Annotated in this window: 85 protein-coding genes and 2 pseudogenes; 36 read left to right on the top strand and 51 right to left on the bottom strand. The window is 71.5% G+C overall.

The window, feature by feature from the left end; translation table 11 throughout:
- The first annotated feature begins 162 nt into the window (after positions 1-162).
- Together C6N31_RS30635 and C6N31_RS30630 are read left to right on the top strand one after the other, a co-directional pair.
- Entirely contained in the window at positions 163-930 is a 768-nt protein-coding gene (locus tag C6N31_RS30635; RefSeq protein ID WP_138355602.1) for a response regulator transcription factor, read from the top strand.
- Positions 923-2,035 (top strand): sensor histidine kinase, encoded by a 1,113-nt coding sequence (locus tag C6N31_RS30630; RefSeq protein ID WP_138355529.1) that lies wholly within the window; start codon positions 923-925, stop codon positions 2,033-2,035. The genes C6N31_RS30635 and C6N31_RS30630 overlap by 8 nt, the downstream gene beginning before the upstream one ends.
- A gap of 2 nt (positions 2,036-2,037) precedes the next feature.
- Here the strand turns inward: C6N31_RS30630 and C6N31_RS30625 are convergent, their stop codons facing one another.
- The 7 genes from C6N31_RS30625 to C6N31_RS30595 form a co-directional block, all read right to left on the bottom strand.
- Entirely contained in the window at positions 2,038-3,117 is a 1,080-nt protein-coding gene (locus C6N31_RS30625; RefSeq protein ID WP_138355530.1) for an NAD-dependent epimerase/dehydratase family protein, read from the bottom strand.
- Positions 3,118-3,169: 52 nt separating this feature from the next.
- Positions 3,170-4,120: a S66 peptidase family protein gene (locus C6N31_RS30620; protein ID WP_138355531.1), complete on the bottom strand. Its 951-nt coding sequence runs from the start codon at positions 4,118-4,120 to the stop codon at positions 3,170-3,172.
- Positions 4,117-6,093 carry a dipeptidyl-peptidase 5 gene (locus C6N31_RS30615; protein WP_138355532.1) on the bottom strand — a complete coding sequence of 659 codons (1,977 nt, stop codon included), beginning with the start codon at positions 6,091-6,093 and terminating at the stop codon, positions 4,117-4,119. Before C6N31_RS30615 ends, C6N31_RS30620 begins: the two co-directional genes overlap by 4 nt.
- Complete coding sequence (locus C6N31_RS30610; RefSeq protein ID WP_138355533.1) at positions 6,090-7,448, bottom strand: M20/M25/M40 family metallo-hydrolase; 1,359 nt, start codon at positions 7,446-7,448, stop codon at positions 6,090-6,092. Before C6N31_RS30610 ends, C6N31_RS30615 begins: the two co-directional genes overlap by 4 nt.
- Positions 7,441-8,274 (bottom strand): M55 family metallopeptidase, encoded by an 834-nt coding sequence (locus C6N31_RS30605; protein ID WP_138355534.1) that lies wholly within the window; start codon positions 8,272-8,274, stop codon positions 7,441-7,443. Before C6N31_RS30605 ends, C6N31_RS30610 begins: the two co-directional genes overlap by 8 nt.
- Before the next feature lie 88 nt (positions 8,275-8,362).
- Positions 8,363-9,085 carry a class I SAM-dependent methyltransferase gene (locus C6N31_RS30600; protein WP_138355535.1) on the bottom strand — a complete coding sequence of 241 codons (723 nt, stop codon included), beginning with the start codon at positions 9,083-9,085 and terminating at the stop codon, positions 8,363-8,365.
- 83 nt (positions 9,086-9,168) lie between these two features.
- Entirely contained in the window at positions 9,169-11,649 is a 2,481-nt protein-coding gene (locus C6N31_RS30595; protein WP_138355536.1) for an ATP-binding SpoIIE family protein phosphatase, read from the bottom strand.
- A gap of 281 nt (positions 11,650-11,930) precedes the next feature.
- Between C6N31_RS30595 and C6N31_RS30590 the strand changes: the two genes are divergently transcribed.
- The gene (locus C6N31_RS30590) at positions 11,931-13,577 is read left to right on the top strand and encodes a DUF8823 domain-containing protein (RefSeq protein WP_244809501.1); all 1,647 of its coding nucleotides are present in this window, start codon (positions 11,931-11,933) and stop codon (positions 13,575-13,577) included.
- 98 nt (positions 13,578-13,675) lie between these two features.
- Here C6N31_RS30590 and C6N31_RS30585 read toward each other — a convergent pair whose 3' ends face one another.
- Both C6N31_RS30585 and C6N31_RS30580 read right to left on the bottom strand, forming a co-directional pair.
- On the bottom strand, positions 13,676-16,123 hold the full coding sequence (locus tag C6N31_RS30585) for an MFS transporter (RefSeq protein WP_138355537.1): 2,448 nt from the start codon (positions 16,121-16,123) through the stop codon (positions 13,676-13,678).
- A 148-nt stretch (positions 16,124-16,271) separates the two neighbouring features.
- On the bottom strand, positions 16,272-16,721 hold the full coding sequence (locus C6N31_RS30580; RefSeq protein ID WP_198358626.1) for an SRPBCC family protein: 450 nt from the start codon (positions 16,719-16,721) through the stop codon (positions 16,272-16,274).
- A gap of 102 nt (positions 16,722-16,823) precedes the next feature.
- Between C6N31_RS30580 and C6N31_RS30575 the strand changes: the two genes are divergently transcribed.
- Entirely contained in the window at positions 16,824-17,858 is a 1,035-nt protein-coding gene (locus C6N31_RS30575) for an Rv2578c family radical SAM protein (RefSeq protein WP_138355539.1), read from the top strand.
- A 10-nt stretch (positions 17,859-17,868) separates the two neighbouring features.
- Entirely contained in the window at positions 17,869-18,420 is a 552-nt protein-coding gene (locus C6N31_RS30570; protein WP_232485841.1) for a GNAT family N-acetyltransferase, read from the top strand.
- Here C6N31_RS30570 and C6N31_RS30565 read toward each other — a convergent pair.
- Positions 18,363-18,911 (bottom strand): HEAT repeat domain-containing protein, encoded by a 549-nt coding sequence (locus C6N31_RS30565; RefSeq protein ID WP_138355540.1) that lies wholly within the window; start codon positions 18,909-18,911, stop codon positions 18,363-18,365. The genes C6N31_RS30570 and C6N31_RS30565 overlap by 58 nt on opposite strands.
- A gap of 355 nt (positions 18,912-19,266) precedes the next feature.
- Here C6N31_RS30565 and C6N31_RS30560 point away from each other — a divergent pair, with 355 nt between their 5' ends.
- The 8 genes from C6N31_RS30560 to pssA all read left to right on the top strand — a co-directional run bounded on the left by C6N31_RS30560 (position 19,267) and on the right by pssA (position 29,144).
- Positions 19,267-21,081 carry a 3-hydroxyacyl-CoA dehydrogenase family protein gene (locus C6N31_RS30560; protein WP_138355541.1) on the top strand — a complete coding sequence of 605 codons (1,815 nt, stop codon included), beginning with the start codon at positions 19,267-19,269 and terminating at the stop codon, positions 21,079-21,081.
- Positions 21,082-21,160: 79 nt separating this feature from the next.
- Positions 21,161-21,991 (top strand): TetR family transcriptional regulator, encoded by an 831-nt coding sequence (locus C6N31_RS30555; protein WP_138355542.1) that lies wholly within the window; start codon positions 21,161-21,163, stop codon positions 21,989-21,991.
- A gap of 422 nt (positions 21,992-22,413) precedes the next feature.
- Entirely contained in the window at positions 22,414-23,769 is a 1,356-nt protein-coding gene (gene ccrA / locus C6N31_RS30550) for a crotonyl-CoA carboxylase/reductase (RefSeq protein WP_138355543.1), read from the top strand.
- Positions 23,769-25,766, top strand: a complete 1,998-nt coding sequence (locus C6N31_RS30545; RefSeq protein ID WP_138355544.1) for a protein meaA — start codon at positions 23,769-23,771, stop codon at positions 25,764-25,766. Before ccrA ends, C6N31_RS30545 begins: the two co-directional genes overlap by 1 nt.
- Positions 25,767-25,768: 2 nt before the next feature.
- A complete protein-coding gene (locus tag C6N31_RS30540; protein WP_138355605.1) occupies positions 25,769-26,275 on the top strand; it encodes a MaoC family dehydratase in 507 nt (168 codons plus the stop codon).
- A 1-nt stretch (position 26,276) separates the two neighbouring features.
- Positions 26,277-27,497: an acyl-CoA dehydrogenase family protein gene (locus tag C6N31_RS30535; protein WP_138355545.1), complete on the top strand. Its 1,221-nt coding sequence runs from the start codon at positions 26,277-26,279 to the stop codon at positions 27,495-27,497.
- Between the two features lie 170 nt (positions 27,498-27,667).
- Positions 27,668-28,315 (top strand): phosphatidylserine decarboxylase, encoded by a 648-nt coding sequence (locus tag C6N31_RS30530; RefSeq protein ID WP_138355546.1) that lies wholly within the window; start codon positions 27,668-27,670, stop codon positions 28,313-28,315.
- Complete coding sequence (pssA, locus tag C6N31_RS30525) at positions 28,302-29,144, top strand: CDP-diacylglycerol--serine O-phosphatidyltransferase (protein ID WP_138355547.1); 843 nt, start codon at positions 28,302-28,304, stop codon at positions 29,142-29,144. Before C6N31_RS30530 ends, pssA begins: the two co-directional genes overlap by 14 nt.
- 168 nt (positions 29,145-29,312) lie before the next feature.
- Here the strand turns inward: pssA and C6N31_RS30520 are convergent, their stop codons facing one another.
- Entirely contained in the window at positions 29,313-30,437 is a 1,125-nt protein-coding gene (locus C6N31_RS30520) for a glycerate kinase (protein WP_138355548.1), read from the bottom strand.
- Positions 30,438-30,772: 335 nt separating this feature from the next.
- On the opposite strand from C6N31_RS30520, the gene C6N31_RS30515 reads away from it, so the two are divergent.
- From C6N31_RS30515 to C6N31_RS30505, 4 genes and pseudogenes are all read left to right on the top strand, one after another.
- Positions 30,773-30,952 carry a hypothetical protein gene (locus C6N31_RS30515; RefSeq protein WP_138355549.1) on the top strand — a complete coding sequence of 60 codons (180 nt, stop codon included), beginning with the start codon at positions 30,773-30,775 and terminating at the stop codon, positions 30,950-30,952.
- A gap of 40 nt (positions 30,953-30,992) precedes the next feature.
- Positions 30,993-31,259: pseudogene (locus tag C6N31_RS44335) on the top strand (GNAT family N-acetyltransferase); the annotation flags it as partial.
- Between the two features lie 97 nt (positions 31,260-31,356).
- Positions 31,357-31,545 (top strand): hypothetical protein, encoded by a 189-nt coding sequence (locus C6N31_RS44330; protein ID WP_232485854.1) that lies wholly within the window; start codon positions 31,357-31,359, stop codon positions 31,543-31,545.
- A gap of 19 nt (positions 31,546-31,564) precedes the next feature.
- Positions 31,565-32,113, top strand: coding sequence for an NUDIX domain-containing protein (locus C6N31_RS30505; RefSeq protein WP_381588323.1), 549 nt, complete (start codon positions 31,565-31,567; stop codon positions 32,111-32,113).
- Here C6N31_RS30505 and C6N31_RS30500 read toward each other — a convergent pair.
- Genes C6N31_RS30500 through C6N31_RS30490 form a run of 3 tightly spaced genes read right to left on the bottom strand, consistent with a single transcriptional unit; the run spans position 32,095 to position 34,893 of the window.
- Positions 32,095-33,912, bottom strand: a complete 1,818-nt coding sequence (locus tag C6N31_RS30500; RefSeq protein ID WP_138355551.1) for a gamma-glutamyltransferase family protein — start codon at positions 33,910-33,912, stop codon at positions 32,095-32,097. The genes C6N31_RS30505 and C6N31_RS30500 overlap by 19 nt on opposite strands.
- A 7-nt stretch (positions 33,913-33,919) precedes the next feature.
- On the bottom strand, positions 33,920-34,417 hold the full coding sequence (locus C6N31_RS30495; protein ID WP_138355552.1) for an NUDIX hydrolase: 498 nt from the start codon (positions 34,415-34,417) through the stop codon (positions 33,920-33,922).
- An 8-nt stretch (positions 34,418-34,425) separates the two neighbouring features.
- Entirely contained in the window at positions 34,426-34,893 is a 468-nt protein-coding gene (locus C6N31_RS30490; protein WP_138355553.1) for an SCP2 sterol-binding domain-containing protein, read from the bottom strand.
- 121 nt (positions 34,894-35,014) lie between these two features.
- Between C6N31_RS30490 and C6N31_RS30485 the strand changes: the two genes are divergently transcribed.
- Complete coding sequence (locus C6N31_RS30485; RefSeq protein WP_138355606.1) at positions 35,015-35,797, top strand: nucleotidyltransferase domain-containing protein; 783 nt, start codon at positions 35,015-35,017, stop codon at positions 35,795-35,797.
- A 78-nt stretch (positions 35,798-35,875) separates the two neighbouring features.
- Here C6N31_RS30485 and C6N31_RS30480 read toward each other — a convergent pair whose 3' ends face one another.
- A complete protein-coding gene (locus tag C6N31_RS30480) occupies positions 35,876-36,475 on the bottom strand; it encodes a TIGR03086 family metal-binding protein (protein WP_138355554.1) in 600 nt (199 codons plus the stop codon).
- 95 nt (positions 36,476-36,570) lie between these two features.
- On the opposite strand from C6N31_RS30480, the gene C6N31_RS30475 reads away from it, so the two are divergent.
- The gene (locus tag C6N31_RS30475) at positions 36,571-37,311 is read left to right on the top strand and encodes a Sir2 family NAD-dependent protein deacetylase (protein ID WP_138355555.1); all 741 of its coding nucleotides are present in this window, start codon (positions 36,571-36,573) and stop codon (positions 37,309-37,311) included.
- Here the strand turns inward: C6N31_RS30475 and C6N31_RS30470 are convergent.
- The 8 genes from C6N31_RS30470 to C6N31_RS30435 form a co-directional block, all read right to left on the bottom strand.
- A complete protein-coding gene (locus C6N31_RS30470; RefSeq protein WP_138355556.1) occupies positions 37,283-38,710 on the bottom strand; it encodes a phytoene desaturase family protein in 1,428 nt (475 codons plus the stop codon). The genes C6N31_RS30475 and C6N31_RS30470 overlap by 29 nt on opposite strands.
- Positions 38,710-39,528 carry an inositol monophosphatase family protein gene (locus C6N31_RS30465; protein ID WP_138355557.1) on the bottom strand — a complete coding sequence of 273 codons (819 nt, stop codon included), beginning with the start codon at positions 39,526-39,528 and terminating at the stop codon, positions 38,710-38,712. Before C6N31_RS30465 ends, C6N31_RS30470 begins: the two co-directional genes overlap by 1 nt.
- 12 nt (positions 39,529-39,540) lie before the next feature.
- A complete protein-coding gene (locus tag C6N31_RS30460) occupies positions 39,541-41,061 on the bottom strand; it encodes an NCS1 family nucleobase:cation symporter-1 (protein WP_138355558.1) in 1,521 nt (506 codons plus the stop codon).
- Between the two features lie 17 nt (positions 41,062-41,078).
- Complete coding sequence (locus tag C6N31_RS30455; protein ID WP_138355559.1) at positions 41,079-42,089, bottom strand: TIGR03842 family LLM class F420-dependent oxidoreductase; 1,011 nt, start codon at positions 42,087-42,089, stop codon at positions 41,079-41,081.
- A gap of 10 nt (positions 42,090-42,099) precedes the next feature.
- Complete coding sequence (hydA, locus tag C6N31_RS30450) at positions 42,100-43,512, bottom strand: dihydropyrimidinase (RefSeq protein WP_138355560.1); 1,413 nt, start codon at positions 43,510-43,512, stop codon at positions 42,100-42,102.
- Positions 43,509-44,840 carry an aspartate aminotransferase family protein gene (locus C6N31_RS30445; protein ID WP_138355561.1) on the bottom strand — a complete coding sequence of 444 codons (1,332 nt, stop codon included), beginning with the start codon at positions 44,838-44,840 and terminating at the stop codon, positions 43,509-43,511. The genes hydA and C6N31_RS30445 overlap by 4 nt, the downstream gene beginning before the upstream one ends.
- A gap of 5 nt (positions 44,841-44,845) precedes the next feature.
- Positions 44,846-45,688, bottom strand: coding sequence for a nitrilase-related carbon-nitrogen hydrolase (locus C6N31_RS30440; protein ID WP_138355562.1), 843 nt, complete (start codon positions 45,686-45,688; stop codon positions 44,846-44,848).
- A gap of 200 nt (positions 45,689-45,888) precedes the next feature.
- Positions 45,889-47,382: a hypothetical protein gene (locus C6N31_RS30435; RefSeq protein WP_198358625.1), complete on the bottom strand. Its 1,494-nt coding sequence runs from the start codon at positions 47,380-47,382 to the stop codon at positions 45,889-45,891.
- 215 nt (positions 47,383-47,597) lie between these two features.
- On the opposite strand from C6N31_RS30435, the gene C6N31_RS30430 reads away from it, so the two are divergent.
- The gene (locus C6N31_RS30430) at positions 47,598-48,527 is read left to right on the top strand and encodes a SecDF P1 head subdomain-containing protein (protein ID WP_198358624.1); all 930 of its coding nucleotides are present in this window, start codon (positions 47,598-47,600) and stop codon (positions 48,525-48,527) included.
- 53 nt (positions 48,528-48,580) lie between these two features.
- Here the strand turns inward: C6N31_RS30430 and ggt are convergent, their stop codons facing one another.
- Entirely contained in the window at positions 48,581-50,404 is a 1,824-nt protein-coding gene (gene ggt, locus C6N31_RS30425) for a gamma-glutamyltransferase (RefSeq protein WP_198358623.1), read from the bottom strand.
- 98 nt (positions 50,405-50,502) lie between these two features.
- Here ggt and C6N31_RS30420 point away from each other — a divergent pair, with 98 nt between their 5' ends.
- Positions 50,503-51,258 (top strand): hypothetical protein, encoded by a 756-nt coding sequence (locus C6N31_RS30420; RefSeq protein ID WP_164297644.1) that lies wholly within the window; start codon positions 50,503-50,505, stop codon positions 51,256-51,258.
- On the opposite strand, the gene C6N31_RS30415 is transcribed toward C6N31_RS30420, so the two are convergent.
- Complete coding sequence (locus tag C6N31_RS30415; protein WP_138355566.1) at positions 51,227-51,991, bottom strand: ZIP family metal transporter; 765 nt, start codon at positions 51,989-51,991, stop codon at positions 51,227-51,229. The genes C6N31_RS30420 and C6N31_RS30415 overlap by 32 nt on opposite strands.
- A 104-nt stretch (positions 51,992-52,095) precedes the next feature.
- Positions 52,096-52,995: an SGNH/GDSL hydrolase family protein gene (locus C6N31_RS30410; RefSeq protein WP_187145059.1), complete on the bottom strand. Its 900-nt coding sequence runs from the start codon at positions 52,993-52,995 to the stop codon at positions 52,096-52,098.
- Between the two features lie 280 nt (positions 52,996-53,275).
- Here C6N31_RS30410 and C6N31_RS30405 point away from each other — a divergent pair, with 280 nt between their 5' ends.
- Positions 53,276-54,916: a CocE/NonD family hydrolase gene (locus C6N31_RS30405; protein WP_138355567.1), complete on the top strand. Its 1,641-nt coding sequence runs from the start codon at positions 53,276-53,278 to the stop codon at positions 54,914-54,916.
- A gap of 16 nt (positions 54,917-54,932) precedes the next feature.
- Here C6N31_RS30405 and C6N31_RS30400 read toward each other — a convergent pair whose 3' ends face one another.
- The 17 genes from C6N31_RS30400 to C6N31_RS30320 form a co-directional block, all read right to left on the bottom strand.
- The gene (locus C6N31_RS30400) at positions 54,933-55,769 is read right to left on the bottom strand and encodes an amino acid ABC transporter permease (RefSeq protein WP_198358622.1); all 837 of its coding nucleotides are present in this window, start codon (positions 55,767-55,769) and stop codon (positions 54,933-54,935) included.
- On the bottom strand, positions 55,766-56,410 hold the full coding sequence (locus C6N31_RS30395) for an amino acid ABC transporter permease (RefSeq protein WP_138355569.1): 645 nt from the start codon (positions 56,408-56,410) through the stop codon (positions 55,766-55,768). The genes C6N31_RS30400 and C6N31_RS30395 overlap by 4 nt, the downstream gene beginning before the upstream one ends.
- Before the next feature lie 14 nt (positions 56,411-56,424).
- Positions 56,425-57,324 (bottom strand): glutamate ABC transporter substrate-binding protein, encoded by a 900-nt coding sequence (locus C6N31_RS30390; RefSeq protein ID WP_198358621.1) that lies wholly within the window; start codon positions 57,322-57,324, stop codon positions 56,425-56,427.
- Between the two features lie 15 nt (positions 57,325-57,339).
- Positions 57,340-58,083 (bottom strand): amino acid ABC transporter ATP-binding protein, encoded by a 744-nt coding sequence (locus C6N31_RS30385; RefSeq protein ID WP_138355571.1) that lies wholly within the window; start codon positions 58,081-58,083, stop codon positions 57,340-57,342.
- Between the two features lie 206 nt (positions 58,084-58,289).
- Entirely contained in the window at positions 58,290-58,541 is a 252-nt protein-coding gene (locus C6N31_RS30380; RefSeq protein WP_138355572.1) for a TfoX/Sxy family DNA transformation protein, read from the bottom strand.
- Positions 58,542-58,692: 151 nt separating this feature from the next.
- Positions 58,693-59,130 carry a DUF6278 family protein gene (locus tag C6N31_RS30375; RefSeq protein WP_138355573.1) on the bottom strand — a complete coding sequence of 146 codons (438 nt, stop codon included), beginning with the start codon at positions 59,128-59,130 and terminating at the stop codon, positions 58,693-58,695.
- A 75-nt stretch (positions 59,131-59,205) separates the two neighbouring features.
- Positions 59,206-59,568 carry a cupin domain-containing protein gene (locus C6N31_RS30370; protein WP_138355574.1) on the bottom strand — a complete coding sequence of 121 codons (363 nt, stop codon included), beginning with the start codon at positions 59,566-59,568 and terminating at the stop codon, positions 59,206-59,208.
- 96 nt (positions 59,569-59,664) lie between these two features.
- Complete coding sequence (locus C6N31_RS30365; protein ID WP_138355575.1) at positions 59,665-60,444, bottom strand: exodeoxyribonuclease III; 780 nt, start codon at positions 60,442-60,444, stop codon at positions 59,665-59,667.
- Positions 60,445-60,551: 107 nt separating this feature from the next.
- On the bottom strand, positions 60,552-61,199 hold the full coding sequence (locus tag C6N31_RS30360; RefSeq protein WP_138355576.1) for an MBL fold metallo-hydrolase: 648 nt from the start codon (positions 61,197-61,199) through the stop codon (positions 60,552-60,554).
- Positions 61,200-61,276: 77 nt separating this feature from the next.
- Positions 61,277-62,542: a bifunctional 3-oxoadipate enol-lactonase/4-carboxymuconolactone decarboxylase PcaDC gene (pcaDC, locus tag C6N31_RS30355; RefSeq protein WP_138355577.1), complete on the bottom strand. Its 1,266-nt coding sequence runs from the start codon at positions 62,540-62,542 to the stop codon at positions 61,277-61,279.
- A gap of 118 nt (positions 62,543-62,660) precedes the next feature.
- Positions 62,661-63,206 carry a hypothetical protein gene (locus C6N31_RS30350; protein ID WP_203674798.1) on the bottom strand — a complete coding sequence of 182 codons (546 nt, stop codon included), beginning with the start codon at positions 63,204-63,206 and terminating at the stop codon, positions 62,661-62,663.
- A complete protein-coding gene (locus tag C6N31_RS30345; protein ID WP_138355578.1) occupies positions 63,203-64,339 on the bottom strand; it encodes an ROK family glucokinase in 1,137 nt (378 codons plus the stop codon). The genes C6N31_RS30350 and C6N31_RS30345 overlap by 4 nt, the downstream gene beginning before the upstream one ends.
- A 75-nt stretch (positions 64,340-64,414) precedes the next feature.
- Entirely contained in the window at positions 64,415-65,191 is a 777-nt protein-coding gene (locus tag C6N31_RS30340; RefSeq protein ID WP_138355579.1) for an ATP-binding cassette domain-containing protein, read from the bottom strand.
- Positions 65,188-66,162, bottom strand: coding sequence for an ABC transporter permease (locus tag C6N31_RS30335; protein ID WP_232485848.1), 975 nt, complete (start codon positions 66,160-66,162; stop codon positions 65,188-65,190). Before C6N31_RS30335 ends, C6N31_RS30340 begins: the two co-directional genes overlap by 4 nt.
- 104 nt (positions 66,163-66,266) lie before the next feature.
- The gene (locus C6N31_RS30330; protein WP_138355580.1) at positions 66,267-67,277 is read right to left on the bottom strand and encodes a sugar ABC transporter substrate-binding protein; all 1,011 of its coding nucleotides are present in this window, start codon (positions 67,275-67,277) and stop codon (positions 66,267-66,269) included.
- A gap of 95 nt (positions 67,278-67,372) precedes the next feature.
- Entirely contained in the window at positions 67,373-68,371 is a 999-nt protein-coding gene (locus C6N31_RS30325) for a sugar ABC transporter substrate-binding protein (protein WP_138355581.1), read from the bottom strand.
- A gap of 119 nt (positions 68,372-68,490) precedes the next feature.
- The gene (locus tag C6N31_RS30320) at positions 68,491-69,273 is read right to left on the bottom strand and encodes a GntR family transcriptional regulator (protein WP_138355582.1); all 783 of its coding nucleotides are present in this window, start codon (positions 69,271-69,273) and stop codon (positions 68,491-68,493) included.
- 158 nt (positions 69,274-69,431) lie between these two features.
- On the opposite strand from C6N31_RS30320, the gene C6N31_RS30315 reads away from it, so the two are divergent.
- The 8 genes from C6N31_RS30315 to C6N31_RS30280 all read left to right on the top strand — a co-directional run bounded on the left by C6N31_RS30315 (position 69,432) and on the right by C6N31_RS30280 (position 78,366).
- Positions 69,432-70,484 (top strand): Gfo/Idh/MocA family protein, encoded by a 1,053-nt coding sequence (locus tag C6N31_RS30315; protein WP_138355583.1) that lies wholly within the window; start codon positions 69,432-69,434, stop codon positions 70,482-70,484.
- A complete protein-coding gene (locus tag C6N31_RS30310; protein WP_198358620.1) occupies positions 70,481-71,329 on the top strand; it encodes a TIM barrel protein in 849 nt (282 codons plus the stop codon). Before C6N31_RS30315 ends, C6N31_RS30310 begins: the two co-directional genes overlap by 4 nt.
- The gene (gene iolC / locus C6N31_RS30305; protein WP_198358619.1) at positions 71,326-72,339 is read left to right on the top strand and encodes a 5-dehydro-2-deoxygluconokinase; all 1,014 of its coding nucleotides are present in this window, start codon (positions 71,326-71,328) and stop codon (positions 72,337-72,339) included. Before C6N31_RS30310 ends, iolC begins: the two co-directional genes overlap by 4 nt.
- On the top strand, positions 72,336-73,328 hold the full coding sequence (locus C6N31_RS30300; RefSeq protein WP_232485838.1) for a Cgl0159 family (beta/alpha)8-fold protein: 993 nt from the start codon (positions 72,336-72,338) through the stop codon (positions 73,326-73,328). The genes iolC and C6N31_RS30300 overlap by 4 nt, the downstream gene beginning before the upstream one ends.
- Positions 73,325-74,242 carry a 5-deoxy-glucuronate isomerase gene (gene iolB, locus C6N31_RS30295; protein ID WP_187145056.1) on the top strand — a complete coding sequence of 306 codons (918 nt, stop codon included), beginning with the start codon at positions 73,325-73,327 and terminating at the stop codon, positions 74,240-74,242. The genes C6N31_RS30300 and iolB overlap by 4 nt, the downstream gene beginning before the upstream one ends.
- A complete protein-coding gene (iolD, locus tag C6N31_RS30290; protein WP_138355586.1) occupies positions 74,239-76,110 on the top strand; it encodes a 3D-(3,5/4)-trihydroxycyclohexane-1,2-dione acylhydrolase (decyclizing) in 1,872 nt (623 codons plus the stop codon). Before iolB ends, iolD begins: the two co-directional genes overlap by 4 nt.
- A 55-nt stretch (positions 76,111-76,165) precedes the next feature.
- Entirely contained in the window at positions 76,166-76,951 is a 786-nt protein-coding gene (locus C6N31_RS30285; RefSeq protein WP_138355587.1) for an arylamine N-acetyltransferase family protein, read from the top strand.
- A 245-nt stretch (positions 76,952-77,196) separates the two neighbouring features.
- Entirely contained in the window at positions 77,197-78,366 is a 1,170-nt protein-coding gene (locus tag C6N31_RS30280; RefSeq protein WP_138355588.1) for an amidohydrolase, read from the top strand.
- Positions 78,367-78,405: 39 nt separating this feature from the next.
- On the opposite strand, the gene aroA is transcribed toward C6N31_RS30280, so the two are convergent.
- The 6 genes from aroA to C6N31_RS30250 form a co-directional block, all read right to left on the bottom strand.
- A complete protein-coding gene (gene aroA, locus C6N31_RS30275; RefSeq protein WP_138355589.1) occupies positions 78,406-79,641 on the bottom strand; it encodes a 3-phosphoshikimate 1-carboxyvinyltransferase in 1,236 nt (411 codons plus the stop codon).
- 119 nt (positions 79,642-79,760) lie between these two features.
- Positions 79,761-80,939, bottom strand: a complete 1,179-nt coding sequence (locus C6N31_RS30270; protein ID WP_381588287.1) for a cytochrome P450 family protein — start codon at positions 80,937-80,939, stop codon at positions 79,761-79,763.
- A 169-nt stretch (positions 80,940-81,108) separates the two neighbouring features.
- A complete protein-coding gene (locus C6N31_RS30265) occupies positions 81,109-81,732 on the bottom strand; it encodes a bifunctional 4-hydroxy-2-oxoglutarate aldolase/2-dehydro-3-deoxy-phosphogluconate aldolase (protein ID WP_138355591.1) in 624 nt (207 codons plus the stop codon).
- A 272-nt stretch (positions 81,733-82,004) separates the two neighbouring features.
- The gene (locus tag C6N31_RS30260) at positions 82,005-82,439 is read right to left on the bottom strand and encodes a guanyl-specific ribonuclease (RefSeq protein WP_198358618.1); all 435 of its coding nucleotides are present in this window, start codon (positions 82,437-82,439) and stop codon (positions 82,005-82,007) included.
- Between the two features lie 154 nt (positions 82,440-82,593).
- Entirely contained in the window at positions 82,594-83,403 is an 810-nt protein-coding gene (locus tag C6N31_RS30255; RefSeq protein WP_138355593.1) for an AIM24 family protein, read from the bottom strand.
- A gap of 62 nt (positions 83,404-83,465) precedes the next feature.
- Positions 83,466-84,782 (bottom strand): ROK family transcriptional regulator, encoded by a 1,317-nt coding sequence (locus C6N31_RS30250; RefSeq protein WP_138355594.1) that lies wholly within the window; start codon positions 84,780-84,782, stop codon positions 83,466-83,468.
- Between the two features lie 241 nt (positions 84,783-85,023).
- Between C6N31_RS30250 and C6N31_RS30245 the strand changes: the two genes are divergently transcribed.
- From C6N31_RS30245 to C6N31_RS30230, 4 genes and pseudogenes are all read left to right on the top strand, one after another.
- Positions 85,024-86,346 carry an ABC transporter substrate-binding protein gene (locus C6N31_RS30245; RefSeq protein WP_138355595.1) on the top strand — a complete coding sequence of 441 codons (1,323 nt, stop codon included), beginning with the start codon at positions 85,024-85,026 and terminating at the stop codon, positions 86,344-86,346.
- Between the two features lie 5 nt (positions 86,347-86,351).
- Positions 86,352-87,260 (top strand): annotated as a pseudogene (locus C6N31_RS30240) (carbohydrate ABC transporter permease); the annotation flags it as partial.
- Complete coding sequence (locus C6N31_RS30235) at positions 87,253-88,122, top strand: carbohydrate ABC transporter permease (protein ID WP_138355597.1); 870 nt, start codon at positions 87,253-87,255, stop codon at positions 88,120-88,122. The pseudogene C6N31_RS30240 and the gene C6N31_RS30235, both read left to right, overlap by 8 nt.
- 20 nt (positions 88,123-88,142) lie before the next feature.
- Positions 88,143-89,498: a GH1 family beta-glucosidase gene (locus C6N31_RS30230; RefSeq protein ID WP_164297628.1), complete on the top strand. Its 1,356-nt coding sequence runs from the start codon at positions 88,143-88,145 to the stop codon at positions 89,496-89,498.
- Between the two features lie 244 nt (positions 89,499-89,742).
- Here C6N31_RS30230 and C6N31_RS30225 read toward each other — a convergent pair whose 3' ends face one another.
- Complete coding sequence (locus tag C6N31_RS30225) at positions 89,743-90,201, bottom strand: ATP-binding protein (RefSeq protein ID WP_138355598.1); 459 nt, start codon at positions 90,199-90,201, stop codon at positions 89,743-89,745.
- 178 nt (positions 90,202-90,379) lie between these two features.
- Here C6N31_RS30225 and C6N31_RS30220 point away from each other — a divergent pair, with 178 nt between their 5' ends.
- The gene (locus C6N31_RS30220; RefSeq protein WP_138355599.1) at positions 90,380-91,246 is read left to right on the top strand and encodes a helix-turn-helix domain-containing protein; all 867 of its coding nucleotides are present in this window, start codon (positions 90,380-90,382) and stop codon (positions 91,244-91,246) included.
- Positions 91,243-91,464, top strand: a complete 222-nt coding sequence (locus C6N31_RS30215; protein WP_198358617.1) for a DUF397 domain-containing protein — start codon at positions 91,243-91,245, stop codon at positions 91,462-91,464. Before C6N31_RS30220 ends, C6N31_RS30215 begins: the two co-directional genes overlap by 4 nt.
- A gap of 614 nt (positions 91,465-92,078) precedes the next feature.
- Here the strand turns inward: C6N31_RS30215 and C6N31_RS30210 are convergent.
- A complete protein-coding gene (locus C6N31_RS30210) occupies positions 92,079-92,828 on the bottom strand; it encodes a DUF6159 family protein (protein WP_138355601.1) in 750 nt (249 codons plus the stop codon).
- Between the last annotated feature and the right edge of the window lie 271 nt (positions 92,829-93,099).

The following is a 93,099-nucleotide window of genomic DNA, read 5'->3' as shown; positions in this document are numbered from 1 at the left end:
TGGGTTGGTCACGCTCCTCACCCTACGAAGCAGAAACCGACATTCCGGGCTTTGGATCCTTACGAAACACGGACGTCGGACTCCTGAGCCCCCACCCGGGAGCCCGCTCCCGGCGCCCGGTGCCAGACTCGAAGCGTGACCACCGAACCCGCACAGCGCCGCATCCTCGTCGTGGACGACGATCCGACCGTCGCCGAAGTCGTCGCGGGATACCTCCTGCGCGCGGGCTTCGCCGTGGACCGGGCCGCCGACGGACCCACCGCGGTGGCCCGTGCCGCCGCCGTCCGCCCGGACCTCGTCGTCCTCGATCTGATGCTGCCCGGCCTGGACGGGCTGGAGGTGTGCCGGCGGATACGCGAGCGCGGCCCCGTCCCGGTCGTGATGCTGACCGCCCGCGGCGACCAGGACGACCGGATCCTCGGTCTGGAGGTCGGCGCGGACGACTACGTCACGAAGCCGTTCAGCCCGCGCGAGCTGGTACTGCGCGTGGAGTCCGTACTGCGCCGCGCCGGGACACCGCCGCCCGCCGGCCCCTGGCTGCGGTCGGGGCCGCTCGCCCTGGACCCGGCCGCCCGGCGCGCCACCCACGGCGGCACGGAACTCGCCCTGACCATCCGTGAGTTCGACCTGCTCGCGTTCTTCCTCCGGCACCCCGGGCGGGTACTGGGACGCGAGGAGCTGATGCGGCGGGTGTGGGGCTGGGAGTTCGGCGATCTGTCGACCGTCACCGTGCACGTACGGCGGCTGCGCGAGAAGGTCGAGGCCGATCCGGCCCGGCCGCTGCTGATCAGCACGGTCTGGGGCGTCGGCTACCGCTTCGACCCGCCACGCGGCACTCCCCCTGCGGATCCCGTGCCCTCGGTGGCGGAATCGGCAGCACCCGAGGCAGCACCTGAGGCAGTACAGGAAACGGTGAATCCCGATGCATGACGTCCTGCTGATCGCGGCCTACGCGGCGCTCGGCGCCGCGGCCGCCGGGCTCCTCGGCGCGCTGGCACTGCGGCTGCTGCGGAACCGGTCGGTGGCGCTGTCGCTCGCGGTGGTCGCCGCCGTCACGGTGGCGGCGATGCTCGCCGGCACGCTCTCGGTCGCCTGGGCGATGTTCCTGTCCTCGCACGACCTCGGCGTGGTCATAACGGTCTGCGCGATGGCCGCCGTCGTCTCGCTGGGCGTGAGCCTGCTGCTCGGCCGCAGGGTCGTCGCGGGCAGCCGCGCGCTGGCGACCGCCACCCGCGACTTCGGCGACAGCGACATCTTCGCCGCGCCCGCCGGGGCGCCGACCGCCGAACTCGCCGACCTGGGCCGCGAACTGGCCGCCACCAGCGCGAAGCTCGCCGCGTCACGGGAGCGCGAACGCGCGCTGGAGGCGTCCCGCCGGGAGCTGGTGGCCTGGATCTCGCACGATCTGCGCACCCCGCTCGCCGGGCTGCGCGCCATGGCCGAGGCGCTGGAGGACGGCATAGCGGAGGACCCCGCGCGCTACCACGCGCAGATCAGGACCGAGGTGGAACGCCTCAGCGGCATGGTCGGCGATCTCTTCGAACTCTCCCGCATCCAGGCGGGAGTGCTCGCCCTGGCGCCGTCCCGGATGTCCGTCTACGACCTGGTGGGCGACGCCATCGCCGGCGCCAATCCGCTGGCCCGCGAGCACGGGGTCCGGCTGATCGGCGACGGCGTCGAGTCCGTGCCGGTGGAGGTCGACGGCCGCGAGATGACGCGGGTGCTCGCGAACCTCCTCGCCAACGCCATCCACCGCACCCCGGCCGACGGAACCGTCGCCGTCTCCGCGCACCGCGAGGCCGACTCCGTGGTCCTGTCGGTCACCGACGGCTGCGGCGGCATCCCCGCCGACGATCTCCCCCGGGTCTTCGACACCGGCTGGCGCGGCACCGGAGCCAGGACGCCTCCCGCGGGGGCCGGACTCGGCCTCGCGATCGTCCGCGGCATCGTCGAGGCCCACGCCGGCCACGCGGCCGTGCGCAACGTACCGGGCGGCTGCCGCTTCGAGGTCGTCCTGCCGGCCGCCTCGGGCTGACGTCAGGCCGGGGCGGGCGCTGCGGCCCCGCGCAGGGCGGCCCGGGCGAAGTCCCGCATGCCGTCGGTGAAGCCGACGGCCGGCGCCCAGCCGAGTTCGGTGCGGATGCGCGCGGACGAGGCCGTGATGTGCCGGACGTCGCCGAGCCGGTACTCGCCCGTCGTGACGGGGGCGGGCCCGCCGGTGGCCGTGGCGAGGGCGGCGGCCATGTCGCCCACGGAGTGGACGGTGCCGCTGCCGACGTTGTACGTCCGCAGCCCGCCGGAGGGTCCGCCGGTGAGCGCGCCGAGGGCGGCCGCGTTGGCTGCCGCGACGTCCCTTACGTGTACGAAGTCCCGCCGCTGGGCGCCGTCCTCGAAGACGCGGGGGGCCTCGCCGCGTGCCAGGGCGGAGCGGAAGAGCGCGGCGACGCCCGCGTACGGGGTGTCGCGCGGCATCCCGGGGCCGTAGACGTTGTGGTAGCGCAGGGACACCGCGCGGCCGTCGGCTGCGCGGGCCCAGGCGGCGGCCAGGTGTTCCTGGGCGAGCTTGGTGGCGGCGTAGACATTGCGCGGGTCGGTGGGGGCGTCCTCGGTGACGAGGCCGGGGGCGAGCGGATCGCCGCACTGCGGGCAGGGCGGTTCGAAGCGGCCCGCGTCGAGATCGGCGACCCGGCGCGGTCCCGGGCGGACGACGCCGTGCCGCGCGCAGGCGTACCGGCCCTCGCCGTAGACGACCATGGAGCCGGCCAGGACCAGGGACCGCACTCCGGTCGCTGCCATGGCGGCGAGGAGCACGGCCGTGCCGTGGTCGTTGCAGCTGACGTAGTCGGGCGCGTCGGCGAAGTCCTTGCCGAGTCCGACCATGGCGGCCTGGTGGCACACCGCGTCCACCCCGCGCAGCGCGTCCTCGACGGCCGCGCGGTCCCGGACGTCGGCCCGCCGCCAGTCGGCTCCGGCCGGGAGGACGGGCGGTTCGGCGCGGTCGCCGTGGGCGGCGGGGAGCAGGACGTCCAGGACGCGCACATCGTGTCCGGCTTCGAGGAGGGCGGTCACGATATGCGAGCCGATGAAGCCCGCGCCTCCGGTGACGAGTGTCAGCATGCTCCGACGCTACGGTCCCGGCCGGTCCTGACGGCGTGACCCGGCCGGGACGTCAGCGGTCCGTAAGGAGTGCCGGGACCTCGATCGTCAGGGTGCGGGCGTCGGCGTCCAGGACGGCGGGCAGGCCGAGGGGCACGGTGATCGCGGAGTCGCAGTGCCCGAACCCCAGCTCCTCCACGACCGGCACCCCCAGATCGCCGAGCCGGTCGAGCAGCAGCGGGCGCAGGGTTTCGTACGGGCCGCACTCCGCCCAGGAGCCGAGGACGATCCCGGCGACGCCGTCCAGCCAACCGGAGCGCAGCAGTTGGGTGAGGTAGCGGTCCAGCCGGTACGGCTCCTCGCCGGTGTCCTCCAGGAGCAGGATCCCGCCGGCGGCGCCGGGCCGGGCCCCCGGGGTGCCGAGTTCCGCGGCGAGCAGGCAGACGGTACCGCCGAGGGTCCGGCCGCGTGCCCGGCCGGGGACCATGGTCCGGGCGGCGGGCGAGCTGAGGACCTGGACGGTCCGGGGCTCCATCAGGGTGCGGCGCAGATGGTCCTGGGTGGGGTCGTCCTTGAGGAAGGTGGCGGCCGCGGCCATGGGGCCGTGCACGGTGGCGAGCCCGAGCCGGGTGGCGAACGCCTCGTGCAGCACGGTGATGTCGCTGTAGCCGATGAACGCCTTCGGCTCCACGGCTCGCATCGCGTTCCAGTCCAGCAGGTCGACCATGCGCTGGACGCCGTAGCCGCCGCGCGCGCAGAGCACCGCCGCCACCGAGGGGTCGCACCACGCCTGCTGGAGGTCCCGGGCGCGGTCCTGGTCCGCGCCGGCCAGGTAGTCCAGGCCCGGGTGCCGGTCCAGGACATGCGGCGCGACGACCGGGTCGAGGCCCCAGCCGCGCAGGATGTCGAGCCCGGCGTCGAGCCGCTCCCGCGGAACGGGTCCGCTGGGGGCGACGACGGCGACCCGGTCGCCGGGCACCAGTCGGTGCGCGCGGCGCAGCGGCTCCGGAACGGTCCCCGTCATCTGGTGAGACCCAGCTTCGGCACACCGGGCGGCACGAAGCCGAAGACCTGCCCGTAGAGCGAGAGTTCGGCCTCCAGACAGGCGACGATCGTGTCCTCGCGGCGGAAGCCATGGCCCTCGCCCTCGAAGGTGAGGTACGCGTGCGGGATGCCGCGCCCGGCGATCCGTTCCAGGAAGCGCTCGCACTGGACTGGTGGACAGATCACGTCGTCCAGTCCCTGCAACAGCAGGAACGGTGCGGTGACGCGGTCGGCGCCGTTGACCGGCGAGCGGTCGCGGTACCGGTCGGGGACCTCGGCGAGCGGGCCGACGAGGGACTCCAGGTACTGCGATTCGAAGTCGTGCGTCTCACCGTTCGCCGACCAGCCGGTGAGGTCCAGGATCGGGAAGCTGATGGCGCCGCACGCGTACAGGTCGGTGGAGGTGAGCGAGGCTCCGGTGGTCCAGCCGCCGGCGCTGCCGCCGCGGATCGCGAGCCGGGCCCCGTCCGCGGTGCCCTCGTCGACGAGTGCCTGGGCGACCGCGGCGCAGTCCTCGACGTCCACGACGCCCCACTGTTCGCGGAGCCGCTCGCGGTAGGCGCGGCCGTAGCCGGTGGAGCCGCCGTAGTTGACCTCGGCGACGCCGATGCCGCGCGAGGTGAAGTAGGCGATCTCCACATCGAGCACCATCGGGACCCTGCTGGTGGGGCCGCCGTGCACCCAGATCACATAGGGCGGCAGGTCGCCCGCCGGCGCGCCGGCCGCCGGGTTGTGCGGCGGGTACACCTGCGCGTGCACTTCACGGCCGCCGGGTCCGGTGAAGGTCCGGGCGGTGGGGTCCGGCAGAAACGCGGGGTCGACGGTGTCCTGGTGCGCGCAGCCGATGACGCGGGTGTGCCCGGTGCTGGTGTCGAGTTCGACGACCTCGAACGAGGAGCGCGCGCTCGCGGCCACGTCGAGCACCCGGGTGCCGGAGGTGGCGAGGCCCGCGGCCCATTCCGTCCAGCGGCCCGGGACATCGGCCAGTTCGCCGGTGGCCGGGTCGAGTATGGCGAGGCGCTGGGCTCCGACGCCGTGCAGAACGGCGAGCAGGCCCTCGCCGACGGGGGCGAACCAGCGGTAGCCGAGCTTCCACACCGGGCCGGCGAACTCCTCCTGGCGCGGGCAGAGGTTGACGGCCTCGCCGGTGCGGGGGTCGACGCGGTGCAGATTCCACCAGCCGGTGCGGTCCGTGGCGGCGATCAGGGTGCCGTCCGCGGCCCATTCGGCCTGTGCCACCGATTCCTCGGGACCGCCGATCAGGGTGCGGGCGCCGGTGAAGGCGCCGTCCTCCCCGACCTGCGCGAGCTTGAGCTCGGTGCCGTCCCAGGGCATCAGCGGGTGGTTCCAGGCGATCCAGACGACCTGCCGCCCGTCCGGTGAGAGCCGGGGGCCGGTGACGAACCGGTCGGCGCCGTCGGTCAGTTCGCGCACCGCACCGCGGTCGGCGGCGGCCGACCCGTCCAGCGGCACGGCGGCGATGACGCGCCGCACGTCGGAGGGCCCGGCGCCGGTGAACTCCTCCAGGACGCACCAGACCTCGCCCCGGTCCTGGTGGATCTGCGGGTCCACCCACCGCAGACCGTCGCCCACCGCCGAGACGGGCGTCAGCGGCAGCGGTTCCGCACCCGGCCGGTACGCGTACAGGCGCTGGTCGGCGAAGTTCACGAAGACGATCAGCGGGCCGTCCGCGTCCGGTGTGCCGGCCCACGGCCGGCCGCCGTACTCCATGACGCGGCTGCGGACGTTCCACGGTGCGGGCAGCGGGCACTGCTCGCTGCCGTCCGCGAGCCGCCGGACCAGCGCCCGGCGCCCGCCCTCGGCGGGGCGCGGCTCGGTCCACCACACCTCGTCCCCGACGAAGCCCGCGAATTCGGGGCTGCCGTCGTGCGACGCGGCGGTCGCCGCACCGATCGGCGACGGCCAGGCTCCGTACGGGACGTCCTGGGTCATTCCGGTGCCTTCCCTGAGGAGGAGGTCAGAAAGCGGTCGAGCACCTGGACGCCGAAGTGCAGCGCCTCGACCGGCACACGCTCGTCCACTCCGTGGAAGAGCGCCTGGTAGTCGAAGCCCGGGGGCAGCTTCAGCGGAGAGAAGCCGTAGCCGGTGATGCCGAGCCGGGAGAACTGCTTGGCGTCCGTGCCACCCGACATGCAGTACGGGACGACGTGCGCCTCCGGGTCGAAGTGCTCCAGCGCCTCGCGCATCGCCGCGTACGTCGGCGAGTCCACCGGAGCCTGGAGCGGCACCTCGCGGTGGTGGAACTCCCACTCGACGTCCGGGCCGGTGAGCTGGTCCATGGTCTCGGTGAACTCGGCCTCGCCACCGGGCAGCATCCGTCCGTCCACGTAGGCGGTCGAGGTCCCGGGGATGACGTTGATCTTGTAACCGGCCTGCAGCATCGTCGGGTTGGCGCTGTTGCGGACCGTCGGCTCGACGAGCGCGGCGGCCGGGCCGAGCTTGCCGAGCAGCCCGTCCACATCGTCCAGATCGGGTTCGATGCCGTGCAGCGCGGCGAGTTCGGTGAGCGAGGCGCGCACGGTGGCGGTGAGCCGGACCGGCCAGTCGTGTTCACCGATCCGCGCGATGGCCGCGGCCAGCCTGCTGACCGCGTTCGCCGGATTGACCTTGGAGCCGTGTCCGGCCTTTCCGTGCGCCGTCAGCCGGAGCCAGGCGGTGCCGCGCTCGCCGGCGGCCACCGGGTACAGCCGCATGCCGCCGCCCGCGTGGAAGGTGAAGGCGCCCGATTCGCTGATGCCCTCGGTACAGCCCTCGAAGAGATCGGCGTGCTGGTCCGCGAGGAAGCCGGAGCCGAACACGGCGCTGTCCTCCTCGTCCGCGGTGAAGGCGAGCACAAGGTCCCGGGCCGGACGGCGGCCGGTGCGGGCCATGGCCCGCACCGTGGCCAGCACCATCGCGTCCATGTTCTTCATGTCGACCGCGCCGCGGCCCCAGACCACTCCGTCGCGGATCTCGCCGGAGAAGGGGTGCACGCTCCAGTCCGCGGGCTCGGCCGGAACGACGTCCAGGTGGCCGTGGACCAGCAGCGCGTCGGCGCCGGGGTCGCTGCCCTCGATACGGGCCACCACATTGGTACGGCCGGGGGCGGACTCCAGGATCATCGGCTCGATCCCGGCGTCGGACAGCAGCTCGGCGACGTATTCGGCGGCGGGCCGCTCGTTGCCGTCGCCGCCACCGCGGTTGGTCGTGTCGATCCGGATCAGCTCGGAGGTGAAGCGCACCACCTCGTCCAGCGCCTGCTGGTCCACCCCCAGGCCGACCGATTCGAAGACCGCTTGCTCAGCCATACTGTTCCTCCACCGCTGCCGACACGAGCGTGGTGACCGCCTTGAAAGCGCGGATTCCCTCGTACATGGTCGGTGATGTGTAGCCGACTCGGCGTTCGCCGGTCCGCGCCACGCCGGGCACCACCGTGGCGGCCCCGGCAAGGTGTACGGCATCGAACTCGAGCTCGATGTGGAACGGTCCGTCCTGCGCGGGCTCATGGCGCACCGCGAGGGCCACCGCCTCCTTCGCCGCGGCCCGGATGTCGGCCGCGGTCCTGGCCGGGGGCCGGCAGACCGCCGCGTACCGCGACACGTAGTCCTTGACCGCGACCGTGCGGGCCCGCGGCGCGTAGCCGCGCGCGTCGGCGCCGGTACGGTCGTCGCCGGTCACCAGGATCACCGGCACACCGTACTCGGCGACGACCAGCGCGTTCAGCCGCCCCTCGCTCGCCGGCTCACCGTTGGCCCACACGCCCGTGATCGAGTTGGCGAGATAGGTGTGTGCGAGCACGCCCTCGGTCCCGGCGCCCGTGTGATAGCCGACGAACGCGATGCCGTCCACGTCCCCGTGCTGCACGCCCTCGACCATCGACAGGTCCTTGTGGCGGCCGGTGAGCATCTCGGCCCGCTCGTCGAGTTTCTCCAGCAGCAGGTTGCGCATGGTCCAGTGCGCCTCGTTCACCAGGACCTGGTCGGCTCCGCCGTCGAAGAACCCGGCGATCGCGGCATTCACGTCGGACGTGAACATATGGCGGCAGCGCTGCCACTGCTCGCTTCCCGGCAACACATCGGCAGGCCAGGTGACGCCGGTGGCGCCCTCCATGTCGGCCGAGATGAGGATCTTCATGCGAGGCAACGCTACGCGGTTTTGGGCAGCGCATGCCAGAGCTGTGGATAACTGCAGTGGTCTAGACCTCTACAAACCCTGACAGACGCTACCTGACACGGCCCGCCACCAGCCATTGCGACGGCAGCTCGATGCGCGTGCCGTCGGTACGGGACTCCGTCGTCGTCAGCGGCTGCCCGCCGCCGGCCAGCAGCTCCAGACCTGCCGCCCGGAAGTAGCCGGGAACCGCCTCGTCGGCCACCTCGCCCGGGGTGAGGCCGTGCGCGAAGACCGCCCCCAGCTTCGGCGGCGGGCCGCCTGGTCCCTGGGCCAGACCCAGCAGGATGCCCTTCGCGGCCGCGGCCAGCTCGACCGCGAACACCCGCCCCCGCTCGCCGAGCAGTGTCGCGATGCCCTCGACCAGCGGCGCCCGGTCCGCCGGTTCGCACTGGTGCAGGACGCCCCGCATATAGACGTTCGCGTCACCGATCTCCGCGTGCAGCCGGCGGGTCGTGGCCGCGTCGGCGCCGTTGAGCTGCTGGTACTCGGCGACGCCGTGCGGGTCAGCGCGGCGCGCGTGCCCGATCGCCGCCTCGGACAGGTCCACCCCGACCACCCGGTCGTAGCGCTCCGCGAGGTACCGGGTCTGGGTGCCGTTGCCGCAGCCGACGTCGACGACCGGCAGGCCGGCGTCGAAGTACGGCTCCAAGAGCGGCAGCTGCAGGGCGGCGGTGAGGGACGCGTCCGCGTCCCAGAAGACCGCCCCGGCCGTGGCGGGCGCGTCGCGCCAGAAGCTCTCCCAGGCCTGTGTGTAGGTGCCGGGCACGTTCATTTCGGGACTCCCCAGGATCCGACGAAACCTCAGTGACTCGGTACGCGGTGACGCGGCGGCCAGGCGCCGAACAGCCGGCCCCCTCAGCGCCGCCGTCGCGACGCCGACCGCGGCAGCGTCTGCTCGAACCAGACCGTCTTGCCCTGCGCCGTGCGGCTCGTACCCCACTGCCGCGCCAGCCGGCTCACGATCCGCATGCCCCGCCCGTACTCGTCCTCGGGGCCCGTGTTCAGCAGGACCGGGACCGCGTGGTCGTCGTCCGTGACCTCGCACAGCAGGGCGTCGGCCCGCACCAGGCGCAGCTCGACCTCACTGGTGCCCGCGTGCCGGATGGCGTTGGTGACGATCTCGCCGACCAGCAGTTCCGCGGTCTCGGAGACCTCCTCCAGATCCCAGTCGCGCAGCGTCGCGCGGGTCAGCCGGCGGGCGTGCGCGGCCTCGCGCGGATGGCGGGCCAGCTGCCACGTCGCCACGTCCGAACGCGGGATGCCGTTCAACCGCGCCATCAGCAGGGCGACGTCGTCCTTGCGGCCGCCGCGCGGGTTGAGCGCGCGGATGATCGTGTCGCAGGCGTCGTCCATCGACGCCGCCGGGTGCGCGGCGCTCTCGCACAGCGCGGCCAGCCCGGTGCCGATGTCCTGTCCGCGCACCTCGACCAGCCCGTCGGTGCACAGCACCAGCCGGTCGCCCTGCGCGACCGGCACCGTGACCGTCTCGAACGGGACGCCGCCCACCCCGATCGGGGCGCCGGTCGGCACGTCGAGCAGCTCGCTGCGCCCGTCGGCCGCCCGCACCAGGACCGGCGGGATGTGTCCGGCGTTGGAGATCACCAGCTCGGACTCGATCGGGTCGTACACCGCGTACAGGCAGGTCGCCAGATAGTGCTCGCCGAGGCGCTGCGCCAGATCGTCGAGATTGCGCAGCAGCTGGGCGGGCGGCATGCCCATCGCCGCCATGGTCTGGACGGCGGTGCGCAGCTGGCCCATCATCGCGGCCGAGTTCAGCCCGTGCCCCATGACGTCGCCGACGACGAGCGCCAGCCGCGAGCCGGCCAGCTTGATCGTGTCGAACCAGTCGCCGCCGACCCGGCCCAGCCGGGTCCCGGGCAGATAGCGGGTGGCCACGTCGCAGCCCGGCATCCGCGGGGTGATGTGCGGCAGCATGCTGTCCTGGAGGGTGTCGGCGACATTCTCCTGGTACGTGTACATCCTGGCGTTGTCCAGCACGAGGCCGGCGCGGGCGGCGAACTCCGCGCCCGTGGCCTTGTCCATGTCGTTGAAGACCGGACGCTCCTGGTGGCGCAGCAGGATCATGAAGCCGAGCACCACGTTGCGGGCCTTGAGCGGCACCACAAGCATCGACCGGTTGTTGATCAGCGGGCTGATGTCGCGCTTCTCGAACTGCGCGGCGATCGCGTTGCCCATCTGCTCGGAGATCCGCGGTACGAGCACCGGCCGGCCGCTGGTCATGCACTGGAAGAACGGGGTGTGCTCGGGGAACGGCATCGACTCGCCGACCGGCACCACGTCGTCCCAGCGCCCCGGCTCGTCGGTGTGCTCGACGGCCACCCGGTACCACATGGTGGTGACGTCCGGCGGCCCGTCGGGGAAGCCCTCACCCGCGAGCACCTGCTCGCGCAGATACGAGCCGGCGACATCGGTGAAGCGCGGCACCACGGCCGCGCTGACCTCCTGGATCGTGCGGGCCAGATCCAGCGAGGTGCCGATGCGGGCACTGACCTCGTTGAGGAATTCGAGGTGCTCGCGCACCGCGGCGTACTCGAGGTCGGGCGCCAGGTCGGCCGAGGCCGCGGCCTGCGGGTCGAGCTGGGCGGCCGCGGCGGCGCGCTGCCTGGCCCGGCGCTCGTCGCGCCTGGGCACTCCCCAGTCGGGGGTGACCGGCACCCGGTCGTGCTGGCTGAATTCCAGCACCGGATAGCCGAGCTCCAGCACCTGCGAGACGATCCGGGCGCTCTCCACCGGATTCATGCTCGGCAGGATCTCGGGCAGCCGCTTGGCGAGCTGGTCGGCGCCGGAGAACTCGGTGTGCAGCGCGAAGCCGGGCGCGATCCGTTCGAATTCCCCGGCCGGCCCGTGGGCCGCCTGCGCGTCGTCCGCCGAGTCCTCTTCCGGCCCGGAATCCGGCGAGGAGCGTAACTGGGTCGCGTCGGCCGCCAGGACGAGCAGCCGCTCGGGCCCCGGGCCGACGAGCGGGTACGCCCACCACAGGACGTCCACCGCCCCGTCCTCCCGGTCCGCGCCGCCGCCGTGGCAGTCGTCGAAGAGCCGGGCCCGGCCGGCGGTGGGGTACGAGGTCCCTCCGCTGAGCGAGGCGTCCAGCTCGGGGCCGAAGTCGTCCGGCCAGCCCTCGTCCACGACCGCGCTGTTCAGAGCGCCGGAGACCGGGAGCAGATCCACCGCCGGGCGACCGACGGCCTCTTCTTTGGAGCAGCCGAAGAGTTTGCGCGCACCGGTGCTCCAGTGCGATACGAGTCCCGCGCCGTCCACGACGATCACCGCAAGCGGGATCCGTCCGGACAGCCCCGGAGGAATGCGGCGGTCCATGGCTGGGTGGGCTCCTTCCCTCGGAGCCGCTTCACAGGACCGGCCGGGATCTCCCGTCCCGGTGCAAGATCTGCGGCACCTGTACCACCGTACGACCGAGTAAGGGTGCCGCGAAGGGCATTGCCCGAATCCGGGCGCACGCCCGCGCGTGAGCGCCCCCCTGGGCACGTGCTAGCGTCCTTCCTCTCTGTTCGAACTCCAGATCCGTGGTGCGAGTTCGACTCCGGCCGGGTGGGGATCCAAGCCGGAGCACGTAGGACCCGCGACTGGAAGAGAACAACGTGACCACCTGGGAGACCGCGGGCTGGGCCGCCGCAAAGCGTCCCAAGCCCTTTCTCCGACTGGCCGATCCGCGCCGGCCGGTGATGGCGGCGACGCTGTTCGCCGCGGTGCTGCACATCGTGTGGGCGCTGTTCCTGGCCAAGGACGCCGGGGACATGGCCGCCCAGTTCGCGTGGACGGACTTCATCCGCGAGCACCCGGACTCCGCGTACAACCTCTCCTGGTACGGCGGGATGCACCCCGCTTCGTACAGCATCCTGTCGCCCTACATCATGGCGTGGCTCGGGGTCCGTACGACCGCGGTGATCGCGGGCACGCTCTCCGCCACCGTCGCCGCGTATCTGCTGGTCCGCTACCGGATACGGCGGCCGATGCTGCCCGCGCTGTGGACGGCCTTCGCGCTCTGGTGCGACGTGGCGTCGGGCCGGGTGACCTTCGCGCTCGGCATGCTCTTCGCACTGGCCGCCGCCGCCCTGGTCCTCCCCGACGACGACCAGCGGACCTCGCGCATCGTCGGAGCCTCCGCGCTGGGCGGGCTGGCCACCATGTGCAGCCCGGTGGCCGGGCTCTTCATCGAGGTCCTGGCGGGCGCCCTGTTCCTCACCGGGCGGCGCAAGCACGCGTACATCCTGGCCGCGAGCCCGCCGATCGTGGTCGGCGGCACCTCGCTGCTGTTCCCCTTCTACGGGGTGCAGCCGTTCACCTGGTACTTCGCCGCGCTGCCGCTGGCCGCCGCCGTGCTGGTGGCGCTCCTGGTACCGCGCTCCTGGAGCACCCTGCGGACCGGATCGTGGGTCTACGCCGCGGGCATAGTGCTGACCTGGGCGATACCGTCGCCGATCGGCAGCAATGTCGAGCGGCTCTCGCTGCTCTTCGGCGGCACCGCGCTGCTCGCGGCCGCGGTCGGGCGCACCGACCGGGGCCGTAAGACCCTCGTCATCTTCGCGGCGTTCACCGCCGTCGCGGTCTGGCAGGTCGCCAAGCCCGTCACCGACCTGGTCAACACCGCGCCGGTGACCGCGACCATCGAGCACGCCCAGGGGCTCATCGACGAACTGGCCCGGGTCGGGGCCGACCGGGGCCGGGTCGAGGTCGTTCCGCTGCGCTCGCACTGGGAGGCGTCGGGGATAGCCCCGCACGTCAACCTCGCCCGCGGCTGGAACCGGCAGGCGGACGTCGAGCGCAATCCGCTCTTCTACGACGGCACCCTCACCCCGGCCACCTATCTGGCGTGGCTGCAGCGCTGGGGCGTCGGATACGTGGTCCTGCCGTCGGACGAACCGGACGGCGCGGCCGTCGCCGAGGCGAAGATCGTCGCGGCCGGGCACGCCTGGCTGCAGCCGGTCTGGCAGGACGACCACTGGCGGCTGTACAGCGTGACCGGGGCCGAGCCGATGGCCGACCCGCCGTCGATCGTCCGCCAGGCCGGACCGGCCGAGCTGGTCGTCGACGTCCCGACGGCGGGTCCGGTGCTGCTGCGCATCCCGTGGTCGCCGTGGCTGGCGATAGCGGGAGCCACGGACTCCGATCACGGCTGTCTGGAGCAGGCCGGCGACTGGACGCGGCTGTACGCGCCGGCGCCGGGCACGTATCGGATAGGCGGGCGCTACGCCCTGTCCCGCGGGACGCCCTGCAAGAAGGACTGACCCCGGCGCCGCCCGGCGCACACCTCCCTCGCCGCGCCCGGACGCCGAGGGAGTTCCGCATCATCCGCGCGCCCCGTCAGCCCCTCCGTCAGCGCGAGTCAGTCCTCGTGCCCCAGCTGCAGATCGCGTTCGGTGCGCCCGCCGCCCGCGACCTGCAGGACGGTGGCCACCGGCGGGTACCCGGCGGCGATCACGGTGTACTCGCCGGCCGCCAGATCGACGAAGCGGAAGAGACCGTCGGCCCCCGTCGTCACCGAGTCCACCACGTTGCCCGCCGCGTCGAGCAGGGTGACCCGGGCGTCCTCGACCACCCGGCCACCGGGCGCCCGCACCGTGCCGCGCAGCACCGCGCCACCGGCCAGTTCGACGTCCTGCCGGGTCTCACGGGCCGCCTGCACCGAGACCGGCAGCGCGGCGGGGCGGTAGGCGGGAGCGCTGGCGGCCAGCGTGTACTCGCCCGCCACCAGATCGGTCAGCACGTAGCTGCCCTCGCGGGCGCTGCGGGTGCTGGAGACGACATCACCGCGTACGTCGGTGAGCGTCACGATGGCGTCGCGGACCGGGGTGCCGTCCGAGGTGTGCACCGTGCCGGCCAGCCGGCCGGCGCCGCCGAGCACCACGTCCAGCTCGACCGGCCGGTCGCCGACCGTCACGCTGACGGCCTGCGGCTGATGGCCGCCCGCCGCCGCGATCAGTACATAGCTGCCGGTGCCGGGGGTGCTCAGCGCGTACCGTCCGTCCTCACCGGTCGCGCCGCGGCCGATCTGCCGGCCGGTGACGTCGATCAGGGTGAGCGCGGCCCGGCCCACCGAGGTGCCGTCGGAGTGCTGGACGGTGCCGCAGACCGGGACTCCCCCGGCGTCGGCGGTCCGGCCGGCGGCCGTCCTGGCCGGGGGGACGGCGGGATCGGAGACGGGACCATGCTGGGTCACCAGGGGTTTCTCCTTCAGGAGGAATGCGAGCAGGAAGCCGAGGACGAGCACCGGCACCAGGTACAGGAAGATCCGCGGCATGGCTGCGGCGTACGCCTGGACGTAGCCGTCGCGCAGTGCGGCGGGCAGCGTGTGCACCAGCTGCGGGGTGATCGACTGGGGGTCCGGCAGGTGCGCGCCGCGCGGGAGTTCGACGGCGAGCTGGTCGGCCAGCCGGTTGGCGAAGAGCGTGCCGAAGACGGCCGCGCCGACGGATCCACCGATCTGCCGGAAGTAGTTGTTGGCGCTGGTGGCGGCGCCGATGTCGGCCGGCCGCACCGAGTTCTGCACGGCGAGCACCAGGACCGGCAGCACGAGTCCGATACCGAGGCCGAGCACCGCCATGAAGGCGCTGTACTCGACCCGGGAGGTGCCCGCGTCCAGCAGGGACAGCAGCCACATGCCGAGCGCGGAGAGCGCGCCGCCGAGCCGCGGGAAGATCTTGTAGCGGCCGGTCCTGCTGATCAGCTGGCCGGAGGCGACGGAGGCGAGGACGACGCCGAGCATCATCGGGAGCATCAGCAGCCCGGAGCCGGTGGCGCTGGCGCCGTCGACCATCTGCAGGAAGGTCGGCAGATAGCTGGCGGCGCCGAAGAGCGCGACGCCGACGACCGCGCCGACCAGCGCGGTGACGTTGAAGATGCCGTCACGGAACAGCCGCAGCGGGATGACGGGTTCGGCCGCGAAGTGTTCGGTCAGGACGAAGAGCACGGCGCTGACGACGGCGCCCGCGCCGAGTCCGACGATCATCTCCGAGCGCCACGCGTAGGTGGTGCCGCCCCAACTGGTCAGCAGCACCAGACAGGTGGAGCCGGCCGCGAGCAGCAGCGCTCCCAGCACGTCGAGGCGGGGCCGGATCGTGGGGCGGGGCAGCCGCAGCACGACGGTGATGAGGGCGAGGGTGAACAGGCCGAACGGCACGTTGATGTAGAAGCACCAGCGCCATGAGGTGTGGTCGGTGAAGAAGCCGCCGAGCAGCGGTCCGGCGACGGACGCGACCCCGTAGGCGGCGCCGATCAGGCCCATGTAGCGGCCGCGTTCGCGGGGCGGGACGATGTCCGCCATGATCGCCTGCACACCGATCATGAGCCCGCCGCCGCCGACGCCCTGAACCGCGCGGAAGGCGATCAGCTGGTCCATGGTGCGCGACCAGCCGGCCAGCGCGGAGCCGATGACGAAGACGATGATCGCGAACTGGAAGACCCGCTTGCGGCCGAAGAGGTCGCCGAGCTTGCCGTAGATCGGCAGGCCGATGGTCGACGCGAGCAGGTAGGCGGTGACGGCCCAGGACATCTTCTCCAGGCCGTGCAGCTCTCCGACGATCTTCGGGAGGGCGGTCGCCACGATCATCTGGTCGAGGGCGGCGAGCAGCAGTGTGAGCATCAGGCCGAGGAAGACCAGCCGCACTCTGCGCGGGGTCAGGTCGGCCGGCGGAATGCCGGTGGCCGAACCGGACGGGCCGTCCGCGCCGGGCGGCGGGGCATCGGCCGGTTCAGGGCCGGTCGATGCCGCGCCGTCCGCCGGTTCGGCCCGTCCGGACCTTCCGGCCCGTTCGGCCAGAGTGGTTCCGCCCACGTGCCGCTCCCCTCGTCGCGCCTGCCTCGTCGCCCATTTCCCGCATTAAGCGACAACGACGAACAAGCGCGACGATTCTCCGAAGCGATGCAGAACCACCCGTATCAGTGAACGATCGAACCCGGACGGGGCTCAGACGGCACGACGGTTACTCGGCCGCCTCGACCTCGGCGGCCAGCTTCGCGAGCACCTCGTCGCAGATGCGCCCGAGTCCCTTGGGCGCGAAGGTCCGCTCGAAGAAGCCGCCGATGCCGCCGGCGCCGTCCCAGGTGGTGGTGGAGACGACCCTGGACCGGCCGGCACCCGCCGGGGTCACCGTCCACGTGGTGACCATGGACGAGTTGCGGTCGGCCTCGACCAGCTGTCCGGTGGTCGGCGCGGTGACGTCGAAGAGGCAGTCGCGGATCCGCTTGCTGGTCGCCTGCAGCTTCCAGTGCACCAGCGTGCCGGCGCCGCTGCCGCCCTCGCGGACCTCGTACTCGCTGAACTGCTCGGGGAGCAGGGTCTTCCTGGTGCCCGCGTAGTCCGCGAGAGCGTCGTACACCCGCTCCGGTTCCGCTTCGATGACCCGCTGGGTGGTGGCCTCGACCTGCGCCATTTCTTCTCCTCCGGTCCGTGCCCGCATGTGCCGGGCAAGCCAACCACACGCGCTAACCGAATATGTGTTCTATTCTATGGAGGAGCTACTGAGGAGGGCGTCATGCGCTGGGACAACCTGGGCCGCGACGAGGCCGCCACCGCCACCACGCCCGCACTGTTCGGGACGGACGTGGTCACCCGGACCTTCGACACCCCCGAATTCCGCGGCATCACCTTCCACGAGGTACGGGCCCGGTCGATCGTGAACCGCGTGCCGGGCGCCTCGCAGATGCCGTTCGACTGGACGGTCAACCCGTACCGGGGATGCAGCCACGCCTGCGTCTACTGTTTCGCCCGCAAGACGCACAGCTATCTGGACCTCGACACCGGTCTCGACTTCGACTCGCAGATCATCGTCAAGGTGAACGCGCCCGAACTGCTCCGCAAGGAGCTCGCCGGGCCGCGCTGGCAGGGGCAGCACATCGCCATGGGCACCAACGTGGACTGCTACCAGCGGGCCGAGGGCCGCTACCAGCTCATGCCCGGCATCATCGGCGCGCTGCGCGACCACGCCAATCCGTTCTCGATCCTCACCAAGGGCTCGCTGATCCTGCGCGATCTGGACCTGCTGCGGCAGGCGGCCCGGGTCACCGAGGTCTCCATCGCGGTCTCCGTCGGCTTCCTCGACCGCGAGCTGTGGCGCACCGTCGAGCCCGGTACGCCGTCCCCCGGCAAGCGGCTGGAGGTCTGCCGGACGCTGAACGGGAACGGGATCCGCTGCGGCGTCCTGATGGCGCCCGTCCTGCCGTATCTCAGCGACTCCCCCGAGCAGCTGCGCGATACCGTGCGCGCCATCGCGCGGTCCGGGGCCACCTCCGTCACCCCGCTCGTGCTGCATCTGCGGCCGGGCGCCCGCGAGTGGTACCTGGCCTGGCTCTCCGTGCACCATCCGCGGCTGCTCAGCCGCTACAAGGCGCTCTATGCGGACGGTTCGTACGCCCCCACGTGGTACCAGCGGCGCATCACCCGCCAAGTGCACGAGTTCGCCACGGAGTTCGGCATCGGCCCGGCCCGGTCCAACGCCCTTCGGGCCGTCCCGCCGCCCGCCGCCGCCCCGGTGGAGGTCGAGGGACCGACCCAGCTGTCGCTGCTCTAATCTCCTGCCCATGACCGATGTTCGAGTGATGACCGGCGACGACATCGACGCCGTTTCCGCGATCCGGGTGCGCGGCTGGCAGAGCGCGTACGCCGGCATCGTGCCGCAGGGGTACCTCGACGCGATGTCGGCGCCGGAGGACGCGGCCCGGCGCCGCGAGTGGTTCGCCCACGACACCGGCCGGGTGGAGAACCTCGTGTCGGCCGACGGGACCGAGGTCACCGGCTGGGCCGCCCACGGCCCGTACCGGGGCGACGACGCCGAGCCGGGCGACGGCGAGCTGTACGCGATCTACGTCCGCCCGGACCGGATCGGCACCGGCGCGGGCCGCGCGCTCATCGGTGCGGTGCTGGCCCGCGCCGCGGACCGCGACTTCCCGCGTCTGCGGCTCTGGGTGCTGGCCGACAACGCGCGCGCCCGCCGTTTCTACGAGAAGGCCGGCTTCGTGCCCGACGGCGCCGAACAGCAGGAGGACTACGGCGACGTGTTCCTGCGCGAGGTGCGCTACGTCCGCGGCGCCTCGTCGGACGCGGCGCGCGCGCCGGACGCGTCCGCCTCGTAGCCGCCGATCCGCTCGAGGGCCGCGACGGCGGCCGTGCGCAGCCGGGGATGCGCGCACGCGGCCCGCAGTACGGTCGCCGCCCGGGGGTCGCCGAGCTCGCCGAGCCCCTCCACGCAGGCGGGAACGGCGTCCCAGCCGAGGGTCTGCTCGGCCAGCAGCCGGTCCAGGGTCTCGATGAGCGCGGGGACGGATTCCGGCGCCCTCAATTGGACGAGCAGCCGGATCGGCGGTACGGCGTAGGCGACCCGGAGCGGATTGGTCGCGAGCGCGGCGGCGGCCCGCGCGGTGCGCGGGTCCCCCAGCAGGGCGAGCGCCCGGGCCGCGTTCTCGGCCCGTTCCGGCTCACGGTAGTTGAGCAGCAGGGCGAGGGTTTCGAAGGCCCTCCGGTCCCCTGCGGCGGCCAGGGCCACGGCGGCGGCCTCCCTGACTTCGAGGGGCTGCCCCGGTGCGGTGAGTACGCCGGCCAGTTCGTCGCGCGCTGCGGAATCCACCCGCTCAGCCTACGGCGCGCTCATCTGTACGCGGTACAGATCACATGGGCGGTGGTCTGGCGCGTAGGTTACCGGCCGGTTACCCTCGGACCAACGTGCACGGCAGCCTGGTGACGCAGCCGCCGCGCACAGCCCGGAACGCACCACCCGTACGTGTTCCGGGCACGCACCACCGCTCAGCAGCACGCAACACTTCACGTCGGTTCGGCACCATCGCGGCGCGGCCCCGGGACAGGGCCCGCCCTTCACCCTCATGCGGGCATCCACCCCTTCTCCGTGGCCCGCGACTCCACCAACTCCTCAGCCGCGCGCGCCTCCCGGCAGCAGCGGTCTCCTCAGCATCTGGAGTTTCGCGATGGACCGTCCGTCCAGCAGCAGTCCCCTGCCCTCCCTCGCCCTGCCCACCGTCGCCGTCGTCGGCCTCGGCACCATGGGCGCCGGAATCGCCGAGGTCATGGCCCGCGCCGGCCATGAGGTCATCGGCATCGACACCAGCGACACCGCCGCCCGCACGGCTGTCACGGCGCTGGACCAGTCCACGGCGCGTGCCGTCGAGCGCGGCCGGATCACCGAGGCCGAGCGCGCCGACACCCTCGCGCGGTTCCGCACCTTCCCCGACCTGCAGGCGGCCGCCGAGGCCGATCTGGTCATCGAGGTCGTGAACGAGCAGTTCGAGGCCAAGCAGGCGGTCTTCGAGGCGCTCGACCTGATCGTGAAGCCGGACGCCATCATCGCGACGGGCACCAACGCCCTGTCGGTGACCCGGCTGGCCTCGCACACCACGCGCCCGGACCGCGTCCTCGGCCTGCACTTCTTCGCCCCGGCACCCGCCATGAAACTGGTCGAGGTGGTCTCCACCGTCCTGACCTCGCCGGAGGCGACCGCCTCGGTGACCGCGCTGGTGCGCGCGCTCGGCAAGGAGCCGGTCCCCGTCGGCGACCGCCCCGGCTTCATCGCCGACGGCCTGCTGTTCGGCTATCTCAACCAGGCCGCGGCGATGTACGAGTCGAAGTACGCGACCCGCGAGGACATCGACGCGGCGATGCGGCTCGGCTGCGGCCTGCCGATGGGCCCGCTGGCGCTGCTCGACCTGATCGGCATCGACACCGCGCAGACCGTCCTGGAGGCGATGTACGAGGCGTCCCACGACCGGCTGCACGCGCCCGCCCCGATCCTCGGCCAGCTGGCCGCCGCCGGTCTGTCCGGCCGCAAGTCGGGCCGCGGTTTCTACACCTACGAGGCTCCCGGCAGCGAGGTCGTCGTCACCGACGCCTCGACCCCGGACACCGCAGGGACCGCCGGTGTCGCGGGCCGTGACGTCCGCAGCGTGGGCGTCGCCGGATCCGGCACCATGGCGACCGGTATCGCCGAGGTGTTCGCGAAGGCCGGTTACGACGTCGTGCTGGCCGCCCGCTCGCAGGAGAAGGCCGACCAGGCCGTCGCCAAGCTGGCCAAGTCGCTGGACCGCTCGGTCGCCAAGGGGCGGCTGACGCAGGAGCAGCGCGACGCGGCCGTCGCCCGGGTGACGCCGGCCGGCTCGTACGACGCCTTCGGCGACGTGGACCTGGCCGTCGAGGCCGTCGCCGAGGACCTCGCCGTCAAGCAGGCGCTCTTCACCGCGCTGGACGAGGTGTGCAAGCCCGGTGCGGTGCTCGCCACCACGACGTCCTCGCTGCCCGTCATCGTCATCGCCCGCGCGACCTCGCGCCCGCGGGACGTGATCGGGATGCACTTCTTCAACCCGGCGCCCGCGATGAAGCTCGTCGAGGTGGTCCGTACCGTCCTGACCTCGGACGATGTGCACGCCACCGTCCGAGAGGTGTGCGGGAAGGTGCGCAAGCACGCCGTGGACTGCGGGGACCGGGCCGGCTTCATCGTCAACGCCCTGTTGTTCCCGTACCTGAACAACGCCGTGAAGATGGTCCAGGAGAACTACGCGACGGTGGCGGACATCGACACCGCCATGAAGCTCGGCGGCGGGTACCCGATGGGCCCGTTCGAGCTGCTGGACGTCGTCGGACTGGATGTGTCCCTGGCGATCGAGCAGGTGCTGCACAAGGAGTTCCGCGACCCGGGCCTGGCGCCCTCGCCGCTGCTGGAGCACCTGGTGTCGGCGGGGTGCCTCGGCCGCAAGACGGGCCGCGGCTTCCGCGAGTATGCCCGGCGCTGATCATGAGGGCGGCTGGGGCGGTCTGCTCGGCCCGCGGGGGCCGTCCCGGCCGCCCCGTACGTCCCGCGCGGGCCCGGCCATGGAGTACGTTCCACGTATGGCCCAGCCCCTCAAGTCCGCGACGAAGACCACCGCAGAAGGCCCCGCGCCGGCTACGGCGAACGGCCGCCGTGCCGCCGCCCAGCGCCACCGGGTGCGGCAGGACCTCGCCGCGTCCGCGATGCACCTGTTCGCGTCCCGGGGGTACGAGGCGACGACCGTCGACGACATCGCGGCGGCGGCCGGGGTGGCCCGCAGGACGTTCTTCCGGCACTTCCGGTCCAAGGAAGAGGCGATCTTCCCGGACCACGACGACACGCTGGTGCGGGTCCAGGCCGTCCTGGACTCCGCGGAACCGCATGAGCACCCGCTGGACACCGTGTGCCGCGGCATCACCGAGGTGCTGCGGATGTACGCGGAGTCCCCCGAGGTCTCCGTGGAGCGGTACCGGCTGACCCGTGAGGTGCCGACGCTGCGGGAGCGCGAGATCGCTTCTGTGGCCCGCTACGAGCGGCTCTTCACCCGTTATCTGCTGGGCCACTTCGACGAGTCGGCGCACCATGACGGCGACGACGACCCGCTGCTCGCCGAGGTCGCCGCGTCGGCCGTGGTGGCGGCGCACAACCATGTGCTGCGGCGCTGGCTGCGGGCCGGCGGCAAGGGGGACGTGGAGGCGCAGCTGGACCACGCCTTCGACGTGATCAAGGCGACGTTCGGCACCGGCATAGGGGTCAGGCGGCCGGCGGGGCCTCCTTCGGCGCCCGCCGCGGCGGTCTCGCAGACCGGCGAGGTCGTGGTCACGGTGGCGCGTACGGACGCCTCGCCCGCCGAGGTGATGCGGATCATCGAGCGGGCGCTGCGGGGCGGCTGACCGCCCGCCGAGCCCCCGCAGAGGTAGGGAACAGCGGCCGTCCGGGTGATCCGGGCGGCCGCTGTTGCTCGTTTGTGGCGCCGGGATGACACTTGAGAGAAATTGTTGGCACGCAGTGTCTTTACGAGTGGCACCCCGTGCCATAACGTTGGGGGCACCTCCCAGCGGTAGCTGGGGGAGTGTCCGGGCGGGCGGCACGTTTATCCCACGCACGCCGTCTGTCCCCAAAGGCCCGGACGCCTGCGTCACAGGCACCCCCGGATCCCGTCCGGGGGAACCACCGCGCCACCGCGCGCACCGGTTCCACCCGTGCGACCGTCACGGGAGCAGTACCCCCGCCGAACCGACGGCACCAGTCACCCGTCAGCCCTCGCCGACGTTCCCTCAAACGTATCTACGTCGCGCTTCGCCGGAGGCACCCCGTGAAGGAAATTCTGGACGCGATTCTCGCGTCGGACAGCTCGGACAACTCGGACCGCTCGGCCGCCGACTTCGCGGCCCTGCCGCTGCCCGAGTCGTACCGCGCCATCACCGTCCACAAGGACGAGGCCGAGATGTTCGCCGGCCTCGACAGCCGTGACAAGGACCCGCGCAAGTCCCTGCACCTGGACGATGTGCCGGTCCCCGAACTCGGTCCCGGTGAGGCCCTTGTCGCCGTCATGGCCAGCTCGGTCAACTACAACTCCGTGTGGACCTCGATCTTCGAGCCGGTCTCCACGTTCTCGTTCCTGGAGCGGTACGGGAAGCTCTCGCCGCTCAGCAAGCGGCACGACCTGCCCTACCACGTGATCGGCTCCGACCTCGCGGGCGTCGTCCTGCGCACCGGACCCGGCGTCAACGCCTGGCACCCCGGCGACAAGGTCGTGGCGCACTGCCTCTCCGTCGAGCTGGAGTCCTCCGACGGCCACAACGACACGATGCTCGACCCCGAGCAGCGCATCTGGGGCTTCGAGACCAACTTCGGCGGTCTCGCCGAGATCGCGCTCGTCAAGTCCAACCAGCTGATGCCCAAGCCCGCGCACCTCAGCTGGGAGGAGGCCGCCGCTCCCGGCCTGGTGAACTCCACCGCCTACCGCCAGCTGGTGTCCCGCAACGGCGCCGACATGAAGCAGGGCGACAACGTCCTCATCTGGGGCGCGTCCGGCGGACTCGGCTCGTACGCCACCCAGTTCGCGCTGGCCGGCGGCGCCAACCCGATCTGCGTGGTCTCCAGTGAGCAGAAGGCGGACATCTGCCGCTCGATGGGCGCGACCGCGATCATCGACCGCAGCGCCGAGGGCTACAAATTCTGGAAGGACGAGCACACCCAGGACCCCAAGGAGTGGAAGCGCTTCGGCAAGCGCATCCGCGAGCTGACCGGCGGCGAGGACATCGACATCGTCTTCGAGCACCCCGGCCGGGAGACCTTCGGCGCCAGCGTCTACGTCACGCGCAAGGGCGGCACCATCACCACCTGCGCCTCGACCTCGGGCTACATGCACGAGTACGACAACCGCTACCTGTGGATGTCGCTCAAGAAGATCGTCGGCTCGCACTTCGCGAACTATCGCGAGGCCTGGGAGGCCAACCGGCTGGTCGCCAAGGGCAAGATCCACCCGACGCTGTCGAAGACGTACTCCCTGGAGGAGACCGGCCAGGCCGCGTTCGACGTGCACCGCAACCTGCACCAGGGCAAGGTCGGCGTCCTGGCGCTGGCCCCGCAGGAGGGTCTCGGCGTCACCGACCACGAAATGCGGGCACAGCACCTGCCGGCGATCAACCGCTTCCGGAACGTCTGATGCCGCGACGCGAAAAAGACCGTCCGTGGCTCATGCGGACGTACGCCGGCCACTCCACCGCCGAGGCGTCCAACGAGCTGTACAAGAACAACCTCGCGAAGGGGCAGACCGGCCTGTCCGTCGCGTTCGACCTGCCGACCCAGACCGGGTACGACCCCGACCACATCCTCGCCCGCGGCGAGGTCGGCCGGGTCGGCGTCCCGGTCTCGCACATCGGTGACATGCGTCGGCTCTTCCAGGACATCCCCCTGGAGGGGATGAACACCTCGATGACCATCAACGCCACCGCCATGTGGCTGCTGGCGATGTATCAGGTGGTCGCCGAGGAGCAGGGCGCGGACATCACCAAGCTCCAGGGGACGACGCAGAACGACATCGTCAAGGAGTACCTGTCGCGCGGGACGCACGTCTTCCCGCCCGGCCCCTCCCTGCGGCTGACCACCGACATGATCACGTACACGGTCAACAACATCCCCAAGTGGAACCCGATCAACATCTGCAGCTACCACCTGCAGGAGGCCGGGGCCACACCGGTCCAGGAGATCGCCTTCGCGATGTCCACCGCGATCGCCGTCCTGGACGCGGTGTTCGCCTCCGGGCAGATCCCGGAGGACCGCCGGGGCGAGGTGGTGGCCCGGATCTCCTTCTTCGTGAACGCGGGTGTCCGCTTCATCGAGGAAATGTGCAAGATGCGGGCCTTCGGCCGGCTCTGGGACACCGTCACCCGGGAGCGCTACGGCATCGAGGACGCCAAGCAGCGCCGGTTCCGCTACGGCGTGCAGGTCAACTCGCTGGGGCTGACCGAGGCCCAGCCGGAGAACAACGTCCAGCGCATCGTCCTGGAGATGCTGGCCGTCACCCTCTCCAAGGACGCCCGCGCCCGCGCCGTGCAACTTCCCGCCTGGAACGAGGCGCTGGGTCTGCCCCGGCCCTGGGACCAGCAGTGGAGCCTGCGCATCCAGCAGGTGCTCGCCCATGAGAGCGACCTGCTGGAGTACGAGGACATCTTCGACGGCAGCCATGTCATCGAGGCCAAGGTCACCGAGCTCATGGAGCTGGTGACGGCCGAGATGGAGCGCATCGAGAAGATGGGCGGCGCCATGGCCGCCGTCGAGTCCGGCTATCTGAAGTCGGCGCTCGTCTCCTCGCACGCCGAGCGGCGCGCCCGCATCGAGTCGGGCGAGGAGAAGATCGTCGGGGTCAACTCGTACCAGGGCACCGAGCCCAGCCCGCTCACCGCGGACCTCGACACCGCCATCATGACCGTCGACCCGGCCAACGAGGCGCGCGTCGTGAGCGCGCTGCACACCTGGCGGGACAACCGCGACGAGCAGCGCGCCCAGGAGTCGGTGGCGGCGCTGAAAGCCGCGGCGGCGGGCAGTGAGAACCTGATGGCCGCGACACTGGCCTGCGTACGCGCCGGTGTCACGACCGGCGAGTGGTCCTGGGCGCTGCGGGACGTCTTCGGCGAGTTCCGCGCCCCCACGGGCGTCAGCAGCGCCCCGGTGGCGGTCACCGCCGAGGCGGGCACCCCGCTGGCCGAGGTCCGCCGCAAGGTCGCCGCGACCGCCGCCGAACTCGGCAGCGGCAAGCTCCGGCTGCTGGTCGGCAAGCCGGGTCTCGACGGGCACTCCAACGGCGCCGAGCAGATCGCCGTACGGGCCCGCGACGCGGGCTTCGAGGTGGTCTACCAGGGCATCCGGCTCACCCCCGAGCAGATCGTGTCCGCGGCCGTGGCCGAGGATGTGCACTGCGTGGGCCTGTCGATCCTGTCCGGTTCGCACGCGGCACTCGTGCCGGACGTGCTGGACCGGCTCCGCAGGGCCGGGGTGGACGACGTACCGGTGATCGCCGGCGGGATCATCCCCCCGGCGGACGCGGCGGCGCTGCGGGCCGCCGGGGTGGCGGCGGTGTTCACCCCGAAGGACTTCGGTATCACTGAGATCATCGGGCGGATCGTGGACGAGATCCGGCTCGCGAACAAGTTGGAGGTATGACGGTGCAGTTCGGTCGCACTTACGAAGAGTTCGAGGTCGGTGCTGTCTACAAGCACTGGCCCGGAAAGACGGTCACCGAGTACGACGACCATCTCTTCTGCCTCCTCACGATGAACCACCACCCGCTCCACATGGACGCGAACTACGCCGAGAACACCACCGACTTCGGCAAGAACGTCGTGGTGGGGAACTACATCTACTCCCTGCTGCTGGGCATGTCCGTGCCGGACGTGTCGGGCAAGGCGATCGCCAACCTGGAGGTCGAGTCGCTCAAGCACGTGGCACCGACGTTCCACGGCGACACCATCTACGGGCAGACCACCGTCCTGGACAAGTGGCCGTCCAAGTCGAAGGACGACCGCGGCATCGTCCACGTCGAGACCAAGGGCTACAAGCAGGACGGCACCATGGTGTGCGTCTTCCGCCGCAAGGTCATGGTCCCCACCGCCACGTACATCAAGGAACGCGGCGGCGAGCAGCCCGGCCGCCCCGAGCTGCAGGAGAAGTGACATGACGCGTCTTGCTCACACCGACGGGCTGACCGACGTCCAGCGGGAGATCCTCTCCACGGTCCGCAGCTTCGTGGACAAGGAGATCCTGCCGGTCGCGACGGAGCTGGAACACCGCGACGAGTACCCCACCGAAATCGTTGAGGGCCTCAAGGAACTTGGCATCTTCGGGCTGATGATTCCCGAGGAGTACGGGGGTCTTGGTGAGTCTCTTCTCACATACGCCCTCACGGTCGAGGAGATTGCCCGGGGATGGATGAGTGTTTCCGGAATTATCAACACTCACTTCATCGTCGCCTACATGCTCAAGCAGCACGGAACGCAGGAGCAGAAGGAGTACTTCCTGCCCCGGATGGCGGCCGGTGAGGTGCGTGGCGCGTTCTCGATGTCGGAGCCCGGCATGGGTTCCGATGTGTCCGCGATCCGCACCAAGGGCGTCAGGGACGGCGACGACTACGTCATCAACGGCCAGAAGATGTGGCTGACGAACGGCGGTTCGTCCAACCTGGTGGCCGTGCTCTGCAAGACCGACGAGGGCCTGTCCCCGGAGGAAGCGGCGGCCAAGCCGCACAAGTCGATGACGACCTTCCTCATCGAGAAGGAGCCGGGCTTCGGTCCGAATCCGACGGTTCCGGGCCTCACCGTGCCCGGCAAAATCGAGAAGATGGGCTACAAGGGCGTCGACACGACGGAGATGATCCTGGAGGACGTCAGGATCCCGTCGAACCGCGTTCTCGGAGGTCAGAGCGGTCGTGGCTTCTATCAGATGATGGACGGCGTCGAGGTCGGCCGGGTCAATGTGGCGGCGCGCGGCTGCGGAGTCGCACAGCGCGCGTTCGAACTCGGGATCTCCTACGCGCAACAACGCCACACCTTCGGCAAGCCGATCATCGAGCACCAGGCGATCTCCTTCAAGCTCGCCGAGATGGCGACCAAGGTCGAGGCCGCGCACGCGATGATGGTCAACGCGGCCCGCAAGAAGGACTCAGGGCACCGCAACGACCTCGAGGCCGGCATGGCGAAGTACCTGGCCTCGGAGTACTGCAAGGAGGTCGTGGAGGACGCCTTCCGCATCCACGGCGGGTACGGCTTCTCCAAGGAGTACGAGATCGAGCGGCTCTACCGGGAGGCCCCGATGCTCCTCATTGGTGAAGGAACCGCTGAGATCCAGAAAATGATCATTGGCCGCAGGCTCCTGGAGGAGTATCGTATCCAGGGTTAAATGTCCTGATATAAGCGATATATCCGAGGTGAAGGTCACACCGAGTCATCGCTTACCGGCCATCGACTCGCCCTCGCGCTTGCCGAGTTGTGGGTGGCAACCGATACCATCTTGGTAAAGCCGCCGTCCCCAGAACCATCTTGCGGCACCCTCCGCTACGAAGGTCTTCCATGCCCCACAGCCATTCCTCTGCACCTCGCGGCCGGGTCCGCCTCGCGCGCGGAGCGTCGCCGTGGCTCCTCCCGACCGTCGCCGCCGCGGCGGTCAGCCTTACCCGCGCCCGCCGCTCCGGGCGCTGGGCGACCGTGGCCGTACCCACCACCGCCCTGGCGGCGGGCATGCTGTGGTTCTTCCGTGACCCTGAGCGAGAGATCGCTCAGGGCCGGGTGATCTCACCGGCCGACGGCGTGGTGCAGAGCATCATGCCGTGGAAGGACGGGCGCACCCGCGTCGCGATCTTCATGAGCCCACTGAACGTCCATGTGAACCGCGCACCGCTCGCGGGCACCGTCACCTCCGTGGAGCACATCCCCGGCGGATTCGTTCCGGCGTTCAACAAGGAGAGCGAGAACAACGAACGCGTTGTCTGGCACTTCGACACCGAACTCGGCGACATCGAGATGGTGCAGATCGCCGGCGCTGTGGCCCGCCGCATCGTTCCTTACGTGCCCTCGGGCACCAAGGTCGAGCAGGGCGAGCGCATCGGTCTGATCCGCTTCGGCTCCCGCGTCGACATCTACCTCCCGGAGGGCGTCCTGCCCGATGTCGAGGTCGGCCAGACCACCATGGCTGGGGTGACTCGTCTTGACCGTGATTGATCCCGACACACAGGCCCCCTGGGTGACCGAGCTGGAGGAAGAGGTCGACGACCTCCCACTCTCGACCCGGCTCTCCATCGCGGACACCCTCACTCTCGGTAACGCCATCTGCGGATTCATGGCCGTGTACTTCACGACCACCGGAGTGCTGGTGCCGCACCTCATGGGCACCGCCGACGGCGGCATGGCGCGGCACAACGCCGCGACGGCCGTGACCCTCATGCTGATGGCGTCCGTCTTCGACCTCCTGGACGGGCTGGTGGCGCGCAAGCTCCGCAGCTCGGCGATGGGGGCGGAGCTCGACAACCTGTCCGACCTGATCAGCTTCGGCCTCGCGCCAGCGTATTTCGTGGTGGTGTGGGGGCTGGTCGCGGACGACGCGCACGGCCGGGTCTCGGCGGTGGCCGCCGTCGTGGTGCTGCTCGCCGTGGTCCTCAGACTCGCGCGCTTCTCCTGCACCACGGTGCGGGACGGGGTCTTCCAGGGCATGCCGAGCCCCTTCGGCGCGATGACGGTCGTCTCCGTCGTCCTGCTGGAGCTGCCGTTCATCCCGACGCTGCTGGCGATCGTGGGTGTGGCATGGCTGATGATGAGCCGCGTCGAGTACCCCAAGCCCCGCGGTCGGCTCGCGCTGATCACGCTGGCCTGGATCTTCATCAGCATGGGCTGCCTCGCGGCCTGGACGCTGGACGTACCGGGCGGGCACCTGCTGCTCCAGACCGGTGCGGCGCTCCAGATCGTCGCCGCGGCGGTCATCCCGCTCTTCGCGACCACGCGACGGGTGAACACGTTCCGTAACAACCGCCGTGAGGCACGCGCCGAGCAGTGACGGCGCCGCCGCCGAGCGCGCGGCACAGCAACGAAGGGCCCCGGGCGATCCGCCCGGGGCCCTTCGCGTTCCTCGCCCATGGTTCTCCGCCGTCCAGCTGCGCGGCTGAGGGGCGGACAGCAGTAAGGGCGGGCCGGAGGTTTTCCGGCCCGCCCTTGCCGCGTTGCGTTACGGCGCCAGGAAGTCCCGGGCCAGGGCCTGGGCGACGCGCTCCAGGAGGGGGCCGGCCTGTGCCATGCAGACGGCCGGGTCCGGCTCGATGTCGGTCAGGGCGTAGGCGCGGCGGATGCCGGCTCCGCCGAGAGCGCCGGGGGCCAGGGCGAGCCGGCCGCAGACGGCGACGACGTCGATGTTGCGGGCGCGGGCGGCCTGCGCGACGCCGACCGGGGCCTTGCCGTGCAGGGTCTGCTCGTCGAGCGAGCCCTCCCCGGTGATCACCAGGTCGGCGCGGTCCAGCGCCTCGGCGAAGCCGAGGACGTCGAGCATGACGTCGATACCGGGCCGGAAGGCGGCGTCGAGTCCGACGAGCGCTCCATAGCCGATACCGCCCGCGGCGCCGGCGCCCGGTGCCTCCGCGGCATTCGCCGCGGCGGAGCCACGGGCCTCGGTGAGCACCTCGACGAACCGTCCGAGGGCGGCGTCGAGGGTGGCCACGTCCTGCTCGGTGGCGCCCTTCTGCGGACCGTAGACGGCCGCGGCGCCCTTCGGGCCGAGCAGCGGGTTGTCGACGTCGCTGGCGAGCACCACCTCGGTGTCGGCCAGCCGCGGGTCGAGCCCGGAGAGGTCCGCGGTGGCGAGGGCGGCCAGCGCCCCGCCGCCGGGACCGACCGGCGCTCCGTCCGCGTCGAGCAGACGGGCCCCGAGCGCGACGAGCATGCCGGCCCCGCCGTCGTTGGTGGCGCTGCCGCCGACGCCGAGCACGATGGTGCGCGCACCGTCGTCCAGCGCGGCGCGCAGCAGCTCGCCGGTGCCGTGGGTGGTGGCCGTGAGCGGCGCGAAGACGCCCTCCGGCAGGTGCCGCAGGCCGGAGGCCTCGGCCATCTCGACCACGGCGGTGGTGTCACGTACGGCGTACGTGGCGGTCACGGGCTCGCCCAGCGGCCCGGTCACCTGGAGCTCACGGCGCTCGAAGCCGGCCGCGACCGCCGCGTCGACGGTGCCGTCACCGCCGTCGGCGACCGGCAGCGACTCGACCGTCAGCCCCGGCACCACGTGCAGCAGGCCGGCCGTGACGTGCTCGGCGACTTGCACCGCGGTCAGCGAACCCTTGAACTTGTCGGCGGCGATCAGCACGCGCCCCGTTGTGTGTCTTGCAGCGTCGGACACGTTTACTCCCCATCCGATACGGAACATCGCGCCGCTCGGACCATATCCCGCCATCGGCCGCCTGCCCATGGCCGGTCCAGCGCGCCACCCCCGCAAACCACAAGATTCACGACCATAGCGGGATGTCCTGAACGGTGACGGCATGGCACGGGAGCACGCTCCCGCCCCTCCGTACCGGGCGCCGAGCACCGCCGGGGACAGGCCGCGGCACGACCGGGAGAGCGTGCGCCTGGAGTGCGCGAGGGCGCTGGAGCTCTGGCGGGGCCGGCCGCTTTCTGCGGTCCGCCGAGGGGTGCCGCGAGGTGGGCGACCCGTTCTACGAGTCCCTGGCGCTGACCGACCTCGGCGAGACCCGGCTCGCCGCCGGCGATCCGACCGGCGCACGGGAGGCCTGGCGGCAGCCCCTGGAACTGCTGGACACGCTGAACCACCCCGACGCCGAGGGCGTCCGGGTCCAGCTGAAGGCCGTGGACGGCCCGTGACACGCCCGCCGGGCATATTCGTTTGCGGCGGCCGGGCGCGGTGCGCAACAGTTCGCCGGTGCTGATCCGACGTGAGCGACCCACCGACATCGACGCGATCCGCGACGTCATCGCCGCCGCGTTCACCAAGCCCGGCCAGGCCACCGGCAGCGGCACCGTCGAAGCGCTGCTGGTCGACCGGCTCCGGGCGGACGACGCGTGGCTCCCCGAGCTGTCGCTGGTCGCGACGGACGAGGAGGAGCGGGTGACCGGGCATGTGCTGGCCACCCGCGGCCATGTCGGCGGGACACCCGTGCTCGCGATCGGCCCGCTGGCGGTGGCTCCCGGCCACCAGCGGTCCGGCGTCGGCAAGGCCCTGATGGCACGCCGCCCTCGGCGCCTGCGACGCGCTGGGCGCGCCGCTGGTGATCCTGCTGGGCGATCCCCGCTACTACGGACGGTTCGGTTTCCGGCTCGCCGAGGAGTACGGGATCACCCCCGCGGTGCCCGAGTGGCGGCCGTACTTCCAGGTCCGGACGCTGGCCGGCTACGATCCGGCCGATCCGGCACTGCGTGGCGCGTTCGCCTACGCCGCGCCTTTCGACGACGTCTGAGCCGCGTAGGTTGGGGTCCGTGACCCAGGACTACGCCTCATACATCGCCGGTCTGCCGAAGATCCTCGCCGGAGCGGCGGTGCTGTTCCGTGACGGGGCGGGCCGTGTGCTGCTCGTGGATCCCAACTACCGCGAGGGCGAGAAGAAGTGGATTCTGCCCGGCGGGACGATCGAGTCGGGGCAGGACGAATCGCCCCGGCAGGGTGCGCGCCGCGAGGCCACCGAGGAGATCGGCCTGGACATCACCCCCGGCGCGCTCATCGCGATCGACTGGGTGACCGGCCCCGGCCAGCCGCCGCTGGCGGTGTACCTGTACGACGGCGGGGTGCTCGACGGGGAGCAGCTCGGCGCGATCCAGCTGCAGAAGGAGGAGCTGGACGCCTGGAACCTGGTCCCTCTCGACCAGGTCGGCACCTTCGTCCAGCCGGGTCTGGAACGCCGGATCCGCGCCGGGTTCACCGCGTTGATGGCCGGCACCGGGCCCGCTGAGCTGGAGAACGGCCACCGGGTCGGCCCGCCGGCAGCGGTGGATCACACCGGCAGGACGGGTCAGCGGCCGACCGCGTAGCCCTGCATGCCGCGCGGGTTGGCGCCCGCGGAGAGCACACCCGTCGCGGGGTCGCGGGCGACCGCGCAGAGCCGGCCCTCCGACCAGGGGCCGCCGACCGTCACCTGGTGGCCGCGGCGCCGCAGTTCGCCGATCGCCCGCTCACCGAGGCGCGACTCGACGGTGACGCTGCCGGGCCGCATGGCACGCGGATGGAACGAGCCGGGGAAGCTGTCGGTGTGCCAGCCGGGCGCGTCGATCGCCTCCTGCAGTCCGAGCCCGCCCAACGCGACGGCCAGGAAGAAGTGCAGCGACCACTGGTCCTGCTGGTCGCCGCCGGGGGTGCCGAACGCCAGGACGGGTTCGCCGTCGCGCAGCGCGATCGACGGCGACAGTGTGGTGCGCGGACGGCGGCCGGGCGTGAGGGAGTTGGGCAGTCCCTCCTCCAGCCATGTCATCTGCAACCGGGTACCGAGCGGGAAGCCGAGTTCCGGGATCAGCGGGCTGGACTGCAGCCAGCCGCCGCTGGGGGTGGCGGCGACCATGTTGCCCCAGCGGTCGACGACATCGACATGGCAGGTGTCGCCGCGGGTGCGTCCGTCGGCGGCGACGTCGGGCGCGGCGGTCGGTCCGGCGGCAGATCCTGCGGCGGGTTCGCCCGACGCGACGGTCGGTTCGCCCGTGCCCGGTGCCTGCGGTGTGCTGTCGACGGTGAAGCGCGGCAGCCGGGGCGCGCGTCCGTCCGGGCTGCCGGGGCGCAGCTCGTAGGACGCGTCGGCGCCGATCAGTGCCCGGCGCCCGGCGTTGTACGCGGGTGACAGCAGCGCGCCGACCGGGACCTCCGCGGCGTCGCCGTACCAGGCCTCGCGGTCGGCCATCGCGAGCTTGGCGCCTTCGACCAGGGTGTGGACGTAGCCGGGCTCCTCGTAGCCGAAGCCGTCGGGCAGCAGGGCGAGCTGCTGCGCGAACACCGGGCCCTGGCTCCACGGCCCCGGTTTGCAGACCGTCCAGCCGAACCGGTCGTACGTCAGCGGGGGTTCGTAGCGGGCCTCGTAGCCGGTCAGGTCATCCCCGGTGAGCGTCGAGGCGTGCCGTTCGCCGGAGGTGTCCATCGCGGGGCGGGCCGCGGCGGCGGCCAGCGCCTCGCCGATGAAGCCCGAGCGCCAGATCCGCCGGGCGGCCTCGATCCGCTCCTCCCGCCCGCTGCCCGCCGCCTGCGCGTCGGCCTCGCGCAGCAGGCGCCGCCAGGTGGCGGCCAGGGCGGGGTTCCGCAGCAGGACGCCGGGCCGCGGTGCCCGGCCCGCCGGCAGATAGAGCGCGGCGGAATCGGTCCACTCGGTCGCGAAGAGGGTTCGCACCGCCTCCACGGTCGCGCCGATCGCCGCGACTGCCGGATGCCCGTGTGCGGCGTAGCCGATGGCGTACTTCAGGACCTCGGCCGGGGACTTGGTGCCTTGGTCGCGCAGCAGCACCATCCACGCGTCGAACGCGCCGGGCACGGCGGCGGCCAGCAGTCCGGTGCCGGGCACCAGGTCGAGCCCGAGGCTCCGGTAGTGCCCGACGGACGCTCCGGCGGGGGCGGGGCCCTGTCCGCACAGCACCCGCACCGGACCGCCTGCCGGGGCGAGGAGGATCGGCACCTCGCCCGCGGGACCGTTCAGATGCGGTTCGACGACGTGCAGCACGAAGCCGGCGGCCACCGCAGCGTCGAAGGCGTTGCCCCCGTCCTCCAGCACGGCCATCGCCGACTGCGACGCCAGCCAGTGTGTCGAGGAGACCATGCCGAAGGTGCCCTGGAGGGTGGGCCGGGTGGTGAACACCGGGCGCCTACACGGCTCGGGGGCCGGCATCGGCGATGAACCCGAGCTCGACGGGACGCTCCGGCGGGCCTTCGTCGCGCAGCCGGGCGAGCAGCTCCGGCAGCTGCGGCGGCCACAACGCCTCCGTCGTCGCCGCGAGCTCCTCCGGGGTCCACCAGCGCCATTCCAGGATCCCGTCCTCCTGGTGGACCCCGCTCACATCACCTGTCGGCGGCCTGCGCGGGCCGCTGCCGAGGAAGATGTGCTCGAACTGCCGGACCGGCACACCCGCCCGGGTGAAGTCGTGCTCCCAGGTGCACAGCACAGCGCCGGGCTCGACATCCGACCAGCCGGTCTCCTCCAGCACTTCTCGCAGCGCCCCCTGCACGGGGGTCTCCCCCGGGTCGAGACCGCCACCGGGCATGAGCCAGTGGACGCCGACTTCCTCGTTGTCCGACCTGAGCAGGAAAATCGCTCCGGCCGGGTCGAGCACCGCGACTCTCGCCGCTTGCCGGGGTATCCGCATCTACACCCTCACGCCTTCGGTATGTCGAAGAAGTACGTCAGTCCGCCGGCGAGGCGGATGTCGCCCTGGATCTTGAGCTTACGGGTGAAGAACAGCGCCGGGCCAGAGGCGTTGCCCGACGCCAGCTTGAGGAATTCCGGGGCGGCCATGGTGAGGGTGAGCTGCGGATCACGGCCGCTGTCCTGCCGGGAGACCGTGCAGGCGCCGTCGGCGATATGCGTCTCGTAGACGTCGCGGGCGTCGTCGCCGTTGGTGATCCGCCACCGGATGAGCGCGTCGCGCTTCCCCGCGACGTCCGGCTTGAAGAGGGTCTCCATCCGGTTGAACACCTCGTCGAGCACGCGCTTGCGCTGCGGCCCGCTCATCAGCTCGGCGATCCGCCGGACGGGCAGCTCCTTGACGATGCGGGCGAATTCCTTCGGCTCGACCGTACCGAAGTCGAGCGTGTCGAGGTCGAGATCGCCGATGTCGGCCATGCCGGGCACCACCCTTACTCCAGAGTAAGTTTACTGGTGGGTAATCCTAGAGCCGCCACTCTAGGCTGGCAACGTGTCCCACGATTCCTCCCTTGGCGCTGAGAACTCCACGGTGCACGCGATGGCCGAGCGGCTGGCCGGCGTCCCGGGTATCGCCGGTGTGCTGCTCGGCGGCAGCCGGGCCCGCGGCACCCACCGCCCGGACTCCGACTGGGACCTCGGCCTGTACTACCGGGGCGAGCCCGACACCGCGGCACTGGCCGCCCTCGCCGCGGAGTTCACCGGCGGACCCGTCGAGGTCGCGGGCCCCGGCGGCTGGGGACCCTGGGTGAACGGCGGCGCCTGGCTGACGGTCGACGGGGTGCCGGTCGACTGGATCCTGCGCGACCTCGACCGCGTCGAGCGCGTCTGGGACGACTGCCGCGCCGGCCGCTACGAGGTCGGCACCCAGCCCGGCCACCCACTCGGCTTCTGGTCCCCCGCGTACCCGGGCGAGGTGGCGCTGGGCCGCGTACTCGCCGACCGGGACGGGGAGTTGACGGCGCTGCGGGAGCAGACCCGGCTCTATCCGGAGCCGTTGCGCGCGGCGCTCGTCGCCGCCGCGTGGGAAGCGGAGTTCTCGGTGGCCGGAGCCCGCAAGTCCGCCCGCGCGGGCGACACACTGCATGTCGCGCTCTGTCTGTCCCGGGCGGTCGGCGTCCTCACCCAGTCCCTCCACGCGCACCACCGCGCCTGGTGCCTCAACGAGAAGGGCGCCCTGGCGGCCGCCGCGGCGCTCCCCGGGACGCCCCCGGAGTTCCGCAGCCGCGCCGAGGACGTTCTGACCCGGCTCGACGATCCGGCGGCCGCCGTCGAAGCAGCGGCCGCACTCGTCGCCGACACCCGCGACCTGCTCAACTCCTAGAACTCCGAGAACTCCCAGAGGCGGAACAGGCCGCGGGTCCGGAACGGCGTCAGGCGCCCGGCAGCCACTGCGGGCAGATCAGGCGTCCCGCGGCCACTGCGGGGAGCGGCCCAGTATCGCGACGATCCGGTCGAGCGGATCGCCCGTACCGCCGTCGGCCACCGCGGGCCCGAACGCCGCTCCGGCGGTCAGCCGGCTCTCTCCCGCCGGTACCGCCGCGGCCACCGGCAGCGCCGCCTCCAGCACCTCCGGGTCGAACTTCGCGTCGACGCCGAGCGCCCGCGCGACATCCCAGCCGTGCACCACCGTGTCCACGAAGTGGAATCCGATCGCCACCGGCGCCGGGAAGGGCCGCCCGTCGCGGACCTCCGGCAGCCACCACCTGCGGTCCAGCACCCCCGATTCGCTGAAGGCGGCCGCCACATCGGCGGCCGACGCCGCGAACGCCCCGGCCGGGTCGTCCCCCACCGGCCGGTCGGCGAACACCGACCGGTCCTTCGTCTCGCCCCGCGCCGCCGCCGCGAAGCCGTGGTTCTGCCCCACCATGTGCTCCAGCAGCCGCCGCAGCGTCCAGTCCCCGCACGGCGTGGCCACGTCCAGCCGGGTCGATCCGATCCTTCCGGTGATCTCTTCCGCCGTCCGCAGCGCCTGCCGATGCAATACCCGAAGATCCGTCATACCCGAAACCGTAGCCGCCGGGTACGACAACGCGGTGGGCCGGCCGCGGCGGAAACCCGTTCGTCCGCACCCATGTTGGGCCCTACGCTGCGGAGATGAGCAACCGCAAGCCCCTCGTGGCGATCCTGAGCGGGGCCGGTATCTCCACGGACTCGGGGATTCCGGACTACCGCGGCCCCAACGGCCTGTGGCGGCGCGACCCCGGTGCGGAGAAGCTCGTCACCTACGACACGTACATGGCCGACCCGGACATCCGCCGCCGCGCCTGGCTCATGCGGCGCGACAGCGAGACCTGGCACGCGCGCCCCAACGCCGCGCACCTCGCGGTGGCGGAGCTGGAAAAGTCCGGCGTCCCGGTCCGTGTCATCACCCAGAACGTCGACGGGCTGCACCAGTTGGCGGGGCTCCCGGACCGCAAGGTGTTGGAGCTGCACGGCACGGCCCGCGCCGTCGTCTGCACGAAGTGCCATGCGCGCAGCGGCATGGACGTGGCGCTGGAGCGGGTGGCGGCAGGCGAGCAGGACCCGCCGTGCCTGGTGTGCGGGGGGATCCTGAAGTCCGCGACGGTGATGTTCGGGCAGCGCCTCGACCCCGAAGTGCTGGCGCAGGCGATGGCCATCACGAAGGCGTGCGACGTGTTCTTCTCCGTGGGCACGACGCTGCGGGTGCAGCCCGCCGCGTCACTGGCGGGCATCGCGGCCGAGCACGGGGCGCGGCTGGTGATCGTGAACGCGGAGCCCACGCCCTACGACGAGTTGGCCGCCGAAGTGGTGCGGGAGCCGATCGGTACGGCGCTGCCCGCGCTGCTCAGCGCGCTCGCTTCGCCAGGGACCTGAGGACGGAGCGGGCCGCGTGGTGCCCGCTCATGCCGTGCACTCCGGGGCCCGGCGGGGTCGCGGAGGAGCAGAGGAAGACGTTGGGGCGGGCGGTGGCGTACGGGTTCCAGGCGATCTTCGGGCGCAGCACGGTCTGGAGCCCGGCGAAGGCACCGCAGGCGATGTCACCGCCGACGTAGTTGACGTTGTGGGCGGCGAGTTCGGCCGGACCGGCGACGGCGCGGGCCAGCACGAGGTCGCGGAAGCCGGGCGCGAAGCGCTCGATCTGCCGCTCGACGGCGTCGGTGGCGTTGCCGTGCCAGCCGTGCGGGACGTGGCCGTAGGCCCAGAAGACGTGCTTGCCCTGCGGGGCGCGGGACGGGTCGACGACCGTCGGCTGCGAGGTGATCAGGAAGGGGGTCTGCGGCGGCCGGCCGCTGACCGCCCGGTTGAGCGCGTCGCCGATCTCCGTGTACGTCGGGCCGATGTGGACCGTGCCGGCCCGGCGGGCGTCGGGCGCGCTCCAGGGGACGGGACCGTCCAGCGCGTAGTCGATCTTGAAGACGGACGGGCCGTAGCTGAAGTTCCGGTAGGCGTCGCCGAGTCCGGCGATACGGGCCAGCGCGGTCGGTGACGTGTCGAAGACATAGGCCCGCGCGGGCGGCAGCTCGTCGAGCTTGCGCACCGTCACACCGGTGTGGACGACGCCGCCCTGCTCCGTGAGGTACGAGGCGAGGGCGTCCGAGATCGCCTGCGAGCCGCCGCGTGGAATCGGCCAGCCGCCCGCGTGCGCGGCCAGCGCGAAGATCAGGGCGGTGGCACCGGTCAGCGGCGAGCTGAGCGGGGTGATCGCGTGCGCGGCCAGTCCGGCCAGCAGGGCACGGGCCTTGGGGTCGCGGAAGCGCCGGGCCAGCAGGGCGACCGGCGGCAGCCCGGTCAGGCCGAAGCGGACGAACCGGTAGGGGTCGATGGGTACCCCGCGCCACTGGGGCCGCAGCAGGTCGGCGGCCATCGTGTTCCAGTGGCCGATGTACGGGGCCACCAGCCGCCGGTAGCGGACGGCGTCGTGCGCGCCGAAGGACGCCGCGGTCTCCCCCACCGAACGCGACAGCAGCGCGGCCGTGCCGTCCGGGAAGGGGTGCGCCATCGGCAGCTCGGGGTGCAGCCACTCCAGGCCGTGCGCGCGCAGCGGCAGCGCCTTGAACGCGGGCGAGCCGGCGCCCATGGGGTGCACCGCGGAGCACGGGTCGTGCCGGAAGCCCGGCAGCGTCAGCTCCTGGGTCCTGGCGCCGCCGCCGATCGTGTCCTCGGCCTCGTAGATCTGTACGGACAGGCCCGCGCGGGCCAGCTCGGCCGCGGCCGTCAGCCCGTTCGGCCCGGCCCCGACGACCACCACGTCCACTACTGCGGTCCGGCTCATCACGCGCCCATCAGCTCGATGATCCGCCGCGCGGTCTCCGCGTCGCGGGCGATGGAGAACGGCAACGCGTTGCCTCCGGGGATACGGAACGGCTCACCGGTCACCGTCAGACTCGCGCCGCCGGCCTCGGTCACCAGGAGGAGCCCGGCGGCGTGGTCCCAGGGCAGTTCCCAGAAGAAGGCGACGCCGTCGACGCCGCCTCGGGCCAGCTCCAGGTACTCGATGCCGGCGCAGGTGCACGAGCGGGTCGCCGCGCCGGCCGCCTCCAGCCGGCCGAGCAGCACCCGCTCCTGGTCGGTGCGGAAGACCGGGTTCGACGTCGAGACCCGCAGGGTGCCGTCCGGCGCGGCGGCCGTGTGCATCCGCTGCCCGTTGAGATACGCGCCGGCGCCGCGCCGCGCGGTCGCCATCAGCCCCCGCTCGGGGACGTAGGTCCAGGACGCGAGCGGCTCGCCACCCTGCACGAGGGTGACGAGCGTCGCGTAACCGTCCTCGCCGCGGACGAAGTTGGCGGTGCCGTCGACCGGGTCGACGACCCACACCGGGTCGTCGCCGTCCAGCCGCTTGAGGACGCCGGGGTCGGCGCTCACCGCTTCCTCGCCGACCACCACGGAGCCCGGCAGCAGCGCGGTCAGCTCCTCGGTGAGCCGTTCCTCCGCCCGGCGGTCGGCGGTGGTCACCAGGTCGTAGGGGCCGTTCTTCTCGATCACGTCCTCGGCCGCGAGCCGCCGCCAGCGCGGCGTGACCTCCTCGGCGACCACGCTCCGCACCACCCGCTCGACGGCGGCGAGCAGCTCCTCGTTGACCTCGTTGACCATGCCTCCATCAAATCAGACCGGGGCCGCGTCCTGTCGTACGGTTCGCCGGAGCAGGGGGTGCATGAGGGCCGTGTAGAGGACGAGCGCGGAGCCGAGACCCACGGCCCAGCCGTAGTCCGCGAGCGGTTTGAGGAACGGGATCATGCCGTCGGCGGGGAAGGGCCCCTTGCCGGGCTCCGAATGGGAGCCGCCGACCGCCAGCACCCCGCCGACGACGAAGGCCGCGACCGCCCGCCAGTTCCAGCCGGCGGTGTACCAGTAGCGGCCGCCGGGGGTGTAGAGGTCCACCAGGTCCAGGACGGTGCGGCGGATGATCCAGTAGTCGGCGATGAGGATGCCCGCGACCGTTCCCAGCAGCCCGCCGACCACGCCCAGCCAGGTGAAGATGTAGAACTCGGGGGTCTCGATGAGCTTCCACGGGAAGATCACCACACCCACCACTCCGGTGATCATCGCCCCGGTGCGGAAGTTGATGTACTTCGGCGCGAGGTTGGACAGGTCGTAGGCCGGTGACACCACATTGGCCGCGATGTTCACACTGATGGTCGCGATGAGCACGGTGACCAGCGCGAAGACCAGGCCGAAGACGTTGTCGGTCTTGGCGGCCAGCTCGACCGGGTTCCAGATGGCCGCTCCGTAGACGGCCTGCGATCCTGAGGTGACCAGCACCGACAGCAGCGCGAAGAACGTCATCGTCGTGGGCAGGCCCAGCGACTGGCCCCAGATCTGGGCCCGCTGGCCGGCGCCGAAGCGGGTGAAGTCGGGGATGTTCAGCGACAGGGTGGACCAGAAGCCGATCATGCCCATCAGTGAGGGGAAGAAGACCGGCCAGAAGTCGCTGCCCCAGCCGAGCTTCGACGGCTGGTCGAGCAGCGGCCCCAGGCCGCCGGCCTTCACCGTGATCCAGATCAGCAGCACGACGGCGCCGACGAGGACGAACGGCGCGGCCCAGTTCTCGAAGCGCCGCAGCGTGTCCATACCCCGGTAGATGATGGCCAGTTCGAGGGCCCAGAAGACCACGAAGCACAGCCACATGGTCCACGGGTAGCCGCCGATCTTCCCGACGTCCGCCCAGCCGCCGCCGAAGATCTTGCCGAGCAGGACGAATATGCCCTGCCCGCCGATCCAGGTCTGGATGCCGAACCAGGCGCAGGCCACCGCCGCCCGCACCAGCGCCGGCAGGTTCGCCCCGCGGAGCCCGAACGAGGCCCTGGCCAGCACCGGGAACGGAATGCCGTACCGGGGTCCCGCGTGCCCGGTGAGCAGCATCGGGAAGAGCACGATCACGTTCGCCAGGGCGATCGTGAAGACCGCCTGTTTCCAGTCCATGCCGAGCGCGACGAGTCCCGAGGCGAGCGTCCAGGAGGGGATGTTGTGCGCCATCCCGATCCACAGCGCGGTGAAGTTGTACGTCGTCCACGTACGGTTCGCGAGCGGGACGGGCAGCAGGTCCTCGTTGGCGAACCGGGTGTCCGGCAGGGCCGCGTCGGCCGGCAGTTCGACGCGGTCCCCCGGGCTTGCGGTTATGGTCATCGGCACCTCGTCTCAGGTCAGCTCAGCGCGGGGATGATGTGCTCGCCGTAGGCGTCGATGGTCGACTCCTTGGCGTCGTGCATGTCGTACAGCGCGAACTGGTCGACGCCCAGGCCCCGGAGGTGTTCGAGCTTGGCGAGATGCGCCTCGACCGGGCCGAGCAGACAGAAGCGGTCGACGATCTCGTCGGGCACGAAGGCGGTGTCGGGATTGCCCGAGCGGCCGTGGTGGGCGTAGTCGTACCCCTGGCGCTGCTTGATGTACGCGGTCAGCTCGTCGGGCACCAGGCCGGAGTGCTCGCCGTAGCGGGAGACGAGGTCGGCGACGTGGTTGCCGACCATGCCGCCGAACCAGCGGCACTGCTCGCGGGCGTGCGCGAGCTGTTCGTCGCTGCCGTCCGTGACGTAGGCGGGCGCGGCGACGCAGATGGTGATCTCGGACGGGTCGCGGCCGGCGGCCGACGCCGCTTCCCGCACGGCGTGGATCATCCACTCGGTGAGGAACGGGTCGGCCAGCTGCAGGATGAAGCCGTCGGCCTTCTCACCGGCCAGGGCGAGCGCCTTGGGCCCGTAGGCGGCCATCCAGACGGGCAGCTTCCCGTTCTCCACCCATGGCAGCCGCATGGGCGTGCCGTCGACGGACGCCTCGCGGCCCTCGGCGAGGTCGCGGATGACGCCCATCGCCTCGCCGACGCGCGCGAGGGTGTTGGGCTTGCGCCCGGCGACCCGCATCGCCGAGTCGCCGCGCCCGATGCCGCACACCGTGCGGTTGCCGTACATGGAGTTGAGGGTGGCGAAGGTGGACGCGGTCACTTCCCAGGTGCGGGTGCCGGGGTTGGTGACCATCGGGCCGACGATCAGTTTGCGGGTGTGTTCGAGGATGCGGCTGTAGATGACGAAGGGCTCCTGCCAGAGCACGGCGGAGTCGAAGGTCCAGCCGTGGGTGAACCCGTTGCGCTCGGCGCGGCGCATGAGGCCGACGACACCGGAAGCGGGCGGATCCGTCTGCAGGACGAGGCCGAAGTCCATGGCGCTGCTCCTAGATGAGGTACTGGCAGGTGCTGCGCGGGGTGTACTGGCCGTGGCCGGCCCGCCCCACGTACGTCCGGTCGGTGATCACGGGCTCGCCGCGCGACAGGACGCTCTCGACCCGTCCGGTGAGCCGCTTCCCCTCGTACGCCGAGTAGTCGACGTTCATGTGATGGGTCTCGGCGGAGACGACCTGCTCGGCGTGCGGGTCGTAGATGACGATGTCGGCGTCGGCGCCGGGCGCGATGGTGCCCTTGCGCGGGTAGAGGCCGAACATCCTGGCCGGGGTGGCGCAGGCGATCTCGATCCAGCGGCGCCGGCTGATGCGGCCGTCCACGACGGCCTGGTGCAGCAGGTCCATCCGGTTCTCGACGCCCGGCAGCCCGTTGGGGATCTTGGAGAAGTCGCCGCGGCCGAGGTCCTTCTGCCCGGTGAAGCAGAACGGGCAGTGGTCGGTGGAGACGACCTGCAGGTCGTTGGTGCGCAGCCCCCGCCAGAGCGCCTCCTGGTGCTCCTTGGGGCGCAGCGGTGTGGAGCAGACGTACTTGGCGCCCTCGAAGCCCGGCTCGGCGAGGTTGTCGGTGGACAGGAAGAGGTACTGCGGACAGGTCTCGCCGAAGACGTTGAGGCCCTTGTCGCGGGCCTGCGCCAGCTCGGCGAGCGCCTCCTCGGCCGAGACGTGCACGACGTACAGCGGGGAGCCCGCCACCCGCGCGAGCTGGATGGCGCGGTGGGTGGCCTCGGCCTCCAGCAGGGCCCTGCGGACCTCGCCGTGGTAGCGCGGGTCGGTGTGCCCCGCCGCCAGCGCCTGCTGGACGAGGACGTCGATCGCGATGCCGTTCTCGGCGTGCATCATGATCAGGCCGCCGTTGCCGGCCGAGCGCTGCATGGCGCGCAGGATCTGGCCGTCGTCGCTGTAGAAGACGCCGGGGTAGGCCATGAACAGCTTGAAGCTGGTCACACCCTCCTCCACCAGGACGTCCATCTCCTTCAACGTGTCCTCGTTGACGTCGGAGAGGATCATGTGGAAGGCGTAGTCGATGGCGCACTGGGCGTCGGCCTTGGCGTGCCAGGCGTCCAGGCCGGAGCGCAGCGAGTGGCCGACGCTCTGCACGGCGAAGTCCACGATCGTCGTGGTGCCGCCCCAGGCCGCGGCCCGGGTGCCGGTCTCGAAGGTGTCGGACGCCGCGGTGCCGCCGAACGGCAGCTCCATGTGGGTGTGCGCGTCGACGCCGCCCGGGATGACGTACTTGCCGGCGGCCTCGACGATGCGGGCGTCGCCGCTGGTCCAGCTCTCCGCGACGGCCGACTCGTGGGCGGCGAGGGCCACCACCCGGCTGCCCTCGATCAGCACATCGGCGTGGATCTCCTCGGCGGCGGTGATGACGAGTCCGCCACGGACGACGGTGCGTTCGGTGCTCATGACCTTCCTCCGGCGAGCTTGTCCTGGGTCTGCCTGAGCGCGTCCGCGAGGGCGCTCGCGCCTTCTTCCGCCTCGGCGACGCTGAGCGTCAGCGGCGGCGCGATCCGCAGCGCGTTGCCGGCCCGGCCGCCCTTGCCGATCAGCAGCCCGTACTCGCGGGCCGCCTCCAGCACCAGGCTCGCGGCCTGCGCCGACGGTTCGCCGGTGTCGGGTTCGACGAGTTCGATGCCGAGCATCAGACCCCGGCCGCGCACCTCGCGGACGATGGGCAGCGCGGCGCTGATCGCCTCCAGCCGGGACTTGAGCAGCCCGCCGACCCGGCGGGCGTTGCCCTGCAGGTCGTGGTCGACGAGGTACGTCAGGTTGGCCAGCGCGCCCGCGGTGGTGATCGGGCTGCCGCCGAAGGTGGAGATGGAGTTCGCGGTCAGGCAGTTCATGACCTCGGCGCGGGCCACGACACCGCCCATGGACATGCCGTTTCCGATGCCCTTGGCGAACGTCAGGATGTCCGGCGGGCCGGCCTGGTCGTGGGCCTGCCAGCCCCAGAAATGGTCACCCGTCCGGCCCCAGCCGGTCTGCACCTCGTCGGTGATCCACAGGATGCCGTGCCGGTCCAGGACCCGCTTGAACGCGGCCAGCAGCTCGTCCGGCCCCGAGGTGAAGCCGCCGACGCCCTGGATCGGTTCCGCGATCAGCGCCGCGACGCTGCCGTTGGCCTGGCCGAGGATGTCCTCCAGGTCCTCGACGCAGGCGGCGGTGAACGCGGCGTCGTCCAGATGCGCGTACGGGCCGCGGGAGCGGACGCCGCCGTGCACGTACAGCGTCTGGAGCGGGGAGAGGCTGGTCGGCGACCAGGCGGAGTTGCCGGTGATGCCGATCGAGGTGAACGAGCGGCCGTGGTAGCTGTTGCGCAGCGCCAGGACCTGGTTCGAGCCCCGGTAGGCGGTGGCGAGCAGCAGGGCGGTGTCGTTCGCCTCGGTGCCTGAGGTGGTGAAGAAGACCCGGGCGTCCGGGATGCCGGACAGCCGGGCGATGCGCTCGGCCAGGTCGACGGTCTGCCGGCTCAGATAGAGCGTCGAGGAGTGCAGGATCTTCCCGGCCTGCTCGGTGATGGCGGCGGTGACCTCGGGGAGGGCGTGCGCGGTCATCGTGGTCAGGATGCCGCCGAAGAAGTCGAGGTAGCGGTTGCCCTCGGCGTCCCAGACATGGCGGCCCTGGCCGTGGGTGATCTCGATGGGCTCGCTGTAGTACGTGGCGAGCCAGTCGGGCATGACGGCCTGGTGGCGGGCGTGCAGGGCGGAGTGCAGGTTCTCGGTCACAGTGGCCATAACGATCAGGCCTCCGTGAGGTCGCCGTAGGCGTCCGGCCTGCGGTCCCGGTAGAACGCCCACTGCTGGCGCACCTCGTCGATGAGGTCGAAGTCCAGGTCCCGGACGACCAGTTCCTCCTTGGTGTCGGAGGCGACCTCGCCGACGAACTTGCCGCGGGGGTCGACGAAGTAGCTGGTGCCGTAGAAGTCGTTGTCGCCGTACTCCTCCTGGCCCACCCGGTTGATGGCGGCGATGAAGTACTCGTTGGCGACGGCGGAGGCGGGCTGCTCCAGCTGCCAGAGGTAGGCGGACAGACCGCGGGAGGTCGCCGACGGGTTGTAGACGAGCTGGGCGCCGGCCAGCCCCAGGGCGCGCCAGCCCTCGGGGAAGTGCCGGTCGTAGCAGATGTAGACGCCGATCCGGCCGACCGCGGTGTCGAAGACGGGCCAGCCGAGGTTGCCGGGCTTGAAGTAGAACTTCTCCCAGAACCCCTTGACCTGCGGGATGTGGTGCTTGCGGTACTTGCCGAGGAAGGTTCCGTCGGCATCGATGACCGCGGCGGTGTTGTAGTAGAAGCCGGACTGCTCGACCTCGTACACCGGCACGACGATCACCATGCCGGTCTCGCGGGCGAGCGCCTGCATCCGCTGGACGGTGGGTCCGTCGGGGACCGGTTCGGCCCAGCGGTAGTGCTCGGCCTCCTGGACCTGGCAGAAGTAGGGGGCGTTGAACACCTCCTGGAAGCCGATGACCTTGGCGCCCTGGGCGGCCGCGGCCCGGGCGTACTCCTCGTGCTTGGCGATCATCGACTCGGTGTCACCGGTCCAGGTCGCCTGGACGAGCGCGGCACGCACAACGTTGCTCATGAGCAGCTCCTCTGACGTGGCATCACGTCCGGTCTACGCACGTAGATTCCGGCCGTGTGGAAGAACGTAGAAGCGCCTTACCCGCTCTGGCAAGACCGCTACCGTTACTTGACCGGGTCGATCACGTTTCCAGCCCGACCGGGGCAACCGGCGGCCGCTCCGGCAGTCCGGCGTGCTCCCCGCCGGTGATTCCGGCGCGCTCACCGGTCCGGCAGACCCGCACGGCGCAGGGCGGCCGCGATGTCCCGGCGGCGCGGCTTGGAGATCGACGCCGCGACCGCCAGCAGCGGCGCGGCGAGCCCGGGGTACGCGCCGGCGACGGCCGCGGCCTCCTCAGGCAGCCGGGTCCTGACCACGGCGCCCAGGAGTATCCCGGCCGCCTCGCCCCCGTTCTCCTCGTACAGCGCGGCCGCCAGCACCGCGACCTCGCCGGCGGGGCGTGCCGCGGCCTGGTGCAGCAGGGTGCGGCAGTCGTCCGTGCGTCCGGCCTGCGCCAGGGCGGCCGCGGCGGCGGCCAGCCGGTCCGGCGGCAGGCCGGCGACCTCCCACAGCAACGTCGCGACATCCGCCGCCAGACCGGCGCGTTCCAGCTCACGGGCCAGCACCGGCAGCGCGGCGGCCGGGCCTGCCGCCGCCTCGCACAGCACCACGTACGCCTCCCCGCCGCGCCCGGCCCGGCGCAGGCCGCCCAGCCGGGCCGCCTCGCTGCGGGCCTCCGCCTGCCGCGGCCCGGCATCGGGCGATATCTCGGCGGTCCGTGGCGGTGCAGGCTCGGCGGCGGCACCGGCGAAGCGCGCGCCACGCGGTGCGGGTCCAGCCGCCGGGGCACCGGTCGCCGCGGGGCCCTCCTGCCGGGGCGCCTCGGACGTCGCGTCGTCCGCCTCGTCCAACGGCTCGTCGAACGCCGTCGCGAACCGGGCACCGCGCGGGCGTGACCCGGTACCGCGTCCGGACGCCTTGGGGCGGCGCTTCGCACGCCCGGCCGGCGCGGCCGGTGCGACGGGTTCGGCGCTCTCTTCCGGTCCGGCGGCGGAGCTCTGCTGCCGGGCCGACGGATCCGCCGGGTGCCCCGGTTCCGGCGTCCTCGGGCGGAACCAGTCGTCCGGCGCGGGGGAACGGTCGGCGGCGGACCGGTCCGTGAAGAACTCTCCGGAAAGCCGCGTCTCGACCGCGTCGAGCCGGGCCTGCAGTTCCGCGCAGCGCGCGCCCGCGCGTTCCCGGTCGTCGCGGGCCCAGGCGAGGGCGTTGGCCAGCCGCCCCGCCGTCACGGAGTGGGGGTCGCCGCCCGTCGCGGTGTACTCGTGGGCCGCGTGCGCGGCCTCGCGTTCACGGAGCACGGCGTCGTGGCGTTCGCGGAGCATCGCGTCCAGCCGGGAGCGCAGCGCCGTGCCACTGCCGGGGGCCGCGTCCCGGCCGGCCGCGGCGGCGCGGTACAGCCGCTGGGCGCGGCCGACATCGGCCGGGTCGACCGGTGTGCCCCGCAGCGCGGCCAGGTCGTGAAGAACTGCGTGCACCACGTCCCAGGGCGCCAGCTCCACGCCCGCCTCGTACGCGTTCACCCCGCCCGGGTCACGTCGCGACAAGGCGCCGTACCAGCCCGGCGCGTCCCCCAGTCCGGCGACCAGCTCCCGGAAGAATTCGGTGAACTCTCGTGCAGAGTCGGCCAGTTGAGGTCCGGCGCCGCGCTGTGTCATCGCTGCTGCCTCTCCGCCCCCGCCCCGGAGGCATGCAGTCCCGTTCCCGCATTCGACACCATTCGTGTTACGGGGCGGCTACGGGGAGTTTTCGTCCGCACCGCGGCTGCCTCAACTGCCTTACCCGGCGCACCGGTCACCAGTGCCCCACCGGGACGACGGAGCCGCGGCGATTCATCTGCGCGGCCGGCCGCCGGTCCGCGAGACTGGCCGCTATGCGTCTCCTCCGAACGATCCCCCGCGCGACATCCTCGGCGAGCGCGAACGCGACCGCGACCGCGAACGCCCTGACCGCCGTCGCCGCCGTGCTCGTCCTGAGCGCCGCACTGACCGGGTGTTCCGGCTCCTCGAGCTCGTCGGACGGCAAGGACCGGTCCCCGCTGCTGTCCGGCCCGACCCGCACGACCGCGTCCGGCACCCCCGCCTCGGGCCGGACCACCGTCACCTACACCCCGCGTTCGGCGCCGGGCGCCGAGACGTTGCGGCGCACCGTGGATCTGCTGCGGACCAGGGCCGACGCGTTCGGGCTGGAGGGCGCGCGGATCGAGGTGCACGGCGCCACGATCACCGCCGAGGCGCCCGGCGACAGCGGTGAGCGGCTGCGGCAGCTGGCCGTCACGGCCGAGCTGGGATTCCGGCCGGTGCTGGGCGGCGACTCCTCCGTGCCACCCGAACTGCAGCGGCAGTTCACCGCCTTCGACTGCATGGCGCCGGTGCCGGCCGGCGCACCGGCGCTGTCCCCCACGAGCCCGACGGTCGCCTGTGACAGAACGGGCCCCACGAAGTACGTCCTCGGTCCCGTCGCTCTCAGCGGCCGGGACGTGACCAGCGCCAAGGCGTCGCTCGACGCGCAGACCGGCAACGGCTGGACGATCAACCTGGTGCTCACCTCGGCGGGCGGTCGAAAGTTCGCGGAGCTCACCGGCCGGCTGTCCCAGCAGAGCGCGCCCGCCAATCAGATCGGCATCGTGCTCGACCGCCAGGTGATCTCCGCACCGTCCGTCTCCCAGTCGATCACCGGCGGAGCGGTGCAGATCAGCGGCAACTTCACCCGTACCTCCGCCCAGGATCTGGCCGCCCAGATCAGCTCCGGCGCCCTGCCCGTGGAGCTGACCGTCTCCGACGTCACCCACATCCCCTCCTAGGAGCCGAAGCTCCCAGGAGGGACCCGAGACAGGAGGGACCCGAGAGCCGGGTGTCAGCCCGTGTGGCTCGGGCTGACCACCATCGCCGAGCCGCCGCCGCGCCGGGTCGTCTCGGCCGCGGCGAGCCAGCGGCCGTCGGGCAGTCGCTGGATGCCGGTGGCCGCGCCGATCTCCGGGTTGAGCGTGAAGACATGGCCCAGCGCTTCGAGCTGTGTCCTGGTCGCGCTGGTGAACAGGGCCGGTTCGAGTTCGGTGGCCGCCGCGTTGCGCTGGCTGGCGCGCGGTGCGGCGATCGCGTCGACGAGCGGCAGACCGCGGTCGACGTGCTCGGTGAGGACCTGCAGCACGGTGGTGATGATGGTGGAGCCGCCGGGCGAGCCGAGCGCGAACGCGGGACGGCCGTCCTTCAGCACGATCGTCGGGGAGATCGAGGACCGGGGGCGCTTGCCCGGGCCGGGCAGGTTCGGGTCGTGGACCGCCGGGTTGGCGGGCGCGAACGAGAAGTCCGTCAGCTCGTTGTTGAGCAGGAAGCCGCGGCCGGGAACGACGATGCCGCTGCCGCCGGTCTGCTCGATGGTGAGGGTGTACGAGACGACGTTGCCCCACTTGTCGGCGACGGTCAGGTGCGTGGTGTTCTCGCCCTCGTACGTCGTCGGCGCGGCCGTGCCGGTACCGCCGCAGGCGGCGGGGTGGCGCGGGTCGCCCGGTGCGAGCGGGCTGGTGAGCACCGCGGTGTCCTTGATGAGGCAGCCGCGCGAGTCCGCGTAGCGCTGCGAGAGCAGTCCGCCGGTCGGGACGTCCTCGAAGGCCGGGTCGCCGAGCCAGCGCCCGCGGTCGGCGAAGGCGATCCGGCTCGCCTCGATGTAGCGGTGCAGGTACTGGGCGTCGGTGGCCTTCTTCGACGAGAGGTTCGCCCGCTCCATGATGTTGAGCGCCTCACCGACCGTCGTGCCGCCCGACGAGGACGGTGCGATCGAGTAGACGTCGTAGCCCCGGTAGGAGACCTGGGTCGGGGCCTGCCGCTTGGCCGCGTAGCCGCGCAGGTCCGCGGTGGTCAGATCGCCGGGACGCACCACGCGGGTGGCGTTGGGGTCGACCGGGGGCTTGCGGACCGTGCTGACGATGTCGGCGCCGATGTCCCCCTGGTAGATCGCTCCGACGCCCTTCCTGCCCAGCTCCTGGTAGGTGCGGGCGAGGTCCGGGTTGGTGAGCGTGGAGCCGACCACGGGCGGGGCGCCGCCCGGCAGGAAGATCTTCGCGGTGGCCGGGAAGTCCTTGAAGCGGTCCTGGTTCGCCGCGGTCTGCGAGCGGAAGGTCTCGTCGACGGTGAAGCCGTCTCGTGCGATCCGCTCGGCGGGCTTGAGCACCTGCCCCAGCGGGCGGCTGCCCCAGCTGTCGAGGGCGGTGGCCCAGGTGGCGGGGGTGCCGGGGGTGCCGACGCTCAGGCCGCTGGTGACCGCGTCGGCGAACGGGAGCGGTTTGCCGTTCTCCTGGAAGAGCGTCTCGGTGGCGCTGCGCGGTGCGGTCTCCCGGCCGTCGATGGTGAACACCTTGTGCAGCCGCGCGTTGTAGTAGACGAAGTACCCGCCGCCGCCGACGCCCGCCGAGTACGGCTCGGTGACGCCGAGCGCGGCCGCGGTGGCCACCGCCGCGTCCACGGCGTTGCCGCCCTGGCGGAGCACCTCGATACCGGCCGCGGAGGCGTCCGCGTCCACACTGGCGACCGCGCCCCCGTAGCCGACCGCGACCGGCACCTTGGCCGGCCGGGCCCGCGCATCCTGCGGGGCCGACTGCGCCGGTGGGGCCGCGGCTCCCACCGTGACAACAGCGGCCGTGACGGCCAGCAGCGACAAACTCCGGACGGCGGGGAGACGCATACGGTTTCCTCCAGTCAACACGGGTCCGCGCAGCCTAACTTGGGTACGGCGATCCCGTCAGGAGCGCGTTCGCTCGAACACCGCTACGATGCCCGGCCATGAGCGATGACGTCCGCAACCTCGTGCTGGGCCTGGCGGCCAGCGCCATCAGTGCAGCGCTGGGCTGGTTTGTCCGCACTTATGTGTGGCGCCGGAAACTGCACCGCAAGCAGCGTTTCTTCGGGCTGCCCAGCGGCTCCGAATGCCTTCTGGTGGTGCCGCGCGACCCCGGGGCCCGGGTGTGGAGCGTCGCCCGCCATGACGCGTTCGCGCTGCTGGAACTGGCCGCGCTGATCAAGGACTGCGGGGCGCACGCCGAGATCCTGCCGCACGACACGGCCTGGCAGGGCTTCGGGGCACGTACCGAGTTCTGCGTGGGCGGCCCCGTCGCCAATCACCGGCTGGGGGCGCACCTGCGGTCGATGCTGCCGGGCATAGAGATCAATACCGATGCCTCCCCCGGGCCCGACCAGGGGGCGTTCACCATCGACGGCGAGACCTACCGGATGGACAAGGGCGCCGTCGAGTACGTCCTGCTGGCCCGGCTGGCCGCCGTGCGGGACGCCGGCAACGACCGCCCGGTCTTCCTCTCCTCCGGTCAGCGCGGTGTCGCCAACCAGGCGGCCGTGCGGTATCTGGCCCGGCACCATGTGCGGCTGTCGCGCAAGCACGGCATCGACGGCACGTTCTGCCTGCTGCTCAAGGTCGTCAACTCGCAGGCCTACGGTCCCGACGTCGTCGAGCTCGTCGCCGATGTGACGCGGGCGGCGCAGACCGTCCCGGTCAGTCGGCCAGACCGATCACCAGCCACATGACGGCACATCCCGCGACCGTGCACAGCAGCGTCGAGCGGGACGGGTGCGGGCTGTGTGCCTCGGGGAGGATGTCGGAGGTCGCCAGGTAGAGCAGGAACCCGGCGAAGAACCCGAGGTAGAGGCCGAGCGCGCCCGGCGGGATGGTGAAGGCGAGGGTGATCGCGGCGCCGATCACCGGGGCGATGGCGTCGCAGCCGAGCAGCACGAGCGCGCGGCCCTGGCCGTTCCCGTACATCCGGGTGATCGTGTACGTGTTGAAGCCGTCGGCGAAGTCGTGCGCGACCACGGCGATGGCGACCACCAGGCCGACCGTGCTGCCGGCCTGGAACGCGGCGCCGATCGCGAAGCCGTCCATGACGCTGTGGCCGACGAGCGCCGAGGCGGCGGTGAGCCCGATGCCTTTGACGGGTTCACCGGGGTCGGTGGGCACCGGGCCGTGGGCGTGGGTGTGCGCGGCGTACTCGCCCTCGTGTGCGCGGTGGATCGCCACCGACCGCTCGACGATGTGCAGGGTGAGGAAGCCCCCGACGAACATCAGCAGCGCGGCGGGGACGCCGAAGACGTCGTCGGCCTGCAGGTCCAGCGCTTCGGGCAGCAGGTCGAAGCCCACCACCCCGAGCATCAGCCCGGCGGCGAGTCCCAGCACCAGATGGCGGCGGTCACCGATGTGCTGGGCGACCAGTCCGCCGATCAGGGTCATCACGAACGCGCCGAGGGCTATCAGCACCGCCATCCGCGTTCACCCGCCTCCGCCGCCGGCCCGCCCGCTTCCGCCCATGATCGGCGAAGCGGACCGGCGGCGCGAGTCAGGGCTGGTCAGTGCCGGTCGGTGCCCGGTCAGTGGTGGCGGCAGCGCGGGTCGATCCGGTCGAGTACGGCGACGGCCATGGCCTTCTCGCCCTTGGCGTTGGGGTGCGCGGGCGCGGCCGGGGAGGCCGGCACCAGCGGCTCGATCCAGCGGTTGGCGGGCGCCGTGCACATGTCGTGGCCGACGGTCGGCCGGTAGGTGTCGACGTACTCGGCGTGCGCGGCCCCGGCCTGCCGGCGCAGCATCGTGTTGAGCCGCTTCTCGGTGTCCTTGAGGTACCCGAAGTCCTTGTCCGCGAAGGGGACGGCGGGACGGCACCCGACGCCGTTGTCCGGCAGCAGGTCCGGGTAGCCGACGACGACCACCCGGGCGTGCGGGGAGCGGGCGTGGATGGCGCGCAGCACGGCCGCGACCTTCGGCGCCGTCTGCTGGATGTTGAGGGCGAGCTGGTCGGTGCCGGTCGCGGTGTAGTGCTTCTGACAGGGGTTGCCGGTCGGGTCGGTGGCGCTGAGCACGGCGCAGGTGCCGATGATCGAGCCGAAGCCGACGTCGTTGCCGCCGATCTGCAGCGTGACGAGGTCGGTGCCGCGGTTCAGCGCGTCGAGCTGCGGTCCGTTGGTACCTTGCGGCTTCCACATCTCGGCGGTGGTGGCGCCGCCGCAGCTGACGTCCTTGACGGCCGCGAACCGCTGGTCCTCGGCGACCAGCGACGGGTAGTTGTGGCTGGACCGCGCGCAGTTGGCGTCCACCTGGTCGGGGATGCCGGGCCCTGAGGTGTACGAGTCGCCGAGCGCCGCGTAGCTGACGCCGTGTCCGTGACCGGAGTGACCCGGCCGGCCCGAATGGGCCGAGGCCGGGGCGGCGATGCCCGCGGTGAGGGCCAGGGCCCCGCCGAGTGCGGCTGCTGCCAGGACGGTGGTGCGGGCCATCGGTACCCCCAGTGTCGACGGTGACGAGCATCAGATTCCGCGCGTACCGCGCCGGGTGTCAATGACCTTGACGAAAGATCGTCCGACGCACTCGTGTTCGATCGACCCGCCCCGACGGGCCGTCACCTGCCGCCACCTGCCCCGGGTGCGCCCCCGGCGTCTCACGGGCGCCCCACCGCCCTCAGATCGTTACCCGTGCGTAACATGCACGCCTATTACCGCCGGTAAGGCCGCGAGGTTACTCTCCAGTCACTTTGCATCCGGCCAGACAGGAGCAGTCATGAGAGCAACCACAGCAGGTGTCGTCGGCGCGGCGCTGCTCGCCTCCACGGCATTCGGTCTGGCCCCGCTGGCACAAGCCGCGCCGGCACCCACCGTGGTCACCGCCGCCAGCGCGCAGGCCGCGGCCGCGTCGACCTTCCGGTTCGTCGACATCCCGGGCTCCGGCGGCATCACGCTCAAGGGCAACGTCTTCACCCCCGGCGGATACGACGGCTCGCAGCGCTACCCCGTCGTCGTGCTCCCGAGCAGCTGGGCCATCAACGACCTCGAGTACGTCGCCCAGGCCAAGCAGCTCGCGGACTCCGGGTACGTCGTCGTCAGCTACACCTCGCGCGGCTTCTGGCTCTCCGGCGGGCAGATCGAGACCGCGGGACCGCCCGATGTCGCCGACGTGTCCAAGGTCATCGACTGGACGCTCGCCAACACCCCGGCCGACCCCGACCACATCGGGATGGCGGGCGTCTCGTACGGCGCCGGCATCGGCCTGCTCGGCGCCGCGCACGACCCGCGCATCAAGGCCGTCGTCGCGCTCAGCGGCTGGGCCGACCTCATCGACTCGATCTACCAGGGCCGTACCCCGCATCTGCAGGCCGCCGCCCTGCTCGGCGGCGCGGGCTACCTCACCGGCCGCCCGAGCCCCGAACTCCAGAAGATCCTGGGCAACTTCCTCACCGCGAACCTCGCCGCCGAGGACGAGATGATCGCCTGGGGCAAGCTCCGCTCCCCCGTGACCTACCTGGATCAGCTGAACGCCAACGGCACGGCGGTCATGCTCGCCAACGCCTGGGGCGACAGCCTCTTCCCGCCGAACCAGTACGCGAAGTTCTACGAGAAGCTGACCGGCCCCAAGCGCCTCGAGTTCCGGCCCGGCGACCACGCCACCGCCGAGGCGACCGGCCTGCTCGGCCTGCCCAACGACACCTGGGCCAGCTCCAGGCGGTGGCTCGACCACTACCTCAAGGGCGTGGACAACGGCATCGACCACGAGCAGCCGGTCCAGCTCAAGTCCCGTTCCACCGGCGCCTACGAGAGCTACGACAGCTGGTCCGCGGTCCCGTCACGGACCACCACCCTCAAGCTCGGCGCCAAGGGGCTGCGCACCGGAGAGCTCGGCGGCGACGCCGGTTCCGGCTGGCGCACCACCATCGGCACCAATGTCGACTCGGGCGCCGACGGCGGGATCATCTTCCTGTCCAGCCTGCTCGACCAGTTCGCCCAGGCCCCGCCCGTCGCGTCGATCCCGCTGCTGCCGCGCGCCTTCGCCACCGTCTGGCAGTCCGCCGCGTACGGCACCGCCCAGCACGTCCGCGGCACCTCGACGCTGCACACCACGCTGACCCCGTCGGCCGCCGGCGGAACCGTCATCGCGTACCTCTACGACGTCGACTCCCTGGGCATCGGCAAGCTGGTCACGCACGCGCCCTACACCTGGGTCGGACGCACCCCCGGAAAGGCCTTCACCACCGACATCGACCTGCTCTCCACCGCCTACGACGTGCCGGCCGGCCACCGGCTGGCGCTGGTCGTCGACACCGTCGACCCGCTCTACATCGAGCAGAACCCGCTCTTCTCCACGGTCACCGTCTCGTCGCCGGCGTCCGACCCGTCCTGGCTGTCGGTCCCGCTGCACGACCAGTAACGCGCCGGCAGATCCGTCAGATCTGCTGCGGTGGCGTCGTCGCGACCGGCGTGCCCTTCGTCTTGGGGTTGTGCCGTTCGCGGCGCGCCAGCCAGTTCGCGAACCACGACAGCAGCATGCACATCCCGATGTAGATCGGCGCGATCACCATCACGACCGGGATGAACGGCAGGTCGTAGTCGAGATTGGTGGCGATGAGCTTGCCGTTGTAGAGGAACTCCTCATAGGTGATGAGGTAGCCGAGCGAGGTGTCCTTCAGCGCCACCACCAGCTGGCTGATGATCGCGGGCAGCATCGCGCGGGCCGCCTGCGGCACCAGGATGTACGTCATCACCTGTGTCTTGCGCATCCCGAGCGCGTAGGCGGCCTCGCCCTGGCCGCGCGACACGGAGTTCACACCGGTACGGAAGACCTCCGCGAGCACCGAGCCGTTGTAGAGCGTCAGACCGGTGATCAGCGCCATCATCGGCTCGACCTTGAGCGCGATGAAGATGAAGAAGATCATCACCAGCAGCGGCATCGCCCGGAAGAACTCCACCACCAGGGTGCTCACCCAGCGGATCACCCGGTGCTCGGAGAGCCGGCCGGCGGCGAACAGCGCGCCGAAGGCGAGCGAGAGCACCGCCGCCCAGATGAACGCCTTGAGGGTGTTGGCGAGCCCGGTCAGCAGCAGCCGCTGGATGCCCTGGTACTCGAACGGCACCCACTTGGTCGACTCGAACTGGGCGGTGTGGATCAGCATGTAGATGATCCAGCCGACCAGCGCCGCCAGCAGGGCGGTGGTGATCCACGCGTAGAGCCGGTGGCGCGCCAGCGCCTTCGGGCCCGGAATGTCGTACAGCGCACTGCTCATCGCACGACCCCCATCTTCTTCTCCAGCACGTTGAAGAGCAGGCTGATCGACAGCGTGATGATCAGGTAGCCGACCGCGATCCAGATGAAGGACCAGATGATGCTGTAGCCCAGCTCGTTGAGGGGCTTGTAGGTGCCGAGCAGTTCGGTGACCGAGAAGGAGCCGGCGATCGCGGAGTTCTTGGCGAGCGCGATGAGCGTCGAGCCGATCGGCGAGATGACCGCGCGGCCCGCCTGCGGGAGCACCACCAGGTTCAGGGTCTGGATGAACGTCATGCCGAGGCTGCGGGCGGCCTCGCCCTGGCCCAGCGGCACGGTGTTGATGCCCGACCTGACCGCCTCGCAGATGAACGCCGAGGTGTAGCAGGCCAGCGCGAGGACCGCGAAGGTGGTGAACGGCAGCCGCAGCCCGAACCGCGGCAGTCCCAGCAGCACCGCGAAGAACAGCAGGGTCAGCGGGGTGTTGCGCAGCACGGTGACCCAGGTGGTGCCGAAGACGCGCAGCGCCTTGACCGGCGAGACCCGGAAGCCGGCGATGATCACGCCGCCGACCAGTGCCAGCACACCCGCGTACAGGGTCAGTTCGAGGGTGCCGAGGAAACCCTTGCCGTAGAGGGAGAAGTTGTCGAGCAGTACGTTCATGTGCGGCGGCCCTCTCAGTACCGGTCGACGGCGGGCGGGGTGGGCGCCGGGACCCCGGACAGGCCGAGGGTCGCGTCGTACGCCTTCTTCCAGTCGCCGTTCTTCTCGTGGGCCACGATCGCGTCGTCGAGCGCGAGCCGCAGAGCGTTGTCGCTCCTGGCCACGCCGACCCCGTAGGGCTCCTTGGAGAACGCCTTGCTGACGAGCTTCATCTCGTCGGGTGCCTTGGCCGCGTAGCCCAGCAGGATCGAGTCGTCGGTGGTGACGGCGTCGACCTGGAAGGTCAGCAGGTTGTCCACGCAGACGGAGTAGGTGTCGTAGGTGACGGGGATGGCGTCGGGGTAGTCCGACTCGATGCGCTGGATCGGGGTGGAACCGGCGGCCGAACAGACCTTCTTGCCCTTCAGGTCCTGCGGGCCCTTGATGTCGTTCTCGTCCTTGCGCACCAGCAGGCCCTGGCCCGCGACGTAGTACGGACCGGCGAAGCCGACCTGCTGCTTGCGCTTGTCGTTGATCGTGTACGTGCCGACGTAGTAGTCGATCTGGCCGTTGCTGAGCGCGGTCTCGCGGTTGGCGGAGGCCACCGACTTGTACTGGATCTGGTCGAGGCCGAAGCCGAGCGACGCGGCGAGCATCCGGGCGATCTCGACGTCGAAGCCCGCGTACGTGCCGTTGGCCGGGTCGCGCTGGCCGAGGTACGGCTGGTCGTCCTTGACCCCGACGACGATCTTGCCGCGCCGGTGGGCGGAGCTCCACGTCTTCGAGTCGGGGAGGGAGAAGTTCCGGTCCACCTTGTAGGTGGGCAGATCGTCGGAGCTCGGGCCCTTCGTGGGCGGACTTCCCTCCTTGCCGCAGCCCACCAGCAGGGCCGCGGCCACGGCGAGCAGCGCGATGTGCCTGTTCTTGCGTCGCATGGCGGTCCCGGGTCGTCAGTGGTGGAGGATCTTGGACAGGAAGTCCTTGGCGCGCTCACTGCGCGGCGCGGTGAAGAACTCCTCCGGGACCCGGTCCTCGACGATCAGGCCGTCGGCCATGAACACGACCCGGTTGGCGGCGGAGCGGGCGAAGCCCATCTCATGGGTGACGACGACCATCGTCATCCCGTCCCGGGCGAGCTGCTGCATGACCTCCAGCACCTCGTTGATCATCTCCGGGTCGAGCGCGGAGGTCGGCTCGTCGAAGAGCAGTGCCTTGGGGTCCATGGCCAGCGCGCGGGCGATCGCCACCCGCTGCTGCTGCCCGCCGGACATCTGCGCGGGGTACTTGTCGGCATGCGCCAGCAGGCCCACCCGGTCGAGCAGTTCCCTGGCCCGTTTGTCCGCGTCGGCGCGGCTGCGGCCGCGTACCTTGACCGGCGCCAGCGCGACGTTCTGCAGCACCGTCTTGTGCGCGAAGAGGTTGAAGGACTGGAACACCATGCCGACGTCGGCGCGCAGCTTGGCCAGTTCCTTGCCCTCGGAGGGCAGCGGCCGGCCGTCGATGGTGATGGTGCCCGACTCGACCGGCTCCAGTCGGTTGATCGCCCGGCACAGCGTGGACTTGCCCGACCCCGAAGGACCGATGACGACCACGACCTCGCCGCGGCCGACGGTCAGGTCGATGTCCCGCAGCACATGCAACTGTCCGAAGTGCTTGTTGACACCACTCAGGACGATCAGTGGATCCATGCGCAGCCCAGCTCACTCTCACCCCGTCGGACAGTCAACGAATGGGCAACCTATCCCTTCAAATCCGCATATCGCGCCGACACGCAGACTGCCGCCAATAACCTGATGTGCGGTGCGCGGGATCGCCGACGGCCCGCGCCGCTGAACGGCGCGGGTCCGGTCGGCAGGGGTGCGGTCGGCGCGGGATCGGGCCGGTCGGGTGCGGCTCCGGGTCAGCCCAGGACCCGGTTGACGAGGGTGTCGCGTTCGGTCTGCGGGATGGCGGTCCAGCGGGTGCCGCGGATCGCGCCTTCGAGTGCGAGCAGGGTGTGCGTGCAGGCGTCCTCGGGAAGGTCCTCGCGGATCTTCTCGAAGGCACGGCCGGCGCCGAGCCGGCGCAGTTCGCCGGCGTCCTCGACGCCGCCGCGGCGCAAGCGGTCGGCAAGGACCGCTCCGATATTCGGCATCTGCTGCAGGGAGTCCACGTCGCGCCTCCGGTACCGAGCTGATCAACTGGTGCGTTTCCGACATCATGCACCGTACGGCTGGGCGCGGAGGCGTCATTGCGCGCCGGACACGCCTGCCTGCCGTCGCATTCCGGTGGCGCGGTCCATCAGTTCGGGTGACGGCGGGCCGTCAGTTCTCGGACTCCTCGGCGAGTGTCTGGGACAGCTCGGGCGTGCCGCTCTCGGCCCAGGCGTGGCCGATCGCGACCACGTCGATCTCGCGGCCCGACTCCAGCCTGACCACCGGCAGGCCGTTCGGCCACACCTGCCAGACCGCGCCGGGCACGGTGCGGACGATGACGGTGCCGAGGTACAGACCGGCGTCGTTGCCGAGCCACGGCAGCACCTCTGGATCGTCGCGCCACTGCGGGACCAACTGGTCGAGAGCCGTCAACGAGCCGGGCGAGTCGTCGAGTTCGACCCCCGCGTCCTCCGCCTGGGCGCGCAGCAGATCGCACTCCGCCAGCAACTCGGCCACGCCCGCGGCGTCCGGGTCGCCGACCCGGACCGCGACCCCTTGCGCCGTCGCGTTCCGCTTGCGCCACTTGTCCAGGAAGGGGATGTCCATACGGCTCAGCGTCGCACCCGGGGCGGTCGGACTTCTACAGGCGCGCCTGCCCCGCTGGTGTTCGGGGGCGGTGGGTCAGCAGCCGATCGCGTAGGCCTTGCGCAGCGTCTCGTGCACCGTCCAGGTCGTCCGGTCCCCCTCGCGCAGGACGCAGACAACGCCGGGGCCGAGTTCGAGCGTGTCGCCGCCCGCCACCTCGACGGTGGCCCGGCCGCTGACCACGACGAACATCTCGTCGGCCTCGGTGTCGGTCACCACGCCTGGGGTGATCTGCCAAATCCCCCGCAGCCGGGTCCCGTCGGCCGACTCCCAGAGCACCTTGCCGGTGACCTCGGGCGTGCCCGACACGATCTGGGCCGGATCGAGCGGCTCGGGCTCCAGTTCGGCGTCGGGTACGTGGACGGCGAAGCTGGCGGAGGGCAGGTCAACGGTGCTCATGAGCGCCGAGCGTACGGGGCGGCGGGCGGGCGCGGGATCGACAGGTTGTATGCGGTCCCGGGCCCGGCCGTACGCCTCGTAAGTGGTCCGGTGCGGTCAGACGTCGAGATCAACGACGACCGGGGCGTGATCGGAGGCGCCCTTGCCCTTGCGCTCCTCACGGTCGACGTACGAGTCGGTGACCGCCTTGGCGAAGGGCTCGTTGCCGTAGACCAGGTCGATCCGCATGCCCCGGTTCTTCGGGAAGCCCAGCTGGCGGTAGTCCCAGTAGGTGTACGGGCGGTCGTACTTGAGCGGCCGCGGCACCACGTCCGTCAGACCCGCGTCGCGCAGGGCGGCAAGGGCGGCGCGCTCCTCGGGGGTGACGTGGGTGGCGCCCTCGAACTGGGACAGGTCCCACACGTCCTCGTCGGTGGGCGCGACGTTGTAGTCGCCCAGCACGGCGAAGGGCCGCGGACCCGCGGCGTCCTCGGCGACCGCGGCGCGCAGCGCCCCGAACCACTGCAGCTTGTAGGCGAAGTGCTCGTGCCCGACCTCGCGGCCGTTGGGCACGTACACCGACCAGACACGGGCCCCGCCGCAGGTGGCGGAGACCGCGCGGGGCTCCAGCACACCCTCGTACTCGGGGCCGCCGGGCAGCCCGGTCACGACGTCCTCCAGGCCCACCTTCGACAGCAGCGCCACGCCGTTCCACCGGCCCGTGGCGTTGACGGCCGCCTCGTAGCCGAGCTCGCGCAGCTCGTCGAAGGGGAACTGCTCCAACGAGCACTTGGTCTCCTGAAGGCACAGCACATCCGTGCCGGTGCTCTCCAGCCAGGCGAGCAGGCGCGGCAGACGGGCGGTGATCGAGTTGACGTTCCAGGTGGCGATGCGCATGGACCCGAATCTACCGCCCGGCACCGACAACCGCCCCGGACCCGCCCCCGGACCTTTCTGCCGACCCGCCCCGGGCTGTCCCGGGGCGGTGCGCGCAGGTCGTGCCGTCAGGCCAGTTCGACGGATTCGCCCGGGGCCAGCCGGCGGTGTTCGCCGCCGCCGATGCCGGGGCCGTCAGGACCGAGCATCCGGCCGTAGATCATGAACGCGATGTCGGTGAGCAGCCCGTCGTGGACGTCGAAGGCGCGCTGCGGCTTGACCTCGCGGAGGTAGTCGACGATCTCCGAGAACTTGCTCCAGGGGGCCTGCAGCGGGAGCAGCAGGGTGTCGACGGGGCGGTCGGGGACCGTCAGGGCGTCACCGGGGTGGAAGACCGAGCCGTCGACCACGTAGCCCTGGTTGGCGATCCGCGGGATGTCCGGGTGGATCACGGCGTGCAGCTGGCCGTGCACCTCGATGTCGAAACCCGCCGCGCTGAAGGTGTCACCCTCGCCGACGGTGTGCACCCGGCCGGGGAAGGCCGCCGACACCTGGTCGGCGACGCTCTTGAGGGTCCAGACCTGGGCGGCCGGATTGGCGTCCAGGGCGAGGCGCAGCCGGTCCTCGTTGAAGTGGTCGATGTGCTCGTGGGTGATGAGGATCGCCTCGGCGCCGACCGCGGCGTCCTCCTCCGTGAAGGCACCGGGATCGATGACGAGCACCTGCCCGTCCTTCTCCAGCCTGACGCAGGCGTGGCCCTTCTTGGTCAGCTTCACCGTTGCTCCTCTGCTCCTCGGAACGTGATCAGCGATATCGACGTGCACCGGGTCGTCACCAGGCCGTCAGGGAACCATCATTGCGGAGGATCACCGGCGGGGCGGCCGACGGACGTTTCCTCCTGGATCACGCGCTGCGCGACCGCGAAGGCGGCGTTCGCGGCCGGCACTCCGCAGTAGACGCCCGTGTGCAGCAGCGTCTCCTTGATCTCGGCGGGGGTGAGGCCGTTGCGCAGCGCCGCGCGGGTGTGGGAGGCGAGCTCGTCGAGGTGCCCGCGGGCGGTGAGTGCCGTCAGCGTGATGATGCTGCGGGTGCGCCGGTCCAGGCCGGGCCGCGCCCACACCTCTCCCCAGGCGTAGCGGGTGATGAACTCCTCGAAGTCCCCGGTGAAGTCGTCGGCCCCCGCGGCGGCCCGGTCGACATGCGCGTCGCCCAGGACTTCCCTGCGGATCCGCAGGCCCTCGTCGTACGGGTCGACGCGGCCCGCCGGCACCGCGGCGGGCTGCTCGGCGGCCGGCGGGGCGGGCGGGGACTGGAGCACGGCGGTGGTGGAGGCGATGGCGGACTCGGTCCAGGCGGCGCCGAAGTGCCGTACCAGCAGCTCGCCGACGGCCGCGGGCTGCTCCACCGGGGTGAGGTGGGAGGCGGCGGGCACCACGGCGAGTCGGGCGTCGGGGATCCCCGCGACCAGGACGCGGGCGTCGGCGGGCGGCGTCGCGGGGTCGTCCGCGCCGGCCACCACGAGGGTCGGGACGGTGATCCGGCCCAGCTCGTCGCGCACGTCGTGCGCCGCCAGCGCCTCGCACGCGGCGATGTAGCACTCCGCGTCGGTGGTGCGCACCATCTGCACGGCCCATTCGACGATGGCGCCCTGGGCGGCCCGGTAGCCGTCGGTGAACCACCGCTCGGGGACGGTGTAGGAGAACTGCCCGAGGCCGTTGGCCCGGACGATGACCCCGCGCTGCCGCCAGGCGTCGGCGGTGCCGTGGCGGGCGGCGGAGGAGACGAGGGCCAGCGCCGCGACCCGGTCGGGGCGCGCCAGCGCGATCCGGACGCCGACGGCCGCGCCGAGGGAGCAGCCCGCGTAGCCGAACCGGTCGATGCCGAGCAGGTCGAGGGTGGCGAGCAGCCGGTCCGCCAGCTCGGTGACCGAGGTCGCGGGATCGGCGGGCGCACCCCCGTGGCCGGGCAGGTCGTAGCGCAGGACCCGCCACTGGCGGGTCAGCTCGGGCAGTTGGCGGTCCCACATGTGCCAGGTGGTGCCGAGGGCGGGGCCCAGGACGAGTACGGGGGCGTCCTCGGGGCCGTCGAGCCGGTGCTGGAGGGTCTTCTGGTCGCTCACCGGGTTCACGCTATCGAGTGACGGGAAGCGGCTGGTCACCCGCCCCCCGCGGCCCGCCAGGACCCGTGCGGGCGCCCGCCTCCGACCGGTGGGGCGGGCGCGTGGGGGGATGGTTCCGTCAGAAGTTGATCGTGGAGACGATGTACACGACGGGATGGTCCAGATCGCTGAGGTCGACGGTGATGTCGTGGTCCGGCTTGTCACCGTGCTGGGTCGTCGACACTCCGCCCCAGTCGTGGCCCGGCCGGAAGAGCCAGCCGGGCACCTTCGCCTGGTCGGGGGTGATGGTGACGTCGCCCGGCTTCAGCGCGGAGCGGCTGGTGCCCAGCTGCGCGAGGAAGGTGTCGAGCCCGCCCGCGGTGGACGTGAACTGGACGTAGAGCGCGCTCGTGTTCCAGTTGTTCGTCTCCATGTAGGCGATCTTCCGCGTCCAGTCCAGCGGGACCGGCACCTGGTATATCCGGCGCTGCACCTGGCTGGGCCAGTCCCACGTCAGGTGCTTGGCGGCCGCCGACTCCTCCTTGTCCTGGCCGCTGTTGCGGCTCTGCTCGGCGGAGACGATCACATAGCCGACGGGTACCAGGATCAGCAGCGGGACGACGGTCCACTGGACCCAGCGGGGCACCTGGCGCAGCGGCCTGCTGTGCGGGCGGTCGACGCTCATCGGCCCGCCGCCCGGACGAAGCGCTCGTAGCGCTCGACACGGCGCCGGTTGGCGCGGCGGAACCGCCGGGCGACCAGCCGGGCGAGGTCGGCGGCGCCGACCAGCCCGGCCTCGTTGCCCAGCTCGGCCTGCACGATGCGGGCCTCGGGGCGGTAGCCGCGCCCGGTGAGGTTGCGGCGGAAGGCGTCCCGGGCCGGGCCGATGAGCAGGTCGTCGGCGGCGCTGACGCCACCGCCGATGACGAAGCAGGACGGGTCCAGCGCGGCGGCGAGGTTGGCGATGCCGACGCCGAGCCACTGGCCGATGTCCTGGAGCAGCTCGATGCACATCGCGTCGCCCTCCCGGGCCAGCTGCGTGATCAGCGGTCCGGTGATGTCGCCGATGTTGCCGCCGACCCGGTCGATGATCCCGTACGCGACGGGCGACTCGGCGGCGGCCATCTCGCGGGCCTCGCGGACCAGCGCGTTGCCCGAGCTGTACTGCTCCCAGCAGCCGCGGTTGCCGCAGGGGCAGCGGTGGCCGCCGGGGACGACCTGCATATGGCCGAACTCGCCGGCCACGCCGTAGCGGCCGCGCTTGACGTGGCCGTCCTCCAGGATGGCGCCGCCGATGCCGGTACCCAGCGTGATCATGACGAGGTCGTCCTGGCCGCGGCCGGCGCCGAAGCGCCATTCGGCCCAGGCCGCGGTGTTGGCGTCGTTGTCGACCATGACCGGCACCAGCAGCCGTTCCTCCAGCCGGTCGCGCAGCGGTTCGTCGCGCCAGGACAGGTGCGGGGCGAAGAGCACCCGGGAGCGGTCGGCGTCGACCCAGCCGGCGGCGCCGATGCCGACCGCGTGCACGTCGTGCCGCTCCGACAGGTCCAGCACCAGCTCGACGATGGTGTCCTCGACGACCTTGGGGCTCTTGCTCCGGTCCGGTGTCTCGGTCCTGAGCTGCTCCAGGATGTTGCCGTCCGGGTCCACGACCCCGGCCGCCACCTTGGTGCCGCCGATGTCGATGCCGACCGTCGGCACCCTCGGCGCCGTCAGATGGGAGCGGCGCTCCCGGCGGCCGACGGTCTGCAGCACCGTCGCACGGGCGGCGCCCTTGCGCTGGAATGCTGATCGGTCGCTGCGTGACGCTGCTGGCAAGGGTCGTCTCCGGATCGGTGGCTGTCGTGCCGATTGTGCCGCACCGGGGACGTACCCCGCGCAGCACGGGCTGGGTCAGCCCTCGCGGGCGAGCTCGTGGCTGAGCTGCTCCAGCTCGCTGCCGCCCGCCATCTGGCGGGTCAGTTCTTCCAGCGTAATGCCCGTTTTGGCATAGCTCCCGGCCATCGCGCCGCGCTTCAGCAGGACGAACCGGTCGCCGACGAGGAAGGCGTGGTGCGGGTTGTGGGTGATCAGGACCACACCGAGCCCGGCGTCGCGCGCGGCGGCGACGTACTTGAGGACGACGCCGGACTGCTTGACGCCGAGCGCCGCCGTCGGCTCGTCGAGGACCAGCACCTTCGCCCCGAAGTAGACGGCGCGGGCGATGGCGACACACTGCCGTTCACCGCCGGACAGGGTGCCGATGGGCTGGTCCACGTCGCGCAGGTCGATGCCCATCCGCAGCAGCTCACTGCGGGTGGTCTCGCGCATCGTGCGCACGTCGAGCCGGCGGAGCGGTCCACGGCCCTTGGTGGGCTCGGAGCCGAGGAAGAAGTTCCGCCACACCGGCATCAGCGGCACCACCGCGAGGTCCTGGTAGACGGTCGCGATGCCGTGGTCGAGGGCCTCACGCGGCGAGCTGTGGCGCACTGGCTCGCCGTCGACCTCGTAGGTGCCCGCGTCGTGCTGGTGCAGACCCGAGATGATCTTGATGAGGGTGGACTTGCCCGCGCCGTTGTCGCCCAGCACGCAGGTGATCTCACCGGCGTGCACTTCGAGGGAGACCGCTTCCAGGGCCTTGATGTTGCCGTAGTACTTGCTCACGTCGGTGAGCTTCACCAGCGCGCTCATGCGGTCGCCTCCGCCCGCTTGCGGACCCATGCGTTCAGCAGCGTGGCCAGCAGCAGCATGGCCCCGAGGAAGAACTTGAACCAGTCCGGATTCCACTGGGCGTACACGATGCCCTTGCTCGTCATGCCGAAGATGAACGCGCCGACGGCGGAGCCGATCGCCGACCCGTAGCCGCCGGTCATCAGACAGCCGCCGATGACGGCCGCGATGATGTAGAGGAACTCGTTGCCGACACCCTCGCCCGACTGCACCACGTCGAACGAGAAGAGCAGGTGCTGGCCGGAGATCCAGGCGCAGAACGCGACCGCCATGTACAGGCCGATCTTGGTGCGGGACACCGGGACGCCGACCGCGCGGGCGGCGTCCGCGCCGCCGCCGACGGCGAAGATCCAGTTCCCGGCCCGGGTGCGCAGCAGCACCCAGGTGGCGACGGCGACCAGGGCCGCCCACCACAGGATGGTGACCTTCAGGTCGATGTCACCGATGGTGAGGTGCGAGGCGAAGAGCACCCGCGCCGAGTCGAACCCCTCCATGTCGGCGATGGACTTGGTGCTGACCGTGCCGCTAATGAGCTTGGTGAAGCCCAGGTTCAGCCCGGTGAGCATCAGGAAGGTGCCGAGCGTGATGATGAAGCTGGGCAGTTTGGTGCGGGTCAGCAGGAACCCGTTGAAGAAGCCGATGGCCAGGGTGACCACCAGCGACACCGCGACGCCCGCCCAGACGTTCGCCGTCATCTGGTAGCTGAACATCGAGGACACCAGCGCGGAGCTGGTGACCATCACACCGGTCGACAGGTCGAACTCGCCGCCGATCATCAGCAGGGCGACGGGCACCGCCATGATGCCGATGGTCGAGGCGGCGTACAGCACGGTCCCGAAGCTGGACCACTGCAGGAACGAGTCGGCGGCGACCGAGAAGAAGATGAAGACGGCCGCGGCGCCGACGACCGAGCCCAGTTCGGGGCGGCCCATCAGCCGGCGCGCCAGCGAGCGGTGCACCAGCCGGTCGTCCGCGGCCTTGCCGCCGGGGTCCGGACCGTCCTGGCCCGCGGGCTTCTCCAGTGTGGTGGCCGGTGTCATCGCGTCCCCCGTTCGGTGTACTTCGCCAGCGCGGCGGCGTCCTTCTGCGTCAGGATCTGCGGGCCGGTGAGCACCGGCTTCCCGCCGCCCAGGACGTCTGCGTTGTAGCGGTAGAGCCAGAGCAGGTCCACGGCCTCGTAGCCCTGCAGATAGGGCTGCTGGTCGACGGCGAAGCCGATCGTGCCGGCGGCCAGCGCCGTGGCGACCTGTGCGTTGAGGTCGAAGGTGTCGACCTCGGCGGAGCTCGACGCCTGCTGCTTGGCCTTGACGGCGGTGGCCGCGAACGGCGCGCCCAGGGTGACGACCGCGTCGATGGACTTGTCGGCCTGGAGCTTGGCCTGGATCGTGGACTGCACGTCGGGCATGTTGGTGCCGTCGACGTTGAGGTTGTCCATCGTCCCGGCGAAGGTCTCCTTCGCCCCGGCGCAGCGGTCCTCGTGGCCGACGTTGCCCTGCTCATGCAGCACGCAGATGGCGTGCTTCTTCCCGCGCTTGTCCAGCTCGTCGCCGACGGCCTGGCCGGCGATCTTCTCGTCCTGGCCGATGTGGCTGAGTGCCCCGAAGGCCTTGGACTGGTCGGAGCCGGAGTTGATGGTGATGACGGGGATGCCGGCCTTCACCGCCTTGGCGACGACGTCCTTCATCGCGTCGGGCTTGGCGAGGGTGACCACCAGGCCGTCGACGTGCTGGTCGATGGCGGCCTGGACGAGCTGCGCCTGCTCGTTCGCCTGGTTGCTGCTGGAGTAGACGAACTTGATGTTGTCCTTGCGGGCGGCCTGCTTGGCACCGTTCTGGACGATGTCCCAGAAGGTGTCGCCGGCGCCCGAGTGGGTGACCATGGCCACCGTCCACTTGGGCGTGTCGACGCCCGAGCCGCCGCCCGCGGACTGCGCGGCCCGTTCCTCGGCGCGCTTGCCGCCCGTGCTGCTGCACCCCGCCAGTGAGGCCCCGAGCACCGCCGCCAGCAGTGCGCCGATCGCGCGCGTCCCCGTCTTAGCCATCGCCACGAAGCCTTGCCCTTCCCTGCGGATCCCGGTGCCGCCGGGGGCTCGATGATCAGCCCCGGCGGCCCAAGTATCTGTCAAGGGGAACGTGGCCGCTGTCATCGGGTACCGCGCTGGGTGTACTTCTCCAGCTGCGGCACGTCCTTGTCGGTGACGAGGGCGGGGCCGGTCAGCACCGGCCGGCCGCCGCCGATGACGTCGCCGTTGGTCTTGTAGAGCCACAGCTCGTCCACCGCGAGGTAGCCCTGGAGGTAGGGCTGCTGGTCGACGGCGAAGCCGACCTCCTTGCTCTTGAGCTGCTTGACCACGGCCGCGTTGAGGTCGAAGGTGTCGACCTCGACCTTGGCCTTGGTCTGCTGGACGGCCTGCACGGAGGTGGCGGCGAAGGGCGCGCCCAGGGTCAGGATGGCGTCGATGGACTTGTCCGCCTGGAGCTTGGAGGTGACGGAGGAGAGCACGTCGGGCATGTTCGTGCCGGTGACGTAGAGCTTCTGCATCGAGCCCTTGAAGGTCTTCGCGGCGCCGTCGCAGCGCTGTTCGAGAGAAACGTTTCCCTGCTCGTGGATGACGCACAGCGCCTTCTTCAGGCCCCGCTTGGTCATCTCGTCGCCGACCGCCTCGCCGGCCACCGCCTCGTCCTGGCCGATGTGGCTCAGCGCGCCGTAGGCGGCGGAGAACTGGGAGCCGGAGTTGATGCTGATGACGGGGATGCCGGCCTGGACGGCTTTCTGCAGCACCGCCTTGAGCGCGTCGGGCTTGGCCAGCGTCACGATGATCCCGTCGACCTTCTGGTCGATCGCGGTCTGGACGAGCTGGGCCTGCTCGTTCCCCTCCTTGTTGTTGGAGTAGAGGAACTTCACGTTGTCCTTCGCCGCGGCCTGCTTCGCGCCCTTCTGGACGATGTCCCAGAACGTGTCGCCCTCACCCGAATGGGTGACCATGGCGATGGTGAGTTGCGGGGTGCCCGCCCCGTTCACCGCGCTCGTGGCGTCCTTCTCCTCGGTCTTCTTGCCCCCGGAGCTGCTGCATCCGGCGGCGGCGAGCGATATCGCCAGGGCGAGTGCCGCCGCGGACAGAGCCGTACGCCTGCGTGCCATCGTGGGTCCGCCTTTTCCTCCGGCCGCCCGGGTCCGGTCCGGTGTACGGCACGGGGTGGTTTCTAATCGGGGCCGGGGTGCAGCGTCAAGACTTTGTACAGACATTCTTACGTTCGTGGCTAGGTACGGACCAGCAGCCGGAACTCGAACGCGTAGCGCGAAGCCCGGTAGATGTGCGATCCGAACTCCACCGCCCGCCCCTTGGCGTCGTACGTGGTGCGCTGCATCGTCAGCAGCGGCGCGCCCTCCGGCTCGGCCAGCAGCCGGCCCTCCTCCGCGGTCGCCGCCCGCGCGCCGACGGTCTGCTGGGCGCTGTGCAGCGTGATGCCCGCGCCGCGCATCAGCCGGTACAGGCCGGTGGCCTCGAGGTCGGCGGTGCTCAACGGCAGCAGATCGGGCGGCAGGTGGTTCGTCAGGTGCGCCATGGGCTCGCCGTGGGCCAGCCGCAGCCGCTCCACCACCACGACCTCGCTGCCCTCCGGCACCCCGAGCGCGGCCGCGGCCTGCGCGGAGGCGGGCGCGACGGAGTTGCGCAGCACCCGGGTGGCGGGACGCTGGCCCGCGGCGAGAAGGTCGTCGTAGAGGCTGCTCAACTCCAGCGGGCGCTTGACCTGGCTGTGCACCACCTGGGTGCCGACCCCGCGGCGGCGCACCATCAGCCCCTTGTCCACGAGGGACTGGATGGCCTGGCGCACAGTGGGCCGGGACAGACCGAGCCGGCCGGCCAGCTCGATCTCGTTCCCCAGCAGGCTGCCGGGGGCGAGCCCGCCGGTCTCGATGGCGCTCTCCAGTTGCTGGGCAAGCTGGAAGTACAGCGGGACCGGGCTCGAGCGGTCGACGCTGAGACGGAGCGGTGCGGGGTCGGGACTGGGCACGATGGGAGCGTATCGGCAGGTTGCCATGACGGGAAGTCCGTATGTCCGGACAAACTATTGACAGGCGGTGACGGCTCGCGGGAGGTTGGTCCCGCAGGGCACGCAAGCCGTATCAGCCGGAGGTGCCGAGTCCGTCGGGCGGCGGCCTCCGGAAGATCACCTTCCTGGAAGGGGCAGGGCCAGGTATGCGAATGGGACTTCTCGGGGCCGGTCGGATCGGGGCCTTCCACGCCGTAGCGCTACGGGCACACCCGGACGTCGGGGAACTGCTCGTCGCGGACGCCGACCCCGGCCGGGCCGCCGAGGTCGCCGCACGGACCGGCGCCACCGCCGCGGACTCGGTGGACGCCGTCTTCACCTCCGGGGTCGACGCGGTGGTGATCGCCTCCGCCACCGCGGCACACGCCACCCTCATCGAACGGGCCGCACGGGCGGGCCTGCCGGTCTTCTGCGAGAAGCCGATCGCCGTGGACCTGGCCGGCACCGTCGCCGCGCTGCGCTCGGTCGAAGCGGCCGGCACGACGCTGCAGATGGGCTTCCAGCGACGGTTCGACGCCGGATACCTGGCGGCGCGCGAGGCCGTACGGTCCGGCAGGCTCGGCCGGCTGCACACCGTGCGGGCCGTCACCTCCGACCCGGCCCCGCCGCCCGCCGACTACATCCCGCTCTCCGGCGGCCTGTACCGCGACTGCCTGATCCACGACTTCGACATCCTGCGCTGGGTCACCGGCCGCGAGATCCTGGAGGTGTACGCGACCGGCGCCAACGGCGGCGCGGACTTCTTCCGCACCGCGGGCGATGCCGACACCGCGGCGACCCTGCTCACCCTGGAGGGCGGAGTGCTCGCCACCGCCACCGCGACCCGCTACAACGGCGCCGGCTACGACGTCCGGATGGAGCTGGCCGGCACCGACGACCAGATCGCCGTGGGTGTCGACGCCCGCACCCCCGTCACCTCCGTCGAGCCCGGCGCCGCGAGCAGCGTCCCCGCCCCGTGGCCCGGCTTCCTGGAGCGCTTCGCCCCCGCCTACCGCGCCGAGCTGGACACCTTCGTCCGGGTGGCCCGCGGCGAGAGCGCCAACCCCTGCCCGGGACGCGAGGCGCTGCGCGCCCTGCTCGTCGCCGAGGCGTGCGAGGTGTCGCGGCGCGAGCGGCGGCCGGTCGCGGTCGCCGAGATCGCGGCCCGCGCCGAACTGCTCGCCGGCACCACGGCACGCACCGCGGAGGTGAGCGCATGAGGCTCGGCCGGGTGGCCGCGGCGCCGATCTCCTGGGGCGTGTGCGAAGTGCCGGGCTGGGGGCACCAGTTGACGCCCGAGCGGGTACTGGACGAGATGGCGGCGCTCGGGCTGACCGCGACCGAGTTCGGACCCGACGGCTTCCTGCCGGGCCCGCTGCTCGCGGCGCGCGGGATGACGGCCGTCGGCGGCTTCGTCCCGGTCGTGCTGCACGATCCGGCGACCGATCCACTGCCGGAGGTGCGCACCGCGCTGGCCGCCTTCACCGCGGCGGGCGCCGGAACCCTGGTGCTCGCCGCCGCGACCGGGCAGGACGGCTACGACGCCCGCCCCGAGCTGGACACGCTCGGCTGGAAGACCCTGCTGGCCAATCTCGACCGGGTCGCGGCGCTCGCCGCGGCCGCCGGGATCACCGCCGCCCTGCATCCGCACGTCGGCACGATGGTGGAGGGCCCGGAGGACGTCGACCGGGTCCTGGAGGGCAGCTGGACCGGGCTGTGCCTGGACACCGGGCATCTGCTCGTCGGCGGCACCGACCCGGTGGCACTGGCCCGCCGGGCGGCCGGCCGGGTGGTCCACGTCCATCTCAAGGACGTGGACGAGGGCGCGGCGGCGGCCGTGCACGACGGGCGCACCTCCTACACCGAAGCCGTGGACCGTAATCTCTACCAGCCGCTGGGGCAGGGCGACATCGACCTCGCCGCCCTCATCGGCGCACTGGAGGACGCGGGGTACGCGGGCTGGTACGTCATGGAGCAGGACGCCGTGCTCACCGCGGAACCGCCGCCCGGCGGCGGCCCCGTCGACGACGTACGGGCCTCGCTGGACTGGCTGGCCGCGCTGTGACCGCCCCGGAGACCGCGCGGGCACCGGGCACCCCGTACGACGTGATCACCGTCGGCCGGGTGGGCGTGGACCTGTACCCCGAGCAGACCGGCGTCGGCCTCGCCGACGTCCGCACGTTCGCCAAGTACCTCGGCGGCACCGCGACCAACGTCGCGGTGGCCGCGGCGCGTTACGGCCTGCGGACCGCGGTCCTCACCGGTGTCGGGGACGATCCGTTCGGCGGGTACGTACGCGGCGCGCTGCGCGGCTTCGGGGTGGACGACGCGCTGGTGACCACGGTGCCGGGACTGCAGACGCCGGTCGTGTTCTGCGAGATCTTCCCGCCCGACGACTTCCCGCTCTACTTCTACCGGCGCCCCGTCGCCCCGGACCAGTGCCTGGAACCGGAACGGCTGGACCGCGCGGCGGTCCGCGACGCGCGGGTGCTGTGGATCACCGGCTCCGCGCTCGCCGTCGAGCCGACCCGCTCCACCCTCTTCGCCGCGCTGGAGGAACGGGCCGGCCGCGAGGTGTACTTCGACCTCGACTGGCGGCCCGGCTTCTGGGCCGACCCGGCCGAGGCGCCCGAACTGTACGCACGGGCCCTGCGGTACGCGACGGTCGCGGTCGGCAACCGCGAGGAGGCGCAGGTCGCGGTGGGCACCAGCGATCCGGACCGGGCCGCCGAACTGCTGCTGGACCGCGGGGTGCGCCTCGCCGTCGTCAAGCAGGGACCGGATGGAGTGCTGGCCCGCACCGCGACCGAGAGCGTCTCCTTCCCGCCGGTACCGGTCGAGGTGGTCAACGGCCTCGGCGCGGGTGACGCCTTCGGCGGCGCGCTGTGCGCCGGTCTGCTGGCCGGCCGGCCGCTGTCCCGTGTGATCAGCACCGCCAACGCGGCCGGCGCGCTGGTCGCCTCACGGCACGCCTGTGCCGACGCCATGCCGACCCTCTCCGAGGTGGAGGCTCTTCTCACGCGACAGGCGCGGCAAGCGGCCGTCGACGCCGAAACGAAGAGGTCCCGCGTATGACCGCGAAATCCCGCCCCGTACGGCCCTTCGCGCCCGTTCCCGAGGCCCAGACCCAGTCGTCCGCGGTCGACCGGCGCCCCGCGCCGCTCGCGTCCTCGGTCGACGAGATCACCCGGCTGCGGGCGTCCGCGCCGGACGCGATCCGGCTGGCCTGCGCGCAGCGCACGCCCTTCGACCCGTCCCGGCTCGCCCGCCCGCTGTTCGTGCTGGCCGCCGACCATCCCGCGCGCGGCGCCGTCGCGGCGGGCGGCGACCCGACGGCGATGGGCGACCGCCACGAGCTGCTGGCGCGGTGCGTCGAGGCGCTGGCGCGCCCCGGGGTGGACGGCTTCCTCGGCACGGCCGACCTGGTCGAGGACCTGATGCTGCTCGGCGCCCTCGACGGCAAGCTCGTCCTGGGGTCGATGAACCGCGGCGGGCTGCCCGGCGCGTCCTTCGAGCTCGACGACCGTTTCACCGGCTACGACGCACCCGGTATCGCGGCGGCCGGCCTCGACGGCGGCAAGGTGCTGCTGCGGATCGACCCGGAGGACCCCGGCACGGCCGACACGCTGGCCGGCTGCTCGCACGCGGTGCACACGCTCGCCGCGCGCCGGCTGCTGGCGCTCGTCGAACCGTTCCGTACCCACCGGGTGGCCGGGCGGGTCGTCAACATCCTGGAGCCCGACGCGCAGATCTACGTCAACAACATCGCCCAGGGCCTGGGCAGCACCTCCGCGTACACCTGGCTGAAGGTCCCGGTCGTCGACGAGATGGAGCGCATGATGGCCTCGACGACCCTGCCCACCCTGCTGCTCGGCGGCGAGGGCACCGGCGGTCCCGACGAGCGGTACGCGGCCTGGCAGAAGGCGCTGCGGATACCGCAGGTGCGCGGTCTGATCCTCGGCCGCACCATGCTCTTCCCGGACGACGGCGACGTGGCGAAGGCCATCGACACCGCCGTGTCGCTGGTCGACCGCAGCCCGTCCGCGCCGGAGAACGCCCGATGACGCCGGGCGGCGGGCCCACGCGGCTGGCCGGGCACGTACCGGCCGCGAGCGCCGCCCGCGACGGCTACGACCTGTGGGTGGACCCGGAGGGCGCCGGCTGGGGCTACAGCTCGCTGCGGGTGCTGACGCTGGCGCCCGGCGAAACGCGCACCCTCGACAGCGGTGACAGCGAGTGGATCGTGCTGCCGCTGGCGGGCGGCTGCTCGGTCGCCGTCGACGACGAGGTCTTCGAACTGCGCGGCAGGCCCGACGTGTTCAGCGGCGTCAGCGACTTCGCGTATGTGCCGCGGGACGCGCGCACGGTGCTCACCAGCCGGGCCGGCGGCCGCTTCGCGCTCACCGGGGCCCGCTGCGAGCGGCGGCTCGCTGCCCGTTACGGGCCCGCCTCCGGCGTGCCGGTGGAGCTGCGCGGCGCGGGCGGCGCGAGCCGTCAGGTCAACAACTTCGCGGCGGCCGGGGTCTTCGACTGCGACCGGCTCATCGCGGTCGAGGTGCTCACCCCCGGCGGCAACTGGTCGTCGTTCCCGCCGCACAAGCACGACGAGGCGAGCGCGACGGAGTCCGAGCTGGAGGAGATCTACTACTTCGAGCTGGCGGGCGGCCCGGGGGCGATGGGCTACCAGCGGGTCTACCCCTCCGGCGCCGGACGGACCGACGTGCTCGCCGAAGTGCGCGGCGGCGACGCCGTACTGATCCCCGACGGCTGGCACGGCCCGAGCATGGCCGTCCCCGGCTACGACATGTACTACCTGAACGTGATGGCCGGGCCCGGCGCCGACCGGGCCTGGCTGATCTGTGACGACCCCGCGCACGCCTGGGTACGCGGCAGCTGGGCCGCACAGTCCGTGGACCCGCGACTGCCGCTGTACACCGCACCTGTGGAGACCGCATCAGTGGAGGAACCGCGCCCATGACGACCACCGTCAGGCTCACCGTCGCCCAGGCCCTCGTCCGCTTCCTCACCGTCCAGCACACCGAACGGGACGGCGTATGCCGCCGGCTGATCGCCGGGACCTGGGGCATCTTCGGCCACGGCAACGTCGCCGGGGTCGGCCAGGCCCTGCTGCAGACCGGCCACGATGTCATGCCGTACTACCAGGGCCGCAACGAGCAGGCGATGGTGCACGCCTCGGTCGGCTTCGCCCGGATGAACAACCGGCTGTCCACGATGGCCTGCACCACCTCCATCGGGCCCGGCGCCACCAACCTCGTCACCGGTGCGGCCCTGGCCACCATCAACCGCGTGCCGGTACTGCTGCTTCCCGGCGACGTGTTCGCGACCCGCCCCGCCGATCCGGTGCTGCAGCAGCTGGAGGTGCCGTGGGCGTACGACATGTCCGTCAACGACACGCTGCGGCCGGTCTCCCGCTACTTCGACCGGATCTGGCGCCCGGAGATGCTCGCGCCCTCCCTGCTGCAGGCGATGCGCGTCCTGACCGATCCGGTGGACACCGGCGCGGTCACCCTGGCGCTGCCCCAGGACGTCCAGGCCGAGGCGTACGACTGGCCGGCCGAGCTGTTCGAGCAGCGGGTCTGGCACGTACGCCGTCCGCAGCCGGACGCGGCGGCGCTGGACGAGGCCGCGGAGCTGCTGCGGTCCGCCGAACGCCCGCTGATCGTGGCGGGCGGCGGTGTGATCGGCTCCGAGGCCACCGACGCGCTGCGCGAGTTCGCCGCGGCCACCGGAATCCCGGTGGCCGAGACCCAAGCGGGGAAGGGCTCGCTGCGCTTCGACCACCCGCAGGCGCTGGGCGGGATCGGCCACACCGGCACCGGGCCGGCCAACGCCGCCGCCCGCGAGGCCGATGTCGTCCTCGGCATCGGCACCCGCTGGACGGACTTCACCACCGCGTCGAACTCGCTGTTCGCCCACCCGGACGTGCGCTTCGTCAACCTGAACATCACCGCGTTCGACGCGCACAAGATGGCGGGCACCGCCCTGGTCGCCGACGCCCGGTCCGGTATCGAGGCGCTCACCGCCGCCCTGGCCGGCCACCGGGTGGACCTGTCCCGGCACGACCGGGGCGTCGCGGAGTGGCAGCGCGCCACCGACGCCGTCTTCCGGCCGGGCGGCGACGCGGGCGACAGCCTCCCCTCGCAGACCCAGGTGCTGGGCGCCCTGGCGGAGGTGCTCCAGGACCGCGACGTGGTCATCAACGCGGCCGGCTCGCTCCCCGGCGACCTGCACAAGTTCTGGCGGTCCCGCGACCCGAAGCAGTACCACGTCGAGTACGGCTACTCCTGCATGGGCTACGAGATCCCCGCCGCGATCGGGGTGAAGCTCGCCGCGCCCGACCGCGAGGTGTTCGCCCTCGTCGGCGACGGCACGTATCTGATGCTGCCCACCGAGATCGTCACCGCGGTCCAGGAGGGCGTCAACATCAACCTCGTGATCGTGCAGAACCACGGCTACGCCTCCATCGGCGGACTGTCGGACTCGGTCGGCGCCGAGCGCTACGGCACCGCCTACCGGTTCCGGGCCCCGGACGGCACGTTCACCGGCGATCCGCTCCCCGTCGACCTGGCCGCCAACGCCGCCAGCCTCGGCCTGGACGTCCTGACCGCCCGCACCGTCAAGGAGCTGCGCGAGGCGCTGGCCACGGCCCGCGCCTCGGACCGCGCGACGGCCGTGTACGTCGAGACCGGGCCGGGCACGGGCGGGGAACCGGCCTCCGGCGCCTGGTGGGACGTGGCCGTCGCCGAGGTCTCCGACCGGCCGGCCGCCCGCCGGGCCCGCGCGGAGTACGAGCGGGCGAAGCGCGGCCAGCGGCACCACCTGTGACCGGCCACCCGGGTTCCGTTTGGCGCCCGGAGGAACGCTGAGGGATAACTGCGTCATGGACGCATCACAGGCCGACGCCTACCTCTCGCGCATCGGGGCCGACCGCCCCGCAATACCCGACGCCGCCGCGCTGCGCGACCTGCAGCTTCGTCATCTGCTCACCGTGCCGTTCGAGAACCTCTCGATCCATCTCGGCGAGGAGATCGTGCTGACGCGGGAGGCGCTCCACGCCAAGGTCGTCGGGGCCCGGCGGGGCGGCTTCTGCTACGAACTCAACGGTCTGTTCGGTGCGCTGCTGACGGAGCTCGGGTACCCGGTGAGCCTGTTCGCCGCCCGGGTCTTCGACAAGGACGGGGTCCTCGGCCCGCCCTTCGACCATCTGGCGCTGCGCGTCGAGGCCTCCGGCTCCTGGCTGGTGGACGTCGGTTTCGGCCGGTTCACCCAGCACCCGATCCGGCTGGACAGCCGCGAGGACCAGTCGGACCCCAGCGGTGTCTTCCGTGTCGCCGACGCGCCGGACGGTGACGTCGACATCCTCAAGGACGGCGTAGCGGAGTACCGGCTGGAGCAACGCCCCCGCGAACTCGCCGACTTCGAACCGACCTGCTGGTGGCAGCGCACCTCCCCCGCGTCCCACTTCACCCGGTCGCTGGTCTGCTCGCTGCTCACGCCGACCGGCCGGATCACCCTCAGCGGCACCTCCCTCATCACCACCGAGGGCGACGAACGGCACGAACAGGACCTGGAGCAGGACGAACTGCTCGCCGTCTACCGCGACTCCTTCGGTGTCGTCCTCGACCGGCTCCCGGTCCAGCCGGCGGCGCCGGAAGAATCGAACTGACGGGTGGACGGTCACACCTTCGCGGGATATCCGCCGCCCGAATCACCCGGCGTACCGGCTCCCGCACGGCCCCCGCAGGTATCCGTCACCCCAACGGGCCTTCTCACCACGGGAGTTGTCGGGTGGGCGCACCGCACCCGGCGGCCCGCCCGGCTCGCATACGATGACGCCGTCGAGCAGCGGGCGTCCGCGCTACGACCTCCGTCACCGCTGGAAGACTCCGTCACCGCTGGAACTGGATAGTCATGAATCCCGACAGGTTCGACCGCCTGGTGCAGATCCGCCGCCACATCCACGCGCACCCGGAAACGGCGCGCAAGGAGTTCGGCACCACCGCCTTCATCGCCGAGCAGCTCACGGCCGCCGGTCTCGCGCCGCAGATCTTTCCCGGCGGCACCGGCCTGTACTGCGACATCGGTGACGGCCGCGGCCCGCTCGTGGCGCTGCGCGCCGACATCGACGCGCTGCCCGTCGCGGACGAGAAGGAGGTCCCGTACCGGTCCACCCAGCCCGGGACGTGTCACGCCTGCGGGCACGACGTGCACACCACGATCATGCTCGGGGTGGCACTGGGGCTCGCCCAGGCGCCCGAAGCGATCGAGGGGCGGGCCCGGTTCATCTTCCAGCCCGCGGAGGAGGCCGTACCCAGCGGCGCCCACGACGCCATCGCGGCCGGGGTGCTCAAGGACGTGGCGGTCATCTACGCCCTGCACTGCGATCCCGCGGGCGAGGTGGGCCGGGTCGGGATCCGCACCGGGCCGATCACCTCCAGCCTGACCGCCTTCGACATCCAGATCACCCAGCCGCCGGCCGGCACCGCGCCCGGAGCCCATCCCGCGGACCTGGTGATGGTGATGGCCAAGCTCATCACCGACCTCCCGACCGCCCTGCAGAACGCGCTGCCCCCAGGCGCCGCGATGGTCGCCTCGGCGGTGTTCGGGACGGTGAACAGCGTGCCCGGACCCGACGGCCGGCCGGAGCGCGTCACATCCCTGGGGACGGTGCGGTCGCTGAGCCGGGAGGCGTGGGCGGCGGTACCGGAACTGTTCGAGCGGCTGGCCTCCGCGATCGTCTCCCCGTACGGGGTGACGTTCAACGCCGACTTCAACCAGGTGGCGCCCGCGGTCACCAACGACCCGGACGCTATGCGGGTGTTCGACGCGGCGGTCACGTCGGCCCTCGAACCCGGTGCGCGCTACGAGACCCCGCAGAGCCTCGGCGGCGAGGACTTCGCCTGGTACCTGGAATCCGTGCCCGGCGGCCTGGCCCGGCTCGGGGTCCGGCCCCGCGGCCGGGCGACCGCCTACGACCTGCACAGCGGGCGGTTCGACGTCGACGAGGAGTGCATCGCCGTCGGCGTGAAGCTCATGCGCGAGACCCTGCGGCTGGCGCTCACCGAGTACAGCGCGCGTTGAGCCGCGGACCCTGACCGAGCCCTCGTCCCGGACGAGGACTCAGACGCCCCAGGTGCGGCGCTGCGCCGCGAACGCCTCGTGGAACTTGGGGAAGGTCTTCTTCACGCATCCCGGGTCGTCGAACGTGACACCCGGGGTGCGCAGCCCGGCGACGGCGAAGCTCATGGCGATGCGGTGGTCCCCGTGGCAGGTGATCTCGGTGGCGACGGGCGTGCCGGGGTGGATCTCGATCCAGTCGCGTCCGGTCTCGACCCGGATGCCCTGCCGGCGGAGGTTCTCCGCACACGCGTCCAGCCGGTCGCACTCCTTGACGCGGGTGTTGTAGACGTCCTCGATCCGCACCGGGCCGTCGGCGAACGGCGCGATGGCGGCGAGGGTCGGCATGGTGTCGGAGATGTCGCGCATGTTGACGGTGACCCCGGACAGCCGCCCGGTGCCGGTGACGGTGGTGGCGTCCGCTCCGGTCTCCACCTCCGCGCCCATCCGCCGCAGGATGTCGACGAAGCGCAGATCGCCCTGGAGCGCGTCCGCGCCCAGGCCGGGGACGGTCGCGGAGGCGCCGGTCAGCGCGGCGGCGGCGAAGAAGTAGCTCGCGGTGGAGGCGTCGGGCTCGATGTCGTAGTCGGTGGCGCGGTAGCCGCCGGGCGGAACGGTGAGGGTGTCGCCCTCCCGCAGCACCTCGACGCCGAAGCTCCGCATCATCGCCAGGGTGATCTCGACGTACGGGGCGGAGACGAGCCCGGTGACGCGGATCCGCAGACCCTCGGCCGTGAGCGGGGCGACGAGCAGCATCGCGGTGAGGAACTGGGACGACAGGCTCGCGTCGAGTTCGAGGTCGCCGCCCTTGATGCCGCGCGCGGTGACGGTGAGCGGCAGATGGCCCTCCGCTTCCTCGTGCCGCAGGTCGACGCCGAGCCGGCGCAGGGCGTCGGTGAGCGGGGCGACGGGGCGGCGGCGCATCTGGGCGGAGGCGTCGAAGCGGTACGTGCCGTGTCCCGCGGCGGCGAGCGCGGGCAGGAAACGGGCGGCGGTGGCCGCGTCACGGCAGTACACGTCCGCCTGCCCGACGGCGGGGCCGGCCGGCCGGCCCTCGATCCGCCACCGGTCCGGCTCCCGCTCGACCGCGTAGCCCAGCTTCGTCAGCCCCTCGGCGAAGCCGTCCGTGTCGTCGGAGAGCAGCGGCCGGCGGAGCGTGGTCGTGCCCTCGGCGGCGGCTGCCAGGAACAGCGCTCTGGCGGTGACCGACTTCGAACCCGGCACGGCGACAACGGACACTTCTGGGCCTCCCGATACGACTCGGACGCGCGTCAGCGGCGTTGCTGATGCCTTGATCGGGACCGATTCTAGGTCCGCGCACATCAGGTGACGGAACCGGTGGCGTTGCCGGGCAGCACCTAGTAGCGCACCGGCAGCCGGTGGACACCGCGGATCAGCATGCCGCGGCGCCAGGTCAGGGTGGCGGGGTCCGCGTCGAGCGCCAGGTCCGGGCAGCGTTCCAGCAGGGTGCGGATCGCGGTCCGGCCCTCGATACGGGCCAGCGGGGCGCCGAGGCAGTAGTGGATGCCGTGGCCGAACGCCAGATGGCCCTGGGCGGAGCGGTGGATGTCGAAGGTGTCGGGCTCCTCGAAGCGTTCCGGGTCGCGGTCCGCTGAGGCCAGCGCCACCAGGACCGGCTCGCCGCTCGGGATGACGGTGCCGCCGATGTCGACGGGCTGGGTGGTGAACCGCCAGGTGGAGGTCTCGACGGGCCCGTCGTAGCGCAGCATCTCCTCGATCGCGCCGTCCAGCAGCGAGGGGTCGGCGCGCAGCTCGGCGAGCTGGCCGGGGTGCCGGAGCAGTGCCAGTACCCCGTTGGAGATCAGGTTGACGGTCGTCTCGTGCCCGGCGACCAGGAGCAGGAAGGCCATCCCGACGAGTTCCTCGGCCGACAGCTGGTCGCCGTCCTCGTGCCGGGTGCGGATCAGGGCGCTCATCAGGTCGTCGGCGGGGGCACTGCACCGTTTGTCCTCGATGAGCTCCACCAGGTAGGCGCCCATGGCCTCCACCGCGGCGTTCTCCGCCTCGGCGCCGGCCTGCCCGACGATCACGTTGGACCAGCGCCGGAACGCTTCGCGGTCCAGCGACGGGACGCCGAGCAGTTCGCAGATGACGGTCATCGGGAGCGGGAAGGCGAGCGCGTCCACCAGGTCGGCGCGGCCGAGCGGCAGCATCTCGTCCAGCAGCTCGTCGGTGATCTCCTGGACCCGGGGCCGCAGCGCCTCGACACGGCGTGCGGTGAACTCCTTGGCCACCAGCTTCCGGAGCCGGGTGTGCTGCGGTGCGTCGGCCTCCAGCATGTTGGCGCTGATGGCGCCGGGTTCGGCGAGCGGGTCCAGGGTGCGCCAGCTCTTGCTGAACCGGGAGTCGGCGAGCGCCGAGCGCACCGCCTCATGGCCGACGACGAGCCACAGCTCGCCGTTGTCGACGGTGCGGACCCGATGGACCGGGCCCTGCTCCCGCAGCTTGGCGTAGATCGGGTACGGGTCGGCGGTGAACTCCTCGCCGTAGGCGGTCAGATCGATGATCTCGGACATGCCCATAACCTCCCCCTGGTCAGACGGGTTCGCCTTGCTCCGCACGGTAACCGGCCGTCGGCGGAGCGCGCCTCCCCCTCACGGAGGAGTACAGCGGGCAGGAGGTCAGGGGACCCGGGGGTCCGGTGGTCAGGGGGTCCGGTGGTCAGGGGGTCCGGTGGTCAGGGGGTCAGCGGGCGTCCGCCAGGCGGGCCAGCAGCTCGGTCAGCCGCTTGGCGACGGTGTCGCGGTCGCCTTCGGTGAGCTCAGGTCCCATCCCGCAGGCGACGGCGCCCGCGGCGATCCAGTCCGGCGCGGTGTCGACCGTGATGCCGCCGGCGGGCAGCAGCGCGGCCTGCGGAAGGGCGGCGCGCACGTCCTTGATCCAGCCGGGGGCGTAGCCGGAGGCGGGGAAGAGCTTGAGCGCGTCCGCGCCGAGTTCCATGGCGCGGACCATCTCGGTGGGGGTCGCCACGCCGGGGAAGACCGGGACGCCGTAGCGGTGCCCGGTCCGTAGGACGCCCTCGTCCAGGCTCGGCGACACCAGGAAGCGGGCTCCGGCGTCGACGGCCATCCGGGCGGAGGTGGCGTCCAGTACGGTGCCCGCGCCGATGATCGCGTCATCGCCGACCTCGCGGACGAGGGTGGTCACCGCTTCGAGCGCGAAGGGTGTGGTGAGCGAGATCTCCAGTGTGGTCAGCCCGGCCGAGAGCAACGTGTCGGCCACCGCGGCGGCCTGGTCGTAGCTCTCGCTGCGGACGATGGCGAAAACCCGCTGGGCCAGCGCGGCCCGGGTGATCTCCCAGCGGTACACGGCGGATCGCCGTCCTTCCTCGGTGCTGTGGAACGGGGGCGGATCATCGTCTCCCTGGAACGCTATCGGGTGCCTCTGACACCGAGGCCTGCGGTTCGCGGGGATGTATCCGGTCCGTAACACGCGAAAGAGCGGGGCGGGCGCCGGAGGAAGGTCCGGCGCCCGCCCCGCTCACTGGGGTCGGAAGGCGGTGGGCAGAGGGATCGGCAGCTGCTCGGCAGGGCGCTCACCAGGCACCCGGAAGGATGCTCAGCAGGCACCCGGAAGGGTGCTCAGCAGCTGAAGTCGACCAGCTTGAACGACGCGTAGTGGTCGGCGGTGTAGTAGTCCTCGTCGACCGCTTGGCCGGTGATGATCCGGCGGGCGCCGCGGGTCGGCGACCCGGGCGTGACGACGGTGTACTCGTGGTAGTAGCCGCTGGTGTGACTGGGCAGCAGGTGTTCCTGGTTCCGGAACACGACGCCGTCCTGCGAGTACGGGAACGGCCCGCCCGCGTCGATGAGGTCGAGGGTGTGGTGGGCCTGCGACGGCAGCGCCGAATAGCAGATGCTGCCCACCGCGTTGACCGTCACCGTGGCGGACGAGCCGACGGCGGCGGAGGTGGGGGCGAGGGCGGCGGGAGAGGCGGCGACCGCCGGGCCGCCGACGAGGAGGGTGCCCGCGAGGACGGCGAGCGCGCCGATACGAGTGAGACGTGGGGTTCTCATGGACACCACCATGACGCGCGTAGACCTGGCCCCGTCAATGCCAACCACACACTGTTTTCCAGGAGTTAACCGGTCACGGAAGATGTGTGAGAACCGGCGCGGGCCCGGCACGATCGGCCCGGGTGACCGGCCGGCCGGCCCGTACGGACGCCGCTCAGCCCTGGTGGGTGGAGAACAGCCCGCCCGTCGGCCCCTGCTTGTCGCCGCCCTGAGCCTTCTTCAGCGCGTTGGCCAGACCCTCGATCGTCATCGACTGCAGGATGACGCGGCCGTTGCCCTCCAGGGTGGCCAGCGACAGCCCCTCGCCGCCGAAGACCGCGTTCATCAGCCCCTGCCGGTCGAGGCCGCCGATCCGCTGCACCCCGTACTCGATGCCCTCCTCGAAGGCGACGATGCAGCCGGTGTCGACCTCGATCCGGCCGCCGAAGTCCGCCGGGTTGAGGTCGATGAAGTTGCCCGCGCCCGCGATGATCACCGTGCCGTGCCCCGTGAACTTCTCCAGGATGAAGCCCTCGCCGCCGCTGCGGCCGGTCCGTCCGCCCTGGAAGGCGATACCGAAGTGGACGGTCGACTCGGCGGCCACGAAGGCGTCCTTCTCGGCGAACCAGGCCCGCGAACCGTCCAGCTCCAGGGCCCGCATCTCACCGGGCAGCACCCCGGCGAAGCCGACGGTGCCCTCGCCGCCGGACGCGGCGAAGTACTGGAAGGCGAGGCTCTCGCCCGCCAGCGCCCGCTGCCCCGCCTGCATGGCCGTGCCCATCGCCTGGCGCAGCATGCCGCTCATGCCGCCGGACGCGCCGCCGCCCGGCTGGACACCGCCAGGTCCCGACAGCCGGGTCTCCATGGTGACGTTCGACGTCTTGAACAGGAACTTCCCCGCCTCGCAGTACACCGTCTGACCTGGCTGAAGGGTGCATACGGTCATCTGCATGGCGGTGCCGACGATCTGCTGCTGCAGGGTCACAGCGGGGCTCCTTGGCGGGACGAGGTGCGACAAGGCGGGAGCATCCGATTGCTCCCGCTTTGTCAACGTACCTCCAGGCGGGCCTCCCGGACGGTTGGGCTCCGGTTCCAGGGCGCGCCGCCGGAGTCGAGCAGCCTGGCCAGCGGCAGGGTGGCCGCGCCGACCGTGACCGCGTCGGGGCCGAGCCGGCCCATCTCGATGGAGGTCTGGGCGCAGGGGTGGTGCAGCGCGTAGGCCACCGCCGCCTCGCGGACGGCCGGCAGCAGCCGGGGGCCGATCATGAGCCCGGCCCAGCCGCCGATCACGATGCGCTGGGGGTTGAAGAGATTGATCAGGTCGGCGATGCCCGCGCCCAGGTACTCGGCGGTCTCCGCCAGCAGCGCGGCCGCGGACGGGTCCTCGTCGGCGGCGGTCAGCAGGGCCGTGAGGCCCGCTTCCTCGCTCTGCCCCTCCGGGGCCCGGCCCCAGCGTTCCAGCAGCGCCTCGGCGCCGACATAGGCCTCCAGGCAGCCGCGGGCGCCGCACCGGCAGAGCCGGCCGCCCACCTGGAGGGTGGTGTGACCCCACTCCCCCGCGCTGCTGGTGGCCCCCCGGTACGGCTTGCCGTCGGCGACCACGCAGGCGCCGACGCCCGAGCCGAGCAGCGCGATGACGGCGCTGCTCGCGCCGCGTCCGGCGCCGAACCACATCTCGGCCTGGCCCAGCGTCTTGGCGCCGTTGTCGATGTAGAGCGGCAGGTCGGTGCCGGCCCGCAGCAGGCGGCCGAACGGGACCGCGTTCCAGCCGATGGTCTGGCCGTGCACGACGATGCCCTCGCCGCTGCCGAGGTCGATACCTGAGCCGCCCGAGCCGCCCTGGCCGCCGGAACCGCCCGAGCCGCCCTGGCCGTTGGCGCCGTCACCCTGCTCGACGATGCCGGGGACCCCGACGCCCACCCCGAGCACATCGCTCTCGGAGATGCCCGCGTCCCGGACGACGGCCGAGAGACCATCGAGAATCAGCCGTACGACGTGGTCGACGTCATGGCCGCTGTCCGACAGCGGCAGGTCCGCCGCGGCGAGTTCGGTGAGGGCGAGGTCGAACAGCTCGACCCGGACCCGGGTCTCCCCGACATCCACCCCCACGACGCAGCCGTAACCGGCGGCGACCCTGAGCAGGATCCGCGGCCGTCCGCCGTCGGAGTCGACGGAACCGGCCTCCTCGACCAGCCCGTCGGCGATCAGATCGCCGACGACGTTGCTGATCGATCCCGCGCTCAGCCCGGAGTCCCGTCCCAACTCCTGGCGACTGAGTGGTCCTTCGAAATACAGGTGGCGCAACAGCGCCGACCGGTTGCCGCGCCGCAGGTCACGCACGGTTCGTTTGCCTCGATCTGCCATTCGGTCCTCCTCCCCTGGCTCCCCGGCTGAAATCTATCGGTGCGCGAAGTCTTGACGCCACCTTTTCTCACAAGTTAAATCACGCCCTGAAATAAGACACGGCCCCTGTTCACTTCTTGAACTGATCCAGACCCGTTCCCGACCTGTTCCTGACGTCTTCCGGACCCGTTCCTGTCAGGTTCCGCACCAGTCCAGACCCGTTCCCGTTCCGTAGCGATCCCACCCCTGAGAGGGGACCGTCATGCGTACCTACCACCGGGCAGTCGCGGCCACCGCCATCGCCGCAGCGATGGCACTCACCGCTTCCGCCTGCGGCGGCGGCTCCAGCAGCAACGACAGCGGCGGCAACAGCAGCCCGAAGACCCTGACGTACTGGGCGAGCAACCAGGGCACCAGCCTGGAGAACGACAAGCAGGTGCTGGAGCCCGAGCTCAAGAAGTTCGAGCAGCAGACCGGGATCAAGGTCAAGCTGGAGGTCGTCCCCTGGTCCGACCTGCTCAACAGAATTCTGGCCGCGGCCACTTCGGGCCAGGGGCCCGACGTGCTGAACATCGGCAACACCTGGTCGGCGTCCCTCCAGGCCACCGGTGCGCTGCTCCCGTTCGACGCCACCACCTTCTCCAAGATCGGCGGCAAGGACCGCTTCGTCAGCGCCGCGCTCGCCGCCGCCGGCGCGCAGGGCAAGGACCCGGCCGCCGTGCCGCTGTACTCGCTGGCCTACGGGCTCTACTACAACAAGAAGATGTTCGCCGACGCGGGCATAGCCGCCCCGCCGACGACCTGGGACGAACTGGTCGCCGACGGCAAGAAGCTCACCAAGGACGGCAAGTACGGCCTCGCCGTCGAGGGCGGCAACGGCTCGGAGAACATCCACCACGCCTTCGTCCTCGCCAAGCAGCACGGCTCGGACTTCTTCGACGCCTCCGGCAAAGCCACCTTCGACACCCCGGAGAACGTCGCCGCCGTCAAGCAGTACATCGACTTCATCGGCAAGGACAAGATCGCAGCCCCCGGCAACGCCGAGTACGCCGCCAACCAGTCCCTCGCCGACTTCGCGACCGGCAAGGCCGGCATGCTGATGTGGCAGGCCGCCGCCTCCTCGCTGAAGTCCCACGGCATGAAGCCCGAAGACTACGGCGTGGCGCCGGTTCCGTTCCAGACCGCGGGCGCCACGGGTGCGCACGCCATCAACTCGATGGTCGCCGGCATCAACCTCGCGGTCTTCAAGAACACCAAGAACCTCGACGGCTCACTGAAGTTCGTCAACTTCATGACCAGCGCCGCCGAGCAGAAGACCCTCAACGCCACCTACGGCTCGCTGCCGCCGGTCAAGGACGCGCAGAGCGACCCGGCCTTCTCCACCCCCGACCTGAAGACGCTCGCCGAGGTGCTCGCCAAGAGCGCCGCCCCGCTGCCGCAGGTCCCCAATGAGAGCCAGTTCGAGACGCTCGTCGGCACCGCGATGAAGGAGCTCTTCGCGCAGGCCGCCTCAGGCAAGGACGTCACCACCGATTCCGTGAAGAACGCCCTCACCAAGGCCCAGCAGCAGATGCCGGCCTCGTGATCGCGCGACTGCGCCGGATCGGCCTGCCCTACCTCCTCCTGCTTCCCGCGCTGCTGCTCGAACTGCTGATCCACCTCATCCCGATGATCGTCGGTATCGTGATGAGCTTCAAACAGCTCACCCAGTTCTTCATCCGCGACTGGGGCGCCGCGCCCTGGGCCGGCCTGGACAACTACCGCGTAGCGGTGGACTTCGACGCCCCGGTCGGCCAGGCGCTGCTGCACTCGTTCTGGGTCACCCTCTGCTTCACCGTCCTCGCCGTGGGGCTCTCCTGGCTCCTCGGCACCGCGGCGGCGATCCTCATGCAGGACGCCTTCCGCGGCCGGGGATTCCTGCGGGCGATCTTCCTTGTCCCGTACGCGCTGCCGGTCTACGCGGCCGTCATCACCTGGTCGTTCATGTTCCAGCGCGATACGGGCCTGATCAACCATGTGATCCACGACCAGCTGCACCTCACCTCCGAGCGGTCGTTCTGGCTGATCGGCGACAACAGCTTCACCGCCCTCGTCACCGTCTCCGTCTGGCGCTCGTGGCCGTTCGCGTTCCTGTGCCTGATGGCAGGGCTGCAGAACATCCCGCGTGAGCTGTACGAGGCGGCGTCGATGGACGGCGCGGGCGTCTGGCAGCAGATCCGCCGGATCACCCTGCCGTCGCTGCGGCCGGTCAACCAGGTGCTGGTGCTGGTGCTCTTCCTGTGGACGTTCAACGACTTCAACACGCCCTACGTGCTGTTCGGCAGGTCGGCGCCGGAGGCCGCCGACCTGATCTCCATCCACATCTACCAGTCGTCGTTCGTCACCTGGAACTTCGGCTCCGGCTCGGCCATGTCCGTCCTCCTGCTGCTGTTCCTGCTGGTCGTCACGGCCATCTATCTGCTCGTCACGTCACGCAGGAGGGATGCGGCCGATGCGTAAACCCCCTCCTCCCCCGTCCCCGATGGCGCAGCCGAAGTCCTTCATCTGGACCCGGAGGATCTTCCTCACCCTGCTCACGGTCTTCACGCTCGCCCCGGTGTACGTGATGCTCAGCTCCTCGCTGAAGCCGCTGCAGGACGTGCAGGGCTCCTTCCGGTGGATCCCGAGCGGCTTCACGTTCCGGCCGTACATCGACATCTGGCACACGGTCCCGCTCGCCAAGTACTTCGTGAACTCGGTGATCGTCTCGGTCAGCGCGACCGTGGCCTCGGTGGCCGTGGCGATCTTCGCCGCCTACGCCGTCAGCCGCTACCGCTTCAAGGGCCGCAAGTTCTTCACCGTGACGGTGCTGTCCACCCAGATGTTCCCGGGCATCCTCTTCCTCCTCCCGCTCTTCCTGATCTTCGTCAACATCGGGAACGCGACGGGGATCGCCCTCTACGGCAGCCGCGGCGGCCTCATCCTCACCTATCTGACGTTCTCGCTCCCCTTCTCCATCTGGATGCTCGTCGGCTACTTCGACTCCATCCCGCGCGATCTCGACGAGGCCGCGATGGTGGACGGCTGCGGCCCGCTCGGCGCGCTGTTCCGCGTCGTCGTCCCGGCCGCGGTCCCCGGCATCGTCGCGGTGTCGGTGTACGCCTTCATGACGGCCTGGGGCGAGGTGCTCTTCGCGTCGGTCATGACGAACGACACCACCCGCACCCTCGCCGTCGGCCTGCAGGGATACGCCACCCAGACCGACGTGTACTGGAACCAGGTCATGGCCGCCTCACTCGTCGTGAGTGTGCCCGTGGTCGCCGGGTTCCTGCTGCTCCAGCGCTACTTGGTCGTCGGACTCACCGCCGGCGCCGTCAAGTGACCACCACCGAAAGGCTGCTCGTGAACGACCTCAGCGCTCTCCCCGCCGACTTCATCTGGGGTGCGGCGACCGCCGCCTACCAGATAGAAGGAGCGGTGGACGAGGACGGCCGGTCCCCCTCGATCTGGGACACCTTCTCCCACACCCCGGGCAAGGTGGCGGAGGGTGACACCGGCGACGTGGCCTGCGACCACTACCACCGGGTACCCGAGGACATCTCCCTCATGGGCGATCTCGGCCTGGACGCCTACCGGTTCTCCATCGCCTGGCCCCGTGTCATGCCGCAGGGCGGCGGGCCGGTCAACCCGGCCGGACTCGCCTTCTACGACCGGCTCACCGACTCCCTCCTCGAAGCGGGCATCACCCCCTTCCCGACGCTCTACCACTGGGACCTGCCACAGGCCCAGCAGGACCGGGGCGGCTGGCCGGAGCGGGAGACCGCGGAGCGGTTCGGCGAGTACGCGTCGGTGGTCGCCGAAGCCCTCGGCGACCGCATCCACGACTGGGCGACGCTCAACGAGCCGCTCTGCTCGTCCTGGATCGGCCACCTCGAGGGCAAGATGGCCCCCGGCCTCACCGACATCACGGCCGCGGTCCGCGCCTCGTACCACCTGCACCTGGGGCACGGCCTCGCCGTCCAGGCGATCCGCGCCGCCAACCCGAACGCCCGCATCGGCATCGTCAACAACCTCAGCCCCTGCGAGCCCGCCACCGACCGCGAGGCCGACCAGGCCGCCGCGATCCGCGCCGACGGCCACACCAACCGCTGGTGGCTCGACCCGATCCACGGCCGCGGCTACCCGCAGGACATGGTCGACCTGTACGGCGTCGACCTCCCGATCCGCAGCGGCGACCTCGACACCATCGCGGCCCCGCTCGACTGGCTCGGCGTCAACTACTACTTCCGCAACGTCATCGCCGACGACCCCACCGGCCTGCCGCCGCGCGCCAAGCAGGTCTACCTGCCGGGCGTCCGGCGCACGGCGATGGACTGGGAGGTCTACGGCGACGGCCTGGAGCAGCTGCTCGTCCGGGTCGCCGAGGAGTACGGGGCCGAGCGGATCTTCGTCACCGAGAACGGCTCCGCCTACCCCGACACCGTCGGCCCCGACGGCCAGGTCGACGACCCGGAGCGACAGGCCTACCTGGAGGAGCACCTGGCCGCCTGCGCGAGAGCGGTGCGCCGCGGCGCACCGCTGGCCGGCTACTTCGCGTGGTCGCTGCTGGACAACTTCGAGTGGGCCTACGGCTACGACAAGCGCTTCGGCCTGATCCACGTCGACTACCCGACGCAGAAGCGCACCATCAAGGGCAGCGGCCGCCGCTACGCCGACATCATCGCCGCCCACCACCGCCGCGCCCGCCGCGCGGCCTGACGGTTCGCTCGCACTTGTGCCCGGCATCCGTCCCGCACGGGGAGGACGGCTGCCGGGCACTCACCCCGCGGCGGGCAGACGGCGGCTGCCAGGCCCTCACACGGCGGCGGGCAGACGGCGGCTTCCAGGCCCTCACCCCGCGAGCGGGATGAGGGCGGAGCCGGGCACTCGCCCCGCGAGCGGGATGAGGGCGGAGCCGGGCACTCGCCCCGCGGGCGGGATGAGGGCGGAGCCGGGCACTCACTCACCCCGCCGCGAGCTCCAGCCGGCAGCGGACCTGCTTCCCGACCGGCGACCGCGCCACCCGCCACCCCGACGTGAGCAGATCCACGAGCGCCAGCCCCCGCCCGGACTCGGCGTCGGCGTCATCCATCGCCACCGCGCGCCGGCGCGGAATCCGCGCCGGATCCGGATCGTGCACCCCTAACACCACCACCGTCCGCCCGACGGACAGCTCCACCACCAGCGGCACCCACTCCCCGCACGCCCGAACCGAGTTCCCGACCAGCTCGGACAGCACGAGCTGCGCGCTCTCGGCCGTCTCGGTGTCAACGCCCGCCGAGGCGAGGGTCTTACGGGTCAGCTCCCGGACGGCGCGCAGGTTGTCGCCGGAAGCGACGAGGTGGACGACGAAGCCGTGCGGTCTGGTGCGGAGGTAAAAGCCGGGGGTTGGGGGTCCGTGCACTTCGGCCATGTCGTACATGGCACCTCCACAGGCAGCGTCGGATCATGTCGCGCCGTGCGCCGGGTCATCGACCCTGCGTGACGACTCTCCGATGGTGGCGCTTTTCTGATTCCATCGCAAGTTTTCTACCCGATATGAATGACGCTTCATCACTGACCGTTCTCTTCAACCCGGTTGCTGGTGTAGGACTGCGGCTATGCCCAACTCTCCGCTGATCCCGACCGTCCGGCGCCGCCGCCTCGGCGCAACCCTGAAGAGGCTGCGCAACGACGCCGGGCTGACGCTCGACGAAGCCGCCATCGCCATGGGGTGGAGGGGCCCGAAGATGTCGAAGATCGAGAACGCGGCACAGGCCATCCGGCCGGCCGAGGTCAGCTCACTGCTCCAGATCTACGGCGTCGGCGATCCTGAAGTGCACGCAGCGCTCGAGAACTTGGCAAAGGACGCGAGCAAGAAGGGGTGGTGGCAGACGTACAGCGGCATCGTTGCGCCCGCTTACGCCGACTACATCTCGCTGGAGTCCGACGCCGAGCAGATCTGCGAGTGGGCGCCTCTCGTGGTCCCCGGACTATTGCAGACGGCGGCCTACGCACGCGAGAACATCGCGGGCATCACCACGTCGCGAACCCCGGACGATATCGCGGCACTGGCCGAGGTCCGGCTGGCACGCCAGTCCGTGCTCACCCGGCCTGGCAATCCACTGGAGTTGTGGGTAATCATCCACGAGGCAGCCCTGCATCAACGGTTCGTGGTCCGTCCGGCGACGATGCGCGAGCAACTGCGCCGCCTACTCGACACAGCCGAAATGCCGAACGTGACCATCCAGTTGATGCCGCTGGACTGCAGCACCCATCCGGGTGTCGTGGGCGGATTCTCCATCGTCTCGTTCCCCGGTCCCATCCCGGACGTGGTCCTGCTGGAAAACCTGAGCGGAGCGGCATACGTTGAGGGCGATGAAGCTGTGCCCTTCACCAAAGCGTTCGAGCGGATCCGTGCGACAGCGCTGCCGGTGGAAGACTCACTCGCCCGTATCGCGCAGATGGAAGAAGGCCACAGAAAGTGAACGGACCCAAGGCGGAGCTGTACACGCACGACCTCTCCGTCGCAGCCTGGCGCAAGTCCTCCGCCAGCGGAGCCGAGAACAACTGCGTGGAGATCGCAGATCTCCCCAACGGCGCCGTCGCCGTGCGCGACTCCAAGAACCCGGGGCGGGAGCCCCTCCGGTTCGACGCGGCCGAGTGGGCCGCGTTCCGCGCAGGGGTCATCGCCGGCGAGCTCTGATCCGGCCGGGCGGGTGCGTAGCTGAGGTCAGAGCGATGCGAAGCGCCCTTCTGCGGCGCTGCGCACCTTGACCGGGCGGAGGGGCGGCCCCGGCGCTGCGCGCCTGCCAGTGAAGCGGCCCGCTGCGCGGCCCGAGCCAAGCGATCCGGTCCGCTGCGCTCCCCGGGCGGGGTGGGGGTGGCATGTGGCCGGGGCGGCGCGGCTTTGTCGGGGAGGCCCCGGAAGGCGAGCACCGCGTGCTTCGGATCAGCTTGCGTGGCCGGACTGCCGCTATACCGGCGTTTGACCGTCCTTAGTGATCCGGGCCAGCCAAAACACCGCCTCATAGGACCCGCAGGACATCCCCCGTCACACCAGCACCACCTCCGGCCGAGGACGGTGGGCCAAACCATCACCCGCAGAGCACCACGAGCTCAACCCGCTCCAGCCCCGCCAAGGGGAGCGCAGCGGACCGGGATCGCTTCGCGCGGGGCCGCGCAGCGGGCCGACCCGCTGGCAGGCGCGCAGCGCCGGGGCCTCCCTCCGCCCGGTCAAGGTGCGCAGCGCCGCAGACGCACCCCTTCGTACTGTCGGAACCTCGGCCACCCCACCACCCGCACCCCGGCGCTAAGGAATTACGCCGCAGCCGCCGCGTCCCGGTAGAGCATCGTGCGGAAGATCCCGGAGACCGTGGTGCCTACCAGCAGCGTGCAGAACAGCAGCAGGGCGGCGAACAGTCCGCCCGCGATGGCGAGCCCCATGCTGTTCGACTCCGCTGCGAGCATGAATGCCGCGAATCCGATGACCACCGAGAGAACCATGGGCAGCGCGATCCACAGCGAGCCGAACACCTGGCGGGAGAACGTCTCGCGCAGCATCCGCGCCGACCGGCGGGTGCTCTCGACGACCCCGAGGCCGTCGATCATCATGGCCGGCAGCGCCAGGTAGGTGGCGACGGCCCATCCGGCGCTGAAGAGTTCGCCCAGGATCCAGCCGACGACCGGGATCCGCTCCAGCTGTCGGATGAGCAGCAGAACCGTCGTGCTGAGCAGACTCCACGCCAGCAGCCGTCGCCAGTTCCGCACAGCTCGCCGATAGTTCGCGCCGATCCGGACCGGCTCTCCCCGCAGCACGTCATCGACCGCGCAGATCATCGCGGCGCTGCAGAGCGTGAGCACGAATCCCAGCAGGAGATAGCCGACGCCCACGTAGAGGACGTCGAAGGTGGACTCTGACGATTCGGCTCCGTCCAGAAGGAGCGTCAGCGCCGCCACGCCGCCGGCTATCATTATCAGCGCGGAACCGCTGAGCAGCGGAAACATCAGCAGGCGGCGGTTTCTTCGCAGTACCCCGAAGGACAGGCGAACGGGCTTGACGGTACTCACGAGAGGTCCCCCACGGATGGTCATACTTCGTCGACGCGGCACAGGTTATGTCAGTCGCCGAGGCCCGCTCGCCACCGACCGAATCGCCCGATACGCGGAACCGCCGACCGCCCCCGGCCGATGCTCGGCTGGGGGCGGTCAACGTACGTACAGTCAGCCTGCGTTCAGCTGATTTCTTCGGTGCGGGTGGTGAGTTGTTCAGCACCGCGCGCCGTGAGGGAGCCGTGCAGGCGCAGGCGGGAGATGCCGCCGTCGGGGAAGATGTCGATCC

This window comes from Streptomyces fildesensis (genome assembly GCF_016107395.1).
Lineage (GTDB): Bacteria > Actinomycetota > Actinomycetes > Streptomycetales > Streptomycetaceae > Actinacidiphila > Actinacidiphila fildesensis.
The sequence above is the reverse complement of the archived record's forward strand: the minus strand, read 5'-3'. Positions and strand labels throughout refer to the sequence as shown.

Excerpts from the sequence above, each read along its gene's own strand:
- C6N31_RS30300 (WP_232485838.1), top strand. The coding sequence starts at position 72,336 with ATGACCGCGAAATCCCGCCCCGTACGGCCCTTCGCGCCCGTTCCCGAG.
- C6N31_RS30435 (WP_198358625.1), bottom strand. The coding sequence starts at position 47,382 with ATGACACAGCGCGGCGCCGGACCTCAACTGGCCGACTCTGCACGAGAG.
- C6N31_RS30320 (WP_138355582.1), bottom strand. The coding sequence starts at position 69,273 with ATGGCAACCTGCCGATACGCTCCCATCGTGCCCAGTCCCGACCCCGCA.
- C6N31_RS30545 (WP_138355544.1), top strand. The coding sequence starts at position 23,769 with ATGCCGCGACGCGAAAAAGACCGTCCGTGGCTCATGCGGACGTACGCC.
- C6N31_RS30415 (WP_138355566.1), bottom strand. The coding sequence starts at position 51,991 with ATGGCGGTGCTGATAGCCCTCGGCGCGTTCGTGATGACCCTGATCGGC.
- C6N31_RS30350 (WP_203674798.1), bottom strand. The coding sequence starts at position 63,206 with ATGAGCGTCGACCGCCCGCACAGCAGGCCGCTGCGCCAGGTGCCCCGC.
- C6N31_RS30455 (WP_138355559.1), bottom strand. The coding sequence starts at position 42,089 with ATGGACTTCGGCCTCGTCCTGCAGACGGATCCGCCCGCTTCCGGTGTC.
- C6N31_RS30535 (WP_138355545.1), top strand. The coding sequence starts at position 26,277 with ATGACGCGTCTTGCTCACACCGACGGGCTGACCGACGTCCAGCGGGAG.
- C6N31_RS30430 (WP_198358624.1), top strand. The coding sequence starts at position 47,598 with ATGCGTCTCCTCCGAACGATCCCCCGCGCGACATCCTCGGCGAGCGCG.
- C6N31_RS30570 (WP_232485841.1), top strand. The coding sequence starts at position 17,869 with ATGACCGATGTTCGAGTGATGACCGGCGACGACATCGACGCCGTTTCC.
- C6N31_RS30375 (WP_138355573.1), bottom strand. The coding sequence starts at position 59,130 with ATGGACATCCCCTTCCTGGACAAGTGGCGCAAGCGGAACGCGACGGCG.
- C6N31_RS30400 (WP_198358622.1), bottom strand. The coding sequence starts at position 55,769 with ATGAGCAGTGCGCTGTACGACATTCCGGGCCCGAAGGCGCTGGCGCGC.
- C6N31_RS30270 (WP_381588287.1), bottom strand. The coding sequence starts at position 80,939 with ATGTCCGAGATCATCGATCTGACCGCCTACGGCGAGGAGTTCACCGCC.
- C6N31_RS30615 (WP_138355532.1), bottom strand. The coding sequence starts at position 6,093 with ATGACCCAGGACGTCCCGTACGGAGCCTGGCCGTCGCCGATCGGTGCG.
- C6N31_RS30390 (WP_198358621.1), bottom strand. The coding sequence starts at position 57,324 with ATGCGACGCAAGAACAGGCACATCGCGCTGCTCGCCGTGGCCGCGGCC.
- C6N31_RS30405 (WP_138355567.1), top strand. The coding sequence starts at position 53,276 with ATGAGAGCAACCACAGCAGGTGTCGTCGGCGCGGCGCTGCTCGCCTCC.
- C6N31_RS30595 (WP_138355536.1), bottom strand. The coding sequence starts at position 11,649 with ATGGACCGCCGCATTCCTCCGGGGCTGTCCGGACGGATCCCGCTTGCG.
- C6N31_RS30225 (WP_138355598.1), bottom strand. The coding sequence starts at position 90,201 with ATGTACGACATGGCCGAAGTGCACGGACCCCCAACCCCCGGCTTTTAC.
- C6N31_RS30605 (WP_138355534.1), bottom strand. The coding sequence starts at position 8,274 with ATGAAGATCCTCATCTCGGCCGACATGGAGGGCGCCACCGGCGTCACC.
- C6N31_RS30475 (WP_138355555.1), top strand. The coding sequence starts at position 36,571 with ATGAGCAACCGCAAGCCCCTCGTGGCGATCCTGAGCGGGGCCGGTATC.
- C6N31_RS30575 (WP_138355539.1), top strand. The coding sequence starts at position 16,824 with ATGCGCTGGGACAACCTGGGCCGCGACGAGGCCGCCACCGCCACCACG.
- C6N31_RS30470 (WP_138355556.1), bottom strand. The coding sequence starts at position 38,710 with ATGAGCCGGACCGCAGTAGTGGACGTGGTGGTCGTCGGGGCCGGGCCG.
- hydA (WP_138355560.1), bottom strand. The coding sequence starts at position 43,512 with ATGAGCACCGAACGCACCGTCGTCCGTGGCGGACTCGTCATCACCGCC.
- C6N31_RS30620 (WP_138355531.1), bottom strand. The coding sequence starts at position 4,120 with ATGACGGGGACCGTTCCGGAGCCGCTGCGCCGCGCGCACCGACTGGTG.
- C6N31_RS30250 (WP_138355594.1), bottom strand. The coding sequence starts at position 84,782 with ATGGCAGATCGAGGCAAACGAACCGTGCGTGACCTGCGGCGCGGCAAC.
- C6N31_RS30555 (WP_138355542.1), top strand. The coding sequence starts at position 21,161 with ATGGAGTACGTTCCACGTATGGCCCAGCCCCTCAAGTCCGCGACGAAG.
- C6N31_RS30625 (WP_138355530.1), bottom strand. The coding sequence starts at position 3,117 with ATGCTGACACTCGTCACCGGAGGCGCGGGCTTCATCGGCTCGCATATC.
- C6N31_RS30485 (WP_138355606.1), top strand. The coding sequence starts at position 35,015 with ATGGCCGAGCGGCTGGCCGGCGTCCCGGGTATCGCCGGTGTGCTGCTC.
- C6N31_RS30420 (WP_164297644.1), top strand. The coding sequence starts at position 50,503 with ATGAGCGATGACGTCCGCAACCTCGTGCTGGGCCTGGCGGCCAGCGCC.
- C6N31_RS30340 (WP_138355579.1), bottom strand. The coding sequence starts at position 65,191 with ATGAGCGCGCTGGTGAAGCTCACCGACGTGAGCAAGTACTACGGCAAC.
- C6N31_RS30235 (WP_138355597.1), top strand. The coding sequence starts at position 87,253 with ATGCGTAAACCCCCTCCTCCCCCGTCCCCGATGGCGCAGCCGAAGTCC.
- C6N31_RS30220 (WP_138355599.1), top strand. The coding sequence starts at position 90,380 with ATGCCCAACTCTCCGCTGATCCCGACCGTCCGGCGCCGCCGCCTCGGC.
- C6N31_RS30495 (WP_138355552.1), bottom strand. The coding sequence starts at position 34,417 with ATGCGGATACCCCGGCAAGCGGCGAGAGTCGCGGTGCTCGACCCGGCC.
- C6N31_RS30285 (WP_138355587.1), top strand. The coding sequence starts at position 76,166 with ATGGACGCATCACAGGCCGACGCCTACCTCTCGCGCATCGGGGCCGAC.
- C6N31_RS30490 (WP_138355553.1), bottom strand. The coding sequence starts at position 34,893 with ATGGCCGACATCGGCGATCTCGACCTCGACACGCTCGACTTCGGTACG.
- C6N31_RS30365 (WP_138355575.1), bottom strand. The coding sequence starts at position 60,444 with ATGCGCATCGCCACCTGGAACGTCAACTCGATCACCGCCCGTCTGCCG.
- C6N31_RS30410 (WP_187145059.1), bottom strand. The coding sequence starts at position 52,995 with ATGGCCCGCACCACCGTCCTGGCAGCAGCCGCACTCGGCGGGGCCCTG.
- C6N31_RS30310 (WP_198358620.1), top strand. The coding sequence starts at position 70,481 with ATGAGGCTCGGCCGGGTGGCCGCGGCGCCGATCTCCTGGGGCGTGTGC.
- C6N31_RS30630 (WP_138355529.1), top strand. The coding sequence starts at position 923 with ATGCATGACGTCCTGCTGATCGCGGCCTACGCGGCGCTCGGCGCCGCG.
- C6N31_RS30260 (WP_198358618.1), bottom strand. The coding sequence starts at position 82,439 with ATGAGAACCCCACGTCTCACTCGTATCGGCGCGCTCGCCGTCCTCGCG.
- C6N31_RS30465 (WP_138355557.1), bottom strand. The coding sequence starts at position 39,528 with ATGGTCAACGAGGTCAACGAGGAGCTGCTCGCCGCCGTCGAGCGGGTG.
- C6N31_RS30335 (WP_232485848.1), bottom strand. The coding sequence starts at position 66,162 with ATGGGCCGCCCCGAACTGGGCTCGGTCGTCGGCGCCGCGGCCGTCTTC.
- C6N31_RS30560 (WP_138355541.1), top strand. The coding sequence starts at position 19,267 with ATGGACCGTCCGTCCAGCAGCAGTCCCCTGCCCTCCCTCGCCCTGCCC.
- C6N31_RS30610 (WP_138355533.1), bottom strand. The coding sequence starts at position 7,448 with ATGGCTGAGCAAGCGGTCTTCGAATCGGTCGGCCTGGGGGTGGACCAG.
- C6N31_RS30445 (WP_138355561.1), bottom strand. The coding sequence starts at position 44,840 with ATGGCCACTGTGACCGAGAACCTGCACTCCGCCCTGCACGCCCGCCAC.
- ggt (WP_198358623.1), bottom strand. The coding sequence starts at position 50,404 with ATGCGTCTCCCCGCCGTCCGGAGTTTGTCGCTGCTGGCCGTCACGGCC.
- C6N31_RS30440 (WP_138355562.1), bottom strand. The coding sequence starts at position 45,688 with ATGAGCAACGTTGTGCGTGCCGCGCTCGTCCAGGCGACCTGGACCGGT.
- C6N31_RS30580 (WP_198358626.1), bottom strand. The coding sequence starts at position 16,721 with ATGGCGCAGGTCGAGGCCACCACCCAGCGGGTCATCGAAGCGGAACCG.
- C6N31_RS30395 (WP_138355569.1), bottom strand. The coding sequence starts at position 56,410 with ATGAACGTACTGCTCGACAACTTCTCCCTCTACGGCAAGGGTTTCCTC.
- C6N31_RS30460 (WP_138355558.1), bottom strand. The coding sequence starts at position 41,061 with ATGACCATAACCGCAAGCCCGGGGGACCGCGTCGAACTGCCGGCCGAC.
- C6N31_RS30600 (WP_138355535.1), bottom strand. The coding sequence starts at position 9,085 with ATGAACGTGCCCGGCACCTACACACAGGCCTGGGAGAGCTTCTGGCGC.
- C6N31_RS30245 (WP_138355595.1), top strand. The coding sequence starts at position 85,024 with ATGCGTACCTACCACCGGGCAGTCGCGGCCACCGCCATCGCCGCAGCG.
- C6N31_RS30480 (WP_138355554.1), bottom strand. The coding sequence starts at position 36,475 with ATGACGGATCTTCGGGTATTGCATCGGCAGGCGCTGCGGACGGCGGAA.
- C6N31_RS30280 (WP_138355588.1), top strand. The coding sequence starts at position 77,197 with ATGAATCCCGACAGGTTCGACCGCCTGGTGCAGATCCGCCGCCACATC.
- iolB (WP_187145056.1), top strand. The coding sequence starts at position 73,325 with ATGACGCCGGGCGGCGGGCCCACGCGGCTGGCCGGGCACGTACCGGCC.
- C6N31_RS30530 (WP_138355546.1), top strand. The coding sequence starts at position 27,668 with ATGCCCCACAGCCATTCCTCTGCACCTCGCGGCCGGGTCCGCCTCGCG.
- C6N31_RS30370 (WP_138355574.1), bottom strand. The coding sequence starts at position 59,568 with ATGAGCACCGTTGACCTGCCCTCCGCCAGCTTCGCCGTCCACGTACCC.
- C6N31_RS30315 (WP_138355583.1), top strand. The coding sequence starts at position 69,432 with ATGCGAATGGGACTTCTCGGGGCCGGTCGGATCGGGGCCTTCCACGCC.
- C6N31_RS30325 (WP_138355581.1), bottom strand. The coding sequence starts at position 68,371 with ATGGCACGCAGGCGTACGGCTCTGTCCGCGGCGGCACTCGCCCTGGCG.
- iolD (WP_138355586.1), top strand. The coding sequence starts at position 74,239 with ATGACGACCACCGTCAGGCTCACCGTCGCCCAGGCCCTCGTCCGCTTC.